Below are 113,719 nucleotides of genomic sequence, written 5' to 3' on the forward strand. Positions count from 1 at the left end.
TTGTAGCTGAGCATTACCATCTTATCCTTACCTGCTTGGGAAAGCTGGCCCGATATTTCAAATTTATCCTGCGCCAGGCAAAAACTTGCTGGCAGTAGCAGGAGCGCAATAATAATTATTTTAATATTCATAAGTAGTTTTTTATGTGTTAGAAGGTCAAAATGAATTTATTTAATCAATTCCTTCAATTTATCTGTAAGCGCCTCGCCCCTCAGATTTTTAGCAATGATTACCCCCTGCGGATCAATCAGCAGATTTTGTGGTACTGAATTGATGCCGTACATCAGGGCCACCTCATTTTTCCAGCCTTTCAGGTCGCTCACCTGGATCCAGGGTAAACCGTCTTTTCTAACCGCTTCTGCCCAGGCCGCTTTACCACCCGGGTAATCAAGCGATACGCCTACAATCTCAAAGTTCTTTCCTTTTAGTTCATTATATGCCTTTACCACATTAGGGTTTTCTGCACGGCATGGGCCACACCAACTGGCCCAAAAATCTACCAGTACATATTTTCCCCTTAAAGAAGAAAGCGTAAATGGTTTACCGTTAAGGTCATTTTGTGTAAAATCTGTTGCTTTAGCACCGGTCTGGCGCCGCTTACCAATTTCTAATTTCTCTATGGTACGTTTACCAAGTGGAGAGGATTTTAAAACAGTTGAAAAACGGTTAAATAAGGGCTCTTCCTTCGCCGGATCAAATTTATTGTCGAGCACATACATATTGAAGGTGTAAAGTCCCATGAAAGAATTTAAATGCGTTTCTGCAAACCTATGGTTGATGTCCTTATTCATTGCCACCAATTTTTGAATGCTGTCTCCCGCTTTTTTACGTTCTTCCAATGATTTAATATAATATCCGTCTGCGGCTTTTTTTCCAAATTCATCTTGCAGCTTTATGATCTTAGCGGTAACTGGCTTTATCATGGCTTCTCGCTCTTCATTTTCACGATTAGCAACCGAGCCGGTAATTTTAGCATTACTGATTAAATCTGTTCCAACTATTTCAATTTTGGAGTTCTCAATGAAAAAGCCCAGCGCATCACGTTGTCTTCCTGAATCTGCTGCACCATTACGCCTGACGGCCAGGATTGCATTCTGAGGTTCATTCACACTCCCGGTAAACTGGAACTTACCATCTTTGATTTCAGCAGAGTCTGTTTCCTTCCACGCATTGTTTTTTAAAAGAACAAGATAAGCTTTGGCCTGGCCTTTAACAGCCGGCAATTTTCCTGTTATGGTGTAGTTTTTTTGAGCTGCTGCCATAAAAGGCAGCAGTATCAAAACTGAAAATATTGTTTTTTTCATTTTTCTATTTTTATAGATTAAGAGTTATCTTTTTTAATTTAACAGTAAAATGCCGCCCACAAAACCTATGTTATAAGTGATTGTTGCTGATGCTACATATGGATTTGCTGCCAAAATGGTAAAGCGTAAGTATCTGGCTGTTGTTAATGAAGGCAAAGTTATAGTGTGCATTCTAGCAGTATTGTTGACATTGATTGCATACGTACCCTTATCTGTCCAGGTTATGTTATCTATACTTGTTTCCACTTTAGCAGAGGTTGTCTGAGCTCCATTGGCAGCGGTTAAGGCCGTCGGAAAAAAATAGTCTAATCCAGGAAAGGTAACATTTCGTCCATAATCAATGGTCAGGAATTGTGGCAGCGGCACCGTGTTAGAACTTGCCCAAAATGTTGTACCTGTAGCTGCATCAATTGCTCTGCTTGCTACGTTAGTTCCAAATGTAGAAGATGCAGTAGCAGTAGGAGTATATCCGGCATGGCTCATATAACGTGGTTCTTTTGTATTAAAAACATAATAAACCACTTTGCGTGTCTTTGGATCCTGTGGTATGCCATCTATAGATGCAATGGTTAGCGGCAGCACATAAGTGCTGAAAGGCTGTAGTGTAGTCTGAAAACTAAGATTCAGTACCGCTGCTTCTGAAAGGTTGGCCCCGGCAGCAATGGCTACCGTTGGCTTATAATAAAGATAGCTTTTTGTAGGAAGTAAAAGAGCGGTATTGCCATATTTTAGCTTATAATCTGCTATTTTAGTCGTATCAGTAGCAAAGGTCACATAATGAACATCCGAAGACGAGCTACCTTGTAGCGCCGCTTTCATTTCCACGCTAACTACAGACACATTTCTGATATCGAAATCTCTCGCCACTACATCTGTTGAAGCCGGCACATCAAAAGTTACCCTACCTTCTGGCAAGGGTTCGCGGCCAGTTTTGTCTTTTTTGCAAGCCATAAACAATAGCACTACCGTGCATATTGCCAATAAATTTAATTTGTATGTCTTCATCTCTTAAATTTTATAGTTATGGATTTTGGGGCATATCCGGGTTAAAGGCAATCACCTGAATAGGGATTTGCAGCGTGTATCTTGGGCTGTTCGGCTCAAGCGTGGCAACTACTGTGTTCTGTGCATTGGTGCGGATTACTACTGACATCCTGTTCTCCATATCAAATCTCCGCATATCAAACCAGCGTAAGCTATGGAAAGGTAATTCACGTCTTCTTTCGGCCAGCACTTCGTTAAACACAGCACTCTGACTTGATGAAGTAAAATCCCTGCTCTCAATTGGCGTACCCGTATACCTGTTCCTGCGCACCTGATTCAGGTGGCCAAGTGCCGTAGCCAGGCCATTCGGGGCAGTACTTCGCGCCGCACATTCTGCTGCAATTAAGTGCATTTCCTGAACAGTTGTACCGGAATTGGTTAGCTGGAAAGTTGGTGTAACTGCAGCTGCGTAAAACGCAGTCGCCCCTCTTACGGTACTGGTCCAGCTCGAATAAAAAATTGTTCTCCTTGTGTCGTTGCCCGCAAACGAGCCTTTCAAATCTAAGGTTATCGGGATACCAGCAGCAGCATATCCCTTACCATAAATTGCGTCCGGATGAGACACTACATTTTGCGTGGTGGGAAAGGAAGCAGGGGTGGTATAATCAATCATTGTGGCACGGGTATTGGCCAGCGCCAGCTCAGCATAACGCAGCGCTTCACTATATTCCCTTCTGTATAAATAAATGCGTGCCAATACACTGTATGCGGCAGCCTTAGAGCCACGAAACCTAGCGCCACTGTTGTCAGCAGGAAGGTTCGGGATAGCCACATTGATATCATCCAGGATGTGTTGATAAATTTCAGCCGTTGTAGCTCTTGGGGGTGCTTTTTGACTTACATTGTCTGAAGTGACAAAAGGCACAGCCAAATCGGTGGATGCGGTTGCCGCGTCGTAGGGCTTGGCATATTCATTCACCAGGTAAAAATACGAAAATGCACGGCCAAGTAAGGCTTCCGCCTTAAGACTGTTCTTCTGTGATGCAGTCCCACCCTCAGCAGCGTCAATACCTAACAACACGGTATTATACAGACTAATACGTTGATAGTGGTCAGCCCATAAATAGGCCGGTGCTGTTACATCATTTGTAAACTGTGGCGCCCAGGTATAAACAAAGTCGGCAAGGCTAATTGGCGGAGTATTAACGCTTAGGTAATCTATATTGTCTGTCATATAATCCAAATAAGGACTACTCATCTCAGTTGTAAACGTTTGTGCGTTCAACCAAAGATCAAAGTCACCCGTTGTTTTCAGCAATTGCTTGCCCTTTGGTTCAACATCCAGATATTTATCGCAACCGCTAAAAACCATGCAGCAAACAAGCAATTGGGCGGCTATATATTTAAATTTCTTCATCAGTATAAAATTTTAAAAGTTGGTGAACAAACCAAGCGTATACGTAGGGGTTAAATACGATTTGGCATAGCTTCCTGTAGCCATGCTAAAGTTATAGCGGTTAAATCCGACGGAGTACAGGTTTGAAGCCTGGGCTTTGAGCTCAAAGTTCTTGAATCCGACATTTTTCATGAATTTAAGGTCATTTAAGCGGTAGGAAACTGTAACATCGCCCAGCGTCATGTAATCACCATGAACCACATAGTTGCTATTATAACGGTATGCCAGCCCCGGAGCAGAGCTATTCAAATCAGTCAGGTTTGGAATGTTTGTTTTCAGCTCGTCACCGGCAACCCTCCAATAGTCGTTCGACCCTGGCAAAGGTCTGTTCTCTGCCGGAGTAGGTCTTGGCACCCTTACTTTAAAACCACCATAATAGTTGATCATGGCGAAGAAATAAAAATTACCAACGTCAACGCGGTTACTTAATCCACCGCTAATGGTTGGAACAGATGTTCCCGAATACTGTACCAGTCCTGAATTCTTATCTGACATTGCAGTAACCAGAGGTGTACCCGTGGAACTGGTATTTACAACATACGATGCCCCGTTCTGATCGTAAATAATAGGGTGGCCTTCATTATTGAGCCCGCGCGTATCATACGAGAACATAGCACCTACCGGATAGCCACTTACATAACCCAGCACATCAAGTACCTGCGGATTGTACTGGCCTGTCCTGTAGACATCTAATACTTTGCTGCTATTTTTTGCCACCACTATACCTGTGTTCCAGTTAAAGTCTCTGGTAGAAATCCAGTCTGCTTTCAGGCTAAACTCTAAGCCATTATTTCTGATGCTGGCATAATTGATTAAGGCAGAGTTTGCACCAAGTGTTGGATCAATACTGGAATTACCCATCACATCGGTCGTTTTTTTGGTGTAATATTCAAAACTACCTGTGATATTTTTGAAAACATTAAAATCGAGCCCAAGGTTTAAGTTCTCGGTCTGTTCCCAGCGAAGGCCCGTATTGGCATTGGAGAATAGGACGAGAGAAGGAAGTGTTGGTGTATTGGCGTTATTGTTCCGGGATTGGGCAATGACCTGCGGAAGCGAAAGTTTAGCTACATTTCCATTAAATCCGTAAGCACCACGCAGTTTCAACTGGTGAAGCCAGTTAAAATTACTCATGAAATCTTCCTTATGTATGTTCCAGGCAGCACCTAATGACCACAGGGGCTTGTATTTATATTTTGGATCACTACCAAAAAGGTTTGATTGGTCGATACGGATACTTCCTGATAAGGAATAGGTATCTTTAAAGGAGTATACAACATTAGAAAAAGCCGATACATACCGGTCATCATCATAACCCTGGTTGAAATAATTCTCCAAAAGACCAAGGCCATTTCCCGTGACAAGTGTACCACTGGTTCCCGTTACACCGTTAAATATCGAAGCGTAATCTACAGGCTGATGCAGCAAACTCTGATCGTTATAGCCAAAATAAGAGGCTAAATTACTTTTATTTAATACTCGGCGTATTTCAGCTCCTGCTATACCGTTAAGGGAATGGTTACCCATTCTTTTATTGTAATTCAATTGCGTACGTGCGGTATAACCAGTTGAGGTGGCATTCTGCTGGCGTAGGAAATCTCCATCAGGAAGATTCCTTTTGAATGCCAGTGCAGGATTAGCTGCAGTAGGTGTTACCGTATAATTGTTTACAAATGAATTCACTTCATTCGAACCCTGGGCGGCCAGGTGCCTGAACTCTGTACGGGAAGTTTCATATACCCCACCGAACAGCAAGTTAAACCCTTTTCCAATATCATAATTAAAATTGGCAATGGTCTTGTTGTTTAGCGTCCGCGTTTTATTGCTTACTTTATTCGCTTCAATCAAAGGGTAATAATTTTGATCCAACAAACCCTGTGACAGGATGAAACTATTGTAAACAGGCGCATAGCTTTGTGAAATGATGGCGGCAGGGTTGCCGTTTACATCTTCATAACGCTCATACCCCGCATAGGAAGCCGCACCCGGCACCGGAGCCCCGTTAACACGGTTTTCCTGATATTCAGTGGTCAGTTCCAGGCTCAGTCGTTTTGCGAGTTTAAGGGTAGTGCGGCCCGTAAGTTGAAATCTATTGTTGTCATTCAGGATTGCATTACTACGGTTACCCGTATAATTGGCCGTGATGTAATATAACGCGTTTGGCACACCACCTGAAATGTTCAGTGTATTGGTTTGCGCAATTGCCGTCCGCTGGAATAAGCGACTGTAATCATCAAGATTATCATAATTAGCCAGTTCTGCAAAAGAGCTTTCAGCCTGTGCAGGTGTAATGATACCGGCGGCAAGCTGAGCCTGGATATAGAAAGGGATGGAACGTCGTACGTTACCTCCATTTGGTATTCCTGGTGCAAATAACAATCCCCAGCTACCAGGTGTAATATTTAATGATTGTCTTTCCCGTACGTAATTGGCATTGATGCCTGATGCCTCTGGATCCCAACGGTAGCGGCTGTAATTTTCCTCTGGTGTAATGCCCAATGTAGTCCTGAAATTGAACTGTGCCGCACCGGGTGTAGCTTGTTTTCTTTCGATTATGATGACACCGTTGGAGGCTCTTACTCCATATACGGTGGCAGAAGCGGCATCTTTAAGGATCGTTACTGATTTGATCTCATTTGGATCAATCATATCTAAAGTCAACTCCGTCGGATAACCATCAACTACAATCAGTGGACTTTGGTTGGCCGACATGGTTGAAATACCACGAATGTTGAACAAAGGCCTCGAAGTGGAACTTATAGCACCTGGAGCTGTACTGGTAAACTGCACACTATTATTAATTAACAATCCAGGTAACCTGTTTACTAATCCATCAAGGAAATTGGAGCTCACCCTGGATTCGTACTCCTTTGTGCCTATTTGCGAAACTGCACCAGTACTTTGCTCTGGTTTGATTTTTTGGTAGCCCGTGTTGACTGTTACCGCAACTTCTTCCAGGTTTGCAACGGCAATATCCATCCTTATTGTTCCAAGGTCTTTTGAGGCTACAATCTCCCTGGTTTTATACCCGGTGTAACTAATGACCAGTGTTGTCCCTTCTTCAACATTTTGCAAAAGAAACGTACCATCTGTACCGGCCCTGGCAATTTGTCTTTTTCCTTTGACCATTACACTAGCTCCCGGTAAGGCATGGCCGGTACTGTCTACCACGCGGCCACGTACATCAATATTCGCAAACGCAGCCCTGATGTTATCCATAAAAGAAGGTTTTACCGGTTCTATTACGATGATCTTTCCTTCAATGGTATACTTCAGATTTAAACCCTTAAGTACAATGTCCATGGTTTCTTCAAGAGTAGCGTTCTGTACAGAAACATCGATAGATTTCGTTTTGTCCATTAGCTTTCTTTCCATAATCACGTCGTAGCCGCTTTGCGTGCGGATAGCTTTTAAGATCTTTTCGAGTGGTGCTTTACGCTCATTTAAAATAATCCGTTGAGCAAAACCTGCAGCACTTACCTGCATTAAGGATGCTATTAAAATTATGGTGGTTAACCGCATAATAAATAATATTCTATCGACATACCGCAAGGGTACACCAAGTTTGTTAGTATAAATTTTATACATTTGTTAAGTCTGGTTATTAAGTTGATACACTGAAAATTTTATTGACGTAATGCCTGATATGAGCCGGGAGTGTAGCGAGCACCCTGGCTTTCTTTTTTGCATTACCGGAGTTTAGTATAAGTTTACTTCATTACGGTAATCCTCCTTCCTTCAACGTTAAATTTTATTTTACCGGCCTGTTCAATTCGCTTCAATACCATTGAAAGCTGGCTGTCTCTTGAAATCCAACCTGCAAGTTCAATATCGTCAGGTACTGAAGGATCATAGCTGATCTCTACATTATACCAGCGGGCAATTTTGCGCATGGTGGTTTTAAAATCTTCCCCCTTAAATATAAAATCTCCGTTTTTCCAGGCTATAACATTTTCCAGGTCTACATCGGTCTCTATTTTAACCCCTCCGTTCATTACCATTGCCTGTTCGCCTGGTTTCAGCACTTTCTCTTCCTTACCCGTAGCAATTTTCACAGCACCTTCCAGCAGTGTTGTTTTGGTCTGGGCTTCATCATGGTAAGCCATGATGTTAAATTTAGTACCTAAAACTTCTACTGTTTGCCCGGTACTTTCTACACGAAAAGGCAGTACTTTATTGTGAACCACTTCAAAATAAACTTCCCCATCAATTTTTACTTTTCTTTCCGAACCTATAAATGCAGTGGGGAAAGTGATGCTGGACAACGCATTTAACCATACACGGGTACCATCGGGTAATACAACCTGCCATTGGCCACCAGCTGGTGCTTCTATTGTGTTATACGTTGCAGCGGCGCCTGCCGAACCTTCGGGCACAATGTAAACCGGTTTGCCATTTACATCGCTCAATTGTACTTTACTACCATTTGCCAATGTTAATATTGCCTGGTTTCTCCCTGGCTTAATCTGAGCTGCCGCAATCTGCTCCTCAAGGTTGTCAAACGAATGTTTCCCATTATAATAAAACAAAGTTGCAGAAATAATGACAAGGATAGCAGCAACAGCAGCCACTCGTGGCCACAACCTGGCAAACAATGGTCGTTTAACCACCATAGTGTTTTGGATATGTTCATTTACCCTGAGATGAATGGCTGCTATCCTTTCATTCAGGTCGTCGGGTATAGCTTTTATCTCAGCCTGCCTTTCCAGCCCTGATAAAATAACTTCTTTTAACAGCGTTTTATTTTCGGGCAATTTAAAATGCTCCAGCAATAACTTAATTTCTGCTGAGCTGCATTGATCGTCCAGATATTTCGCAAATAAGGTATCGATTGGTTCTTTCATTTCCTGCAATTCGCTACTAATACACAGCAAACAGGAAAAGCAATGACTGTAAAATGGAATATTTCGTAACTATTTTTTAAAATCGTTAGATTTGAATGTTAAAAGGCCTGTTGTACATTGATCATTTTAGAAGATTCTTATCAAAATAACTTACTTGCCCGTCTTAAAACGGGTGATGAGACTGCCTTTAATGGGATTTATGAGGCTTACAGCAAACCCATGTACCTTAAAATCCTGAGCATGACCAAGGATAAGGACGTTGCCGATGAGTTGTTACAGGAACTTTTTATCCGGCTGTGGGACAATAAGGAAAAAATTATTCCCGGCAAATCCTTTCAATCCTACCTCTATACCATCACCAGGAACCTGGTTTACAATTATTTCAGGAAGGTAGCATCCGACAATTCATTGATTGAGCAGCTGCTGCTCCGGGGCACTGACCATTACCTTAATGCTGAAGAAGTTTTATTGAGCAAAGAGAGTGCAGCACTTCTGAAAAATGCAATCGACCAGCTTTCTCCTCAAAGAAAAATGGTATTCGAGCTCTGCAAAATCGACGGTAAAAGTTATGATGAGGTTAGCAAGCTCCTTGGCATCTCTGTTGCCACCGTAAATAGCCATATCACTAAATCTATGCAATTGATCAAAGCATACCTTATCAAACATCAGGATACAGGCCTCTTGTTTATTGGCCTGTACCTGGCTTCAGATCTGATTGGCAAATAATGCCAAACTTTACTTTTCCTGCATCTCCGGTTTCCTAAGTGGAAAAATCATCCATAAAATGCGCGCTTACTCAAATACAACTGTTTTATTGCGGTAGACGAACACTCTGTCGTTCAACACCAACCTTAAGGCTTTTGCCAATACCGCTGTTTCAATCTCCTGCCCCGATTTCACCATATCGGCTACAGTAAATGAATGGTTAACCGGAATGATCTGCTGGGCAATAATCGGCCCTTCATCCAGGTCGTCCGTTACAAAATGTGCAGTAGCCCCAATTAATTTCACCCCTCTTTCAAAGGCTTTTTTATAAGGGTTAGCCCCTGCAAATGCAGGTAAAAAGGAATGATGGATATTGATCACCTTATTGGGAAAATTAGCCACAAAAGCAGGCGAAAGGATACGCATAAATTTAGCCAGCACCACATAGTCCGGATCATAGGACCGGATCTTTGCAATGATCTCCCTTTCTGAAACTTCCTTATCTTCATGATAAGGGATCAGGAAAAAAGGAACGGCAAAACGTTCACAGATCTTTTGCAGTACATCATGGTTTCCGATTACACAAAGTACCTGGGCACCCAATGTATTAAAATTATTGCGGATCAGGATATCGGCCAGGCAATGGTATTCTTTCGTAACCATTACTACTACTTTTTTATCCGGGACCGGGTTTACCTGTATAACAGCTCCTGATGGGAGCACCTGCCGCATTTGCGCTTCCAGCAATACTTCATCCGAGACGCCGTCTACTTCCAGGCGCATAAAAAAACGATTTTCTGCTTTATCAACATGCTCGCGCATAGAAATGATATTCAATTGTGCTGCCGCCAGTATTCCTGAAATATCGGCCACCAGTCCCACCTGGTCCCTGCATTGTATAATGATAATCATGGGAGAGTATTTTTTTAAATTAAAAGGCAAGATAGCAATATCCGGGCTGCCCGGGATAAAGAATTTACATACTTTTGTATTTCCAGTTGGTAATACCTGAAAAACTATACATCATGCCCTCACAATTAAACAAAAAAGCCTCTCCCTTAATCGTTATCCTGGCCTTTGCCATAGTATATATCGTTTGGGGTTCTACTTACTTTTTTATCCAGAAAGCCCTCGCCGGCTTTCCTCCTTTTATCCTTGGTGCCTTCAGGTTCCTTGCGGCCGGACTGTTGTTAATAACATGGTGCAGCATTAAAGGGGAAAAGATTTTTGATAAAAAAAGTATCAGACAGGCTGCCATAGCGGGCATACTGATGCTTGGGATAGGCAACGGACTGGTGATCTGGGTAGAACAATCTATACCAAGCGGATTGGTTGCCATCCTGGTTTCATCTGCAGCCATGTGGTTCGTAATTCTGGACAAACCGAAATGGAAAGAAAACCTGCAAAGTACCTCTACAGTAATGGGATTGATTATAGGGTTTATAGGTGTTATCCTACTATTTGCAGAACAGGTAATGCATACGCTGAACAACAACCAGAGCAACACTCAAATTGTAGGTATTGTACTTTTACTGCTGGCACCAATAGGATGGGCAGCGGGTTCCCTGTATTCAAAATACAATACGACCAGTGCCGTTTCGGTATCTGTAAATACCTCCTGGCAAATGCTGGCCGCCGGTATCGCTTTTACGCCGGGTATCCTGTTCAATTCAGAACTTAAAAATTTCGATTGGCATATGGTATCAGCTGATGCCTGGTTATCAGTTGGCTATCTGGTCATATTTGGCTCTATTGCTGCTTTTAGTGCGTACGTATGGTTATTAAGTGTACGCCCGGCAACACAGGTGAGCACGTATGCCTATGTAAACCCTGTAGTAGCTGTTTTGCTGAGTGTACTTTTTACCAGCGAAAAGGTCACTATAATCCAGGTTGCCGGATTGGTGGTCATCCTGGGCAGCGTATTGCTCATCAACCTGGCTAAATACAGAAAAGAGCACCAGCTTAAACAAAAAACTACCTACTCGAAATAATTAAGTGTTTTAAACCCACCTTTTTTCAGGTATTCATCTTTTTTCATCAGTTGCAGATCTGACTGGATCATGTCTTCCACCAAAAGTGGTAAATCGTACTTAGGTTTCCAACCCAGTTTCGTATTGGCCTTGGTCGGGTCGCCCAACAACAGGTCAACCTCAGTAGGGCGGAAATATTTTTCATCTACCTGCACCACAACAGTGCCCGGTTTCAGATTGGCATCATTTAAACCTAGCTTAACAACCATTTCCTGGTCTACATCAATAATTACACCCCTTTCGTACTGGTCCTTGCCACTAAATTCAACTTCTATACCCAGTTCAGCAAAACTCATTTTCACAAAATCCCTTACTGTTGTGGTTATTCCGGTAGCAATTACGTAATCTTCTGGCTTTTCCTGCTGGAGGATCAGCCACATGGCCTCAATGTAATCCTTGGCATGGCCCCAGTCGCGCTGCGCCGACAGGTTGCCGAGATATAAACAGCTTTGCAGGCCCAATGCGATCTTACAGGCCGCACGGGTAATTTTACGTGTAACAAAAGTTTCCCCTCTTAAGGGACTTTCATGGTTAAAAAGAATACCGTTACAGGCATACATCTGATAAGCTTCCCTGTAATTTACTGTAATCCAGTAGGCATACATCTTTGCTACAGCATAAGGTGAACGCGGATAAAATGGGGTACTTTCACTTTGGGGTACCGCCTGGACCAAACCATACAGTTCCGAAGTAGAGGCCTGGTATATTTTGGTCTTTTTTTCCATACCTAGAATACGTACAGCTTCCAATAGCCTTAATGTACCTATACCATCGGCATTCGCAGTATATTCAGGCATTTCAAAACTTACCTTTACATGGCTCATAGCTGCCAGATTATAGATTTCATCAGGCTGCGTTTCCTGAATGATACGGATCAGATTGGTGGAATCGGTTAAATCACCGTAATGCAATTTAAAATTTACACCTTTCTCATGCTGGTCCTGGTACAAATGATCAATCCGGTCTGTATTGAATGATGAAGCCCGTCTTTTTAAACCGTGAACAAAATATCCTTTTTTAAGTAAAAACTCTGCCAGATATGCTCCATCCTGTCCGGTAACACCGGTTATTAACGCAACTTTCATTAATTTCTTTTATTTTAGTTTTCAGCCTGTAAACATACTTAAATTTTGTTATAATTATAATCCACCACTACGCCGTCAATCCACATTTGTTTATTTTTAATCTGCATCTTCAGCCCCGCAGGCACACAAACAAGCACCACAGATTGTAATGCCGGAATAGTTACTTTAGCTCCTGCCAGCAGGTTCCGCGCCACAAAACGCTGGCTCAGCAAATCGTACACGTCTCTCTTTCCTTTAAGCCCTTTTGGTAACTTAAAATTTATTGTCTTAGCACTGCGATAAGGATTGTAGAACAGGTAACTCGGGTAAGCCTTTGCTGCATAAAAATCAGTCGCCAGCAAATCTAGTCCCAATATTCCTTTTACATCGGTTTCCTTCACAATGCCCCCAAAAATACCGGCATGTGCACTGCCATATACACTAAACTGCGATACCTCCGGATTTTTACCCGGCACCCATTTCGGTCCATCACCCTGTGCTACTGGCGCTTTTAACGATTGGTATAGGGTATCAAAAGTAGAAGCTTTTGCAAAGCCTTCGTAAGCAATTACCCCCTTGGTTACGGCAGCAAGCTCAGGTATGGTTTGATGTGAAACAGGCATATATTGCGGATAAAACAACCGCGAAGCATTTACCGCATTCAGCATCCATTTTCCGATCGCAGTGGCGTATTCGGGTTTATACCTCACCAATGGAACCAAAGGCCAGGCCGCATCAAAAGTGTTCATTAAAAAAGCATAACCGCCATGATCGACCGTACTGCCCACAGTGCCCGAAATGTCGAAACCATTCCAGTTACCTACCAGAAAACCCCAGCCTTCCCTACATACTGCAGTACCGTCAAATGTCCAATCCAGCATTTTTGCCAGGTTAAAAGAAGTACCCTGCTCTGCATTCATCCTGGCGGCGAGGTAGGCACCAAAAGGCATCAGCAACTCGTAAGTAGGATTTATTCCCTGGCTTTCCAGCGCTTTCATTGCGCTGACCGCGCCTTTCAGGTAACGCGGATCACCAAACTTTTTATAAGCGGCATACAACACATAAGCGTGCCCGGCTGCCGCATCGGGTTGTGCACAGATCTGGTTGGTCATTGGCTTCATCTTCCCATAGTCGAAATAAGAATAATGATAATTGCCGTTCAATACCGAATCTGCCTGATAAAACTGCTCGGCAATACGCCTGGCCATCACCTCAAAATCAGGCTCCAAAGGGTATTTGTCATAAATCGCATAGAACAATACGTTCGGGTAAACATCATACCACCAGTCGCGGCCATAGCCCCCACCCAGTAAAGCCACCTCTGGTGCCGTATTGTTCATCATAATATCCCAACCGGTATCCTTATTGAAATAGTTTTTCAGCATCCCCACATAATTCAGCCCCTGCTGTTTACTTTTATCCAAACCTACCAGGCTGGCACCCAAAACAGCTCCCATATTGGCCAGGGCCTCATGAAACATACCTTTGTTATTTTGTAAACCCTGTCTTACATCGCCCACAGCTGTATACATACCCAGTGCCGGTTGTTTAAAGTTCTTACCTGTACTGTCCATCCAAACCATTGGCCAGTATTCGCCTTTGGCCTTAAAGTCATACACCGTTCGGTCAAAATTAAGCGCCATCTGTTTCCAGTCTATAATCTGGAGTGGCCTGGGCAGGTTGGACATAGCATCTACCCGGTTAATCGCTATTTGTTTAACCTGAGCAAAGCAAAGTGTAAAAGCAAATAAAAGAATTAGCGTAAATGGTGTAATCAGTTTAAATCTCATCTTCATTGGTGATCATCTAAATATATTAAAAATAACAGGTATCACTTTAAAATACCTAAGCAATGGAATGGCTTGGGTTAACTGTTTCTGCAAGGCTCTTTTCGCCCAGTTCCAAGCCTTCATTCATAATTTTACCCTTTTTAATGATGCCCCCTGCCACCCAGTAAGAACTGAGCTGCAATACCGCCACAATAATGATGGCATAACGCAGTGCAACCTCATTCGAAAAATAATAGGCCAGTAACAAAAAAGTACCCGCTCCAGTTAGCCTGCCAATATAAAGGCCCGCCTCATGGTTTAGGATATAGGCAAATTCACTTCTCTTTTCCTTTTTGGTCAGAATGTCGATCACACTAAATTGTATAGGAAAATAAGCCAGGTCCAGCAAAGGTTTAGCCAGCAAAAGGAACAGCATAAACAGGATTACACCAGTTTCATTAAACAGGATCCCGTTAATCAGTGCGGCAACGGTAAACAATACCAGTCCGGTGCCAAATACATATATACGGTGCTGCGGACCGGTTTTACGACCAATAATGTACATCAATATGGCTGCAAAAACAGCCCCTACCGATTGTGCCGTGCCCAGTGCCCCCTCTTTTCCAAGCAGCAGCATAATCAGCATTGCTGGCGCAGTAACCAAAAAGCCCTGGACCAGCCCTTTTAATACCGCCAGAAACATCAGCCTGTACCAGTAAGGATCAAACTTAAAATAGATGAATTTCTTACTGATGGGATTGGTAAACCTTCCCGTAAAACACATCACCGAAGCCGCGAGTGTAATCACAAACACAATGCCCGTAACAATTTTATAAGCCAGCTTTGCATCACCCGTACCTGCCAGGCCTTCTATGAACCAACCGATCATCACCGGGATCACTACCGCAATAATGGTATAAAAAAAGGTCTCCAGCCCATAATAATAATTACGGTTACCGTCATTTGTGGTAGCCAGGGCCAGAAAATCCCGGTTTGCCCAGTAAAAACCAAAAGACATCCCCATTACAATGCCTGCAATACCGATCCCCGTAATATCAAGAGTGGTCAGCGACATCATGATCATCATTGAAATGGCGCTGAGCACCATTCCCAATGAATACAGTACTTTAATAGGGAAGCGGTTCAGCAGCCAGCCATTGATCAGGAAGGTTAAAGGGATGCCAGTATAAATGGTAAGCTGATATACCACCACTTTTACCGGATCATTAGAACTGCGCATTACATAAGCCGCCACAAAAATATCTATCACAGGCAAAACAATGCTATAGATCAGATTGGTTAAGGTGAGCACTTTAAAGTTGTGCGATTGTGCCTTAAAATGAGCGATCTCGGATTTTAATTTATGAATCATGATAGTAAGTTAGGGAGGTTAATATTTCATTAATAGAGAATTTAGCCCCGCAAACAAACTCATCTGCAGCACCATAATAAATGGTCAGCTCATCGCCCTGCACTACATGGCCGTTCGTAAACACCACATGTCCGAAAAAGCCAGTCAGCTCATAAGTAGCCGTAGGTACCATAATAGGTTCTGTACTGCGTGCCAGCACAAGAGAAGGGTCATCAAGATCCAGCAAAAAAGCACCCAGACAATACCGGTGGGCGGTATCTGCACCATGATAAATTTCCAGCCAGCCCAGTGACGTCTTTATGGGCGCAGCCCCGGCGCCTACCCTTGCACTGTCCCAGCTGTCTTTTCTGGTGGTAACAATACATTTATGCCCTCCCCAATGTATGCCATCAGGCGATTGAGCAATCCAGATGTAGTTTCCACCGATATCAACACTGCTCGGTCGATGCAGCGCATAAAACTTACCATTGATCTTTTCTTCAAAAATGGCACAGTCCTTATTGTGTGGTGGAATGATCATCCCTTCGGAAACAAAAGTTTTCCAGTCCTGGGTCTTACGCAGGCCAACCCCTACACCCTGCCCGGAAACAGCGGTGTAAGTCAGGTAATACATCCCCTCAATCAATGCTACCCTGCAATCCTCTACCCCAAAAGCTTCCTGTAAAGTCTCCCCCTGCAAAAGGGGATAGCCTTCCGGCTCATAAAAATGAACACCATCGTCACTGCAAAGCAGGCGTAAATGCGATAGGGTGGTCAGGTAATCCTGCCCTTTATACCTGATGATCCGCGGGTCATCCGCATTCAGGTACGGATCACCCGATGCGATCTCAATAATTTCAATCCCCTCTCCTTTCAGTACCGGAAAAGAAATAAAACCCTCCTGTTGTTTCGGTCTCTCCGCCACACGTACCAGCAACCAGGTTTTGCCTTCAAAAGTAAAAACACCGGGGTTCAGCAGACAGGTAATCTCCAGTCCAGGCCTGCTTGGCTTCAATTCTTTTGGCGATAATAAAGGGTTTTGTATAAATCTTTGCGCTTGATCTTTCATATATTACTTCTCTTTTAATAATCTGGATTCTGAACAATAGTTCCTCCCGATTTATCCACCTCTCCCTGAGGGATTGGATATACATAATTGCGGTCCTGGAAGTTTACACCTACAGATTTCAAAAAGTCTTTTGCCATGCCCCACCTTTTCAGGTCATTAAATCTCTGCGATTCAAAGCCCAGCTCTACCCTGCGCTCTTTTACCAGCCAGTCTTTAATCTGTGCTTTATCTGTCGAAGCTACATTTCTGTCAGGTAGCGTGCCAGCAGGGGGTAAACTGCCATTCGCAGCTACACTGGTCCTTGCCCGGGCCCTGATGCTATTGATCACCCCTATGGCCGCAGGATAAGAAGCTGTCTCCAGCAAAGCCTCTGCCTTCCAAAGTAAAACATCGGCCCATCTGATATATATTTTATTACTGGCCGCATCCTCATTCCCTTTATTGCCATCGTTTAAGGCCCCGAATACTTTGTATACACTCTGACTTTGCACATTTACAGTATAACCCAACCGCGGGTCATTGGCCTCAAAAGCATTGATAAAATTGGTGGTAGGCGCAATAAATCCCCAGCCGGCCAGGGCACACAGGCCGTTGCCCATGGGTGGGGTTTTGGCCGACTGGTGGTCGTAGGCAAAAATCACCTCATTATCGGCAAATTCCTTTGTCATGTCAAAACTATCGAAGTAATTGCTGTTCAAACTGTAAAACCTTAAAGTCTCCAGCTCTGTAATGCTGCTCAGCACATCCGTCCATCTTTTATTATAAAGCGCCACTTTAGCTTGTAAAGCAATTACCGCCCCTTTAGAGGCCCGCCATTTCTCTACATTATCAATGTATTTGGTAGCCGGAAGCAAAGGCTTGGCTAAGGCAAGGTCGGCACTGATCTGTGCCCACACTTGTTCTTTTGGCACCCGTTTGGCAACTTCATAAGCTTCCGAAAAATCTTTAAGTGGTTTTAACAACAATGGCACATCCCCAAAATTGTTTACCAGGTCAAAATAATAGAATGCCCTTAAAAAATAAACCTCACCCAGCAATCTGTTTTTCAGCGTTTCGTCTATCCCGATTTTTGCAACCACCACCGGGTCGGTCAAATAATTGATAGACCTGTTGCAGCGCGAAATCCCTTCAAAGTCGTAACTCCACTGGCCATTAAAACCACCATTCGATGCAGTAAAATTAAATTTAGAGAACTGGTCCATCCAGGCCTGGTCGCCATCAGGGTTCCATTTTTTCTGCATATCGCCCGATGCAATGTCCTGTAAAATAAAGTCATTTCTCAAAACGGTACCATCATCCCAGCCCCACTGACCAATAATGTTCAGCGTGCTGGACAGTAAGCGATAGGATGAGGTTACGGATGACACCACAATATTGAGTTTAGGATCTGTCTCATCCTGGTTAGAAGTAATCAGGCCTATAGGGGCTTTATCTAATTCCTTTTTGCAGCTTACTCCGGCAACCATCACCAGAACTGCAAGTATTTTATATATCGATTTCATAATTATAGTTTAAAATGCAGGGTTAAAATTTAACGTTTACACCAAACAGAAAGGCTTTGGATTGTGGATAAGTACCCATATCTATCACATCTGTTGATTCCGGGTCCAGCCCTGTATAATTTGTAACCGTAAACAGGTTTTGCGCAGAAACATATAAACGGATATTCTGGACACCCAGTTTCGTTTTTGTTAACAGCGACTTAAAGGAGTACCCTATTTCCAGGTTTTTTAAGCGCAGGTAAGAAGCGTCTTCCACAAAAATACTGGATGTTTTACTGCTACCATTGTCAGTAAAGGTAGACCGCGGTATGCTGTTACTGGTTCCTTCACCGTGCCAGCTGTCCAGCACCCTCACAGAATGGTTAAAAGGCCGGGAATCATAATCAATAATCTTTTTCAGGTCGTTATAACGATCTACACCCTGAACGCCCTGGAACAATGCCGAAAGGTCAAAACCCTTGTAACCAGCTGAAAGGTTTAGTCCGTAAGAAAGTTTAGGGTTTGGGTTCCCGATATAATCCCGGTCTGAATCGTTGATCACCCCATCCCCGTTAAGGTCTTTAAACCTAATGTCACCTGGAAGTTCGGAAGGGTTGAGCGTACCCGATAAATGACTGTTTATTTCAGCCTGATTCTGATAAATACCTTCCATTACAAAACCAAACAGAGAATTGATCGGATGACCGGGTTCTGTCTTGGTTACCTGTCCTATCATGTTGGGCAGATTCGGGTGTAGCTTTACCACCTGGTTTTTCAATGTACCAATGTTTCCGTTCACACCATATTTAAACACGCCATCGTTGTTGCGGTAACTTAAAGAAACCTCAAGTCCCGAGTTTTTCACTTCTGCAGCGTTCACAATAGTAGGTTGTACGTCTCCCACTAAGTGTGGTAAAGAAAGGGGCAGCAAAATTCCGCTTGTTTTCTTTTTAAAATAATCAACACTTAAATAAATTTTGTTTTGGAGCATCCCCATGTCCAAACCAATATTGGTTTGGGTGGTACTCTCCCATTTCAGGTCAGGATTACCATAACGAAGCAATTTTGTCTCATCCCCTACCTTGGTATATAGTGTTAAATAAGTATAATTCCCGATGTTCTGATTTCCGAGCGTACCTACACTTGCCCTTAATTTCAAATCAGAGATCCAGCGCACATCTTTCATGAAATCCTCTTGCGAAATTTTCCAGCCCGCAGATACAGAGGGGAAATAACCCCAGTGGTTATTGGGTCCAAATCTCGACGAAGCATCTGCTCTGAAATTACCCGTGATCATATATTTGGAATCATATACGTAGGTAGCAGAGCTAAATAAAGAAAACAAAGTCCATTCTGCACCATTTCCTCCATTCCACAAATTGGTCAAAGTATTACCGTAATCAATAAACTGAAATTCCGGAGCGGTATAATCAAACCTGTTCCTCGTTGCACCAATAGATGATGAGTAATTGGTGATGTACTCACTTCCCACCATGGCATTGATCAGGTGCTTCCCGATCGTTTTTTCATAATTCAGGGTATTGTTCCAGGTAATGGTACTTTCCTGGCCACGGTCCTCATTTAAAGAATTTGGCCTGTTTTTCCTGCCCAAACCTTTATCTTCCGCAGCACCGCCGCCATCATCATCACCAAAGTTCTGATTAAAGGCTTTATTGTGGGTAAAATTAAGGTCAAGCCCCACATTGGTCCTGAATTTTAGCTCCTTGTTGCTGAGCAGTGCATATTCTGCATATACATTTCCAAAGGTCTTAAACAACGACCTTTTGTCGTTGGTAAAATAAGCAAGGGCTATAGGATTACTGCTGTACTCATATCTGCTCTGGTAAGTGCCATCGGCTTTATAAAAAGGTAAATCGGTAAAAGGGTCAGCAGCAGAATAAGTAGGGTCACTCGGATCTTTGTATACTGGGATTACCGGCGGGCGGATAAATGCATGGCGGATCACACCGGGTTCATCTCCTTTAGACGACATTTTATCCTGTTTGGCGTAAGAAAGCTGAAGGTTAGCCCCAACAGTAAAACGGTCCGACAGATTACCGGTAACATTGGTACGGAAATTAACCCGCTGATATTTATCGTTTTTATAAACCACAATCCCATCCTGCCCATAATAGGCTCCTGAAATTAAATATTTGATCTTCTCACTTCCCCCACTTGCGCTCAGCTGTACATTTTGCGAACGGCCGGTCTCAAACAATTCGTCCAGCCAATTGGTGTTGGCCAGATCAGTCCGGTTTTTATCTGCTGTGTAGGGATTGGTACCAGCATATCCGGAATTGTTCCAGGACTCTTCCATTTTATTCATGTACTGGGTGGTATTTAACATTTTAGGCAAATTGGCTACCTTTTGAATGCCATTATAGTAGTTGATGTCAATGGTAGATAATCCCGCACTGCCCATTTTGGTAGTGATCACAATTACCCCGGCCGAAGCCCTTGAGCCATAAATTGCAGCCGCAGAAGCATCCTTCAGTACAGTTACCGATTGCATATCGGCCGGATTCAGAAAGGAAATATCCTGAGTCGGGTTGCCGTCAACGATAAAAAGCGGACTGTTATCTCCAAATGTACCCTGGCCACGGATCAGGATGCTGATCGGGTCGCCTGGCGCTCCGGTGCTTTGGGTAATCTGTACCCCGGCAACTTGTCCCTGTAACACCTGGGCCACATCCGCAACCCTCCTGTCTTCCAGGTCGGGCATGTGCACTGAAGTTACAGCACCCGTCAGGTTTGATTTTTTCTGTGAAGTATAGCCCAGCACCACCACTTCATTCAGCGATTCATTGTTCTCTTTCAGTGTAACATTCACACTTGAACTTCCATTTACAGGGATCGTCTGCTTTAAAAAGCCAACATAATTAAACGTAAGTGTTTGGGCTGCCCCCTCTTTTAGACTCAGTGTATACCGGCCCTGTTGGTCAGTTACCGTTCCGTTCTGGGTGTTTTCCTGGACCACACTTACGCCAGGTAAACCTATTCCACTTGCATCCCTAACCGTTCCGGAAACCTTGGTTTGGGCATAAAGCTTTTGGCCTGAAAATGCTATGATCAGCAAAATGAGCCATACATGGTAAATTTTTTTCATTTGGTTAGTTTTTGATAAAAGTTTAATTCATTAAAATCCGGATCCATATCCGGCGTTCTTAATCCTGCAACCTCATTGGCCATCAGGATAAATACATTCCAGCACAACCCTTTTGTAGAGGGCCACCAGGAATCGGTAGTAGTCCATTTTGTAGGAATAAATTCTTTACTGAAAGGCCAGTCAGGATGTAGGTTGATCTCCGCCCATACCCGGTTTTCCATCAGTTTGGATGCTTTTTTCCAGCCATGCTTTAAGCCCGTAACATAAGCGCAATATTCTGCCCGCAGCCAGCTGCCACCGTTATAATAAAAACCATCGCTTTTGCCATCGGCATAATTGGCTGCTCCAAATGCAGCAAAGGGCTGATAATCGGCACTGAGATAAGCATATCCTGGCTCAGTTTTCATTAACCTTACGCAGATTGGTGCCGTAGTGCCGTATTCGGGATGCGGTGCACCGGCATTTTTATTCAGCACAGGTATCTGCTCAAGGTGACTGGTCACCATTTCATCTGTAAGTAAGGGGCGGTTAAACAGCCACAAAGAATAAAATTCGGGCTCCAGATCAGTCAGACTAATGATATCCGGAAAATCACGGTCAAAAAGCAGATGCTTTCTTTTCGGGTCATAGAACTTCCTGTATTCGGCTTCAGCTTTCTGTATATAGGCTTCTTCCACGGGGTATCCCAGTTCTTTGATGGTTCTTAATGCAATGGCCAGCATGCCCTGGTTTACCGCTAGTCGGTCGGTTTTAGGCTGATAATCTACAATATCAACCTGGCTCATGGAAAAATGCGAACGGCATATCCCATCTTTACCGGCATCGAACTCATTGCGCACATAATCTACTGCTTTTTTGATTTTTTCTTCTGGCAATACAACATTAAACCTTCTTTTGTTCAGCATTGCCCAGATCAGCCATTCTATAGTAGCCTCATTGTCCTTCGCCTCTACCGAACCCATATAGGGGGTAATGATGGTGCCAATGCCACCTTTAGGGGTTTGCGTATTGGCCCACTGTTTCCAGATACCCAGGTTCAGCTCCTTGTTATAGGTAGCTACGGCAGCGAAAAAAGAATCCCGGTTATACATATCCGGCGAATAATTCATATTGGGTACGTTAAAAGGTTTAAAGTCATTTACTCCATTTATCCAGGTCAGCATATTTAAATTGCCATACAACATTTTCTCTAGCTGAGACCCCCTGAACCCCATACCCTCCGAAAGCCGGGTTTGTGATGAGATCATAAATTCATGGTGGTCCTTCCAGGGTTCAGCGAATATATAGCTGGTCTTTTCCACGGCCTCTCCCATAACCAGGATGTTATAAGGTTCCGCTGCCGGTTCATGTTTCACAATCTGCAGGTCCTTAAGCTGTAGCTGGCAGGTCTTATTCGCCTGGGTACCTATAAAAAGCGACACGCTGTCTTTTTGAATATACGGCAGCATAATACTGCCTTTAAACAAGGTCCACTCTTTTTCCTTAACCTGAAAATTGTCAATGTACTTCAGGCCGTTTTCAAGCTCTTCGGTTTTCTTTCCATGCTTTATCCTGAATAACTTTAAGGCCAATGGGGCAGTTCCTTTACATAAAAAAGAAATGGTATATATCTGCTGGCCCTTTAATGGTGCAATCATGGTTATACCGCTGCGTGGCGAGGGCTTACAATCCATTGTAATCAGGCTACCCGTTTTTTTAAATGCCAGTTCCCCTTCTTTTTCCCAGGTATCAGGCAGCTTAACTGCACTTTCTTTTCCTGCATCCAGGTTATACATTTCACCAAATGTCATTTGCAGAAAGTCTATACCCCTGGACTGCTCATCTGCAGTAGCAACAGCCATCAATTCCGGGTCAGGCAATTTGCGCATGCCCACAAAACCACCACCGCGACCGTTAAACCGGCGCCTTGTAGTGCGCGTATATTGGTTTTTATAGCCCGCATCTGTTAAAATGCCAACCACAGTATGGTTTTCATTAACATAGCCTATGGAAGGAAACATTTCATGTGCAAAACCACCCGGAAAGTTATCATGTTCAAAGCTTACATACTTTGTTGGTTTCTCTGCAGGTACAAACCGCTCCTTTAAAGTATAATACAGCTGTGGCATTCCCGGCTGATATAAACGGATTGTTTTTTTAATCAGGTGATCACTGATTACCTTATAAGTGACTTGTACAGAAAGGTTCAGGTCGAACTCGGGGATATAGCTTTCCCTGCTCAGCGTAATCGTACTGTCGTTGCCCGCCGTCCAATGCTTTCCTGTCCAGCCTGCCATTAAGGTTTGTTCACTCAGGTCGGTATTGGCCATCAGTAGCGAAAACTCTGCTTCATTGGCCAACAACTGCCGTTCTCCGTCATACAACCCTACCTTAAAGCCTTTAACCGTATCACCCAATGCTTTAATCCTCAGTTTTTGTCCGTATACAGTAAGCGTTCCTGTATAGCAAATAAGAAGGGCAAGCATAAAGCTTAACTGAAAACGGAACAATAGCTTATGGTTCATCGATGATATATTTGGTGATAACAAATTTATATCGAAAGGCTTGCCACAAGGTGCACTATAATTACATTTTAGTTCACTATAGTTACAAAGAAGGGGTGTTTTCAGCATATTGCTGCTGCCTGTACTCATTTGGGGCACAACGGTAAATCTTTTTAAACTCCCTGAAAAAGTAAGATTTGTTGTTAAATCCGGTACGGTAAAATATCTCAGAAACCGTATACTGTGATGCGATCAGCATGTCTGCCGCATGTTTCAGCCTTATCCTTTTGATAAATTCGGCAGGGGTCATGCCTGCCAGCGATTTGAGCCTTCTGTACAACTGCATTTTGCTGATCGAAAGTGCATTCTCCAGTGTAGCGGCATTTAGTTCGGGTTCGTTTAAATTATTTTCAATCACCTTCAACAGTCCTTCCAGAAATTTCTTATCCGTTTCTGCAATATCTGCATCCATAAACTGATTGGTAATGTGCTGGTCCTTGATCAGGCTTTCCATCCGCGCCTGATCGTCCAGGAGCTTCCGGATCCTCACAAGCAGATAATTGATCTGGAATGGTTTTGGAATGTAGGCATCGGCACCAAGCTCATAACCTTCGGCCTTATTGTCTTCAGAACCCCTCGCCGATAAAATTACAAAGGGGATCTGTGCCATAGCAGGCGTTTGCTTAACCGTACGGCACAATTCCAGTCCGTTCATATCAGGCATCATCACATCGCTGATGATCAGGTCCGGAAGTGTTTTATATAAAAAGGCAAGCGCCTCCACACCCGTACCCGCTTCATAAACCACATATTGTTCTTTCAGTACATTACGGATCAGATAACGCAGTTCCGGTTCATCCTCAACCAGTAAAATACTGGGTTTCCCAGCCTGCAGCTCATCAATCAGACTGTTCTTATTCTCTTCTTCTGCCGAGACCAGCTCCGGTTGTTCATATTCCTGTACCAGCGACAGGTATAAAGAGGATGGCGCTGAAGTAATGACTTTGGCATCCTTACCTTCCGATGTAGGGAGCTGCACCTTTACCATAAAATCTATCCAGCCTTCCTGCAAACTTACTTTAATATCTGCATCCATCAGCGTAACCAGCTCTTTGGTAAAAGCCAGGCCAATACCAGTACTAAACTTTTCCGTTTGCTGTTCATTGCTCACATAAAACTTGTTGAAGATCTGCTCCAGGTGTTCCTGCTTTAAAGTGCAGCCCGAGTTAGACACACTAACTTCCAGCAACTCAGCTTCCTGATGATAACCGGCCTTAAACACCACAGTTTCCTGAGGGCCCGAATGTTTAAAGGCATTGGACAGCAGGTTAAACAGAATTTTCTCAAACTTATCCTTATCTATAAATCCTGCAATCCCACTTTGTATGGTCCTCAGGTATTGCTGACTGTTCTTCCTACTGGCGGGGACAAACAGCTCTGATAAACTTTCCAGCATCTTGCTGATGTCCACATAGTCGTCGTTTCTTTTCAGATAACCTGCTTCAGCTTTTCTGAATTCCAGCAATTGCTGCACCAGGTAAGTTAACCTTGCCGTATGCTGGTGTACAATAGAAATAAAATAATTGTTTTCCTTATTTTTAAGCAACTCCGATTTTTTGCTGCGTAAATAGTGTTCTACCGAGCCCATGATCATTGTTAAAGGTGTCTGGATCTCATGTGCAATATTGGTAAAGAAATTCAGGCGCTGCTGATGTACAGCTTCATCCTTTTGCCTTAAAAGGTGCTCCATCTGCAACTGATACTTCATTTGCAGCTTATTTTTTCGATATAGATGAAAAGCATAGCCTGAAGCTACAACAATTATAAAATAAGTAAAAAGGGCCGGATAACTCAGCCAGAAATATTGCTCCACCTGCAGTTTGAATACCCCTACACCATCCGTCCAAACCCCCTCACCATTACTCCACCTTACCCGCATCGTATAATTACCCGGTGGCACATTGTTGTACACAATATTACCAACCCCGCCCGAATAGTTCCAGTTCTTATCCAGCCCATCCAGCTTATAGGCAAATTCATTTTTAGCTTCATTTAAAAAACTCATAGGCTTTAAACTCAGCTGAAAGAAATTACTTTTACGCGGCACCGTATATTCAGGTATTTCGGCCTGAACAGTATTCAACACCTGCAGGCGGTTTTCATCCAGATTTTTACCACCCAGCTGGATTCCTGAGACCAATAAATTAGGCTGCAGCTTGTTCCCCGTAATATTTTCAGGGATAAAATAATTGAAGCCATAGATACCGCCAAAATAAAGCTTCCCTGAGGCCGATTTCCAAACTGCGCCATCACTAAATTCGTTGCTCTGCAATCCGTCACTTTCCCTGAAACTGGCAATAGCCCCATCAACCGGATTTAACCTGGCCAGACCTTTATTGGTGCTAACCCAGATATTTCCGGAATTTGCCGCTTCAATAGCATGAATGGTATTGTTTGGCAAACCATCGTTCATGGTAAACTTCTTAAACACGGGGCTGTCCTTTACCGATTCTTCTTCACTGAGCATGTTTAACCCATAACTGGTGCCTATCCATAACCTTTTGCGGCTATCTTTATACAGGGAAAGGACATCGTTGTTTGACAGACTGTTTGGATAGGAAAAGGCCTTAAAGGTTTTAAACCTGCCAGTCCTTTTATCCAGTACACTTAAGCCACCATAACGGCAGGCTATCCATAACCGCTCATCATCATCATTGCTTAAAGCATAAATGATATCATTGGCCGGACCGTTTTGTTTGCCCGAAAGATATTGTTTAAAATCACTTACACTTAACATACCTGATGTATTTCTTGTAAGTTTTAAATGGATCAGCCCGTTTCCACTGGTGCCCAGCCACAAAGAACTGTCCCTATCTTCTAAAATGGCATACACAGAACCAAAAGCCGGCAATTCTGCTGTTCCGGCCAGCTCCTGCCATCTGATGACCTTTTTTGCCCGCAGGTCATAAATTCCCAAGCCCTGTCCGTCTGTACCTATATAGATATATGGTGCTCTTCCCCTTTTTAAAGCATACACGGAATTGTTATCAAGTCCGTTAGCCGTACTCAATCCTTCCTTTAATTGCTGAACAGCAAAACTTCCATTAAAATCCTTTAAAATTACGATTCCCTTCCCCTTGGTACCTACCCATAAATTGCCATCTGTTGCCGCAAAAGCACGGACAGGCTTATTCAGGTCAGCAAAATTAGTCCAGTTCACAAGACCAAAATGATTCACTTTAGGATAAATTTTGATCAGCCCGTTCCCATCAGTCCCTACCCATAATACGCTGTCCTTTGCCGGCTCAAGGGTGGTAACCCTGGTATTGGCCAACTGCTTAACCTCTTCCTGCATAAATGAAGAGGATTCAAAATCATCATTATAAACACCAATCCCCTGTCCATCAAAGGCCACTATATAGTGAGAATGGTAATAAATGACCGATTTTACCGCAGCGATATTCTTTATTTTTTTAGGCTGGAACCCGTTGTCAACCGTCCATAGGTTATTATCGGTATCTGTAAAAAGCATGCGTTGATTTGCAGTAAAAAAGTTACTAACCTGGGAAGGCAATTTGATTGTCCGGTACGGACTTAGTCCAGCCGCAGTTACCTTACAAGCCAGTAATGTCCCATCATTTTTAAGGAACCACATCAGCCCCCCCCTTCCGCTTTCCATCTTTAACGCTTTCACCTTCAGCCCCGGAAAGGGAATCTGCTTAAACTGGTTACTTTGAAAGTCAAAACGGCTTAAACCATAGGTTTTACTGTAACAAAATACAATCCCTTCTTCTGTTACCGCCAGTTCATATTCCTTTTCAGCAATACTTCTTTTTGTAGCCTGGTTATAAAAATACCTGTAAAATTTTCCACTAGGTTTCTCAAAACGCGTAATCCCACCAATTGTACTGATCCAGATATTACCAGCTCTGTCTTCTTTAATATCCTGTATCACATTGTTGCCAATACTCCTCCCCTGATTTTCGCTATTGTAGTTAAAAACCCTGAAGTCTGTACCATCATACATATTTAGCCCGTCCCAGGTGCCTACCCACAACAATTGGTCTTTATCCTGAAAAACAATATTTACGGCACTGTTCGACAAGCCATTGCGGTTATCATATTGCTGGAAATAAAACTCCACCGGATCACCGCCCGTAATTGCAGAAGAGAATTTCGAAAAACAAATTAAAACAACCGAGAAATAAAATTTAAAAAGGCCCTTCATCGATAATTAAATGAAATTGCAGGATTTCTGCATACAATATACGAAAAAAGCGTAAAGATGGGGTCCGTAGCTAAAGGATACTATACGGAAAAACCGGTACAGTATCAAAAAGGCATGAACTTAATATTACTTTAATAGCCCCTGGCTAAAGGAAGGCCAGGGGCTATTAAAGTAATTACTAAAACTGCATCTTTATTTCCCTTCCAGCAAAACCTCAATCTGCGCTGTCAGCTTATGTTCCAGTTCTGCACCTTCAAAACCAATGGTCCTGAACTGCATCTTTCCCTGCTGGTCAATAACCGCAATAGTAGGGATCAATGTAAAACCAACCTTCTCACCTATATCAGGATCATTGTTAAAATATAGTGGAAAAGTATACTGCGGATTTTTCGCCTCCCAGCCAAGCGCATCTTTAATGGTGTTTCGCGCACCGCTGTTTATCACCATAAACATCACATTAGGATGGTGCTTATACTGCTCATAAACTTTTTGCAGATAAGGCATTTCCTGCATACAGGGCACACACCAGGTAGCCCAGAAATCCAGGACCACTATCTTACCCTGCATCATTGCTTTGGTTACCGCATTCCCTTTAAGGTCTGTCAGACCAGAAAGCTCAGGCCCGGGTTTGTTCATCAGCTGCTTTTTTAAAGCTGCTTTTAACCGGGTCATTTTTAAGGCTTCCAGGTTTTTAACTTTCGCATTAAATTCAGTTTCCGAAGTATTAAACTTCAAAAAATTCTTTTTCGCAGCTGCGATAGCTACCGTGTCTGAGGGATCTTTTAACAAAACATGCCACAACACATCAAAGGCCTTTTTTGGATCAGCAGCCTGTTCATAAACGAGCGCAACATTCATTAAGCTCTCTTTGTTAGCACCTGCAGCTTCCGCTTTAGCCGCATAATTTAAGGCTTCAGCCCAGTTTCCCAGATATGATTTATTCAGGGCAATGATAGAATACAAGCCTGATCTTGCTTCAGCAACTGTTCTGCTACGCGTACTATCGGCTACAAAAGGCAAAATATGACCATATTCGGGGAAGTACCTGATCACACCGATCGGCCACCGATCGGCAATTTTCAAAGCAGCTTCTGCATAAGTTATCGCTGTATCAGGCGCGAGTTTCGCTTTTGTTAATTCTCCTGCTATAGTTTTCAGGGTCAACGGGGTATAGGGATTTGCAGCCCCCAGACTCCGGCGCGCATGGTAGACAGCTTTTGCGGCATCTCCCGCAGCGGTATAATGTTCAAACAGCATGCGGTGGATGTCTGTTGAGTTTTCACCGCTTTCATTTCCCGTTTTCAACAGGGCTTCCAGCTGTGCAATCTTTTTTACAGTATCCTTTTCTTTACCAATGGCGGTTATCAGGTAATCTTTAGCCAGATCTGATTTGGGAAAACGCTTAGAAACAACCTTACGGATAGAATCAAGCCTCGAATTTTCACCAATGATCAGGTAACCCATCGTTACCTTGTTCAGGTTCCCGCCAAAGGTTGGGTTCTTTTCAAACTGGGCCGCAATGATCTTCCTGGCCTCAATCCGGTGTTCCAGCTTCTCGGCAGGCGTCTTCGCCATAGCCATTAGCACACTTTGCTCGCGCACCTTTGCTTCATAATTATCCGGATAATTGGCCAGCTCCTTTCTCAGCAATTCCAGTTGCAGCGCATGGATCCCAGGGGATTTGGGCATTTGTGCCCCAAGGCTATACGATTCATGTAAAAAGCCATCCCTTACCCTTTTATCATCTTTATACACAGCAACCGAATAATGCCGGTCAGCCGCAGGCTTATCTATAAGCTCTCCGCTCTGCAGATAAAAGGTAGCAAAAGTGGCATAGCGCTGTAGCACAAATGAAACTACCCAGTCGTTCCCCTGTCTGGTCATAGGCAGCTTCCAGGGTAGTTCATAAAAGGTAGAATACGTGAAGTTAATGATCACCTCAGTAGCATTTTTTCCAATGGCTGCACCGGCAGCGCCCGGATGATAAGTAATGGTTACCTTTTCACCTCTCTGAGGTTTTTCAGGAGTAATTTGTACCACCTGGGCCTGTACCTGCAATAAAGCAAGTACAAGCAGGCAGCACGCTAACGCATGTTTAAACATAGGGATGTGAATTAGTTGTAGCCAGGGTTTGGAGTTAAATTAGGATTGGTCTTCCGGGCATCAGAAGGGATGGGCATCAAGATGGCTGTTGATTTCCATGAAGGTTTGGTAAGTGGTAAAACGTCATCTGCACGTGTCTTGGTGGCATCACCACTCACACTTTTCCATCTTTTCAGGTCAAACCAGCGATGTCCCCATTCTGTAAACAATTCTACCCTGCGTTCCTGCTCAACCCGCAACATACCTGCAGGTATGGATGCAATTGAAGGCAATGGGGTACTAAATCCTGCACGGCTACGGATCACATCAAGATCTTGTTTACCTAAGTCTAGTTTATTCAGTTGTATCCTTGCTTCAGCACGGATCAGATAGGCCTCAGCATACCGTAAAACCATAGAATACTCTGTTATCGGGCCCGGGTTAGTCCTTATTTTATATTTATAAGGATAGGTATGGGTTAAAGGAGGTGTCGCCGTAGTGGTATAGCTACCTGTCCAGTTTGTCCTGCGCAGATCTCCTGGTTCAAATGCATCAACAAGGCCACCAGCACCTTTTGTTAAACGGTAGTACGCTACAGGGGCAGTAATACTGGCAGGTGTCATGGTAAAACCTTCCCAGGTATTTCTGCTTCCGCCATTGTTCACCACCTGTAGTTGCCATATTGCTTCTGGGCTGTTTGCTAAAAAGGTTTTATTCATGTTAGCTCCCTGTAGCAACTGGTAATTAGGGTTACTGATGACTTCTCCTGCTTCTATCTCCGCCTGTACGTTATTCCCTGTATATAAGTAGGCACGCGCAAGCAACAAGGTGGCAGCCCCTTTTGTAGGACGTGTCCTTTCTCCTGTGGATGGATAATTGATAGCTAATAGATTTTTTGCATCGATAAGATCCGCAATAATAGACTTATAAACCTCTGCAGCAGGTGTTCTAGATAAATTGGTATTTTTCTGAACGTCCGTATCCAAAATCAACGGAACATCCCCAAAAGTATTTACAAGATAAAAATGGAAAAATGCACGCATAAACTTGGCTTCGCCCAGTAATTGATTTTTAACTTGAGGACTTAAAGTTTGAGAAGCGGTTACACCCTCAATAACAGCATTGGCCCTGTAATTATAAGCGTAAGGCTCAGACCACAGTTGCCCTACAAAACGATTGGTAGACAACACATTATTGTTTTTGAATTCCTCAAATTCCGCTGTTGATGTCAGGGCATAAGTAAACTCATCTGAGCCCATCCCTCCCATAAACATTGTCAATAAATTAGCATAGAAATAATTATAAGAATTCATATCTGAATAAATGCCCACCATCGCTGATGTCGCAGTTTTATCATTCACAAACAGACTTTCAGAAGAAAGTTCTGTTCTCGGTGGATCTATGTCCACAAATTTTTTGCAGGATACACTCAGACTAAGCAAAGCAACCAAGGGGATATATATAATAGCTTTCATTATTTTAAGAATTAAGAAGTTAAAAAGATAGTTGTAGCCCAGCTGTATAAATACTCAAAGGAGGCATAGCCAACCCTTTAGTCTCGGGGTCAAAACCATCATAATTAGTTATGGTAAACAGATTCTGTCCCTGAGCAAATACCGTCAGGTTACCAACATGAAGGCGTTTTGCAAGTGAACCCAGGCTATAACGCAAAGCCACATTTTTTAACCGGATAAAGGAAGCGTCCTTCCAATTGGCACTCGATAATCTCCACTGACTATAGGAAACATAAGCATCCCCACTTGCACTCGCCGTTGCCTTTGGAATATCGGTTTGCCTGTTGTCCGGGGTCCATCTGTCAAGTGCGCTGACATCTTTATTCACCATAAAACCATAAGGCACAGATAAATAACCATAATTTAATGACGGGCCTTCCTGTTTTACAAACTGGAAAAAGAAATCAAGACTCCAGTTCTTATAACTAAACTTATTCATAATCCCACCATAAAATTTAGGTGTGGTTGTACCCAGAAAGGTAAAATCGCTTATATCATCAATGTCCTGGTCATTATTTAGGTCTTTAATTTTAGCCAGTCCTGTTTGAGGATCAATTCCGTCAAAAATATATCCTGTAGTCACATCAATAGGCTGACCTATAAAGTATCTGCTGGCCAGAGCGGTATTTTCTAATCCTGGATACTTTAAAAGCTTATTTTTTGCTATAGTAAGATTAAAGGAAGTATTCCATTTAAAGTTCTTTTCATTGACATTTACGGTATTTAATTCCAATTCAAAACCTTTATTTTCCAGCTCTGCCGGAAGATTGGCTACATAGTCCTCAAAACCAGATTGTGGTGATAAAGGATAACTGATCAGCATATTTCCAGATTTGTTGCGGTAGTAGCTGGCAGTCATTAAAATCCTGTCTTTCAGGAATCCAAGCTCAAGTCCTACTTCAAATTTATGGTTTACTTCCCACTGGTATGTCGGAATTGAAAAACGGCTTGGGCTTAGCGTTGGGCTTCCTGCATAAGGAAAACTTGATGCCCCCCAGCCATCATAATATTCATAATCACCGATCTGGTCATTACCAACTGTTCCATAACTGCCCCTCAATTTACCATAACTTAAAAAACCCAGGTTATCTTTAATGAATGATTCATTTGCAAGCAACCAGGCCACACCTATAGCCCCAAAGTTCCCGAACCTTCTATCAGGTCCAAAACGGGAAGATCCATCACGTCTGAAAGTTCCATTTACAATATACTTTTCATCCAGATTGTAGGTGGCACGTCCAAATATAGAGGTATACTTATAGTCGGTATAATTATAATTCCTCGATTCTAACTTAACAGCAACATTAGGGTTTTTTAACTGTTCGTCACTCGGGTAGCCAGATCCCAGAAGGTTCAATCCTTCGTTAATGCTGGATTGAAAGGTACCCCCCAATAATAAATTTAAAGTCCCTTTTCCTATTTTACGGACATAGTCCAGCTGTGGCTCTACAATATAAGAGTTCAATTCACTATTCCCATAATAAGCCTCACTTTCGGTGTAATTTAAGGGGTTAGAAGAAATCTCAGGAACAGTCTGTGTCTGTTTTAAGGTCATACGGTTATAACCTAAACTTACCTGAGCACTTAAACCATTAAAAATGTTATATTTTGCCAGAACATTTCCAAAAAGGTTATTGGTTTGCGACTCATAATCCCTTTCAAAAAGAGCCATTGGATTTTGTGTATTCCCTACCCAGTAATATTTACCATCAGGTCCGTATACTGGAAAGTTTGGCGAAAGATTATAATATTGCGTGAGATCCGTAATAAAAGATTTGTTCAGGTCTGCCGTATATTTTAATGAAGTGCTGAGGTTAAACTTATTATCTGCCGACTTGTGGTTCATACTCAGGTTAACCGCACCGCGCTGATAGTTTTGATCACCAGGTGTAACATTACCTTCACGACGGTAGGTACCACTCACCAGGAAATTAGTCAGATCCGATCCTCCTGACAAAGAAAGTTGAGCTTCTGTAAATTTTGAAGTCCCACCCATTAACGTTTTCTGCCAATCGTTGTCAAGATTCTGATCCCACTTTTTAAGGTCGGGTATGCTTTCATCTGTTACAGCTATGCCATCATTTGCAATAGCTTCTTTACGTAAAGCAAGATATTGCTGGGTATTCAGCATTTCAATTTTATGATTTACAAAAGCAGCGCCGCTATACACTTTGGCATCAACGGCAGTTTTCCCACTCTTACCTTTTTTGGTACTGATCAAAATCACTCCATTTGCGCCCCTTGATCCATATATTGCGGTAGCATCTGCATCTTTTAAAATATCTATTCGTTCTATATCAGCAGGATTAATACTGTTTAACGGACTATTATTGCCATTTGCTCCCCTAAACTGATCTATTGGTTCGGAGATAAATGGAATTCCATCTACAATATATAAAGGACTGTTACCAGCAAGGATAGAATTGGTACCTCTTAAACGTACATTATAACTTGAGCCCGGATAACCAGTCGTTCCTGTAATATCCAAACCAGCAACCCGGCCCTGCAGGGCTGCAAGCGGATCGGAAACAGGCTGACTAGCGATATCTTTAGCTGTAATCGATGATACAGAACCCGTATTCAATCTTTTGGTGGTCGTTCCATAACCTATTACAACGACATCATCCAGCGTGCCTACATCGGGCTTTAAAGAAACATTCGTAGCGCGGCCGTTTTTAACCGTTGCCTCTGTAGTCACATAACCTAAATAACTGAATACAAGGATGGCATTTTCATCAGGTACCTGTATAACATATCTACCTGCATTACTTGTAGTAACCCCCTTATTTGTACCCTTGATCTTTACCGATACGCCCGGCAAGGGAAGATTGTTCTCATCGGTTACCAAACCGTTGATATAAATGTCCTGTCTAGCGGCGCTTGATGCAACTGCCACTTCCTTAAAAATAATAATGCTGTTGTTTAGCTGCTTATAATTTAATCCTGTACCTTTTAACAGCTCATCCAGTGTGCTCTTCACAGAACGGGTCTCTCCGCTGATATTTAAATTTTTAAAGGCCGCAATCAGCTCATTCCGATACGCAAACCTGAAATCTGTTTGCTTTTCTATCTGTGAAAAAGCGCTGCGAAGTGTCCCCTGGTTCATCCCGACAGAGACTTTTACGTCGGCAAGGGTTTGGGCAGATCCGGTGGAGGCGGTCAGGCTGCCGACTGCAAATAAAAGGATCATCAATAGGACCGCGTTCACTTTCATAAAAAATTTTAATTTTTTAATATTAAACGGTGAATAAAATGCCGGAACACACCGGCTTGCAAAACGAGTAGAATTGTAATACATTGCGTTGGTTTTAGTTTGAACTGATACATGAATTGAGACCATCCGCAAGCTCCGGTTGCACCCGGAGTTTGCTTCTTTTGATCTGAGCGTGGAATATTAAGGAGAAGCTTTATTGTTCATTTTTATTTGTTTAGGTTTTTTATTATGTTAACATCCTGGCCCCTCAATCGTCACTATATTATTTTCTAATGTAAGTCTAGCCCCGGTAATGTCTGCCACTACATTCAGTACCTGGTTAATATCATTTCTGTTTAAAAAAGCAGCAGTAAACCTGCAGGTTTTTACCTTTTCATTATTAAAGCGAACCTTCACCCCATACCGTTCTGTGATCATCTGCGCAGCTTCCATCAGGGTAATGTCGTCCATGATCAGGTCCTGTTTCTTCCATTCCAGCACCACCTCAGCGTTCACTTTTGCTTTTACAGGTTCTGGCAACCTTGCACTCCAGGCCAGCTGCTGGTCGGGCGTCAGTATGGCCAGTGTCCTATCTTCATCCTCCACTTTTACCTTTCCGCGGGTCACCGTTACGGTAACAGCCTTACTGGCCTGATAGGCACTAATGTTAAAAGCAGTACCCAATACTGTAGTTTTAATTTTACCGGTATGGATCACAAAGGGATGTTTCGCATCATGTTTAATGTCAAAATAAGCTTCCCCGATCAAACGTACCTCACGCAATGCTTTGCCTTCAAATGAATCGGCATACTCCAGATAACTGTCATAGTTCAACTGTACCGAACTGCCATCAGGTAATTTGATCCATTTGTGTGTCGTGTCTTTCCGGGCTTGTACCGATGAACTTTTAGCTTCCATGGCATGCGGTACACGTACCTCCGAACGCATTAACCATAAGCCAACGCCTGCAATCAATATAATTGATGCAGCAGCAGTCAGCCATCCCCATAGTTTTTGCCGGGACGGTACGCTTGTGCCAATCGAATAGTTGATCCTTTTAAAAAGCTCCCTTTCATTGATCACCAAATCTGCATGCTCGGAATTTGCAAATTCCTGTTCAGTTTCTTCCAGTGCTGTACGCCATTCCAGTTCATGGCCACCGTTTTTAACCAATTCTTCGACCTGTTTGATCTCAGCCGGACTACAGCGGTTTAAAATGAAGTTTACAAATAATTGTTTGATGGGATTTTCCAATTTTTCTTACCTGTTTATATATATTACAATTAACAGGACGGGTACATGTACGCCAGTAAAAAATAAATATCCTTTTTTTTTGAAAAATTAGCTTCGGTAAAACAAAAGCAACAATAAAGCGCCATTACGGACCATAAAATCTTTAATCGTTTTCAATGCTTTTACCATCTGGCTGTTTACGGTACTGTCTTTTATGCCCAGTTTCTCTGCCGCCTGTTTATAAGAATAACCATAATTACGGCAAAGATCGTAAATAAGGCGCCGCTGTGGAGGAAGCTGCGCAATTGCTTTTCCAATAAATTCACCTGTTTGCCTTCTTTCAGTATATTGCAAACCATCTTCACTCTGGTCCAGTGCGTGTCCAAACAGTTCATCCGAGATCCATGTCTCCCTTGAAGCCTGTTTAAGAATATTTAACGCCAGGTTTCTTGCAATGGTAAAAAGAAAACCCTGAACCGAACGGTCGGTCCTCACTGATGCCGCATGCTCCCATAACTTTACAAAAGTATCCTGTGTAACATCCTCAGCAAGTACAGGCGATTTAAGAATGCCAAGGGCATAAGCATAGATCTTCTTAACATACAAGTTATACAGCTGCGAAAATGCTGCCCTGTTCTGTTGCTTAAGTTTCTCTAATAATTCTATTTCCCCTATGGTAGACAACCGCATACTCTACAAATCTAGTAGATTTTATTTATAAACTCAACTGATTCGATTATTAATGCGGAAGTTACATAATTTTAACAGGAATTTAAAATGTCACGACAGCCTAAACCCCACAGAAAGCATACCGAAATATGCTGCAAGGAAATAAATTCATAGCTTTGCACATATACTGACATACAAAAAAAGCTGAATATGACTTACCTGGAAAAACTGAACGAAATACGCCGTCAAATGAAGGCCGACAATGTACAGGCTTATATCATCCCATCTGCCGACCCGCATATCAGCGAATATTTACCCAGGCGTTACAAATGTATACCTTTCGCGTCAGGTTTTAGTGGTTCGGCAGGAACGCTGGTCATTACCCAGGACACTGCAGGTCTATGGACCGACTTTCGTTATTTTGAACAGGCTGCAGATGAATTAAAAGGAAGTGGCTTTGAGCTCATGAAACAAAAGGTACAGCATGCCCCTGAATACATCCAATGGCTAACTGAAAAATTCGATAAAGGTGCAACGGTTGCTGCTGATGATAAATTGTTATCGGTATTGCTGGGCGAAATGCTTACCCAGAAACTATCCGTTAAAGGAATAAGTCTGAGCAACAAAGACTATTTAAGCCCAATCTGGAAAAACAGGCCTGAATTACCTTCGGAAAAGGCTTTTTTAATCGAAGAGCAGTATACAGGTCAGTCTGTACGGACCAAACTTGAGCAGTTAAGGGCAGCTATGCAGCAACAGGCTGCAGGATACCACCTCATTTCCTCTCTTGACGATCTGGCCTGGTTATTCAACATCCGCGGTAAAGATGTAAGCTATAACCCTGTAGTCCTGAGCTTTGCACTCATCAGTCAGGACCACGCTACGCTATATATCGATGTAGATAAACTGAGTTCAGCAGAAAAAGAAACCTTGTTAAAGAGCGGGGTGGAAGTACTGCCTTACGGAGAAATTGAACAGGCCATCACACATATTCCGGCCGACAGCAACATCCTTATCGATCCAAAACGCAATTGTTTTGCTTTCTATAAACTGGTCCCTTCAACTGTAAGGATCATAAAAGATACCAACCCTACCACCAACTTAAAGGCGGTTAAAAACGAAACTGAGCTTTCTAATACCAGAGCAGCAATGCTTAAGGATGGCCTGGCCATTACCCGTTTTTTAAAATGGCTTTCCGAAAATATAGGTAAAACAACCATTACAGAACTTTCTGCCGCAGCCGAACTCCGCAAGTTCAGACTGGAGCAGCCAGGCTTTATTGGCGATAGTTTTAATACCATCAGTGCCTATAAAGCACATGCTGCACTGCCTCACTATGGGGCATCGGAAGAAAGCAATGCAGCGGTTAAAGCTGAGGGCCTGTTCCTTGTGGATTCCGGTGGTCAGTATTATTATGGAACTACCGACATTACCCGTACCATTCCAATGGGAAACAATACTGAAGAGGAAAGTACAGACTATACCTTGGTGCTCAAAGGGATGATCGATGGCTGTAAAGCTCGTTTTCCTAAAGGTACCTGTGGCTACCAGATTGACGCCATCACCCGCAAGCCTCTATGGGATTATGCTATTAATTATGGTCATGGCACCGGCCACGGGGTAGGCTATTTCCTCAATGTCCACGAAGGTCCGCAGGTATTTAACCCAACAGCCAATCCCGTCCCTGTTGAACCCGGGATGATCACTTCTGTAGAACCTGGAGTATACCGCCCCGGCAAACACGGCATCCGTATTGAAAACCTGGTCAACACCATTAGGGATGTCAGCAATGAATTCAATGAATTTTACGCCTTTGAATGCCTTACCATTGCACCCATCAGCACTAAAATTGTAAAAAAAGGCCTGCTGGAAGCAGCACAGCTAGCATGGCTGAACAATTATAACGCTATGGTTTTTGAAAAACTAGGTCCTTTATTAACTCCTGATGAAGCGGCCTGGTTAAAAGAAGAAACCAAAGCCATATAATTTAGATAGATCTATCTAAATGCACATAGCCTCCATCTACATACACCAATTGTCCGGTTGTATGGCTGGAGGCTTCAGATAATAAAAACACCGTTGCATTTGCAATCTCTTCCGCTGTCGTCATTCTTTGTCCAAAAGGGATCCTGGCTTTAATCGAAGCCAGTTTCTCCTCAGCATTCGGAATTGAATTGATCCAGGTCTGGTACAAAGGTGTATAACATTCAGCAACAATAACCGCATTTACGCGAATCTCATAAGGCAGTAGCTCTAAGGCCCATTCGCGTGTTAAAGCATTTCTGGCCCCATTAGAGGCCGCATAAGCAGAAGTCCCACCTTGCCCGGTATCCGCCACCTTTGAACCGATATTCACAATTGCACCTTTTGAAGCCTTTAATGCGGGCAAGGCATGATGTGCCATCAGATAATAGTGGATCACATTCTTGTGCAGGCTGTCTACAAAACGTTCATAACTACCACTCTCCAGCCCCACACCGTCATTTACACCTGCATTATTTACCAATCCGTCAATCCGGCCAAATTTCTCCAAAACAATTTCAACTGCTTTTGCTGCTGCCGCAGGATTGGTCAGCTCAGCACTTACCTGAAAAACCTGTCCGCCATTTGCACTGATATCCCTGGCAAGTCTCAGGTTATCCTGTTCGTTTCTTCCAACAATAACGGGAATAGCCCCTTCTTTAGCCAGTACCCTTACAATACCTTCTCCAATACCTTTTGCGCCACCGGTAACAATGACCACTTTATCTTTTAATTGCAAATCCATCGATTGCTGTATTTTATAGATTATAGAATTTTGTTGCATTACCACCCCAGAACATACTTTGTTCATCGGCAGATAATTTTAAAGTATACTGTTCCATTATACCAAGTACCCGCTGGTAAGCCGCTGCCACCAGACAAACCGGCCAGTCAGATCCATACATTAGCCTTGCCGGTCCGAAAGCTTCAAAAACAACGTCCAGATAAGGTTCAAAATCTTCCGGTTTCCAATGTTGCCAGTCGGCCTCAGTTACCATTCCCGAGACTTTGCAGTAGACATTTTCATACTTGGCCAAAGCAACAATATCCTTTTTCCAATCCCCGGTATTTCCGTTTTTAATGTCTGGCTTTGCCATATGGTCCAGCACAAAGGGCTGGTCCGGAAACCTTGAAACCAGTTCAGCAGCGTATCTTAGCTGATCCGGAAAAATCAGGATATCATAGGTATAACCAAACGGTCTGAGCTTACCTATGCCGTTTGAAAATTCCGGCCTCAGCATTAGTGCACGGTCTTGTTCACCTTGTAAAATATGCCTGAAACCCTTTAACTTATCGTATTCCTGTAGAACCGAAAGCTGCACTTCAATATCCGGGGCCTGCAAATCAACCCAACCTACAACACCTTTCACAAAGTCATTCTCAGCTGCATTTTTAAGCTGAAAAAGATTTTCGGCTGCCGACTGGTCCGACTGTACAACAACACTCCCGTCAAAATGATGCTGCTGAAGTAAGGGTAATAGCTGTTCAGGCTTAAAATCTGCCCTCAACACCGCCATATCCTCGGTGATCCAGCTGTCCCTTAACGTATCATATATCCAGAAATGCTGATGGGCATCAATTTTTAACATAATTCTTCACCTGCTGTTTAGAACTGCCCAGACCCTCAATGCCCAGCTCAACCACATCACCATCTTTAAGGTATACCGGCGGGTTAAAACCCAGTCCAACACCTGCAGGGGTTCCTGTCGAGATCACGTCACCTGGTAAAAGCGTCATAAACTGGCTCACATAAGCCACTACAAAAGGTACATTGAATATAAAATTAGAAGTATTGCCGTCCTGCATTTTTTTATCGTTAACGGTAAGCCAAAGTCTGAGGTTGTCTACATCGGCAATTTCATCCTTTGTAGCCAGGAACGGGCCAAGCGGCGCAAAAGTATCACAGCCTTTTCCTTTGTCCCAGGTACCGTTTCTTTCTATCTGAAACTCACGTTCCGAAACATCATTGTGCAATACATAACCCGCCACATAATTCAGGGCATCTGCCTCTTCTACATACGATGCTTTTTTTCCTATAACTACTGCTAGTTCTACTTCCCAGTCGGTTTTAACCGAATTTTTAGGGATCACAATATCATCAAAAGGGCCAACCAATGCAGTAGTCGATTTCATAAATATAACCGGCTCCGGTGGTATAGGCGCACCTGTTTCCTTTGCATGATCTGCATAGTTCAATCCGATACATACAATCTTTGAAGGACGCGCTATCGGCGAGCCTAATCTGCTTCCTGCAGGTACAACTGGTAATTTACCTTCATTTGCCTTCACAAATGCCGCAAGACGTTCCAGTCCCTTATCCTTAAAGAATTTCTCGTTATAATCCTCACCAAAAGCTGAAGTATCGTACCAGGTATCGTTTAAAATTACACCGGTCTTTTCCAGATCGGCAGCTCCCCATCTAATTAATTTCATTTTTTTTCTTTTTTTCCTGAAAGATAATAATTGTTTGTTATCCCAACTTAATTATTCAATTTAATAAAGCCTCCATCCAGCGGATAGTCGTTGCCCGTTACAAAACCCGCTTCGTCAGAACATAGGTAAAGGGCCAGTGAAGCAACTTCTTCTGGTTTTCCCATTCTACCTATAGGCTGACTTTTAGATAGTTTTTCAAATATTTCTGCTTCCTGCCCGGCATAGTTTTTGGCAATAAAGCCGTCTACAAATGGGGTATGTATCCTTGCCGGTGATATGCTGTTGCACCGGATGCCATCTGCCATGTAATCTTTGGCAACCGACAGGGTCATCGCATAAACAGCACCTTTACTCATAGAATAGGCAAAACGGTCTGCCAAACCCACCAATGCCCCTATAGAAGCCATATTGAGCACTACACCCGCACCTTTTTGCTTCATAACAGGAATGGCAGCATACAGGCAATTGTAGGCTCCCTTAACATTTACATCAAATACCTTTGTAAACTCGGCTTCTGTAGTCGTATCCGCCCTTCCAATATGGGCAATACCGGCATTATTTACCAGGATATCTATATTACCGATCTGATGAAATACCTCAACAACATCCGATTGCCGGCTCACGTCACAACCATACGCAAAAGCCTGCCCTCCTGCGGCCTTTATTTCATTAACAGCCTGTAAAGCTGCAGCTGCATTTAATTCCACTATGTGTACATCTGCCCCTTGTTTTGCAAAAAGCACGGATATGGCCTTGCCTATCCCACTTCCTCCTCCGGTAACAATCGCTGATTTTCCTTTTAAACTAAACATTTTTAATAATTATAATGAAACTCCTCTTTTCCATGGAATAAAATCATCCTGGTTCAACTGTACTGCCTTTGGAATGATCTCTCCACTGGCGGCTTTTATGCAATATTCCAGAATTTCTGCACCCATTTCCTCTATCGTCTTCTCGCCCCTGATAATGGCACCGGTATCAATGTCAATGATATCACTCATCCTTGTGGCCAATGCAGTATTTGTCGCTACTTTAATAACCGGGCAAACCGGATTTCCGGTTGGTGTACCCAATCCTGTTGTAAATAAAATCAGTGTGGCCCCACTTGCAGCCTTTCCCGTAGTCGCCTCTACATCATTACCCGGTGTACATACCAAACTTAAACCTGGCCTGCTTACCGGTTCTGTATAATCCAGTACATCCACCACAGGTGATGTTCCTGCTTTTTTAGCAGCCCCCGTACTTTTTATCGCATCCGTGATCAGTCCGTCTTTAATGTTACCGGGCGAGGGGTTCATGTGGAAACCCGAGCCCACAGCATGCGCCTGTGCATCGTATTCCTGCATCAACCTGATAAATTTTTCTGCCGTGGGTTCATTCACACACCTGTCAATTATATTTTGTTCTGCTCCGCAAAGCTCCGGGAATTCCGCCAATAAAACTTTTGCACCTAAAGCTACTAATAAATCAGAGGTGTAACCAACAGCCGGATTGGCCGATATCCCACTAAAGCCATCACTGCCACCGCACTTAACCCCCACACATAATTTACTTAACGGAGCTGGCTTTCTCTCGTTTTTATCAATCTCTGTCAACCCCAGAAATGTTTTCAGTATAGCTGATTTGATCAATTGCTCTTCGCTCTGGCTTTGCTGTTGTTCAAATATCAGTACCGGTTTATCAAACAATGGATTTCTCTGTTTAACATCATTCAACAGATCCTGCGTCTGCAGATGCTGGCAACCCAAACTCAAAACAGTTATTCCAGCAACATTGGGATGATCTGCATAAGCAGCAAGCAGTTGGCTCAGCAAGGCCGAATCCTGCCTGGTCCCACCACAACCACCCTGATGGTTCAGGAATTTAATGCCGTCAACATTTTTAAATACCCGCTTTTTAAGGGGCTCTGCAGGCACAAGTTCATCCAATTTAAATGAGCTCAGCTCTTGTCCCGACCGGTAAGCATCCAGCAAAGCTTCTGTAAATTGTTTGTATTTATCCGTCACTGTATAACCCAGTGTATTGTACAAAGCTTCCTTGATCACATCCAGGTTCCTGTTCTCACAAAAAACTGTAGGTACAAAAAGCCAGTAATTGGCTGTGCCAACCCTTCCATCGGGCCGATGGTATCCATTAAAAGTCTTATCCTTAAATTTCGTGACATCCGGCACCTGCCATTCATAATCCACCTTCCGGTAAGCATAGTCCTGTGAGGCATGGTGTACATTGCCTGTAGTCATTAAACCGCCCTGCGGAATAAAAGCAGTGGCCTTTCCAACAAGTACACCATACATTAAAACCTCAGCATCAACAGCAAGATCGGTTATAAAGAACTTATGTTTGGCACGTATATCATCCTTTAAAGTGATCACCTCACCCTTCCATGTTATGATTTGTCCTTTAGGCAAATCCTGTAAAGCCACCAGCACATTATCATCCGGGTGGATCTGCAAAAAACTTTTTATTGTATTCGTCGACATCAGGCCTTTAACTCAAATATTTTATCCATCATTATCCATTTCTCTCCGGGCCTGGCACCCGGTACTGCTTGCTGGTATTTCCACATTAAGGTTTCCCAGGCCTGCACCTTTTCATTTCCGGCGTCCATCTCAGCTTTTTTATCAAAACTAAAACTGTCATTTACCTCCATGATCATAAACAGGCGGGTACCTGCACGGTAAATTTCCATATCCTCAATACCGGCCACAGTAATGCTATCTATAATCTCCGGCCATACCTTACGGTGCATCTCCTCATACTCGGCAATCAGCCACTCATCCGCAATCAGGTCCAGTGTCAGACAATATCTTTTATTCATATTTTACACTTTTAATAACTTTATGGCCCTTTAAACCAAACATAAACACCACTACAAAACAAATTAAAGGCACAATGTATCCGGTCTGAATGTTATGCGTCACATCGCTGATATAACCCATAGCAGGTGGCAAAACAGCACCGCCTACGATAGACATGATGATCAGACTGCTGCCCAGCTTGGTATCACTCCCCAGGTCTTTGATCCCCAGCGAGAAAATGGTCGGAAACATGATCGACATGAAAAATGCGATGCCGATCACAGTGAACAGTGCCAGCGTACCTCCCGCGGTAATCGCAACAATACACAACAGCACATTGATCAGTGAATAGATTGTCAGCAGCAATTCAGCCTTAACAAACTTCATCAGAAATGTACCTAATACCCTCCCCAGCAGAAATGCCAGTCCCACACCACCGGCATAATCTCCGGCCGACTTTTGACTGATCCCTGCAACGTCGGTAGCATAAAGGATGAAAAAACTAAATACACAAACCTGCGCACCTACATAAAAAAATTGCGCAGCAACCGCCCAGGATAAATGTTTGTGGCGCAAAGCATGCAATATCCCTGTCTTTTCAGCTTTAATATCCTCTTCTTCCTTGATCTCCGGAAGTTTCAGGAAAAGAAATATCACAGCGATAACCAGGATAATGCTTCCTAAAATCAGATAAGGTGTCTTTACAGAAGAAGCCTCCGACGCCAGGGCCAGCTGCTTTGCCGATTCCGTCATCGTACTTAATTCTTCGTCCGAAAGTCCTTTGATTAAAATTACACGCACCCCAATAATTGGCGCCATTGCTGCTGCAAGCCCGTTAAAAGTCTGTGCAAAATTTAAACGGAAAGTGGCCGTTTCCGGCGGCCCCAGCAACGAAGCATAAGGATTAGCAGCCGTTTCCAATATCGTAAGGCCACAGGCGATGATAAACAATGCGCCCAAAAAGAATACATACAACTGTGTATTGGCCGCAGGAATAAATAAGAATGAGCCTAAGGCAAAAAAAGCAAGCCCGATAATGATGCCCTTCTTATATCCATATTTCTTTAAAAGGAAGCCTGCTGGTAAGGCCATTACAAAATAGGCTATAAATACCGCAGAATCTACCAGCGAGGCCTGTAAAGTACTCAGGCTAAATGAACGCTTTAAGTGTGGGATCAGCACCGGGTCCAGGTTATGTACAAAACCCCACATAAAGAACAATGAGGTGATCATGATAAAAGGAAAGAGGTATTTATTTTTCGACATCCGGTTTAAATATTTGGTTATTCAAAGGACGGGAATTCTGGCTTTAATTATTTTATGATATTATCATATCATTAAACGATTTTAGCATATAAAGGGGGAAAAATAACCGTTCTCTTCTGCGGAAGATAACACTCACTTTGTCACTTTATCATTTTAAGCAAATACGCTCCATAACCACTCTTCACTAAAGGCTCCGAAATCTTTTTCAGCTGTTGTTTATCAATAAATCCCATCCTGTACGCAACCTCTTCAATACAACCGATCTTCAGCCCCTGCCGCTCCTCAATTACCTGCACAAACTGGCCCGCCTGCATCAGCGATGCAAAAGTTCCGGTATCCAGCCAGGCTGTTCCGCGGCTCAGTACCCCTACCTTCAGTTTACCCTGCTCCAGGTATACTTTGTTGACATCTGTAATCTCATATTCCCCCCTCGGTGATGGTTTGATGTTCCTCGCAATCTCTACCACACTGTTATCGTAAAAATACAATCCCGGAACCGCATAGTCAGATTTTGGCTGAACAGGCTTCTCTTCAATAGAAATAGCCGTATTCTCGTCATTGAACTCCACTACACCATAACGTTCCGGATCAGAAACCCGGTAGGCGAATACAACGCCCCCATCGGGGTCTGCACTTGCCTGCAACAGTTTCGACATACCGTCTCCGTAAAATATATTGTCACCCAGTACCAGGGCCACTTTATCCTTACCAATAAAATCCGCACCAATTACAAAAGCTTGTGCCAGTCCATTTGGCTGTTCCTGTACAGCATAAGAGAATTTGCAGCCCAAACGGTCCCCATCACCCAATAGCTTTTCGAAATTTGGAAGATCATGTGGGGTAGAAATGATCAGGATTTCTCTTATACCCGCCAGCATCAGGATAGACAAAGGGTAATAGATCATTGGTTTATCATAAACAGGCATCATCTGCTTGCTCATCACCAGGGTAAGGGGGTGAAGCCTGGTTCCGCTTCCACCTGCTAAAATTATTCCTTTCAATTTATAAATGTTTGAGGTTAATATTCAATCAACTTTTATCGCTCTTTTCCGAAGATACAGTATTTTCCAATTCCTCAAACCATTCAGCACCGTATTTTCTGATCAGCGGACCTTTTAAAAACTGATATACAGGAACTTTCAGCTCCCTGCCAAACGAGCAGGCATCGTGGCATATGTGCCACCTGTCGTAATTCAGCACTTCAAATTCAGGGTAGCGGGTAAGCCTGATTGGGTAAAGGTGACAGGAAATCGGTTTTTGCCAGTCCACCAGCCCCTGTTCATAGCCTTTTTCTATCCCACATTTGGTAATGCCGTTTTCAAAGGTCACATAGGCACATTCTTTATTTCCATCCACACAAGGCGTGGTCAGATCTCCATCCGCATCTACCACCGAAGTCCCCTGTTGCTCAATGGCAGCAATACCCTTAGGCTCCAGTAAATGCTTAATTTTCGGATATACCTCGGCCAGAATAGCGGTCTCTGCAACATCCAGCGGCGCACCCGCATCCCCCTCTACACAACAAATACCTTTGCACTTATTGAGGTTACACACAAAACTCTCCTTTATCAGGTCTTCATGTACCAGTGTATTTTGTACTTCTATCATTATCTTTTTCAGCTGCCATTGCAGCTCTTTTTATTTAACTATCGCTAAAGGGTACTTTAACCCATCTGCCGATTTAATTTCCATAGTTACCGAGCCCACTATGATCTCTACCTGGGCCTTTACAGGAACCCTGTTCCCATCATCTGTAATCCAGAGGTACAGCTTGCTGTCCTTCCTGAAAACACGGCCGGGCTTTATAGAAGGACTAAATTTCAAACATTTGATCTTACCCATTTTGGTCTTCACCACTTCACGCCCTACAAACTGGATTTCAAGCTGGCTGATCTCATCACCCAGAAAATAATTCAGCTTTACATTATCTCCTATCTTCATTTTCGAGATGTCCAGACTCCGCGCAAAGTAATAGGCCGAGACCAGGTCAAAAGTTTGTGTGTTTGGCGTATTAAAGGTGCCTTGTGTTGCCACCACTTTTTTACCCTCCTGGTTAAACCTCGCCTTGTCCTGTCTCCTGTATCCTCCTTCACGTATATTCTCCTGATAGAAGTACGGCTTTAAATTGTCCTTATCTATATAGGAATCGTAATGGTCCCTTATTTTATAAAAAATATCAAAAGTTCCTGATGTCTCACCGTCCACAACCAGGTTAAAAGTAGGCTTTCCATCAAATTTAAGTGTCGATTCCTTTACCTGTAGCGTTCCTTCAGCAGCAGTGATAAAGCCATATTTTAACTTATATTTCAATACTTCCCCGGCCTGAAAAACAGGCTCCTTTACAAAAGGCAACTCCTGTGCAAATCCACTGAAGCTTAACCATGTAACAGCAATAAACAATAGCGATCTTTTCATAGTTAAGCTCCAAACAAAAAGCAATCCAAATTAATCCTTACGCTTATAAATAGGCACAGTAGAGCAGGGCTCACCATACATTATACTTTTCACCACCGGCGTCAGCAAATTAGTAATCTCCACATATGCGGCCACGGTAACGTCAATATCCGCGCAACCCTTAATCACCACGCGCTCACCCGCAAACGCATTTATATCTATTTTAGACAATGCTTTGGCAAATAAAACTGCTTCCAGCGTTTCCAGGCTGCCAAAAACCACTTCATTGGCATAAGGTTTCATTTTATTGGCCAGTAGCATATAGGCCCAGGTAGGCACAATGGCATCTGCACTGCAAATGATGGCCACATTCTTTCCGGTATAGGCCGACCAGTCATGGGTCTTGATAAACTCCCTGAAATCCTTTTCCCTCAACATCAAACCATGAAAAAGGTTATCCTTTATATCGTAAACAATCCTTTCGCCAGGATGAAAATAATCTTCCAGGTTAAGGGTGATCAAACCACTTGCCGCTACTTTATTGACAAAATTTTCCTGAATATCCATATTGTAAATGTTAGGATGCAAAAAAGCCGGAAGTCAAAGGACTTCCGGCTACAAAATTACGTAAAATAAGCTTAATAGAATTTCACCCTATTGTCTTTTATCTTACTTTTATCCTGTAAGGCCTGGAAAGCCGCACCTAAAGCGCGCTGTCCACCCGCCTGCATCATGGCTTCTTTTTGCTTGTATGTGTTCGCTAAAGGAGCTGGCTGGCTAAAACCATCTACCGTAAAAGCATATACACCCGCTGTACCATCTATAGCTTTTGAAAGTTTTCCAGGTTGGGATCCAAAAACCGAACCTACCAGTTTATTTTCCTGGGCTGCGCCCGGGATAATAGGGTTTGCAAATACGATATTCTCAACAGGTGCTACTGTTTTACCCAGCTTCTGCGCTACCTGGGCCAGATTAGCTGAACCCTGCAAGGCTTTGTTCATTTTTTCAGTCAGCATTTTAGCTTTAACTGCTGTACGTACCATCGGCTCAATTTCTTTCTTCACATCTTCCAGCGAAAGCGTGCCTTTTGGTTTAATATCAGTTACACGGGCCACTACATAAGCATTGTCCATCTGGTAAACCTCTTTCAGTATTTCACCTTTATCAGTTGCGTAAGCATCACGGATCAGCTGACGCGGACTGTCCAGGCCCGGGGCAAAACCCTGTGTAGGGGTAACCCGGTCTGCAACACCAACTGTATACCCTTTTTTCTGGGCCAGTTCAGCAAAATTATTGCTTTTCACCTCATTCAGGAAAGCACTTGCTTTTTTATAAGCTGCATCCCTGGTTTTATTGCTCGAAGCCAGTCCTTTTTCTATATAGGCCAATTTGGCCACTTTTGAAGAGCCAATCTGTTTCTCGATTTTGATCAGGTGCACGCCAAACTGGGAAGTTACCACTTTAAGGTCGCCAGCCTTGCCGTTAAATGCCGCATCTTCAAATACAGGTACCATCTGTCCACGGCTAAATGTGCCCAGCTCGCCACCTTTATCCTTAGATCCGTCAATGCTGTATTGTTTAGCCAATGCAGCAAAACTAGCACCGTTCTGCAACAATGTTTTTAAGGAATCAGCCAGTTTTTTAGCTTTATCAGCACCACCCATTTTAGAAGGATCAAGCAGAATATGGCTTGCTTTTACCGAATCCGGAGAAAAACGCGTATCAATCACCTTGATCAGTTTATAGGAATTTCCAGAAAATCTTGGACCATAATAGCTGCCTGCAGGAAGGTTGAACACTACTGAATCAACAGCTGGATCCAGTTTGCCTTTAGACATATACGCATATGGGACCTTCACATCAGAGTTAACTGCTGCAAACAGGGAATCATTCGCTGCCGTCCGAAAATCAGCCGCAAGCTTATCAACCTGGGTTTTAACTGCCGCCGAATCTTCTTTTGTAGGGCTTACACTGAAAGCCACATATTCAAACGAGCGCGTCTCCGATGGATTTTCAAAACGTTTCTTGTTTTCATTATAGTAATCTGAATAATCAGACTCTGTTGGTTTTACTGTCGCATCCGGCACAGCTGCATAATCCAGCAGGGTATACTTGAAGCTCGCCAGTTTATTACGGTTCTGGTAATCATCATTGGCCTCCAGCGTAGTCACATAAATAGAATTGCTGATCAGGTTGGCATATTTTTTCTGAAGTGCCTGCTTTTCAATCTCATTCTGTAAAAGCTCCCATTGCTTCTCTAACTGTGGATTTTTATCCTGTTGTTTTAAGGAAGCCAATACTTCAGCGCGGTTTACTTCTCCCGTCTGAGGGTTACCAAAATATTGTACAATAAGCGGACTTGGGTTTTTGCCCTGCAGCAGGTCAAACAGCTCATCACTGGATATTGTTAAACCCAAACGGTTATATTCCTTACCTAAAAGAATACTGGCAATTTCACCCTGCCACACATTATCTACGGCCATAGCCTGCATCTGTGCATTGCCGGAACCACCATATTGCTGTTTAAATTGCGCTAAACTCTGGTCTACTTTCGGACCAAACTGATCTATGCTAATTTCTTCACCGTCAACTGACCCTACAACCTTTTGAGATTCAGCCCAGAAAGGCTTACCCACGTTAATTGCATCACCAACTAAAAATGCAACAATTGCAAAACCGATGGCCCCTACCAGGATATAGCCCGCGCGGTTCCGCAAAAATGTCATTAATCCCATAATATACTTATTTATAAATCTTTTTAAGAGGGCGCAAGATACAACTTTTGCGAAAAAAAGAAAATATTAAATTATTCCCCAAAATTTTCCTTTACATAAGTCTCACCATAGCCGCTTCCCGTCTTGTAATAGCTAAAATCCTGGGGTGCGCTAAAATTTTCCGCATTGGCAAAAGAGCCGTCAGGCTGTGTTACAACCCCTTTCGGAGAAAAAAACATCTGTTTATTCTGGTCCCAGATCAGCTCTTCCGTATTAAAAGTCAGGTTCTCGTTTACCACTATTACATTTCTTTTAAAGATCGTCAGCTTCTCCGTATCTTTTATGATCGCATAATCAGAGGTAATTGAACCCTTAACTTTCAGGGAATCATTCAGGAACTCGATCTTCACACCTTTGGGCATTTCCTGCAAAATTGCCCCGCTCGACGGCGTGATCTTATCCAGCACCGGAGCAAAGCCTTTTGCCTTCACCTTTGCAGAATCACTGTATATGATCTCTACGCCGGTAGTCCTGGTGGTATCTAAACTGATTTTTCTGGAAAGAGTTGCCGCTTTTTTAAGGTCATCCTCCCCACATGAGCTCAGTGAAAGCTGAGCCATGCAAAGTATAACCAAACTTAAAATTATACCCCTGCTTTTCATTAGTATAATTAATATATTTCTCTTTTACTGGCTATGAATTGCCGGCAATACTAGTCGAATTTAAATCTTCTGAACCAGGTATCGTTAAGGGTAAACCCTAAATGAATGTTAATGTAATTTTCTTGTACCAGCCCGCTGTTGAGCGTTCCTCTTCTTCCAATCTCAGAGGTCAGGTTGATCTTATGAAAAGCAAACCTGTTGAAAGCCAGCGGAAGTCCCAGACCAAATGTAACAGCCATTTGCTTTACATCCTGGTCCGCAATCTTGATATAGGTCTTGTCATAAGTAAAACCAACCCTGTAATCTACACGGTTAAAGTAACTGCCAATAGAAGTCATATCAGGGGTAAGTTGTGCCCCACCAGAGAATCCCCAGCTGTCTTCCAAACCCTTGTTTACACCATCAATGCTCAGTTTAGACCAATTGCCCATCCTGTAATCGGCACCGATCAGCCATTTATTGTCTTTTTGTATCGAAATCCCAAAATTATGTACCAATGGCAGTTTCAGCTTCGCAGAGTTGTTTTGGTTAAAGGTCGGCGTATCCAGTGCTGTCCCTTCATCTCCTGTACTCTGTCTCACATAACGCGTAACCACAAAGGTCTTCTGTGAATTGATACTTGAAGGAGAAGAACCTGAATAACCAATGGTAATGCGGCTCTTTAAGCTCAAAGGGATCTCGTATTGGGCCCCGTAAGAAAAGCCAATACCACCCACACTGTTTTTATCCTGTTGTTTCGTATTTACAGAAGCTACGCTCTGCAATTCTAAAGCCCGGTTTTCCACAAGGTTCCCGAAAATATATTCAATATTGGCCCCAATCCTGAAATGGTCACCAAACTGCTGTCCCAAACCAAAATAAGCCTTAGTTAAACCTCCTTCTCCGGAATACAGCTTATTCACCGTGTTCGTATCCAGTTTTTCTGTATTGCTGAACTCATAACCCAATTCGGTATAGGGCATTAAACCAAAACTTAAACCAGTGCGGCCCGCTTTAATCGGAAAGGCAAGGGCTACATGGCTTAAAGTTGCATTGAAGCTTCCTTCAGACAGGCTTCCTTTTTTTAATTCCTTAAAACCACCACTCATGCCGATATCTACCGTAGTAAGGGTAATTCCCGAATAAGAAGCAGGGTTTTGCATATTGATCGTACTGTAATAGGTACTGGGCCTAAAAACCGCTGTAGAGATTCCACCCATTGCCCTGAACTGGGGCAGTAGCAAACCTTTCATATTGCCCAATCCATACCTGGAATATGGAGATTGTGAAGTAACCTGTGCTTTAAGGCTAACACTGGCCAGTAAGATCATTACCGCTACTATATAATTAATTTTTTTGTACATATTCAAATGCAATAACTTCATTTAATCCTTTTAATACCAAATACGGATCGTGTATAATTTGAGGCGCAAAGATGCTGTTTTTTAATTGTTCTAGCAAAAAAGCAGCATCACCACCTGTTAACAGTACCGTCAGGCCTTTATTTTCTTTATTATAAGCAGATATAAACCCCTCCACTTCATTAACTATCCCTTGCAAAACACCATTCTTAATTGCCGAAACGGTATCCGAACCAAGCGGTATCTCTATATTTTCCCTGTCCCAGGTTACCAGTGGTAACCGGCCCGTAAAATGATGCAGCGCTTTAAAACGCATGGCCACACCTAAGCTGATGCTTCCCCCCGAGTATTCACGTTCACTGTTCAGCAGATCGTAGGTAATACAGGTCCCGGCATCTATCATCAAACAGCTTTTCCCTGCATAACAGCTATTCGCTGCAATAACTTTGGCCCAACGGTCCAAACCCAGTGTAGACAGGCTCCGGTAATTGTTTTTAATCCCCGTATTGATATTTGTAGAGAAAGGAATGTAATTTGTATTTGATGTTAAAACACTGATCACTTCCTGTAAATCTTCAGCAACACTGGAAACAGTTGAATTGAGCACCCCGTACCGGGTTATTAATTTTACAAGATCAGCCGGAACAATCTGCTTAAGAACCTGGTAGTCTACTAACGTTTTTTCTTTAAAAACAGCCAGCTTACTATTTGTATTCCCAATATCTATAACCAGGTTATGCATTAACTACTCCAGACTTCATTGCACAAAGCTATCAATCTTTAGCTAGTTTCAAGGTCTCAAATTGTTAAAAAAAGTTAAACAAACAAAAAGTACTGAATGGCAAAAACCAGGATGAGGAATAAGCTTTCATAAAACCATCTCTTTTTGGCATTTGAAAAATAATAAGCCAGCAAAACTGCTCCCGGTGGCACACACAGCAGAAAATGGTACAGTCGGAAGTCTGGCTTCGTATAAAAGCTGACAATACTTACCATAAACATAAAGAACAGCATCTGAAAGGCTTTTCGGGTACTGATAAAGCTCCTGAAGAAGTTCTCACGCAATTGCAGTACCGCCAGTACCATCATCACCAGAACTGGTACAAGAACCAGGTAATCGTTATAATTGATCTTAAAAACCGAAGGGAATTTATTGCCCAGCGGTAACCAGATCTTATAGAACATAGACAGGCTGTCGTTCCAGTAATAGAATACGCCAACAAAAAAGAAAATGGTCAGAAAGCCAACCAGGCCCGACACCCATTCCCTCCAGTCAAAACTCCTGTACAGCAACAGGGTAAGCCAGATCATCACCAGCATCACAATAAAAGGAAAATAGATCAGTGTCCCCAATGCAATGATCATCCCAATATCAAACATGATCATGATCGCATTTGGCGATTTACCTATCTTCAGGAATTTGTCCATCATCCAGATCAGCAAAAAATTACAGATCAGGGTGGGGCTCAGCACCAAAAAAGGCATAAATAAGCTGGCACCTGTTACATACATCAATGCCGGTAAAAACCCTGGTTTATTCAGTAGCCCATGGTTATTGATCACCCGGTTAAACAGCACAGCCTGCACATAAACAATAATCCCTGCAAAAAAAACATTGGCCGCCGGAGAAAAAAAGCCCTGTACCGGTATCTGAATAAAAAACTTGGTATACGATTCTAAAAACTCAAAATTAAGCTGAGCAGGAAGCTCCGCAAATATAGCCATCCGCAAAAAAAATGTATATGCGAACAGAATGAGCAGGTTTATCGGGTTTAAATTTCTAAATTGATTGATCATGCCTAAGGCAAAGTAAAGCAAATTATCTGGCAAACTGCTTTACAACTTTATCAATTACTGCAGCAGTTTCATCCGGAAAATCAAAATGGTGCTCCTGCGGCCGGGCTACCCATTCTTTAATTAAAGGCAGCCAGTTCTTATTGCTGGCCCAGATTACCGGCAAACCAAACTGTTTCAGCGCATACGCATTGCACTGCTGCTCATATTGGAACTTCATCGGCGCCACCAACAGTTTTTTGCCCAGGTACAGCGCTTCGGCCGGCCCCTCAAAACCGCCACCGGTAAACAAACCTTCACAGGAAGCCAGGCTTTCGTTAAACTGCTCATTGTTGACCGCCCTTACCCACACATTTTCATCCCTGTAGCTTTGCCTGCTATGTTTGGAAAACACTTCCCATTTTACCTGTGGCACCTGCTTCAGCAGGGGCAGCAGATACTGGTCGTCTATTGCCGGCAGGTACACCGTATAATGCCCAAGATTACTGCGCTGCATGTTCCTGATCTCTCCGCGGATTACGGGAGTATAGATAAAGTCATCATAACGGTCAAAATGGAATCCTACATAGTGCGTGGCCGGAGCATAATATTTCATCACCAGCTGTGCCCAGTCAATGCTTCTGGGTTTCGGCACTTTGCCCGACTGGAAGGAGGCCTGATGGCTTAGTCCTACACTTTCAATACCCCTGGTTTTACAGGCCCATGCGGTTACCGGCTCAAAATCATTCAGGATCAGGTTGTAATCTTTTAATGGAATAGTCCGCATGTCTTTCACAAAACGCGGCAGGTTCATCGACTTCCAGGTTTCATAATGGTTCACTCCACCTTTTTTCCCAAAAATAAAGCTAAAGCCATGCAGCTGATATTTCACCTCCTGCACCAGTTTTACATCTGCCTGTGTACCACTGATCAGCAGATCAACAGTCCCATATTGTTGTAACAGGGGTACAATTTCCCTGGCACGGCTAATGTGTCCGTTGCCGGTACCCTGTATGGCATAAAGTATCTTCATCCGCACCGAATATCTGTATTTTTCATTAAAATATATTGTTTTTTTATACGCCTCAGGCAATTTCCAATTTAATCTTTTGCAGCAAGGTGTTCACATCGAGCTTACTGTGCAGATCTTCTCCGTCCGACAATTCCCCTTCTTCAACTTCATCCTTCTGGAAGTCCTTTTGTTCGTACTTAAATACCTTCCAGGATTGATCATAATACTCCAGGGCCGTCAGGTTCTCTACCCAATCACCACTGTTTAAATAAGTTACTTCTCCATCTGCTGTACGGATCGTCCTCATTTCCGGTTGATGGATATGTCCGCAGACCACATATTCATACCCTTTTTCGAGAGCCAGCTCTGCAGCCGTATTTTCAAAACTATTGATAAATTTAACCGCATCTTTAAACCTGGCCTTGATCCGTTTCGAAAAACTCATCTTTTCCTTCCCTATCAATGCGAGAAACCAGTTTACAAAACTGTTGATCAGAATCAAAGTATCGTAACCCACTGCGCCCAGTTTGGCCAGCCATTTGGAATGCTGCATGATCACATCAAATATATCTCCATGAAAAAACCAGGCTTTTTTCCCGTCCAGTTCTACCACCAGCTTATTCTGAAGATGAAAAGCCCCCATATGCATATCTGCAAATTTCCGCAGCAGCTCATCATGGTTCCCCGTTAAATAATAGACAGGCACACCTTCCACCACAAATTTCATCAGTTTTCTGACCACCTTCATGTGCGTTTCGGGCCAGTACCTTTTGCTGAACTGCCAGATGTCTATGATATCCCCATTCAGCACCAGCATTTTTGGCTTGATGCTCTTCAGGTATTTCAAAAGCTCTTTGGCATGACAACCATAGGTACCCAGGTGTACATCAGAGATTACGGCAATTTCAACTTCTCTTTTAGACATAAATAAGACTCCTGCACAGGAACATTAGTTTATTCCACAAATGTGGAGAATACAGATTAACAAGAAGTTAAGCAGATGTTATTTTCTGCTTACTTAACATAAACCTGCAACAAAATGAAAAAACCGGCCAATAAGCCGGTTTTTTATCTTTTGAAAGAAAAAATCAATGTGTTGCGAAGACCTGCAGATTGTTGCCCTTCAGCAGCGGTTTAGCGATGAGCAACATCATTGTTTTTTTCCCTTTTTCTCCGAATAAAACGCAAATCCCAATCCTGCAATCAATAAAACTGAGCCTAGTAAAGAGATCTTTTCACCTGCATAATACGAAACCGGCTCAAACTTAAACTCTATTTTATGGTTGCCTGCTTCCAGCTGGGCAGCCCGCAAAACATAATCTGCCCTGAAATAAGGCTTCTCAGCCCCATCTACATACATGTTCCAGCCCTTATCGTAATATATCTCTGAAAATACGGCAATTACATCAGTTGGCGCACTGTAAGAATAAACCAGGTGGTCCGGATGATAACTGTCCAGTGTAATCATTGCCCCGGCACCAGAGCCAAGACGTTTCTCATTGATCAGTTGTTTATACCTTACATCAACAATGGCTTCCTTTTTAGGGTCAAAACTGTTAATGGCCTTCATTTCTTCATCTGCATCCTTTGCAAACTGAACATGAGACACAATCCAGGCATGCCCTGCAGCGGTTGCATTCCTTTGCATTTTGTACGAACCTGTCTGCTGGTCCTGCGTAATAATGTATTTGGTATTCAGCATATCCACTACATCCTGGTTAATGCTTTTCGAGAACTGTTTATCGATCAGCTCCTGATAACGTTTCAGTTTAGCCGCATGGTACCCACCTATCGTTTTATGGAAGGCCGAAGCACTCGCATCCTGAAAAGTAGCAATGCTCAGGTCCAGTACCCGGTAATCCGGGTCTTTATCGGCCAGGATCAGGTTGTCGATCTCTCTCGGCTGAAAATGATTTTTCAGATCCGACTTGCTCACAAAATTGCTGTTGTTTAAATAACGGCGGTCTACCTGCCACATGTCAATCAGTACGGCAAGCCCCAGCAAAACCATTACGGTCTGCAAGCCCATCTTTTTATTGATCAATGCCCAGATCAGCGCATAGCCTATTGCTATAAACAATAAAGAGCGCAAGGCATCTGCACGGGCAATATCAATACGATCCTGAACCAATGCATTGGCAATACTTTGTGCCACGCCGGCATTGTTCTGGGCAATCTGGGTCAGCACCTGCACCATTTGCGGATGGTTTGATGCCGTAAAACTGAAAAATGCACTCGGCATTACCGCTACCAGTAAAGTAAAACCACCAGTTATGGCACCGGCAACCGTCAGTTTCTTACCCAGTGTTTTCTGATCCATAGTCCCTTCCAGGGTTTCTTTTACAGCAAGAAAAGCCAAAACAGGCACCATTAAACCTACCAGGGCCAGAATAGATTCTACTGCCCTGAATTTATTGTACATCGGGAAATATTCAAAAAACAGATCCGAGACCAATGGAAAATGCCTGCCAAAAGAAAGCAGCATAAACAAAATGGTCGTACCCAATATCCACCATTTTAACCGGCTTCTTACAATCAGCAAGCCAAATACAAATAGGAAACAAACAATGGCACCAAAATAATAAGGCCCCGAAGTAAAGGGTTTTTCTCCCCAGTACTGCTGCAGGCCAACCTGTCCCGCCAGCTGCTGTATGGCTGGCCTCGGATCACCACCGGTCACATTCTGTAAAGCTTTATAGGTATTGCTCTCGGGTTTCACCAGTTCATCAATCCCTGTCCCGCCCCCATATAAATTGGGGATTAGGAAAGTAAAGCTCTCACCTACACCCTGGCTCCAGCCATAAGCGTATTCTTTGGAAAGCCCGTTCTTTTCTTCGGCACTGTCCGTTGTTAAATTAGATTTGCCCCTGTTCGATTCTTTACCATATTCGTAAGTCGTCCATAATTTACCCGCATTTACCATCAGGGACAGTACCAATGCTATGGCCAGGAAGCCCATCGACTTTCCAAAGGCCGCTACCTTCTTTCCTTTTATGGCATGATAAAGCTCTATGCCTATAAAAATAAGCAGGGCAATCATCAGGTAATAGGTCATCTGAATATGGTTTGCCCTGATCTCCAGCGCCAGGAACAAAGCAGTTAAACTGGCCCCCAGCCAGTATTTACCCCTGATGGTCAAAATGATCCCGGCAACTATAGGCGCCAGAAAAGAAATGGCCAGGGCCTTATTGCTGTGTCCTGCAGCAATGATCTGGAAATTATAAGAGGTAAAAGCAAAAGCAATAGCCCCCGCTGCTGCCAGTAAGGGATTTACCTTCAATACACAAAACAGCAGGTAAGCACCAAGCAGGTACATCAGAACTACGTCTACAGGATCCGGGAACACCGCCTTCATGAAATCGATCACATAAGTGGCCGCATTGTAAGGGTGCTGTACCCAGATCTGATAAGCAGGCATCCCACCAAACATCTGGTTGGTCCATAAAGGCCCTTTACCGTCCTTTTCCTTGTAGTCCATGATCTCTTTGGCAGTGGCCTTAGCTTGCAATACGTCGCTTTGCTGCGGACCTTTACCTTGTAAAACCGGACTGAAATAGACAAAACAGATGAGTATAAAAAATCCAATGATGGCCAGATGAATGCCATTCGCTTTTAACCAATTATTCATTAAGGGTTGTTTAAGATTAAACTAACCTCAAAAATATAAAATTGAAACAGATTAAGAAGTAAATTTATCGATATTATAAAATACCTACTTTACTTCCTCATAATCCACAAAATCACCAAGCTTATCTGCATTCCCGCTTTTTGGCTGTGGCGGCATATAATCTATTGAAATAGAGCCCTCAGGCTTCTTTTGTTGTTGTCTTTGATGGTTTTCGGCCTGCTGATGCACCTTACTGAACAAACTTTTCAGTACATAAGGAAACACCAAACGGAGAATGATCCGTATGACATACAGGATCAGCAGGGTAACCAATATGAATTTTATAACTCCCATTTTATGCTTAACATTTACAAATATAGATTGTTTTGGAATTCAATTATTACAAAACCTTTCAGATTATTGCATATCAATTACATTTGCTACCCTTCCAACCTGTCCGTCTTCCAGCCTCACTTTAATCCCCCGTGAATGAAAAGCTGCCGAGGTCAGCAGGTTCGCTACAATCCCACGGGTCAGTTTTCCACTCCGCTGGTCTTTTTTAAGGATAATCTCTACTTCCAGTCCCGGATAAATATCTTTTCTATTCTTACCGTCCATTTAAAACATTACTTACTAAATTTTTCTTCAAATAATTTCTCCATTGCAAACATCTCGTCACGCAACCTGGCTGCAAGTAAAAAGTCCATGTCTTTTGCTGCCTTAGCCATTTCCTTACGGGTTTTATCAATAGATTTCTGCATTTCCGGTTTGGTCATGTACTGCACAACAGGATCAGCAGCAATGCTCACCTCATCTACCTCCACATAAGGTTTTGCCCGCTTGCGCTCACCCGACGAGAAGTCCAGTACCGAGCTCTGCTCCATTATCGCCTCCCTGCTCTTACCAACCGTTTTAGGTACAATTCCATGCTCCAGGTTATAGGCCACCTGCTTTTCCCTCCGCCTGTTGGTTTCCTCAATCGTCCGTTCCATCGAATCGGTCATGTTGTCTGCATACATGATCACCCGTCCCCTGTCATTCCTTGCTGCACGGCCAATGGTCTGGATCAGCGCACGGTCAGAACGCAAAAAGCCTTCCTTATCGGCATCCAGAATAGCTACCAGCGATACTTCCGGCAGGTCAAGCCCCTCCCGCAACAGGTTAATCCCGATCAAAACATCAAATTCACCCAGGCGCAGCCCCCGTAAGATCTCTACCCTTTCCAGCGTTTTCACTTCCGAGTGGATATAACGGCATTTGATGTTCAGCCGGTCCATATATTTGGTCAGCTCCTCTGCCATCCTTTTGGTCAGTGTAGTTACCAGTACCCTGTCTCCCAGCTTAATGGTCTTGTCAATTTCATCCAGCAGGTCATCCACCTGGTTAACTGCCGGCCGCACATCAATCAAAGGATCCAGTAAACCTGTAGGCCTGATCACCTGTTCAATCACAATTCCTTCCGATTTCTGCAATTCATAATCTGCCGGGGTAGCACTTACATAAATGGTCTGTGGTGCCAGACGTTCAAACTCATCAAAGTTCAGGGGCCTGTTGTCCAGGGCCGATGGCAAACGGAACCCATATTCTACAAGCGACATTTTCCGCGACCTGTCGCCACCATACATCGCCCTGATCTGTGGTACCGTAACATGGCTTTCATCAATCACCATTAAATAATCATCCGGAAAGTAATCCAGCAAACAGAAGGGCCGCATTCCCGGCGCCCTCCCGTCAAAAAAGCGGGAGTAGTTTTCTATACCTGAGCAATAGCCCAGTTCCTTCATCATCTCTATATCAAAGTTCACCCTTTCTTCCAGCCGCTTTGCTTCCAGCAAATGCCGGTCGCCAATCAATTGGTTCTTCCTGATCTCCAGTTCTTCCTGTATCCCCCATATCGATGAATTAAATCTTTCCTTAGGTGTGACAAACAAGTTGGCAGGATAGATCGCCATGTCTTCCAGCTTTTCCAGTGTTTTTCCTGTAACCGGATCTATTACGCTCAGCGCTTCAATGTCATCCCCAAAAAAAGAAACACGGTAAGCATTATCCAGGTAGGCCGGAAAAATATCAACCGTATCGCCTTTTACCCTGAAAGTACCGCGCTTAAAATCAGTGGTGGTACGGGCATACAGGATCTCCACCAGGCTATGCAGAAAGGAATTCCTTGAAATCCGTAACCCCACCGAAAAGCGGAATACCGATCTCGAAAAATCTTCCGGATTGCCCATACCATAAATACAGGAGATAGAAGAGACCACGATGACATCCCTCCGGCCCGACATCAGGGCAGAAGTCGTCCGCAGCCGCAATTTCTCTATTTCCTCATTGATACTTAAATCTTTCTCTATATAGGTATTGCTGCTGGCAATGAAAGCTTCAGGCTGGTAATAATCATAATAAGAAACAAAATAGTTCACTGCATTTTCCGGAAAAAACTGTTTAAATTCCCCATAAAGCTGTGCTGCGAGTGTTTTATTATGGCTTAGGATCAGCGTGGGTTTCTGAGTCTGCTGTATCACATTCGCTATGGTAAAGGTCTTGCCCGAACCGGTCACCCCTAGTAAAGTCTGATAATGATCTTCGTTGTTTACACCTTCAACCAGTTGTTTAATCGCAGCAGGCTGATCTCCGGTTGGTTTATAATCTGAAACGATTTGAAATTTCATTCCTAAAAATATCTTGTTTTAATGAGGCCAGATGAACATCAAATATAACGAATAATATGCTAAATTTATTCCTCATGAAACTTTTGGTTTATGTACCACTGCTTACACCACGAATAAAGTATGTCTTCAGCTTTATATTTAATGACATTTTAAAAACTGAGATCGGCTTTAGTGTAAACATTCGCGAATTTGTGCAGTCTGAACTGCCAAAGTTCTGTTATGCAGCCCAACCCATTGGAGGTGAGCTGTTTTTTAAAAGCACCGGCCTGCTGCTGGAACATAAAATAGCTGAGCAGGAAATTAAAACAACTACATTTGGTGATGCCAAAGTACCTTTCGCTGTGCAGAAAAGCGCCCTGCCCTTTGATGTTTTTGCCGCCACCTTTTATTTTTTGAGCCGCTATGAAGAATATTTAGCTGCTGGTAACCAGAAAAGCATGCCCTACCCTGCCGAAAGTAGTTTGCAATACCATTTGGGACTTTTAGAACTGCCTGTTATAGACGGATGGGCACTTATCCTCAAAAACATGCTGCTCAAACAATTTCCTTCACTCTCCTTTAATAAAAAGCAATTTCTATTTCAACCCCTGTATTCTGCCTATCCGCCAGCCAAGAACAGCCGCCGCAATGTTTTTGCCAATGCGGTCGACTACCTGCGGTCATTTGTTCAGAACGAGACCTCAAAACATACCGAAAAACTGACCGCTATCCGGCAGGCCATTACCGGCCTTCAAGCCCATAACCCTGCAGAAAGTTCAGCACTCCTTATTCCCTCTCCAGATCACAGGCATTACTTCGATACCGCAATGCTGATGCCCAAAAGCTACCTGAAACAAACAAAAAGCAACAGCGGGAACGACTATAGCATGTACTATAAAAATCAGCCTGGTTTCAGGGCCGGTACCTGCAGCCCCTTTGCCTGGTACGACCTGCAACTGGATAAAAAGACCCGGCTCATCGTGCACCCGGTAGCAACCACCGACATGGCCCTGCTCCATAACAAAAGTACCGAAACATTGTTATTACAGCTGAATGAACTTTTAGATCACGTTAAACTGGTCAATGGCCATTTTTATTTTTTATCTTTATGTAATGATATTCGACCTCAGTAAAACCAGTTCCATTGCCAATGTTTTTATTGCTGAGCTCAGGGATGAAAATATTCAAAAGGATGCCATGCGTTTCCGTACCAATATGGAAAGGCTTGGAGAGTTTTTTGCACTTGAAATCAGCAAAACACTCGAATACAGCGCTACTGAAACACAAACCCCGCTGGGTGTAGCCCAAACGGTCAGGCTTGCCGAACAACCCGTACTGGCTACCATTACCCGCGCTGGCATCCCCATGCACCATGGCATGCTCCGCATTTTCGACCGTGCCGAATGTGCTTTCCTGGCCGCTTACAGAAAGGTACACAAAAGCGGCAGTCTGGAAATTGCACTTGAATATGTTTCCAGCCCAGATCTGACTGGTAAGACCGTCATCATGGCCGACCCCATGCTGGCTACCGGCATGAGCATGGTACTTTGCTGTAAGGAACTGATGGGCAGGTATAAAATCAAAGAACTGCACATCGCATGCGCAATTGCCAGCACAGAAGGCTTACGTCACCTAAGGGCAAATTTGCCAAAAGCAAAATTATGGCTGGGTGCAATTGATGAGGAAATGACCAGTAAATCGTACATTGTGCCCGGATTGGGCGATGCAGGCGACCTGGCATATGGGACAAAGATCTGATTTTCCCATTCTCTTAAAAAACAATAAAAATGATCAGGCATATATTTTTTGATTTAGACCATACCATCTGGGATTTTGACCGCAATGCACAAGAAACCCTGATGGAACTGTACGATTTGTATCAGCTGCAAAAGCTCGGCCTCAGTTCCTGCCAGGAATTTATAGCCGCCTATACCGAGAACAACCACCAGCTTTGGGCAGAATACCATGTGGGCCGGATTACCAAAGAACAATTACGTACACAAAGGTTTAACAAAACTTTCCGGCAGCTGGGCATACGGCCAGATCAGATCCCGGCACAGTTTGAGGAAGATTATGTGCGCATCAGCCCTACAAAAACCAATCTGTTCAGGGGTTCAGAAAAAGTTTTGGCCTACCTGCAAAAAAAGTATACCCTCCATATCATCTCTAATGGATTTAAAGAAACTACCCTCACCAAAATGAACGTGTCGGGCCTCAACCCTTATTTCCGGAATGTCATCATTTCTGAAGATGTTGGTGTAAACAAGCCACATCAGGCCATTTTTGAATATGCCTTAAATAAAGCGGCCGCCCAGAAACATGAAAGCATTATGATTGGCGACAGCCTGGAGGCCGACATCAGGGGCGCACAGGATTATGGCATTAAAGCCATCTATTTCAACCCCTTAAAAAAAGAAAAACCCGGAGATGTAGACTGGCAGATCCATGACCTGGAAGAACTGCTCCTTCATTTTTAATGCCGGAAACACTTTTAATTTCCCATCTTTGCGCCAATGAAGATCCCCTTTATTAAAGGTTTTGATGAAGCAGCCTTAAGCAGATATTTAAAAAATACCGGCTGGCTCATGTTTGGCAAAATACTGGCCATCGTGGTCGGCCTGCTCATTGGCCGTTACCTGGGGCCCAGCTCATTTGGCGACCTCAGCTTCGCCGATGCCTTAACAGCCATTGTTGCTGCAGTGGGTACACTCGGCCTCGATACTTTCATCATCAGGGAAATCATCAACAATCCCTCTAAAAAGGATGAAATCCTGGGCACTTCCCTGGGGCTGCGCATTGGCGTTAACCTCCTGCTCATTCCCATTAGTGTAGGCATTTACCTCATCTTCCATCTCCTGTCCGATAAACCCGGCAATCCCTTAACCTGGATCGTTTTCCTGCTCTCCTTCGCCTCCTTTTTCAAATCCTTCAACATCATAGATTCTTACTACCAGTCGCAGGTACAGTCCAAATACGTCGTACATGTACAAAACATCTGCCTTATTTTTTCTTCCCTGTTAAAAATCCTGCTGATATGGCTCAAAGCACCCGTCATCTGGGTTGCCGCAGCACTGGCCTTCGACGGTCTTATCCTTGCCCTCGGCCTGGTATTCCTATACCATAGTCACGGCTTCAGCATCCGGAGCTGGACCTTCAGCCGCAGCCGGGCCCGGTCCCTGCTCAAACAGTCCTTCCCCCTCATCCTTTCGGGGGTCATGGTGCTGCTCTATATGAAAATAGATATCCTCATGCTCAAAAAAAACGGCAGTACCGAAGTTGGCATTTATACTGCCGCCGCCAGAATCAGCGAGGCCTGGTATTTCATTCCTTCCGCCATCATCACTTCTGTCTTCCCTGCCATCATCAACGCCCGAAAAACAGATATTGAACGATATAACAAAAGATTAAAAAACCTGTATGACCTGCTGGTCTTTATCAGTCTGCCCGTAGCGATACTGGTCGGTTTTTTCGGAAACGAAATCATCCATTTCCTCTGGGACACGGCGTATGAAGGTGCCGGCCCCATGCTTTCCATACACATCTGGTCGGGCATATTTGTATTCCTGGGCAGTGCCAGTTCTCAATACCTGCTGGCAGAAGGTTATACCATGATCTCCTTTCAGCGCACGGCTGCCGGGGCCATCATCAACATCCTCTTAAATTTCTGGCTGATCCCGCTTTATGGCGGTATAGGTGCGTCCATTGCCACACTCATTGCCTGCTTTGTCACTACTTTCTGGATCCTGTTTATCCCTGAAACCCGGCAACAGGGACTCCTCATGCTCAAATCACTGTTCATGATCAGCCTTTTTCAAAAACTCTTCCGGGCGGCAAATCCCTCCAGGTAAACAAACACCTAATAATTATACGCTTATATTAGTTTTTTGCGTTTAACATTTTAACTTTGGCCCATAAAATCAACAAGCGGATGAAGTCCTTAAAAGAGGTAGCAAAATCAATTCTGTTAAAGCCCGTACATATCTTTGATGTGATCCAGCTGAAGTCCAGGATCAGGAAAACAGATGGCGATCTGTACATCATCATTGGCGCCCACAATACCAATTACGAGAACTGGCTGCCTACCAATATAGAAAACCTTAACCTGCTGGATAAGGCCTCTTTCCAAAACCTGTTTGAAGAAAAAAAGGTAAGCCGCTTTTTAGCAGAGCATGTATTTGAGCACATCAGCTATGAGAATGCCCTTATTGCCCTTAAAAACTGTAACCAGTACATGAAAAAAGGCGGCACCATACGTATAGCCGTACCAGACGGCTTCCATCCCAACCCCGATTACATCAATATGGTCAAACCAGGGGGCATTGGCGAAGGGGCACACGACCATAAATTGTTGTACGATTATAAAAAACTGGGCAAAGTACTGGAGGATGCCGGCTTTAAAGCTGTTCCCCTGGAATATTATGACGAACAGGGACAATTCCATTTTACGGAATGGGACAGTAAAGATGGCCATGTACACCGCTCTAAAAGGTACGACAAACGCTTTAACGAGCCGCTCGGTTATTCTTCTTTAATTGTTGACGGCATAAAAATTTAAACATGAAAGCCAGATTATCCGCATTCAGTCTGCTCAACCCCGGAAAGTTAAAAGTATTGCTTTCCCTGGGCATAAAAGGCTATCTGGCCGACAAAGGCTGGTTCGATGCTTACCGTACTAAATCGGCTATCGACCAGGATGGTAAGCCCATCGCCTGGGTAACATATTCATTTATTGACTTTATTAAAGACCGGATCAGTAAACAACACGATATATTTGAGTTCGGCTCCGGTAATTCAACTTTATTTTACGCAGGCATGGCCCGCTCGGTATATTCGGTGGAACACGACAGGGACTGGTTCGAAAAGAGTTCCAAAATTAATCTCCCAAATGTGAACATGATCCATTGCAACCTGGTTCCGGGCGGCGACTATTGTAAAAGTGCCCTGGCTACCGGTAAAAAGTTCCATGTCATTATTGTTGACGGCCGCGACCGGGTAAATTGCTGCAAACAGGCCATTGATGCCTTAACTGAAGACGGGGTGCTGGTACTCGATGATTCTGAAAGGCCAGTGTATGCCGAAGTCCATACTTTCCTGCAACAGCATGGCTTTAAATACCTGCCTTTTTCAGGCATGGCACCGGGTGTGATCATCTCCAAATATACCTCTGTGTTTTACAAACCAAACAATTGTTTGAATGTTTAATGCATAAATAACCCCTGCAAACCGTAAAATACATGCAAACCTTTGCCCCAATTGCCTTATTTGTTTATAACCGCCCGCAGCATACCGCGCGCACCTTAAAGTTCCTAACGCAAAATGAACTGGCATCCGAAAGCAGGTTGTTCGTATTTTCTGACGGACCGAAATCGGCCGCAGATGAAAACAATGTACTGGAAGTAAGGGAGCTCCTTAAAAACATCAGCGGCTTTAAATCTGTAGAACTTATCGAAAGTAAGGAGAACATGGGCCTGGCCAATGCAGTGATCTCCGGCGTCAACAGGCTCATTGCCGATTACAAGCAGGTGATTGTAATGGAAGATGACCTCATTACCTCACCTTATACGCTCAGCTATTTTAACGAGGCCCTGGAGCGCTACCGCAACGAAGATAAAGTGATGCACATTGGGGCCTATATGTTCAATGTAAAAGATGCCCAGCTGCCGGAAACTTTCTTTTACCGCGTAGCCACCAGCTGGGGCTGGGCAACCTGGGAAAGGGCATGGCAGCATTTTGAACCCAACATAGATACGCTGATGTCCCGCTTCGATAAAACGAAGAAGAGTGCCTTTTCTATAGAACATACCATGAACTTCTGGAAACAGATGCAGGAGTTTAAAAGCGGCAAAAACAACTCATGGGCCATCCGGTGGTATGCCTCTATCTTTTTGAAAGGGGGGTTAACCCTAAACCCAGCCCATTCACTGGTCAACAATATCGGTCACGATGGCACAGGTGTACACTCCGGGATCAACGACATTTACAATGTCATCATTAACCCCAAACCCATTACCTATTTTCCCGATCAGATTGCAGAAAACCCTGAAGCGTATGCAGCCATAAAAAGGTTCCTGGCCGGCAGGAAGGGATCTGTCTGGCAAAGGCTCAAACGTTACCTCATACAGCGTTTTAAATAAAGCTTATTCAGGCTCCGTCAGGCGTTCTCTCAGTTTCGCCTTCAGCCGCATCACCTCATTGATCTTTTCCTGGATAACTGCCCTGTTTTCCCGTGTACCCGACTCATAGTCTTTATACATCAGCATCGACACCGCATAGGCTTTTTCTGCAATTACCTTACGGTAATCCCGGTCTATCCCATCCATTTCCAATACGATCAGCTTGTCCATTTCCCTGGTGATCTTCAGGTTCTCGGCCCAAACATCTATCCCGTTCAGCTTCACCCTCCTCAGTTTTTCTTCCAAAGGCAAATCACTGCTGATGTAATAGATCTGGTTAAACCTTTCGTCATTTAAATTAAAGGCATCCCTTAGTTTTGCATATTCCTCTACCTGGTATCGGGGCGAAAACTGATAAATGAGTGCAGCAAAGGCCAGCACCATAAAACCCGAAGCCGAAGCCCTGTACAACAGCGGCACAGGCTGGCCCAGCAAACGTTCATTATATAGAAGATAACCGATAAAGAAGCCTGATACCAATCCGCCCAGATGCGCCGAATTGTCGGCAGTCTCACTCAGCAGGCCATTCAGTAGCATGTATGCTACCACAATTACCGTACTGATCAGTAAGGCCCTGGCAGCGGTCTTTTCAAAAGCATTGCTCAGCAGCAGCGCCAGAAAAGCACCAAACATGCCCATAATGGCCCCCGAAGCCCCACCCATAAATCCGATCTTATGCCCGTAAACACTTAGCAAAGCCCCACATGTTCCACTTAAAATATAAACTATCAGTGTTTTTGCCCAGCCCAGCTTGTTCTCTGTCATCAGCCCGATATAGATCAGCGCATACATATTGAAAAACAGGTGCAGCAGCGAGAAATGGTAAAACTGACTGCTCAGCAATCGCCACCATTGCCCACTCAGGGTCAGGTCCCTGCTGTTTATCCCGAAATAAGACTGTATCTTCAATAAAAGTTCTGGCGTAAGTAAACCCTGCCCCCCCAGCTGCGCCTTAAAAAGGTTCGACAGCAGCAGCACTATGGCCAGCCTGCCCAGCCACAGCAAAATGTTCAGGGTTACAATAATGGGGGTAACCAGATAACCCTTCTGCGGAATGAACAGGTAAAATATATTTTTAATCTTATCTTTTGCTTTTAAAGGCGCCCGGTTAAAATAGCTGTCGTCCTGCTTAGCAATATGATCATGAAAATCCTTCAGCCTGTCCTCCCAAACCGCGGCCAGGTGGTACTCTACATATTCAAATTCATGAAAAAACCGGTCAAGGTTCTGCTGGTTCTTTCCATAATCGGTAAACAGCAGCTGAATGCCGATACATTCGCTTTTAAAAACAGCAAAATTAGCAATGATACGGATGGAAATCTCTTCACTGTACGATTGTGCCGAAAGGCCTGTATAAGCAATAATCCCCGATTCCGACAAATGGCTTAGTTTCCAGCCCAGGTTCTCTATCGCCTGTTGTGCAATAACCAGGTACCTGTCGGCCGGAAAATTACCCAATGGAATGTATTTTTCAATTTTTGGAGAATAGCCCCACTGAAATGCCATAAGCTCGAGATGTTAAGTTTTTTTTGCTTCTAAAATAATATATGGTGAAAGCTGTCTGGAATTGAAAGGAAATACCTTGGTCAACATTTTTCCACCCAGCCATAAAGTCCGCTTTAAAAGGCGCAACGCTAAAGGTTTTTGCTCCTCATCGTGCAGCCATAAACTAAAATTCCCAAAATAACGGGATTGCAGCACTTCAAGCCCCGCCTCTTCACAAATCCTGGCCAGCAACCGGGGGTCCATACAATCTATATTGTGTTTATCGTAATTATCGGGGTCAAACCGTTTCTGAAACCAGCCGTTCAATGCCCTGAAATTAGGCAGGGTAATGAACAGGGTACCTCCGGGCCTTAGAAAATTAATGTGCCGCTCAATGATGTCCGCCGTATCGTTAAAATGTTCTATTAAACCAAAAGAAAGCACCAGGTCGTACTGCTGTTCAGGTGTATACTTAAACAGGTCCGTTTCTAAAATACGGATATCTTTTTCTTCCAGCCCGTTCTTTTGCAGCAGCTTACCGGTAATGGGCTGGTGTACAAAATAATCCAGCAGTGTTACATCCAGGTTAAAGTATTTCTTTAAAAAAACGGCATAATAGCCCGGAAAGCCACCCAGCTCAATTGCCGTTTTCACCTTTTCACGCTTAATGATCGAAGCAAGCTGCTCATGGAACATGTAATTCGCAGGGATGTTAACCGACAGGTCTGGTTTCTGCTCCCAATAATTTACCCAAAATGCTCTGTCTGTTAAAAGGTTTTCCATATCTGGTTCCAAAGAAAAGAAAAATCTGTTAAATCTGTGCTTCCCCGCTTTTCTTTTCCAGAATCCGCGCCGGGTTGCCCACCACTGTGCTATGGGCAGGAACACTCTTTGTAACTACAGCCCCGGCACCAATCGTTACATGGTCGCCAATTTCAACATCCCCTATAATGCACACGTTCGCACCAATGTCTACATGGTTCCCTATCCTCGGACATCCGCTGAAAGTCCCGTCTGCCAGCTTTTTATGCCCTATCGTTACCGAGTTCCGCAGCGTACAGCCTTCGCCCATCACTACCCCCTGGTTTACCACCAATGCCTGTCCATGGTATAACATCAGGCCTTTTCCAACTGTCAGTTTCCTGGGCAGTTCAATTCCCAGCACCCATTCTACATAATAATGATAAAAGGCCAGGTATAAAATGAAAATGATCTTCAACAGGGTATACCTGCTGATCACCTGTACCAGCCGGAACAGAAACAGCACAAAGCGCCCTTTAATGTTCTTAGGATTTGCCGCCCAATCCTGGAATAAGTAACTAAATAAATTCATCTTATGTAAAAGTAAAGTATTTTTCATTAGAATATATTTTCCGGTAATCCTTTATGGTCATTAATTTAGTATTTTTGTTACTTGTCGCGCTAATACTTATTTTATTCATGAAGATAACCTTGATCAATACATCCGATGCAGGCGGGGGTGCTCCCGTAGCCAGTATGCGCCTGTTAAAAGCGCTGGCATCAGAAAACATCGAGGTAAACTTCCTGGCCGGCGATAAAAAGACCAGCGAGGCCCGCGTTCAGGCCGTTCAAAATAACTTATGGCAGCGGTTAAAGGCCCGTTTTAATTTTTTATATGAACGCCTGCCCTTTATCCTTTTTTATGAAAAGGACAAATCTGTACGCTTCGCCTTTTCAACGGCCAATGCCGGAACCAGCATTGCCGGTCATCAGCTGGTTAAAGAGGCCGACATTTTACACCTGCACTGGACCAACTCCGGCTTTCTTTCTATCCGAGATTTAACAGAACTGATGAAACTGGGCAAACCGGTAGTGTGGACCCTCCACGATATGTGGGCATTTACAGGGGGCTGCCATTATGCGGGCACCTGCGACCATTTTACAAGGGAATGCGGCGATTGCTACTTTTTAAGAGACCCTGCCGGGAACGACATTTCCCATACCGGCTGGCTGCACAAGCAGGCCATGTATGCCAGCAGCCCAAACCTCACTTTTGTAAGCTGCAGCAACTGGCTGGGCAAGGTGGCCCGTCAAAGTTCATTAGTAAAGGATTTTCCTGTCCGGGCCATTGCCAACCCCATCGATATAGAGGTATATGCCCCTAAAGCCAGGATGGCTGCCCGTACCAAATGGAACATCAGCAACAACAGCAGGATCATTTTATTTGGTGCAGCCAATATAGGCGACCGCCGTAAAGGGATTGGCTATCTGGTACAGGCACTGCAGCATTTAAAGCAACATTACGAATTGCCCCTTCCGGTTGAGGTACTGATTTTCGGGAAAAACAAACACTTTGATGTCAGCCAGCTCCCCTTTCCTGTTCATGAGCTGAATACCATTAGCGCAGCACAGGACCTGGCCGAACTGTACAGCCTGGCCGATGTATTTGTAATGCCTTCTGTTGAAGACAACCTGCCCAATACCGTTATGGAATCTATGGCCTGCGGTACCCCCGTAGTGGCTTTTGATACAGGTGGCCTGCCGGAAATGATAGACCACCAGTTAAATGGCTACCTGGCCAGTTTCAGGTCGGCCACAGATCTGGCCACAGGCATCCATGAAATGCTCTTTACCCCCCGGGCAGAAGAAATCGCTATACAGGCCCGGAACAAAGTGCTCCAAAATTTTACCAATCAACACATCGCCAGACAATATACAGACCTCTACCAATCCCTACTTAGCAAATGACAGCAGCCAAACCCACCTTATCCGTAATTACAGTAGTATACAATAATGTAAAAGATATTGAGCGTACCATGCTTTCTGTCCTGAACCAGACCTATCCCAATATCGAATACCTGCTGATCGATGGCGGATCTACGGATGGGACCAAAGACATCATCTATAAATATAAATCCCGGCTTGCACAGTTCATTTCAGAACCCGATAAAGGTATTTATGATGCCATGAACAAAGGCCTGGCCCTGGCTACCGGTAATTACGTGCTGTTCATGAACTCCGGCGACGAACTCTATGCCTCCGATACCGTTGCGGAGGTTTTTGATACGGCCAGCTCTGCAGATATCTATTATGGTGAAACAGAAATGTACAACGAAAAATGGGAAAGCCTGGGCCAGCGCAGACACTGCAGCCCCGAAAATTTCAACTGGAAAAGCTTCCGCTATGGCATGAGCATCAGTCACCAGGCCATTTATGTAAAACGGAGCCTGGCTGCTCCATTCGACCTCAGGTATAAATACAGTGCTGATATCGACTGGATCATCAAAGCCGCAAAAAAAGCATCAAGCATCGTAAACACCCATATATATGTGGCCAAATACCTGGTTGGCGGCATGTCCAAGAAAAAACACCTGGCCAGCCTGAAGGAAAGGTTCCGGATATTTACCAAATATTACGGACTGGTGCCTAACCTGATCAATCACATCTTTATCAGCTTTAACCTGGTGCAATACTATTTCAGGCACGGAAAAACCAACGATTAAATTTTTCTATTCCAGCCCCCTGTACCAGCTTAAGGATTAGTAGACCAAAGACCCGCTTCTTTTACAAATACCCTCCGGTTCAATTTCAATTGTGCCACAACCAATTCAGCGAAATCTTCCGGTTGCATAACCCGATCGGGATTGCCATCAGTAAGTTTTAAATCCTTAGCCATATCTGTAGCCACCGTACTTGGCAATAAAGTACTTACCCTGATGTTGTGTTTCCGCACTTCCTGCATCAGCGATTCAGACATACCAATCAAACCAAATTTAGAGGCACTGTAAGCACTGGTCACAGCGGCACCATTTTTACCTGCAGTAGAAGAGATATTGATGATGTCACCCGTCTTTCTTTCTATCATTTCCGGTAATACCGCACGGGTTACATAATACGCTCCCAGTAAATTTACACGGATGATCTGCTCCCATTTTTCGGGCTCAAGCTCCATAAAAGAACCAAAAGCACCAATTCCGGCATTATTGATGAGGATGTCAACCACTCCCAGTTCAGATTTCAATGCCAGGACCGCCGCATTTACCGCGTTAATGTCTGCCACATCCATGGTAACAATTGCAGTTTTAACACCGTAGGGTTTTAATTCAGCCGCTACACGGTCTAAATCGGATGTCGTTCTGGCCGCAAGGCCTATATTTACACCTTCTTGTGCCAAAGCAATGGCCAATGCCCTGCCAATTCCTTTTCCGGCACCGGTTATAATGGCGTTCTTTCCTTGTAATGATTCCATAGTATCTTGTATTTAAATGGGTTCCCTTTATTAAAAACACAAAAATAACAAAAACAAAAGGCTGTTCCCTACGCAAGGGCCTTTATGACTTATAAATAGAAAAAGCCCCTGAAGATCAGTTCAGGGGCTTTTAAATATAGATAATTCTAAAAATTATACGATTTTATTGACTTTACGTGCAGCTTCAGTTAAGTGAATCTTACGTAAACGCATGCTTAAGGGGGTTACCTCAATGTACTCATCAGCCTGGATGTATTCCATAGCCTCTTCCAATGAGAACTTAATGGCCGGAGCAATACGCTGACTGTCGTCTGTACCGGAAGCACGCATATTGGTCAAAGCTTTACCTTTCACAATATTAATCACCAGATCATTATCACGAATGTGCTCTCCTAAGATTTGTCCTTCATAAATATCTACTCCCGGATCAACAAAGAAACGTCCGCGGTCCTGCAGTTTATCAATAGAATAAGCAGTAGTACTTCCTTTTTCCATAGAAACCAATACCCCATTTAACCTTCCCGGGATTGTACCTTTCCAGGGCTCATAAGCTTTAAAACGGTGTGCCATTATGGCCTCGCCGCCAGTAGCAGTCAATACATTGTTTCTTAATCCGATGATGCCACGTGCAGGAATATCAAATTCCAGGTGTTGTAAATCGCCTTTTGGCTCCATGATCAGCAACTCACCTTTACGTTGCGTTACCAGCTCAATTACTTTACCAGCAACTTCACCAGGTACGTCAACAATCAAAGTCTCAATAGGCTCACATTTTTTACCATCAATCTCTTTAATGATTACCTGTGGCTGGCCTACCTGAATTTCATACCCTTCACGGCGCATGGTCTCGATCAATACGGATAAATGGAGAATACCCCTTCCGTATACCAGATAAGCATCCGGAGATTCTGTTTCTACCACTTTAAGTGCAAGGTTTTTTTCGATCTCTTTATACAAACGCTCCTTCAAACGCTGAGAAGTTACAAATTTACCTTCTTTACCAAAAAATGGTGAGTTGTTGATCGTGAACAACATGTTCATCGTAGGCTCATCAATTTTGATTACCGGCAATTGCTCCGGAGCTTCGAAATCAGCAATGGTATCACCGATATCGAAACCATCGATACCCACAACAGCACAGATATCACCTGATTTTACTTCAGTAGCACGGATTTTACCTAAACCTTCGAAAGTATATAATTCTTTTACCCTTGATTTTACAATTTTACCATCCCGTTTGATCAAAGTAACCGGTTGGTTTTCTTTAATTACTCCGCGGTGTACACGGCCAATAGCAATACGGCCTACAAAAGATGAGTAATCTAATGAAGTGATCTGCATTTGTAAAGTACCATCGTTAGTGGGTGCAGCAGGAATATTAGCTACCACAGCATCTAACAGGGCGAAAATATCAGTAGTAGGTACTTTCCAGTCCGTACTCATCCATCCTTGTTTAGATGAACCGTAAATTACAGGAAAATCTAACTGGTCTTCTGTCGCTTCAAGGTTAAAGAACAATTCAAAGATCTGCTCATATACTTCTTCCGGACGGCAGTTCTCTTTATCTACCTTATTTACCACTACAATTGGCTTTAAGCCCAATGCCAATGCTTTTTGTGTTACGAAACGCGTTTGAGGCATTGCGCCTTCAAAAGCATCACACAATAACAATACACCGTCAGCCATTTTCAATACACGCTCCACCTCACCACCAAAATCGGCGTGACCAGGGGTATCAATGATGTTGATTTTTACATCTTTGTACTGTACTGAAACGTTTTTGGAAACAATCGTGATCCCACGTTCACGCTCCAAATCATTATTGTCAAGTATTAAATCTCCTGATTGTTCGTTATCACGGAAGATTGAACAGGCGTGTAAGATCTTATCAACCAGTGTAGTTTTACCGTGGTCAACGTGGGCTATGATTGCTATATTTCTAATTTTTTGCATAAAATGCGTCTGATTTTTGGCGCAAAGATAGGGTTTATTATCGACATATCAAGCAATTAGCTCTCGCCAAGTGTTAAGTTTTATGCAGATTATTTATCTCTACCGTATATTCAGGACTTTAACTTATAAGCAAGCCCCGTTCTTTCAGCTACGCCCGTACAACCTTGATTCCAGCGTCGGCCTTTCTTTTGAATGACTCCGAGGTGAGTCCGGCATGAGTCCGGGGTGAGTCCGACTTTTTACTAAAAAAAGCCGGACTCACCCCGGGTTTATTGCGGTAACTATACGGACGCATTGCAAGGACATCTAAAGCGCATCCTTCAGTATGCAGCCACCTTAACTTAAAAGAAATAACAGCTTAAAATTGTCCCCGCTCGGAAACTAGTTTAATTTGGTAATTTTCCGGCCAAAGGCCCAGCATAAAAATGCCGGCATGGCCCTCCCCCAGGTATGCACATCATGTTTGCCACCCACCATTTCATAATAAGTGATGTCATGGGGCCGCTGGTAGCCCTTTTTTAACAATGCCTTAATTACATCAACAGTATCATCGATGGAATCAATAATAAAATTCCTGTTCCGGTCGGCCAGCTCATCTTCTGTACCGGTCATTAACCAGAATTTGAGCTCAGGTTTTGCTGCTGTTGCAGCTATACTTTGGTGCAAAATGCGGTCATCATCGGTATAACCGTCTTTCAGGTCTTTTTTACGCCACCAGAAAGATCCGGAAAATACACCCACCGCATCAAAATAACGGTCGTTGTTCCAGACAAGGTCAAAAGCGCTAAGGCCTCCAAGTGAAAAGCCTGCAAAAGCTCTTTTGCCATTTATAGGCAGGGCAACTTCTCCATGCACAAAGGGGAACAGCTCTTTGATGATAAAATCGGTATAGGCAGCAGCTTTGCTACCCCTGTCCAAAAAATCAGGCTGCCCGGCTACACCATATTCCTGAAGGCGGTCGGCACCAGCTTTTATGGCCACCACAACCAAAGGTTCAATTTTAAAACCCTGGTACAGACTGTTCAGCATTTGCTGTAAACCCAGGCCCACTGTTTCCTGCCCGTCATTCAGCAGCAAAAGGTTCAGCGGCTCGTTTCCCATCAGACCTTCCGGTATAAAGAACTCCAGCGCTACATCCCTTTCCAGGTAAACAGATTTTAACAGGTGTTCAGTTTTAACAAGCTTCGGAAGCAACATGGCAGTATACATAATTCGGCGATTCCCCTTTCTCACAAATAAAATGCAAAGGTAATATTCTCGTTTAACAAATTGTTTATCTAACTTAAAGCAGCTAATTGATAAGCTGTGGGGAAGGGGTATAAAACACCTGAATGTTAAAACACTACTGAAAAACTAAAACAAGAGGATGAAGAAAATTGGAATTTTATTTGGGAAAGAAAGATCTTTTCCAGAGGCGTTTATAAAGCGTGTTAACCAGATTGGAGGAAAGGAATTCCAGGCAGAATTTGTAAGTATAGACAAGATACTTCAGGCAAAACCTTTGGCATACGCCGTAATTATAGACCGCATTTCCCAGGATGTGCCTTTTTATCGCGCTGCGATGAAAAATGCAGCCATTACCGGAACTGCGGTGATCAATAATCCTTTCTGGTGGAGTGCAGATGAAAAGTTCTTTAACAATGCGCTCGCAGAAAAACTGGGCGTACCGGTACCTAAAACTGCACTCATCCCTTCTTATGATCGGCCTGACGATACTTCGGATGCTTCGTTCAGTAACCTTGTTTATCCCCTGGATTGGGATTCGATTTTTGAGTATACCGGTTTTCCTGCCTACATGAAGCCCTTTGACGGTGGAGGTTGGAAAGATGTGTATAAACTGAACGACAAGGAAGACTTTTTTGACAAGCACAGCCGCAGCCGGCAAACGGTAATGATGCTGCAGGAAGAGATCATTTTTGACATTTATTTCAGGTGTTACTGTATTGGCGGCAAGTATGTGCACATTATGCCTTATGAACCCCGCAATCCCTTTCACCTCCGTTATGTAGCAAATGGCCCCGCTGCAGATAAAAAGCTTTTGCAGACCATTGAGGGCCATGTATTGAAATTAAACCGATACCTGGGCTATGATTTCAATACGGTAGAATTTGCTGTGCGTGATGGCATTCCTTATGCCATAGATTTTTGCAATCCCGCACCGGATGCAGACCTGGCCAGCATAGGACAGGAGAATTTTGAATGGGTAGTGGAAACCAGTGCCAGGTATGCCATAGAACGGGCCAAAATACAGGTTGAAGGGCAGGACAACCTGAGCTGGGGAGAATACCTTAAAACTGCTGCTGCAGGATTGCCCCTGATAGAGAAAACTACAGTTAAAAACAAGAAAGGCCAGTTATGATGAACGATTTTACCCTCGGTATAGAGGAAGAATATATGGTAACAGACCCTGTGACCAGGGAACTGACCTCGCACGACCAGAAGATAGTTGAAGCGGCACAAAAGATACATAAAGACCAGGTAAAGGCCGAGATGCACCAGGCGGTGGTAGAAGTGGGTACCGGAATTTGCAGGAATACCGACCAGGCAAGGGCGGAAATTTCGCAGCTGCGCTATACGGTTTCGCAACTGGCCGGCGAGCTGGGACTTAGGATTGGTGCTGCCGGTACACATCCTTTTTCCCATTGGGAAAAACAGCTGATTACCGAACATCCCCGTTACAGCGACATTGTGAACGAGCTGCAGGAGGCCGCGCGCTCTAACCTGATTTTTGGACTGCATGTACATGTGGGCTTCCAGTCGCGCGAGCTGGCCATACACATTGCTAACCAGGTGCGCTATTTTTTACCGCATGTTTTTGCCCTTTCAACCAATTCCCCCTTCTGGGAAGGGAGAAATACAGGGTACAAATCGTTCCGCACCAAGGTTTTTGACAAATTTCCGCGAACAGGCATTCCCGATATTTTTAACAGCATTGAAGATTATGACAATTATGTAAAGCTGCTGATCAAGACCAACAGCATTGACAATGCTAAAAAAATCTGGTGGGACATCAGGGTGCATCCTTTTTTTGAAACCATAGAATTCAGGATCTGTGATTGCCCCATGCTGATCGATGAAACCATGGCCTTTGTTGCCTTGTTTCAGTCCTTGTGCGCAAAACTGTACAAGCTGCGCCTGCAAAACATGAAGTTCATCAGCTATTCCAGGGCACTGATCAATGAGAATAAATGGCGGGCCGCACGTTATGGAATTGATGGTAACCTGATTGATTTTGGGAAAGAAATGGAGGTAAACTGTCGCAACCTGGTACTGGAGCTACTGGATTTTGTGGACGATGTAGTGGACGACCTGGGTTGCCGCAGGGAGATCAATTATGTAAGCCAGATACTGGCCAACGGAACTGGTGCCGACAGGCAATTGGCTGTTTACGAACAATTTGGTAACTTTGAGGCAGTGGTAGATTACATTACCACGCAAACTTTAATTGGGGCTAAATAGCGAATGGGGGATAGAAATAAGGTTAATGTGGCCGTTATTGACATGAATAACGGTTTTAGCAACCAGGGTATGCGCGGGATACAAGAGATCCTGACACGCTACAGGGAGGAGATCGGCGTGGATTTGCACTTCGATGTGTTCGATTTAAGGCAAAAAGGGGAGATACCAGGCATGGATTATGACATTTATATCTCCAGCGGAGGCCCGGGCAGTCCGTACGACGGAGAAGGCCGGCAATGGGAAAACGACTTCTTTGCACTGCTGGATAACATTGAAGCTTTTAATGCGCAACAGGAACTTAGCAAGAAACATGTTTTTTTAATCTGCCATTCTTTTCAGATGGCCTGCCGGAAATTTGGTGTCGGCCAGGTGACCAGCAGACGCTCAACAGCCTTTGGCATCTTTCCGGTGTTCTTAACGGAAGCGGGTGAAGATGATGTGATATTTAATGGTTTACCGAATCCTTTTTATACGGTAGACAGCCGGGACTGGCAGGTAACCAACCCCGATGATGCGCCCTTCGCCATTTCCGAAGCAAAAGTACTGGCACTGGAAAAAGAACGCCCGCATGTCGACCTGGACCGATGTGTCATGGCCATCCGCTTTACGAATGAGATTATAGGTACCCAGTTTCATCCGGAGGCCGACCCATTTGGCATGAAGTTGTACCTGCTGCAGGAAGATAAAAAAATGGCCATCATTGCCAGTCATGGTAAAGAAAAATACCTGGACATGCTGAACAGCCTGGAAGATCCGGCACGGATCCAGCTGACCCAACGCATGGTATTACCTAATTTTTTAAACCGGGCAATTAACGCTTTACAGGAGGCCTGACATGATTGAAAGGTACAGGAAAGCTTTTAACGCCGCCTTTTCGGCCAAAAAATATGAGGAACTGATCTGCTCGCTGCAAAAAGGTTTTACAGAAATTCCATTCAGGATTGCCGAAACACCGGTATTTATCCCTAAAGATTTAAAGGATAAACTGATTGCTGCAGGAGAAGAGATCATTGCACTGATCAAACATCCGGATTTTAAATCGCTTACTGCAGCAGCCATTCCCGCAGAATGGCACATACCCGGCGAGAACGATCATCCCCATTTTCTGACCTTCGACTTTGGCATTTGCAAAGATGAACTGGGCAACCTGGTACCCAAACTGATTGAAATGCAGGGCTTCCCTTCTTTGTATGGTTTCCAGCCCCTGCTGGGCAGGACGTACAAAAAAGCATATGACCTGCCCGACAATTTGAGCCCTTATTTTGAAGGTTTAAATGAGGCTACCTATGTTGCGTTGCTGAAAAAAGTGATACTTGGGCCCCACCAGCCGCATGAAGTGGCCCTGATGGATATAGCTGCCCCGGAGCAAAAAACACTGATCGACTTTTTAATTACAGAGAAACTACTGGGTATAAAAATATTGAGCCTGACCGATATCTTTAAAAAGGACCGGAACCTGTACTACAGCGAAAACGGCCAGGACATCCAATTGAAAAGAATATACAACCGGCTTATTTTTGATGAAATTGCCGGCCAGACGGAATTGTTTAACAAGAGTTTTGACCCCCGGGAGGTCCTGGATATTGAATGGATCACTCATCCGAACTGGTTTTACAGGATCAGCAAATATACCCTGCCTTTCCTGAAAAGCGACTTTGTGCCCGAAACCTGGTTCTTGAGCCAGCTGGGCAGTATCCCGGCAGATCTGGAAAATTACGTACTGAAACCTTTGTTTTCTTTTGCCGGCATGGGGGTTATGATTGAGGTTAGGGAGGAGGACATTAAGGCCATTAAAGACCCGGAGAACTGGATATTGCAGCGAAAGGTGGTTTATGCACCAGTGCTGCAGGCACCGGATGCAGGTGTAAAGGTCGAAATCAGGCTGATGTATTTATGGGCCGACGGCGAAGAACCGCAGCTCTGCATTACGCTGGCCAGGCTAAGCCGCGGCAAAATGATCGGTGTAAGGTATAATCAAGATTTTGACTGGGTTGGTGGCAGCATTGGCCTTATGGACCAGTAAATTTACATTTAACAGACCCCCTTTATAGCGGGTCTTATTATTTTTGTGTTATGGATATTCAGACCATTTTAGTCGCCTTACTTTTTGCTGCCGCCCTGTTTTATGTAGGCCGCATCATTTATCGTGCGGTTAGCTCCAAAAGCGGAGGTTGTGCTTCCAATTGTGGAAAGTGCGGTGTAGATTTCTCCAATATAGAACCCAATAAGAAATAGAATCATCTATAAGCTATGCTGGAGCAATTTAAAACCTATTTACAAAACAAGGTAGCCCTTACAGACGAGCAGTTTACGCTCATTTCCGGCAAACTTAAAATAAAGAATTTTGAGCGCAATGAAATGATCCTGATGAAGGGTGAGGTTTCTACTCATGGATATTTTGTGATGAGTGGCCTGTTGCGCAGCTATTCTATAGACAGCAAGGGCAAAACACACATCATCCAGTTTGCACCCGAACAATGGTGGCTGTCTGACCGCAATGGCATGTTGTTTAATGAGGCTTCCGACTTTTTTATTGATGCCATTGAACATACCCAGGCAGTGGTGATCCCTAAAGATTATATCAACGAAGCAGCAAAAATTGTTCCCTGTATGCACGATCTGAACCATACCATACTGAATAATTCGATCAGGTTTATGCAGAAACGGATCAATATGCTGTTGAGTGCTACAGCCGAAGAACGTTACCTGAATTTTATAAAACTCTATCCTAACCTCACCCTAAGGGTACCACAATGGATGATTGCCTCTTATCTGGGCATCACTCCGGAGTCGCTGAGCAGGGTACGTAAAGACCTGGCACATAAACATTTCAAAGCTTAACATTTTCTTATCATACATCAATGTCCAGCTAAACATATCACCGTAATTTTGTGTTGTTAATTAAAAGAAAAACTAAAAACAACAATATTATGGCAACTACAACCTGGACATTAGATCCTACACACAGTGAACTGCAGTTTAAAGTAAAACACCTGATGATCACTACCGTAACCGGTAGGCTGAATGTACTGACTGCATCATTAACTTCAGAATCTGACGATTTTGAAAATGCACAGGTAAAATTTGAGGCAGATACGGCTTCTATAGATACGGGAAATAATGACCGCGACAACCACCTGAAAAGTGGAGATTTCTTTAATGCAGATGAATTTCCCAAAGTATCCTTTGTATCAACTTCTTTCACTAAAGATGGGGGTGATTACACTTTAAAAGGCGATTTAACGATTAAAGATGTAACAAAACCTGTAAAACTGGCTGTTGAATTTGGTGGTATCGCCACCGATCCATGGGGCAATACCAAAGCTGGATTTACCATCAGTGGAAAAATCAACAGAACAGATTTCGGTTTAAACTGGAATGCGGCATTAGAAACCGGTGGGGTAATGGTAAGTGAAGAAGTTAAAATTTTAGGCGAACTGCAGTTTGTAAAACAAGCCTGATCATAAAAGACAATACAGCATCCTTCGTAAAACAGAAAGGAGACAAAGATGGAAGCAAATAGTAAAGGGGTAGCCGGTGTTTTAAATGCACCAGCACCTCACATGGTTGGTGATGGGTTCAGGGTACACAACTTTTTTCCCAGTGGTTACAAGCTAAAAATGAGCCCGTTTTTTCTGCTCGATTACAATCCTAAAATCGCATTTTCGGCCAGAAATGAACCCAGAGGGGTTGGTGTACATCCACACAGGGGCTTTGAAACGGTTACCATAGCTTATCATGGCGCCGTGGCCCATCACGACAGTGCGGGCAACAGCGGTGTGATTTATCCGGGCGATGTGCAATGGATGAGTGCTGCGGGAGGAATACTGCACAAAGAGTATCATGAGGCAGCGTACAGTAAAAAGGGGGGCGATTTTCAGATGGTGCAGTTGTGGGTTAACCTGCCTGCAAAGGATAAAATGAGCAAGCCCAAATATCAGGGTATTCAACACCAGGATATTGCCAAATATCAATTGCCTGCAGCAGCAGGGGAAATTGAGGTTATCGCGGGTGAATATAAAGGAGTGAAAGGCTCTGCCAGTACATTTTCGCCAATGCATGTATTTAATGCCAGACTGAATAAGGACGGCAAGGCCAAATTTGATTTCCCGGCCAGCTATAATACCGGTTTTGTGGTTATTGAAGGCAGTATTAAGGTTAACAACGCAGAAACAGCCCATGCCGATCAGTTTGTACATTTTAAAAATGAGGGGACAAGTATAGAAGTTGAGGCTTTGGAAAACAGTGTGGTCCTGATATTGAGTGGTGAGCCCATCAATGAACCTATTGCCCAGTATGGTCCTTTTCTGATGAATACTGCCGAGGAAATCCAGCAGGCAATCAGTGATTATAATCAGGGGAAGTTTGGGTATTTAGAATAATAGGGGAAAATTGCAGTTCTCAGAGAAGGTAATTTTCCTTTTAACTGAATGCATAGGCAAGACGCATACTTAGCATCCTGCCAAGCGAACAAAATTATCTTTTTTCAATCAAACACACTGCATACGCCACAACCCCCTCTTCCCGGCCAATAAAGCCCATTTGCTCATTGGTAGTCGCTTTGATGGAAATATCTTCTACAGATATACCCGCGGCTTCAGCAATATTTTGTTGCATAGCAGGAATGTGCGGATTGATTTTAGGCGCTTCAATACACAGCATCGCGTCTATATTGCCAATCCCATAACCTTTTTCATGTAACAATTTTACCGTTTCCTGTAACAGGATCAGGCTGCTGATCCCTTTCCAGCGGGGATCTGTATTTTTAAAATGAAAACCGATATCCCTTAAATTGGCTGCCCCCAGTAAAGCATCGCATATAGCATGCAGAAGCACATCGGCATCCGAATGTCCATAAGCCCCGCTATGATGTTCCAGGTTGACCCCTCCTATGATGAACGGATGATTTTCTTTCAACTGGTGTACATCAAACCCGAAACCTACTTTAATCTTCATGATCCTGTTATTATTCTATTGTTATTATTTTGCATTACGATTGCCTTGCACCGCCTGTTTAATTTTGAGTGCTGCCAAAGTTAAACAGTAAGGTAAACCTTAGGGTATTGGCCAATGGGTTCTTATCTGCATTGGCAAGCAGATAGGCAATATCCATATTAAACACATTATATTTTAACCCAGCGCCAAGAGTTGCGTAACGTCTGTTGCCTTTTTTCGGGTTTTCATAAAAATATCCGGCCCTTAAAGCAAACTGCTGGTTATACCAGTATTCCATTCCGGCAGCAATGTTTATTTCTTTCAGCTCTTCACTAAAACCGCCCGGCGCATCAGCAAATGAACCAAAGATACCGGCAGGGACGGAGCGGTCGGGGTCTTTACCCGAAATGATCTTCCCGTTGGCATCATAAACCGGCTGTGTAGGTACCATCAGCTTGTTAAAATCCAGGGCAAAAGTAAACTGGTTATAATCATCGATCAGAAAAGTGGAGGCCCCGCCTATTTTCATGTTTGCAGGCAAAAAAGACTTGGGCCCGCTATCGGAATAACTGACCTTGGTGCCAATATTTGAAAGGTTAAGACCGGCCGAAAGGATGGCATCTGTTCCTAAAAATACAGTAGGTTTTTTAAAGTAAGCGGATACATCGACTGCTATACCAGAGGCAGCATGCGTTTGCTGACCGGCCGAAAACTGCCCCGAACTAAGGTTCGAATAAATATACCTTAAGGAAGTACCCAATGAAAAAGATTCGCCCATGCGCCTGGCATAAGTCACATCAAAAGCCAGTTCATTAGGTGTATATACACCCAGATTGTTCTGGTTGATATCCGTCAGCTGGATCTCGCCGAGATTAAAATAGCGCAGGGAGCTGCCAATAGTGGTCCGTTCATCTGGCTTATAGAAACCAGCCAGGTAAGTCAGACTGATGTCTGGGACCAGGCTTTTTAACCAGGGACTGTACGAAACAGAGAAGCCGTATTTTTTATCTAAAAAAGCAAGTTTGGAAGGGTTGATGCCACTGGCATTTGCATCAGGTTGTACCGCTACGCCTGCATCGCCCATGCTTCCGGCACGGGCATCCGGTGTGATGAGCAAAAAAGGAACAGCAGTGATGATGTTATTGATTTCGCTGCCATTGGGCTGCGTACCAGGCTCCACAACCTGCGCAAATCCCTCATTGCCAACTGCAAATAAGAAGAAGATTAAAGCAGTTTTAACAAGGCATTTCAAATTCATCCGCTGTGCTATAATTTAAACAATTATTCTCCGCAAGTTAACATAGTGTTTCTTAATTTCAAAGTATTGCCGATCCAATTATCGCTATTGTGGAGTTCATTAACGATACAATATGCTACCTTATTTTAAATTATTTGTGATGTTCTTGTTGCATAAACCATTTTTTGTGTAATTTTAACTCTTAGTAGAAAAAGAACGCAATATATCATTCCCATATGAAGAAAATATACTTATACTTACTCCTATCCTTTGTGGCTGTAACTGCACTGGTTTCCTGTAAAACAAAATCAGAGAAGTCGGACAAAACAGGCATGGACTACAATAAACAGGAATACGGTGGTTTTGTAGTAAACAAAAAGTACAGACGTGGACCAGGCCCGGGACTTGTAGAAATTGAAGGCGGGGTTTTTGTAATGAGTGGCAGTGCCATTAATGTACCCGGACAAGAGCTGAGTTCTTATAACCACAAACGGGAAACCACGGTTTCTTCGTTTTACATGGATGAGACCGAAGTTTCCAATACCAACTGGCTGGAATACCTGAACTGGATCCGTACCAATTTTCCTAAAGATTACGAATACTATTACAATGAAATGCCCGATACACTGGTTTGGCGCAGGCCGCTTTCGTATAACGAACCTTATGTAGACAATTATTTAAGGCACCCCGCCTATCAGGACTATCCTGTGGTAGGTGTTTCATGGGAACAGGCCGGCAGATATTGCGAATGGCGGACCGACAGGGTGAACGAATATTTACTGCGCCAGCGTGGTTACATGACTACTTTTAAAGAACTAAATGGAGGTGCTGCAAAGGGCAATGCTACAGCCGCTGCCACGCCAAGACCTACAGGGCCATTTAATACGGATACTTACCTGAGCGGACAGTACGACGATAAAGGCAAAAATGCCATGAAAGACCTGAACCCGTCCAATGCAGCAGCAGGCACAGGTACTGCCGCCGCCGGTGGCCGGAACGCGCCTAAAAGAAATGTAAGGCTGGAGGATGGTATTTTAAAACAGCCTTACCGCCTGCCCACTGAAGCCGAATGGGAGTATGCCGCATTGGGCCTGATTGGCAATACACAATATGAGAACATCAACAGCAATAAAATTTATCCCTGGAGTGGTCTGGGCCTAAGCTCGGCCAAGAAAAGTACCCGGGGTTTGATCCTGGCCAACTTTAAAAGGACCAAAGGTGATTATATGGGTGTTGGCGGCTCACTGAACGATAAAGGGAGCATCACGGTGAATGTCAGGTCATACACCCCAAATGACTTTGGCCTTTACAATATGGCTGGAAACGTAAGTGAATGGGTTGCTGATGTATACCGTTCCAATACTTTCGAGGCAGCAGATGCCTTTAACCCGTACAGGGGTAACTATTACCAGGATAAAAAGATTGCCGATCCTGCAACCGGAAAAATAGCGATCGATAAATACAACAAACCGGTCATGACAGATGCACTTTATGCAAAGAAACAGACCTGGGCTGAAAAACAGGCTGCAGCGGCAAAACCGACAGATTCGCTAAAGAACACTTATGCCGATCAAAGGGGCTACAGAGACCCTCAGAGCGAGCTGTATGGAGAAACTACACTGGTTAACGATAAATCGAGGGTGTATAAAGGTGGTTCATGGAACGATCAGGCACTATGGCTAAACCCGGCCAGCAGAAGGTACCTGCAGCAAGATGAGGCTACAGCAGATATAGGCTTCCGCTGCGCAATGACCATGCTTGGCGCACCGGAAATCAGGTCTTCAGGAAAACCTCAGTTCAAGCCAAAACAGGCAAAGCCATTCAAAGGAAAATAACTTAAAAATATTCACATAAAAAAAGGGAAAACTGTTGTTTTCCCTTTTTTTATGTGTCTAAATCTATAGCTACGAAAACCGGATCAGGACTTCGTTCTTTTCCACTTTAACCCCTTTACTGGTCAGTACCTTCTTCACTGTACCACCGGCCGGCGATTTAATGATATTTTCCATCTTCATGGCTTCCAGTACCAGCAGGTTATCCCCTTTATTTACTTCCTGGCCTTCTTCAACCATTACATTCAGCACCAGGCCGGGCATGGGGGCTTTAACATCCTGTACTTTACCAGCCATAGCCGTATCTAAACCGAGCTGCTTAAGCAAGGGGGCATACTCGTCCTGTATAGCAATATGGTATAATGCACCGTTTACCTTAATCACGCTGCTCTTTTCTGCCCTATCTGCTGAAACCAGTTCTATATTGTACGACCTGTTCTGATAAATGACATGCACATAGTTCTCGGATATTTTTGCAGGATCAAGCGCTATGACCTGGCCATTGGCTTTAAACTCTTTAGGAGCAAGCTCGATATCAAAATCGTAATGATCATTTACTTTTACTTTCATAAGCTGGTTCTATCTGCTGCACAATAACTGCAGCCTGTTTAAATTATTGTGTTAAGGCATATTGAATCAGGTTAGCGCCCATTTTAAGCGCGCTCATGCGTTTCTCTTGTGTGTCTTCAGGGTAGGTGCCAAAGTCTTCCCAGCCATTGCCCAGATCGCACTCATAGGTGTAAAAACAAACTACCCTGCCCTGCCAGATCAATGCGTAACCTTTTGCCGGCTTGCCATCATGTTCATGAATTTTTGGAAGGCCGTTCGGGAATTTAAATTTCTGATTGTAGAGGCTATGATTGGGTGGTAGTTCAATGAAAGACAGTTCAGGAAAAACCTTTTTCATCTCTGTACGGATAAACTTGTCGAGGCCATAGTTGTCGTCAATATGCAAAAAACCGCCACCAATCAAATACCTGCGCAGGTTACCGGCTTCAGCTGTGCTGAATACCACATTACCATGTCCTGTCAGGTATACAAAAGGATAATTAAACAATTCGGTACTGCCTACTTCTACGATGGCTTCCTGCGGAGCAAAATTTGTGCTCAGGTTTTTATTGCAGAAATCGATCAGGTTAGGCAGTGCAGTACGGTTGGCATACCAGTCGCCACCCCCGTTGTATTTCAGCTTGGCCATTTTATAGGTGGGCACCCAAAAGCTGCTTTGCAGTACCACCAATAATAAAAGTCCAAATAGCCTGATCCTCATCTGTTCAAATAATTCACTTCAAAACATGCCGCTAATGCAGCTGTCTCTGTCCGCAACCGGGTATTACCTAAAGTTAAGGGTTTATAACCGCTTTGCAAAGCCATTTCAATTTCCTGGCCTGTAAAATCACCTTCCGGTCCGATCAGTATCGTATAGCTGCCCGCAGGCTTTACCACATCACTAATGTACTGTCTGGCTGCCGCATCTACACAATGGGCTATCATTTTAAGGCTGTCATTCTTTTGCTTCAGAAAAGCTGATAGGCTAATTTGAGGGTTTAAGCGGGGGTGATAGGCTTGTAACGACTGCTTTACTGCGGCAGTGATCACTTTATTTAAACGGTCTTCTTTAACCACCTTACGTTCCGACCTGTCGCAGATCACCGGGGTGATTTCTTCAATGCCGATTTCAGTAGCCTTTTCCAGGAACCACTCCAGCCGGTCTATATTTTTTGTAGGTGCGACAGCAATGTGAAGGTAATGCCGGCGTTTGTGATATTCTTTTTGGACCTCAATGATCCTTAGATTTACCTGTCTTTTAGTTTCACCGGTAATTTCGGCCTTATACAGGCCGCCAATGCCATCAATCAGATAAACAACGGCACCAGTACCCAGACGCAATACCCTGGTGCAATGCCTGCTCTCTTCCTCATTTAATACATACACATCCGAACCGATGTCAGGCGTATAAAAAACATGCATGGTATTGATTTTAGTGTAGATCGATCATATCACTCTTATTGATCACCAGTTCCAGCTTTATGGTCTCTATATTTTGTTCCGTTTTCTTTAAAATGGTAAATAAATAGCCATAACATTCTTCACTGTCGCCCACTTCAGGTATTTTGCCAAAAGCATGGGAGACCAGCCCTCCTACCGTATCAAAATCTTCATCTTCCGGCAGGTCGTGTGGCAGGTGCTCGTTTACATCGTATACAGTAGCGTAAGCATTGATAATAAACTCCGTATCCGATATTTTCTCTACAGTCGGCTTTTCTTCATCGTACTCATCCTGGATCTCCCCAACGATCTCTTCCACAATATCCTCGAGGGTAACCATACCGGCTGTGCCACCAAACTCGTCGATCACAATGGCTATCTGTATGCGTTTTTGCTGAAGCTCGCTCAGCAGGTCGTTGATCTTCTTGGTCTCGGGTACAAAATAAGGCTTCCTGATGATGTCGGCCAGCACCCATTCCTTATTGTCGGCCAGTAAAGGAAGGATATCCTTCGCATGCACAATACCGATGATCTTATCAATAATATCATCATACACCGGCAAACGGGAATATCCTTCTGCAATGATCTTTTCTACAACTTCTCTTTTTGGGGTAGAAAGCTCTACGCCCATAATTTTGGTTCTTGGAACCATAATATTTTTTACCACGCGCTCATTAAAATCAAAAACGTTTTTAATCAGCTCATGTTCATTGGTGTCAAGCGCACCGCTTTCCTTACCCTGGTCCAGCAAATAATAAAGCTCTTCAGTACTGTGAACAGAATCATGTCCGCCAACATTGGAGATCCCAAATAATTTAAGTACTACATTCGCAAATCCGTTTAATACCCAGATAAATGGCCTGAATATCAAATAAAAACCTTGCAGCGGCAGTGCGATAAAAAGGGTAGTGGCCACAGGCCTTTGAATGGCGACCGATTTAGGGGCCAGTTCTCCAAAAACAATGTGCATAACCGTAATGAACAGGAAGGCTATTCCGGTAGAAATAGAGGTGATATAGATCTCCGAAAGGGAGAAATTGATCAGCAGGTCGTGTACAATGCTATGCATGACCGACTCGCCAACCCAACCCAAACCCAGTGAGGCCAAAGTGATCCCCAGTTGTGTAGCGGCCAGATAACCATCTAAATGCTGGGTAATGTGCTTTGCGATATTCGCAACCCGGCTACCAGACTTAGCTTTTATCTCAATCTGGGATGCCCGAACTTTTACTATTGCAAACTCTGCAGCAACAAAAAAGCCATTAAGGGCAACCAGAAAAAAGGTAAAAAATATTTTAAATGCTTCCATTTAAGATCTGTTTCTAAACTTCTTGTCGTACAGCTCTATACTTTCCTGTATCACTTTATGGGCATAACGTACACCCAGTAAATGTTCAATTGTTACTTTCTTTTCTTCTAATGCCTTGTAATCCTGAAAAAACTTTACGATTTCTTTCATCGTATGCGGAGGCAGTTCGGCAAGATCATTAATGTAATTAACCGACATGTCGTTCTTGGCCACAGCAATGATCTTGTCATCCTGTTCTCCGTTGTCTACCATGTGCATCACGCCAATTACCTTGGCTTCGATAATGGTCATTGGGTAAACATCCACAGAACACAGTACCAGGATGTCCAATGGGTCATTGTCATCGCAATAAGTTTGCGGGATAAATCCATAATTTGCAGGATACATCACTGAAGAAAACAGCACACGGTCTAGTTTAATCAGATTGGAATCCTTATCAATTTCGTACTTCGCTTTTGATCCTTTAGGAATTTCAATAATGGCATTCACAATCTCCGGCAGGTTATCGCCCGGAGAAACACTGTGCCAAGGGTGATGGTCGTCTTTACTCATTTTTATTGTTCAGTATTTGATAATTCGTCATTGTTATCCTTCACTACTTTCTTTCTCACAAATGTAACGATGAGCGGAATAGTTGTAATAACAATAAAACCTATAATTATATATAATAAATAGTCACTAATTTCTTTTTCAAATCTTTTGCCCAGAAAATAACCGAGCAAAGTTAAGGATGCTATCCAAATTAATGCACCTGAAATGTTATATAAAGCAAATCTTTTAAAATCTAATTTTACAACACCAGCAAAAATCGGTGCAAAAGTCCTTACTATTGGTACAAATCTGCCCATGATCAGGGCAAAGGCCCCCTGCTTGTGGTAATATTCCTCGGCAGCCTTTAAATAACGTCGTTTAAAGAAGAAAGATTCTTTCCGGTGGTATAGCACCGGCCCGGTCTTTCGGCCAAACCAATAGCCAACAAAATTACCTGAAACAGCAGATACACACAACCCAAAGATCAGGACGTATATATTTACATCTAATTTATCTGTTGCGACAAACATCCCGGCAAGAAACAAAAGATAATCTCCGGGAAGAAAAAACCCGAAGAACAAACCTGTCTCGGCAAAGATCACAAACATTACAACGTAAAAACCACCTTCTCTAAGTAATTTTTCGGGATCAATGAAGTGCTGTAACGAATTCCAGAAATCTTGCATATTTCAATTATTCGTAAAACTACTAATAATTATCTATAGAAGTGACTATATCAAATTTAAAATTACGGATGGGTATATCCCTAAAAACAGCGTGATCAGTGCCGATAAAATGAGTACCACCTGGTATTGAAAGGGCGGTTGCAGCTGGGTTTCATGTCCATCGCGGAAATACATCGCCACAATTACTTTAAAATAATAATAGAATCCTACCAGCGCATTTAAGATGGCAAAGGCCACCAGGTACACCTGGTATTCCGTCATAACGTTTACAAACATCAGGTACTTACCAATAAAACCGGCAGTAAGCGGGATACCGGCCAGTGACAACATGGCAACAGTAAGCATCAATGCCGTTAAGGGGTTACGCTTAGCCAGGCCATTAAAGCTTTCAAAATTATCATTGCCTGTTTTTTGTTTAACCAGGATCAATACAGCAAAGGCAACAATGGTTGCAAAAGTATAGGCCGTAGCATAAACAAATACATTACCCGAAGAATTTGCAGTTAAGGTAACCAGCGAGAACAACAGATAACCTGCATGTGAAATACTGGAATAGGCCAGCATTCTTTTAAAGTTTTTCTGAAATAAGGCCGTTACATTACCGATCAGCAAGGTAAGACAAACAATACCCATCAGTGGTGGCAGCCAGAAATCGTGCAGAGGTGCCAGCGTACCTGCAAACAAGCGTAAAAAAGCAGCAAAGCCTGCTGTTTTCACAATGGTAGACATGAACGTTGTGATCAGCGTTGGTGCCCCTTCATATACATCGGGTGTCCAGAAGTGAAAGGGTGCAGCGCCAATTTTAAAACACAGGCCGATCATCAGCAGGATCACTCCCGGATAAAACATCGGGGAAATGGCTTTATAGTTACCAACCAAATACTGGTTGATGGTATCAAGGTCAAAAGATCCTGTAGCCCCATAGATCAGCGTGATGCCGAACAGCAAAAATCCGGTTGAAAAAGCGCCCATCAGAAAATACTTTAAAGAAGCTTCATTCGAGGCAAAATTGCTTTTCCGGATGCCTGCAAGGATGTACAGGCTGACTGACATGATTTCCAGTCCGATAAACAGCATCGACATATTTTTGTAGGAAACCATGATCACTATACCTGCAAGTGCAAAAAGTATCAGCGTAAAATATTCAGCTATGTTTTCGCTGTTTGCAGCAAAATAATTTTGGGTAAGCAAAAATATAAGGAAAGTACCTGCTATGGTCAGCCCGGTAAAAGCCAGTGCGAAATTATCCATCTGCATCATCCCATAATAGGTTTGATTGGTGTCCCAGGCTGTAACCACAAACGCCAGCGAAACCAGCAAACCAAGTAAGGTAAGGGGTAATAACGCTTTTTTAGCTTTAAACAAACCTGCGTAAAGCACCACTAAAGCTGTAACAGTTATTGTTATAATGATATTCATTTCCTTAGTTTACCGATGTTAATTTTTGAGTTACCTGTTCTATTAAATGTTGTACTGATGCTTCTGACAGTTGCAAAATTGGTTTAGGATATACGCCCAAAACAATAACAAGTGCACAAATGATGTACAATACAACCTGCTCCGATCCTTTTATGTCGGTAAAGCCAATGGTCAGTTCATTGGTCTTGCCCAGCATGATGTTCTGGTACATCCTGAACATATATACTGCACCGAAAATGATGGTCAATCCTGCAAATACGGCCGCCCAAAGGTTATACTGATAAATACCGATCAGCAGGAGGAACTCGCCTATAAAACCGTTTGTACCCGGCAAAGCAACAGTTCCCAAAACAATGATCAGGAATACAATAGCCAGTTTAGGGGCTTGTTTGGCAATCCCGCCAAGTTCCGCAATTTTATAGGTATGCACGCGGCTTGCAATAATATCCAGTACAAAGAAAAGACCGATCACGTTAATACCATGGCTTAGCATCTGGATCATTGCACCCTGCATTCCCTGCACATTTAACGCAAAAATACCTGCCGAGATCAGGCCTACGTGTCCGATAGAGGAATAAGCCACCAGACGTTTGGCATCCTTCTGGGTAAAAGCAATCAGTGAAGCGTATACCACACCAATGACAGACAGGATGATGGCCAGCTGCCCCCATTCCTGCACACCCGCAGGCACAACAGGCAACAACCACCTGATCACCCCATAAATACCCATTTTTAGCATGATACCCGAAAGTAACATGGTTCCGGCAGCAGGTGCTTCTGTATAGGTATCCGGCTGCCAGGTATGGAAAGGAAATATTGGCATTTTAATGGCAAAGGCCACAAAGAACGCCCAGAATATCCAGGCCTGCTGGGTCGAATCTAAATTCAGGCTATAAAATGCCTGTATGTCAAAATTATTGGCAGGGTTCTGTAAATAAAGGTAAATGATACCCAGCAGCATAAACAAAGAACCTGCAATGGTATACACAAAGAATTTCATGTTTACCCGGATACGGTCCTTGCCACCCCATATGGCACATATAAAGTAAATAGGGATCAAAGCTGCTTCCCATCCGATATAGAAAAGAAATGCATCCATGGCCGTGAACACCACCAGCAATCCGCTCTGCATAAACAGGATCAGTGCAAAAAAGGCATTTGCACTTTTATACTGGTGCTGGTACGCCGAAAGGATGATCAATGGAACCAGTACATTGGTCAGCAGGATAGTGATCATGCTGATCCCATCCACACCTGCATGAAAACTGATACCCAGGTCTTTTATCCATGGACAATTTACCATAAACTGCGTACTGGCATCTGGTATAAAATTACATACCATAACCAGGGCCAGGGCCAGAGAAGCGATTGCCGAAACCAATGCAACATGCTTTGCTGCATTTCCGGAAAATGCGGTAACCAAGGCGCCAACCAATGGTAAAAATAGAAGAAGTAGTAAAAGTTGTTCCATTATCTTTTCTTGAACGATCTTTTATAGAGATAAATAAGTATACAATAACAACGAGATGATGCCTACCACCATCATAAAAATATAAAAGCCTACGTTTCCGGACTGGAGCAGGCGCAAGCCTTTACTCCCCTCAGCAGCTGTCCAGCCCAAACCGTTTACAATGCCATCTACAATCTTATTGTCCACAATTTTATATAAAAACCCGGAGATTGCATCCAAAGGCTTTCTGATCAACGCATCATATATTTCATCAAAATAAAACTTGTGGTAAGACAGACTGGCCAATGCCGGGCGTTTGGCTTCATCGGGTACAGGGATGTGGTTTTGTTTCACGTATTTACCATACGCTACTCCGATAGAGACCAGCACACCAACTACAGAAACTGCCATCAGCATGTATTCTGTAGCATGATCCGGGGCTTCAGCAACATGTTTAATCACTGGTGACAGCCAGTGTGACAACCAGTGGTTACCACCCAATGCCTCAGGGATGCCTATTATTCCGCCAAAGGCAGATAAAACAGCCAGGACAATTAAAGGAACAGTCATGGATTTTGGTGATTCATGAATCTTCTCTTCTGCATGGTGTGTACCGCGGTACTTTCCGTAAAAAGTAAGGAACAACATCCTGAACATATAAAATGCAGTTAAGAAAGCCCCAAATACGGCAATTCCCCACATCACTTTATCATGCAGATAAACATGGGCTAAAATTTCATCTTTAGAAAAGAAGCCCGAGAATGGAGGTAAACCAGCAATGGCAATGGTACCGATCAGCATGGTGATAAAAGTAACCGGTAATTTTTTACGCAGGCCACCCATATGGCGCATATCCTGTTCGTGGTGCAAGGCATGGATCACCGAACCTGCACATAAGAACAATAATGCTTTAAAGAAAGCATGCGTTATGACATGGAAGAACGCACCATTATACGCACCAACCCCCAAACCTAAGAACATATAGCCCAATTGGGATACGGTTGAATAGGCCAGGACCTTTTTAATATCTGTTTGTGTAAGTGCAATAATGGCCGCAACAATGGCCGTAGCCAGGCCAACAATGGCAATGACATGCTGGATCATCGGGGCCAGGTCAAACAGCAGGTTCGATCTGGCGATCATATAAATACCAGCAGTAACCATCGTGGCTGCGTGGATCAGGGCAGAAACCGGAGTTGGACCCGCCATCGCGTCAGGCAGCCAGGTAAATAAAGGCAGCTGGGCAGATTTACCGCAGGCACCGATAAACAGCAATAAGGCAATTAAAGCAATGGTACCATTACCTGGCAGCATATTGGCAGCCTGAGGCCAGATTTTACCAAACTCTACACTTCCAAAAGTAGTAAAGATCAGAAATACACCGAGTAAAAAGCCAAGGTCGCCAATACGGTTCATTACAAATGCTTTTTTGGCGGCCGAAGCATAACTGCTGTTGGTGTACCAAAAGCCGATCAGCAGATAAGAACAAAGTCCTACACCCTCCCAGCCAATAAACATCACAATATAGTTGGAGCCTAAAACCAGCAGCAACATAAAGAAAATGAACAGGTTCAGGTAACTGAAAAACTTACCAAAACCCTCATCGCTATGCATATAGCCAATAGAATAAATGTGGATCAGAAAACCTACACCGGTAATGATCAGCAGCATTAAAGAACTCAATGGATCTACCAGGAAGGACAAGGGAATGTCGAGTGTTCCGGCACTGATCCAGTTAAAAAGAAATATTTCGTGCGATTTGTTCGCATCAGCACCCAGCTCAAAAAATATCCCCAAGCTAATGGCAAATGAAATGAATATGACACTGCTCCCTATAAAACCGATCAGGCTTTTGGATAATGAATTTCTGCCAAGGCCATTAATTACAAAGCCTAACAGAGGGATCAACGGAACCAGCCAAACTAAATTTATCATCTTATATTCTTCTTAATAATTACCACTTAAGGCGATTCAACACATTTATATCTGTAGATTGTGTATTTCTGTAAACCATTACAATGATACTCAGGCCTACTGCAACTTCTGCGGCGGCCAGGGCCATAATGAAAAATACAAATACCTGTCCCGAAGGATCATTGTTATGTACCGAAAAAGCGGTTAACAATAAATTCACCGCATTCAGCATCAGCTCTACAGACATGAAGATCACAATTGCATTTCTGCGTGTTAAAACACCGATCACACCAATGGTGAAAATAATAGCACTTAGCCAGATGTAATGGTTAAGCGGAACCCCTTGTAATTCCTGAGTAATGTTCCCCATTATACTTTTTCTTTTTTAGTTAACAATATAGCACCCACCATTGCCGAAAGCAGCAAAATAGAGCAAAGCTCAAATGGCAGCATAAACGGACCAAACAACTCTTTTCCCAGGCTTTTTACCAGTCCCAGATTAGGGTTTCTCAATACCACAGGATCTGAAAGGGCCGTAGCTTTCAATGCACCTGCCAGCGTAACCAGCAAACAACATCCGGCAATTACACCAACCACCTTTACCAGGCCCGATTTGAGCGGCTCATTATCTTTGTTCAGGTTGAGCAACATCAGCACAAAGAGGAACAGCACCATAATGGCCCCCATGTAAACGATAAAGTTCACAACGGCCAGAAATTGTGCATTCAGCAGGACATAATGGACCGTAAAAGTGAAGAATGTAACGATCAGGTACAGCACGCTGTGCACTGGGTTCTTTGAAAAGATGACCAGTAAGGAAAATATGACACTTAATGCTGCTACAAAATAGAATACCGATGTACCCATTAATTTTCTTTGTTTAGTTTATTTATTTTCTATTTATCTAATGGCGCCTCTACCAGCTTGTCTTTACCGTAAATAAAGTCTTTGCGCAAATAATCGGCCGGCACTATGGGGCCATCCAGGTAAATCGCTTCTTTCGGACAAGCCTCTTCACATAAACCGCAGAATATGCAGCGCAGCATGTTGATCTCATATACCGAAGCGTATTTCTCTTCTCGGTACAAATCCTTTTCTTCGGGTTTACGCTCAGCAGCAATCATCGTAATTGCTTCTGCAGGGCAGGAAAGTGCACAAAGTCCGCAAGCTGTACAACGCTCCCTTCCTTCCTCATCCCTTTTTAAAGAGTGCATCCCCCTGAAATTGGTAGAGAATTCCCTTTCCACTTCCGGATAACGGATGGTGGCCTCCTTTTTAAAAAAGTGACTGATGGTGATCGCCATACCTTTAGCAATTGCCGGCAGGTAAAGTCGCTCGGCAAGCGTTAAGGGCTTTTTTTCTAATACTTTCTTTTTACTGGTCAATGGTTCCATTAAACCTCCTTATTGTTTATCCGCATTGCGGGCTTTAAAACTTTTCAATTATTGCGATCACAATACCTGTGATCACGATGTTCGCTATCGCCAGAGGGATCAGTCCTTTCCAGCCTAAATGCATCAGTTGATCATAGCGGAAACGCGGAATGGTCCAGCGTACCCACATGAAGAAAAATATAAATACAAATATTTTAACGAAGAACACCAAGGTACCAAAAAGTGGCGCCCAGGTTGGCCCCAATAATGTGGCCATCCAATCCATTCCGGGATAATTATATCCACCAAAATACAAGGTGGCCATTACTGCTGCCGAAACAAACATATTGATGTACTCTGCAAACAGATAGAAACCCAGTTTCATGGAAGAATATTCAGTATGGTAGCCTCCGATCAGTTCCGTTTCACATTCAGGCAAATCGAAAGGTGCCCTGTTGGTCTCAGCAAATGAACACACCATAAACAGGATAAAGCCCAGTGGCTGATACAGTACATTCCAGTGCCAGCCATGCTGCTGCTCCACAATTTCTTTTAAGCTCAGCGTATTGGTTACCAATAACAGGGCTATGATGGATAAGCCCATGGCAATTTCATAACTGATGTTCTGCGAAGCGGCCCTGATGGCACTCAGCAAAGAATATTTGTTGTTTGAGGCCCAGCCACCAATCATAACCCCATATACCCCCAGTGAAACTACACCAAAGATATACAGCAGGCCCACATTGATGTCCGTTACCTGTAAAGGGATCACCCTGTCGCCAATGGTAACCGGACTTCCCCATGGGATCACGGCAGTACCAATGCAAGCAGTAAGCATCGCCAGGCCAGGCCCAACCATGAACAACCATTTGCTCGCATTTGAAGGAATGATTTCTTCCTTCATAAACATCTTTAAACCATCGGCCAAAGGCTGGAACATTCCTGCAGGACCAGCTCTGTCTGGTCCAAGTCTGTCCTGTAAAAAGGCTGCCACTTTTCTTTCTGCATACGTAGAATACATGGCAATCAGCAAACTGATACCAAAAATGATAGCTACAAGTACAAATTTTTCGATTACAAAAGCTATATCCATTAGAATTTAGTGGTTTTTTCTAGTTCAACCTTATTCGCTGCCTGCAATTGCGGGTTATTTTGAATGACCGGCAGTGGTTTTAAAGTTTCATAGTGGTTAGAGGAAATCACAGAAGTATCACTGATGTGTGTTGGATGCTCAATTACCCAGTCAGACGTTTTTTTCTTGTCAAACCTGCAGGTATTGCAGATAAATTCCTCCACCTCACCGTAAATATCTTTTCTTGCAGTAACCCTCAGTACATCCTCTCCTTTATACCATAAGGTCACCTTACCACTACAGGTAGGGCAATCTCTGTGTGCATCAATAGGTTTGGTAAACCATACCCGGTTCTTAAACCTGAACGTTTTATCTGTTAAGGCACCAACCGGACAAACATCAATTACGTTCCCCGAAAAATCATTTTCTACCGCAGTCTGAATATAAGTGGAAATCTCCGAATGGTCGCCCCTGTTCAATATGCCATGTACCCTTTTATTCGTGATCTGATCGGCAGTAAACACACAACGGTAGCATAAAATGCACCTGTTCATGTGCAGCTGTATCTTATCGCCAATGTCTATACGTTCAAAAGTACGACGCTCAAACTCATATCTGGTTTTCTGTAAACCATGCTCATAACCCAAATTCTGAAGGTCGCACTCGCCGGCCTGGTCGCAAACCGGGCAATCCAGCGGATGGTTGATCAGCAGCATTTCTACCACGCCACTGCGTGCTTCAATTACTTCAGGCGAAGTAATGTTCATCACTTCCATGCCATCCATTACTGTGGTACGGCATGATGCAACCAGTTTGGGCATCGGACGGGGATCCTTTTCAGAACCCTTGCTTACCTTAACAATACAGGTACGGCACTTACCGCCACTGCCTTCTAATTTAGAATAATAGCACATTGCAGGCGGTACAATATCCCCCCCTATCTGCCTGGCAGCATTCAGAATAGAGGTACCTGGCGCTACTTCTACTGTTATTCCGTCTATGGTTACCTTAACTTTATCACTCATTGTTGCAGCTATTCTTTTGTCTGAAGTTAATTCTCTGTCGTAACGGCCCTGGCAATTGGCTCAGCATAATTTGCCAGCCCGTAATTGGTGTCCAGGCATTTCACCGGCTCCTTTACATGCCATTCAAATTCATCCCTGAAATGTCTGATCGCACTTGCAACCGGCCATGCGGCAGCATCACCAAGCGGACAAATCGTATTCCCTTCTATCTTTTTAGATACATCCACCAGCAGGTCAATGTCGCTCATTTTGCCATGGCCATATTCCAGCCTGTGCAATACCTTCTCCATCCAGCCTGTCCCTTCGCGGCAGGGCGAACATTGTCCGCAACTCTCATGATGATAAAACCTCGAGAAGTTCCAGGTGTTCCTAACGATGCACTGGTCTTCATCAAAAGCAATAAAACCACCCGATCCCATCATGGTACCCGTAGCAAAACCGCCTTCCGATAAGGACTCATAGCTCATTAGCCTCGGCTCACCGTTGGCCAGCTTTAAGGTCAGATTAGCAGGCAGTACCGGCACTGATGATCCACCGGCAACAGTTGCTTTCAAACGTTTGCCATTGGCAATGCCACCGCACCATTCGTCTGAATAGATAAATTCTTCAACCGGTAAACCCAGCTCAATTTCATAAACCCCCGGCCGCACCAAATTACCCGAAGCCGAGATCAGTTTGGTTCCTGTACTGCGGCCAATACCGATCTTTGCGTACTCCTCACCCCCATCATTGACAATGGGCACAACGGCAGCAATAGATTCTACATTGTTCACTACCGTAGGACAGCCATACAAGCCGGCAATGGCAGGGAAAGGAGGTTTAATCCTTGGATTACCACGCTTACCTTCCAACGATTCCAGCAAAGCGGTTTCTTCGCCACAGATGTAAGCACCCCCGCCTGGTTGCACATACAGCTCCAAGTCGTAACCCGATCCCAGGATGTTTTTACCCAGGAAACCTGCGTTTTTTGCTTCCGCTATTGCCTTTTCCAGGATACGGATCTGCGGCATCATCTCTCCCCGTACATAGATGTAGGAAGTATTTGCGCCCAGCGCAAAACTGGAAACGATCATGCCTTCTATCAATGCATGCGGAATATGCGTCATCAGGTAGCGGTCCTTAAAAGTACCCGGTTCAGACTCATCTGCATTGCAGACCAGGTAACGCGGCACCCCTTCAGGTTTAGCCAAAAAACTCCATTTCATTCCAGTAGGGAATCCTGCACCACCACGGCCGCGTAAGCCCGACTTTTTCACCTCTTCCACTACATCATCAGGTGTAAGCGTTTTCAAAGCCTTTTCTACAGCGCGGTACCCGCCTTTCTGGCGATAAACATCAAGTGTATTGATGCCTGGTACGTTAATATGTTCTAATAATAGTTTACGTCCCATTATTTTTTGCGTAAATCTTCTATCAATTCGTCAACCTTTTGCTCGTTCAGGTTTTCGTAAAATGTATATTCAGGACCAATCTGTAAAACCGGACCATAACCGCAGGCAGCAAGGCATTCTACCCCTCTCCAGCTAAACAGCCCATCCGCAGTTACCTCATTTTCCTTCACACCAAGCTTATTTTCAATATGCCCCATCAGCTTTTCGGCACCAACCAGACAACAAGGTCCGGTTCTGCACACTTCCAGCACATATTTGCCCTGTGGCTTTAAAAAGTACATGCTGTAAAACGAAGCTACTTCATATACTTCAATATCCTGAATGTCCAGATAAGCAGCCACTTTATCCATCGCAGCAGCGCTCAACCAGCCCAGCTCTGCCTGAACTTCATGCAGTATAGGCAGCAAAGCAGATTTATGCTTACCCTCCGGATATCTTTTAACGATCTCATCAAACTTTGTTAACAAAGCCGGTGAAAACTCTACAGGTTGTTGTTCTTCTACTTTAAGCATCTAATTCTCCTGCAATAATATTCATGCTACTCATGTTTATAATGGCATCCGATAACAACATACCTTTACTCATGGGTGCAAACATTTGATAATTTATAAAACTAGGTCTCCTGAAATGCAAACGGTAAGGTGTTCTTCCACCGTCGTTGATCAGGTAAAAGCCAAGCTCACCGTTTCCACCCTCTACCGCGTGGTAAACTTCTGCCTTAGGGGCATCGATTTCTCCCATCACAATTTTAAAGTGATAGATCAATGCTTCCATATTGTTGTATACTTCTTCTTTGGCCGGCAAATAGAATTCCGGAACATCGGCATGAAAAATACCAGCTGGTTCCTTTTTCAATTTCTCCAAAGCCTGTTCAATCAGACGCACACTCTGCCACATTTCCTCATTACGCACCAGGTAACGGTCGTAAATATCGCCGGCAGTACCTACTGGAACTTCAAAATCGAAATCCTCATAAGAAGAATAGGGCTCACTTACCCGAACATCATAATCCACCCCGGTGGCACGCAGTAAAGGACCAGTCCAGCTGTAGTCCAAAGCCTGCTCTGCTGTAACGCAGGCCACACCCGAGGTACGGTCTATAAAAATCCTGTTGCGGTTCAGCAAATTTTCAAATTCGCGTAAAGCCACAGGGAACTCTTTTAAAAATTTATTGATCTTGGCAAAGGCAATAGCATTGAAATCGCGCTCAAACCCACCAATCCGACCAATATTTGTGGTTAAACGGGCCCCACAGATCTCTTCGTAAATCTCATAAATATGCTCTCTGAACTGAAACAGGTACAAAAAGGTGGTAGTGGCACCGGTATCCTGCCCAATGATCGTGTTACAGATGATGTGGTCAGAAATACGCGCCAGCTCCATGATAATTACCCGCAGGTAATCCACACGCTTTGGCATCTGTATGTTCAATAGTTTTTCTACCGTCATGTGCCAGCCCATATTGTTGATGGGCGATGAGCAATAGTTTAACCTGTCTGTTAAGGGGGTGATCTGGTAAAAAGGCCTGTGCTCAGCTATTTTTTCAAAGGCACGGTGAATGTACCCTATGGTAGACACACCACTTACAATGCGCTCTCCATCCATCTGTAAGACATTCTGAAAAACACCATGTGTTGCCGGGTGTGTAGGGCCCAGGTTAAGGGTCACCAACTCACTCTGCGGATCATTATCTGTATATACTGGTTGATTGTGATTCATATGTACTTATCTACCAAAGTATTCGTCTTTTTTATCTACTCTGTTCGGATCCTCTAAAGGATATTGTTTCAGCATCGGGTGCACACCCAGCTCGTCCATGTTTAATATTCTTCTCAGATCAGGATGCCCTTCAAATTTCACACCGAACAGGTCATAAGTTTCGCGTTCCATCCAGTTGGCACCATTCCAGATGGAAGTAGCCGTAGGAATAACAGGATTGTGCTCATCAATAAACACCTTAACCCTAACCCTGACCTTTTTAACCATGTTGTGCAGGTGATAAACAACAGCAATACCATGTTTTTTTTCAGGATAATGTACGGCGGTAATGTCAGTTAAGAAATTAAAACCGGTGACATCATTTTCACCGCTATCTTTAAGGAATTTTAAAACCTCGATGATCACGTCTTTAGTCGTCTCAAAGGTAAGCAGGCCATAAGGCTCGTTTACCCCAATAACCTTATCACCAAACTTTGCGCCCAGTGCTTCAACTATTGCTTGATTAATCAATTCTGCCATTATAGTATTCCGTATGAAGCCAACATTTCCTTGTACTGCTCAGAGTTCCTTCTTCTTGACGACTCGTTTCTCACCAGCTCCTGTATCTTTCCAAAACCATCCAGAATTGCTTCCGGTCTTGGCGGACAACCTGGCACATACACATCCACAGGGATGATTTCATCAATCCCCTGTAAAACCGAATAGGTATCGAATATACCACCACTCGATGCACAGGCACCTACAGCCATCACCCAACGGGGCTCGGCCATTTGCAGATAAACCTGTTTCAAAACCGGGCTCATTTTCTTGGCTATCGTACCCATTACCATCAGCAAATCGGCCTGACGCGGAGAAAAGCTCAGGCGCTCAGAACCAAAACGGCCAAAATCATAGTGGGAACCCATTGTTGCCATAAACTCTATACCGCAACATGAGGTAGCAAAGGGCAAAGGCCATAAGGAATGTGAGCGGGCCAAACCAATAACTTTATCTAAAGAGGTGGCAAAAAAGCCAGAACCTTCGATGCCTGGCGGCGCTTCTACTATATTGATGTCACTCATGATACAAAACGAAAAAGGCTCATTCCTTTAAAGAATGAACCACAAATTTACAATTTTTTGATGCAAATGATCTACACCATCTGCATTTAGAACCGATCTAAATAATTAATTCCAATCCAGTGCTTTCTTCTTCAAAACATAAATAAAGCCCAGTAGTAAAGTGCCCATAAATACGAACATCTCTATCATACCTGTCATACCCAGCTCTCTGAAATTAACTGCCCAGGGGTACATAAAAATCACCTCCACATCAAACAGCACAAACAGGATCGCTACCAGGAAATACTTGATAGAAAAAGGCTGACGGGCATTCCCAATCGTTTTAATCCCCGCTTCAAATGTTTCCAGTTTATCCTTGGTCTTTCTGCTCGGACCTAAAAGGTGTGTAGCGATCAGGGTTGTCACCACAAAGCCTAAAGCAACAACAACTTGAAATATGATGGGTAAAAAATCTACAGGTACACTTTGCGTTTCCATTTGAAAATATTTTGGGACAAAAATAAAACAAAAAGGCAGGATAACAACCCTGCCTTTCCATTTATTATTTAATTCATTACTTTTTCTTTACCGGGGCCTTAGCTGCAGGAGCGGTTAACTCTTTCAGTTTAGCCGGAGCAAAAGTACCAGCCGGGTTAGCCGCTATACTTTTATTCAGGTAGTCAATAGCTTTTGCCTTATCGCTTATCGCATAAAAACCGGCCAGGTTATCATATGCTTCAGATAATTTTCTGGCATTTGAAGCAGCAAGTTCAGGCTTGTCAACGGTTACTTTTTTGATGAACATTTCATAATGAGGCACCAATAGTCCCTTAGGATTGGCCTCATCGTCAAGCAGGTTATTGATCCGCCCTCTGTACAGATAAGCATCTGTGGTTTCAGGGGCAAGCTGCGCTACTTTTGCAATAGCAGAATCGGCTTTAACCAACAGGTCTTTTGAAGGGTTCAATTTGGCACTATACTGATTGGCGTAATCGAAATAATAAGCCAGGCCATCATAAAAATAGCTGTACAATACGCCTTTTGCATTCGGACCAGCTTTGATCACCTTGTCGTACACCTGTGCAGATTTTGCATATTTTTTAGCATCAAAATAAGCTTTTGCCACATCAGCCAATGCTTCAACATTCGTAGAATCCTTCTCAACTGCTTTGGTAATGTTGATCAAGGCCAGGCTATCGTTTCCGGCTGCCAGCTGAGCCCTCCCCAGATATAAGTAATCTGAAGCTACAATACGGCTTGTATCTTTGGCTTTTGCAAAGAAATCGTTCATGTATTCCAAACTTTGAGGGAAGTTCTTGTTCTCGAATGCCGAATAACCACGCAACCTTGTTACCACAAGATTTTTAGGGTCATTGGGGTTCATTTGCTGCAGGGTTGCAGATTCCTGCTCAAGGGTTTTAAAATCTTTTGCATAGAACAGAAACTGGGCATAACGCAATCTTGATTCATAAGATTTGTCGGTCAGGTCAAGATATTTTTTATAGTTTTCCAGGGCCTGGGCAGATTTAGCTGCAAATTCGTTTGGCATCTGGATAGCCCACTGCATATAAAGTTCAGCGATCTCCCTGTAAGCAGGACCATAATTGGCATCTTTAGCGATCACCTCTTTTAATTGTTGCTCAGACTCGGTAAATGCTCTTGATTCTTTGTACATTCTTCCAATCTGAACAGGGGCCCTTAAAATACTTTCATTGATATTTCCCGCTCTCATGTAGTTTTGTAAAGCCTCAGAATTTTTCTTTTGCAGGGCATAATAATCACCTAGCGCAATAAAAGTTTCAGCATCTTTATCATTTGCATCCAATTCTTCTGCTTTTTGTAAATAAGGCAAAGCGGCTTCAAAATCAGGCTTATCAGTAGCAATATAGGCTTTTCCTATATACAACTGAGGAATCCAATCTTTTTTCGAAGAAACCTCCACTGCCTTTGCAAAATTGGTTTTTGCTGATGTCGGGTTATTGGAAACCAGATCAGCCTCTCCCAGACCAATATAATTTAATGAATTCTTTGGGTCAGCTGTAACACCTTTGGTAAATACTGCACGTGCCGAATCCACATAATCCATCTTCAGGTAAACCTCGCCTAAATTATAGTAGTTCTCGCCTTTACTGGCCTGTGAACTCACCAATGTTTTAAGCATCGAAGTCGCTTTCTGATACTGCTCGGCATCTATCGCCTTTTTTGCGTCACTTAAGCTCTGAGCAAAAGAGGCAGAACCCATCACTACTAAACCTAAACCTAAGGTTATTGCTTTCTTTGTCATTTTCATTCGTTTACTTTTTATTTTTAGATTGTTATGAAGCCAGAAACGCGGGCTTCACTTTTCAAATATAAAATTTAGTTTGTATTCTTAAAATTAAAATCTCTAGAAGCCATCTTATGCGGCCCCAATCCAGATTTAAGTACAATCAGCTGTCCCCTCGGACTTACCAACCATGTTGCAAAACCTGTGCCTAAACCATTTCTGCCCTCGGCGTCGATAATATAAATATTTCTTAAAAACGGATAAATGCCATCTATTAAATTGGCCTGTGTAGGCTTGTAGTACGCATTGTCCCCTTTTTTGCCTTTAAGGTTCTTAACCCCCATTGGCTTTACTTTAGTCAGATAAACTGACATGCTGTCCTTATTCGCAATCAGCCAGTTTACACCAACTACTCCTATAAACCCTTTATGATCTGCAACATACTTAATAACGTCATTATTGGTCTTTAGTGTATAAACACCCCTGGCAGGCAGTGTTTTTATACCTGCAAGGTCCTTAAAATACCTCAGGGTACTGGAATAGGCATTGTCAAATACCAGTTGTTTACCATCCGCAGCATTACCTTTCATCATCTCTATCACCTCATTTACTGTAATATTGGTATCCGGTTCATTTTTCCCTGTTATCAGGGCGATTCCGTCAATCCCAAATCTCGAGGTTTTTGGAACGATGCTTCTGCTTCTATAAATTTTATCCTCATCAGCAGTCAGCATTCTTGATAAAATGATCACCCTTACGCTGTCGTTTAAAAAGGTTGGGATAATCTGCTGTTCATTTCCTTCAGTTACTGTAAACTTACTGTCCGGATAATCCGTTTTAAACACTTCAATCTGGCTGGCCAGTACTTCAGAGAAAGACTCATCAACCAGCATTTTCACACTGCCCGAGGTACGTGTTTCCTCAACTGCAGGTTTAGGCTTCTGTTTGCAAGCCGCAAATACCGCCAATAAAAGTATAAAACTGAAGTTTTTCATCCTAAATCTGTTGTTAAATCTGTAAGCCCGTTTCCTTTAATCTTCTTCCGGCTTCTGGTTAATTAAGCGTGTAAACCTGATCAACGCATATATGATCAATAAACCGCCCAGGAGCATCCTGTAAAGCGGCTGGATCTCGTTCAGCAACTGGGTTCCGAAGATCAGCATTCCACCAAGGATCAGGTAAAAGAGGAACATGACCAGGCCTAAAATGAACAGAAATCGCTGTTGAGGCGATTTCTGTTTAAATGTTTCAAAATTAAACATTCTAATTCGATAAGGTAAAGCTGATTGGAATATTATACTTTACACGTACAGGTTTACCGTTTTGAATACCAGGGGTCCAGCGTGGACTGGCTTTTAATACCCTGATGGCTTCCTCATCGGTACCACCACCAAGTTTTCTTTCCACTTTAATATCTGTCAGTTCACCGTTTTTCTCAACAACGAACGATAAGAATACTTTACCCTGGATATTGTTCTCCTGTGCTACAGGAGGATACTTCACTGCTTTTCTCAGGTAAGCATAGAATTTCTCCATACCACCAGGGAAACCTGGCTGAGTTTCAATGCTCACAAAGTCATACACCTTGGTATCTTCCACAACTGCCGCCTGCTTAGGACCTTCACCTGCTGCAGTAGCAATTACGATATCCGCATCAGGATCACCGGCAATGGTTTTCTGGCCCGGATCCGCTTTTTTAAGGTCCTCTATCTGAACAGGCTCCTTGTCAACCACCTCATTGTCCGGTTTAACAATCGGAGGAGGGAATTTAACCTGGTCCTGTTTAGGAGGTGGCGGCTCTACCGGTGGCGGCGGAGGTGTTTCCGGGTTTACCGGCGGAGGTGGTGCAACCACTACCTCTACCTGCTTTACCTCGTTGTCTTCAGGCAATTTACCTTTGATCACACTCAGGATCTTAGGCGCTATAAACACCAGCACAAAAATAGCCGATGCTATAAATAAGGCTCTTGTCGTAATTGCAGAACTTTCCTTACGCAGCTCGTAAGCCCCGTATTTCTTGTTCTTATGTGCAAACACTACATCAAGCCATTCTGTTTTTAATAAATCTATCTTAGAACCAAACATAGCTTACTATTTAATTTCGTTAATTATTCTATTATAAAATTCCAGCTTTCTTCATGAAAGCTTTTTCAGCATCAGTAATGTTCTCGTCGTCAATTGCAGGCGCTGTCTTGATCTTAGTGATCGCCAACTCGTCCATAATATCAACAAAGTTCTTATAAGTAGCTCCCGAAGTAGGCTTGATCACCATAATGATCTGTCTTCCGCCGGTAGCATCTGCTACTTTTTTCTTATTATCTAATATTGATTTTCTGATATCAGCGAAACTCTCAATATTAGGCACCGATTTACCTGCTTCACCCATATACCAGGCTACTTTATTGTTTTTACCCAACAAAATAGTCATGGTTTCCGATGCACGTAACTCGTTACGCTCCTGAGAATTGTCATCTTTATCAGGTTTTGCAATATCCATTGCAATTGGTTTCGACAGGGAGGTAGTTAGCATAAAGAATGTAATCAACAAGAAGGCCAAATCCACCATCGCGGTTAAATCCACTTTGGTATTGGCTTTCTTACTTCTTACCTTTTTGCCTTTTTTGCCCCCCCCGCCGGAGGTATCTAATTCTGCCATAATCTATAATTATTCTGCGCTGCCTTCGGCAGATGTGATTAAACTAAATTTGTTAAGTTTTTGTTTCTGAAGAATATCAACCACTTTTTTAACGGTAGGATACTCCTCATTCGCATCACCTTTAATACTTACACGCATTTGTGTAGAATGAAGTTCAGCTACTGAATGACGGGACTGCATCAACCATTCGGCCAATTGATTGTTGGTAGAATCAGTAGGGATCCCACCTGACGTTTCCTGATATTTTTTCCGCTGTTCCCCGTTCATATTAAGAAACTCTTTTAAATTCTGAATCGGAACCCCGAAAGACCCCACTACTGAAAAGCGCTTGATCTCTTCAGGTGTAAACTGGATGTTATACTTCTCACCCATTTTAGGTAAGGTAGCCTTCCTGATATCCTGTCCCAGAATCTCATAAAACACTTTACCTTTTCCGATAGATAATATCCCCATATCCGTATCAGGAACCTTAATCTTATAGGTTGATGAAGGAATGGTAACATCCAAAGGGTCAGGCTGGCGTGCAGTTGCTGTTAATATAAAGAAAGTAAGTAACAGGAAAGACACGTCGCACATGGCGGTCATATCTATCGAAGTACTCTTTCTTTGAACCTTTGCTCTTGGCATAATTTTAAAAATTACTAATGTTTTTAACTAATGATGTTATTTCTTCCGGTTTTCCATAAAGCCGGTAAAAAAAAATTCATTATTTTATTTATGCGTGCTGGCGTAAGTCTGGATGATGCTGAAACCTGCCTCATCAATTGCATAAGTTAACTTATCAATTTTAGAAGTAAGGATGTTGTACATGATAATTGCGAAAGTTGAAGTACCGATACCTGTAGCCGTGTTAATCAAAGCCTCAGAAATACCAGTTGCCAATGCAGCCTGATCAGGAGCTCCAGAGTTGGCCAAACCACCAAAGGCCTTGATCATACCTGTTACTGTACCCAACAGACCTGTTAATGTACCTACAGAAACCAAAGTAGCAATTACAGTTAAGTTTTGCTCTAACATTGGCATCTCTAAAGTAGTAGCTTCTTCAATGTCTTTCTGAATAGCTAAACATTTCTGATCAGTATCCATATTAGGCTCCACTTCCATCTCACGGTATTTTCTCAAACCTGATTTGATCACGTTTGCAACAGAACCTTCCTGTTTGTCACACTCAGCTATAGCAGCTTCGATGTTGTTTGAGTTCAAAAGTGCCTGGATTTTTTTAACGAAAGAATCCAGCCCGCTTTTGCCGGTTGCTTTGCTGATTACGATCATACGTTCGATAGAGAATACAATTACCATCAGGAACATACCCAATAGAATAGGCACAATTACTCCGCCTTTGTAGGCCATACCCATGTAGTTACCTACTTTTGGCAGTGTCTCATGCAGATCAGGGTCAGCGCCATCAATAAAGTTACCTCTATCGCCGAAGATAAATTTGTAAACACAGATCCCGATGATAATGCAAATTGGAATGGTTAATGTTGCGAATAAATTTGAAGCTGACGAGCTGCTCTCTTTTTTTACTGTTGTAGGTTTTGGTGCGTTTGCCATTTTTTTTTAGTTTTTTAGTTTTTAGTACTTTGTTTTTTAAAATTAGATAAATATTCTGTAATACACACAACGACCATTATAAACAATTGTTGTAACAACAAATTTATAATTTTGATTTTAATTCCAAATTAAATAATCGTTAGCCTATTCCCCGAGTATTTCCCCTCACGTATTGTTATAATTAAAAAAGATTGCCTCGTTGGGGAGACAATCTTTCGCAATTAAAACTAAAAAAAAATTGAAATGCAAATTTTTCGAGAAAAAAATGCTTTTAATGTGTGTTTTCAACAACTTTAGGTAAGGAAGCCAGCATTTCTTCGCTTGCACCGGCCTCAAACTGTTTAAAGTTGCTTACAAAAGCCTGGGCAAGCTCATTCGCTTTCTGGTCATATTCCCGGGCATCGGACCAGGTATTTCTTGGATTTAAAATTTCGGCAGGAACCCCCGGACAGCTTAGCGGCAGCTGCAAACCAAATACCGGGTCAGCTTCAAAAGCTATATTTTCAAAGTCGCCCTCCAGTGCAGCAGAGATCATGGCCCTGGTATAAGCAAGCTTCATCCGTCTGCCAACGCCATAAGCGCCGCCACTCCAGCCGGTATTTACCAGCCAGACATTCACTTTGTGTTTTTGCATCTTTTCGCCCAGTAAACTGGCATAACGCGTTGGGTGCAAAGGCAAAAAGGCCTTACCAAAGCAAGCCGAAAAGGTAAGCTGTGGTTCCGTAATCCCGGCCTCTGTACCTGCAACCTTTGCCGTATAACCCGATATAAAGTGGAACATGGCCTGTCCGGCATTTAGTTTGGCTATCGGGGGCAATACCCCAAAAGCATCCGCGGTTAAAAAGAAAATGTTTTTAGGCATACCCGCTATAGATGGAATAACGGCATTGTCAATATAATGGATCGGATAAGCCACACGGGTATTTTCTGTCTTGTTGATATTTGTAAAGTCAACCGTATGCGTCCCCTTAAAATAATTGGTGTTTTCCAGCAATGCCCCGAACTTAATGGCTTTAAAGATCTGGGGCTCCTTTTCAGCAGTAAGGTCCACACATTTCGCATAACATCCACCCTCAAAATTAAACACACTGTCCTCACTCCAGCCATGTTCATCGTCACCAATCAATTCCCTTTCCGGATCTGCAGAAAGCGTTGTTTTGCCTGTACCCGAAAGTCCGAAAAATATAGCGGTATCTCCTTCCCTGCCCACATTGGCCGAGCAATGCATAGGCAGTATATGCCTTTGTTCAGGTAAAATAAAATTCAATACAGAGAATATCCCCTTCTTGATCTCTCCGGTATATCCCGAACCGCCAATAAGGATCATCTTTTTTGTAAAATTAAGAATAGAGAAGTTCGACTGCCGTGTGCCATCCACCAAAGGATCGGCTAAAAATGAAGGTGCTGCGATAATGGTCCATTCCGGATCACTGATCTCATTCACCTGCGGCCGCAGGAACAGGTTATTTGCAAAAAGATTCTGGTAAGCCGTTTCTGTAACCACCCTTATGGTGGTTTTATACCGTTCATCGGCACAGGCATATGCATCTCTTACATAAAAATCGTTCCTGTTCAGGTGTTTAGTGATCTTCTCAAAAAGTATGTCGAAATTATGGGGATCAAATTTAATATTGATGTCGCCCCACCAAGCGGTTTTTTCCGTTACCTCATCACAAACAATAAATCTGTCTTTTGGCGAACGGCCGGTAAACCTGCCTGTATCAATTGCCAGCGCGCCGCTATCCGCAAGCGTACCTTCCCCGTTTTTCAAGGCCTCTTCAACCAGTTCTGCTACATTAAGCTGATAAAGTGCCCTGTCTGAATTCAAATTCAGATAGCCCAAATCTGGCTTAAGCATAAATGCTTTGCTCATAAATAATAAGTTAGTGCAGCAAAGTTATGCAGATTAAAAGTGAAAAAACACGTTTTTGTCCGAAAAAATTTACTTATTGTCGCCCATACACTAACACTCAACCATCTATAAATCAAATATTTAAAACGATTTCAGAAAGCATTTTATCCGCCCGATTTTTTGACTTTATAGCCCTCTTTCTGAAGCAACTGTATCACTTTATCTCTAAAGTCGCCCTGTATTAAAATTTCGCCATCCTTTGCGGCACCACCTACACCACATTTGGTTTTTAACATTTTGCACAATTTATCCAGCATATCATCGCTGCCCATAAAACCAGTAACCAGCGTTACCGCTTTACCGCCCCTGTTTTTCCGGTCAAGCATTACCCTTAAATCCTGCTGGTTATTTGGCAATTCTGCTAAAGGGCCCGCATTTTCTTCTTCATAGGTAAAAGATGGATCTGTAGAATACATGATCCCACCAAAATCATTTAATAGCTTCTTTTTAGACTTCATAATCGGGTGTAATGATATTTAAGGATAAAGGTTTCACCGATACAGCAATTTCCTGCCCCATAAAAAAAGGTTCCCCGTCAATATGGATGGCATCCTCCTTTATCCGGCTGATGTGTATGTTTTTTCCTTTAATGATCTCGACCAGTTTTGAACTGTCTGTTTTTGAATTCAGCATTTCATAGGCCAGCACCGGCAGCTTATACATCGGAAATTCCTTCACAATACATACATCCAGCAAGCCGTCAGTTACGGATGCAGTAGGGGCAATATGTGCATTGTTGCCATATTGAGAGGAGTTGGCCACACTGATCACAAATGCTGTACGTACATATTCACTGCCATCAATTACAATCCGGTAGGTTTGCGGCTTATAGCTCAGTACCTCACGCAGGCCCAGTTTTAAATACCCGCTTAGTCCCCGCCCCTTATTACCGGCAAAAACAGAACTGATATGGGCATCAAAACCCATCCCTGCCATATTAAAAAAACATTTATCGTTAAAAGTAGCTGTATCAATCAGCTTCACCTGGTAATTATTGATCACTTTCAATGCCTTAACCGTATTCATAGGTATTTTTAAGAAGCGGGCCAGCCCGTTTCCTGAACCGAATGGTAAAATCCCCAGCACTTTATTTTGCTGCATCACCTTCGTCCCGATCTCGTTAATCGTACCATCACCACCAACAGCCACAATCACATCAAAGTTTTTGTTTGCAGCTTCCTCGGCTATTTCCGATGCATGCCCCACATATTCAGTGAACGCAAAATTTGCGTTAAACTTTGTACGGTCTAAATGCGCATCTATCAATCCGGGGAGCCGCAATTTATCCTTACCGCCGGATATTGGATTTATGATGAATAAAATATTTGATTTTAACAATTCTTCCCGATTAAGTTAAGGATACAAAATAATCGATATTTTTTGACTATTTAAATATATAGTGTAATTTTGCGGCACTAAAGTGGACTGATTTGCGATGCTAGGTAACAATAGCGGGATTGCAACCACGTAAAAAAAAGTGCTAACCTGTCATACACTTCATTTTACTGCCTGTTTTACAGGATCATCTTCCATTTTAATAATTGTTTACTGTTTAAATTAATTATTTAAAATGTCGTATTTATTTACATCAGAATCTGTTTCCGAAGGTCATCCGGATAAGATAGCAGATCAGATCTCAGACGCCCTTATCGATAACTTTCTGGCTTTTGATGCCGATTCCAAAGTGGCCTGCGAAACCCTGGTTACTACCGGTCAGGTAATTTTAGCAGGTGAGGTAAAATCTACCACTTACCTGGATGTGCAGCAAATTGCCCGCGATGTGATCAAAAAAATCGGTTACATCAAAAGCGAGTACATGTTTGAGGCCAACTCATGTGGTATCTTATCTGCTATCCATGAGCAGAGCCAGGACATCAATCAGGGTGTAGACCGTTCCA

102 protein-coding genes (1 of these 102 only partly in view) are annotated in these 113,719 nt (G+C 43.4%); 22 read left to right on the forward strand and 80 right to left on the reverse strand.

Going from position 1 to position 113,719, the window contains the following annotated elements:
• The 6 genes from HDC92_RS16605 to HDC92_RS16630 all read right to left on the reverse strand — a co-directional run.
• Positions 1-131: the start of a TlpA disulfide reductase family protein gene (locus HDC92_RS16605; protein WP_183876150.1), read on the reverse strand. The gene continues 1,000 nt to the left of window position 1, outside the view; only the first 131 of its 1,131 coding nucleotides appear in the window; it begins with the start codon at positions 129-131; its stop codon lies off the left edge, out of view.
• 36 nt (positions 132-167) lie between these two features.
• Positions 168-1,304 carry a TlpA disulfide reductase family protein gene (locus HDC92_RS16610; protein ID WP_183876153.1) on the reverse strand — a complete coding sequence of 379 codons (1,137 nt, stop codon included), beginning with the start codon at positions 1,302-1,304 and terminating at the stop codon, positions 168-170.
• A 33-nt stretch (positions 1,305-1,337) separates the two neighbouring features.
• Positions 1,338-2,309, reverse strand: coding sequence for a discoidin domain-containing protein (locus HDC92_RS16615; protein WP_183876155.1), 972 nt, complete (start codon positions 2,307-2,309; stop codon positions 1,338-1,340).
• Between the two features lie 16 nt (positions 2,310-2,325).
• Positions 2,326-3,705 (reverse strand): RagB/SusD family nutrient uptake outer membrane protein, encoded by a 1,380-nt coding sequence (locus tag HDC92_RS16620; RefSeq protein ID WP_183876157.1) that lies wholly within the window; start codon positions 3,703-3,705, stop codon positions 2,326-2,328.
• Between the two features lie 12 nt (positions 3,706-3,717).
• The gene (locus HDC92_RS16625) at positions 3,718-7,230 is read right to left on the reverse strand and encodes a SusC/RagA family TonB-linked outer membrane protein (protein ID WP_255484562.1); all 3,513 of its coding nucleotides are present in this window, start codon (positions 7,228-7,230) and stop codon (positions 3,718-3,720) included.
• Between the two features lie 224 nt (positions 7,231-7,454).
• Positions 7,455-8,588 carry a FecR family protein gene (locus HDC92_RS16630; RefSeq protein WP_183876161.1) on the reverse strand — a complete coding sequence of 378 codons (1,134 nt, stop codon included), beginning with the start codon at positions 8,586-8,588 and terminating at the stop codon, positions 7,455-7,457.
• Positions 8,589-8,705: 117 nt separating this feature from the next.
• Here HDC92_RS16630 and HDC92_RS16635 point away from each other — a divergent pair, with 117 nt between their 5' ends.
• A complete protein-coding gene (locus HDC92_RS16635; RefSeq protein ID WP_183876163.1) occupies positions 8,706-9,314 on the forward strand; it encodes an RNA polymerase sigma factor in 609 nt (202 codons plus the stop codon).
• Between the two features lie 66 nt (positions 9,315-9,380).
• Here HDC92_RS16635 and purU read toward each other — a convergent pair whose 3' ends face one another.
• Positions 9,381-10,205 carry a formyltetrahydrofolate deformylase gene (gene purU / locus HDC92_RS16640; RefSeq protein WP_015809798.1) on the reverse strand — a complete coding sequence of 275 codons (825 nt, stop codon included), beginning with the start codon at positions 10,203-10,205 and terminating at the stop codon, positions 9,381-9,383.
• Positions 10,206-10,318: 113 nt separating this feature from the next.
• Here purU and HDC92_RS16645 point away from each other — a divergent pair, with 113 nt between their 5' ends.
• Positions 10,319-11,284, forward strand: a complete 966-nt coding sequence (locus HDC92_RS16645; protein ID WP_183876165.1) for an EamA family transporter — start codon at positions 10,319-10,321, stop codon at positions 11,282-11,284.
• Here the strand turns inward: HDC92_RS16645 and gmd are convergent.
• The 13 genes from gmd to HDC92_RS16710 all read right to left on the reverse strand — a co-directional run bounded on the left by gmd (position 11,272) and on the right by HDC92_RS16710 (position 36,586).
• A complete protein-coding gene (gmd, locus tag HDC92_RS16650) occupies positions 11,272-12,408 on the reverse strand; it encodes a GDP-mannose 4,6-dehydratase (RefSeq protein ID WP_183876167.1) in 1,137 nt (378 codons plus the stop codon). The genes HDC92_RS16645 and gmd overlap by 13 nt on opposite strands.
• Before the next feature lie 38 nt (positions 12,409-12,446).
• On the reverse strand, positions 12,447-14,183 hold the full coding sequence (locus HDC92_RS16655; protein WP_183876169.1) for a hypothetical protein: 1,737 nt from the start codon (positions 14,181-14,183) through the stop codon (positions 12,447-12,449).
• Between the two features lie 49 nt (positions 14,184-14,232).
• A complete protein-coding gene (locus tag HDC92_RS16660; RefSeq protein ID WP_183876171.1) occupies positions 14,233-15,528 on the reverse strand; it encodes an MFS transporter in 1,296 nt (431 codons plus the stop codon).
• The gene (locus HDC92_RS16665; protein ID WP_183876173.1) at positions 15,518-16,576 is read right to left on the reverse strand and encodes a glycoside hydrolase family 130 protein; all 1,059 of its coding nucleotides are present in this window, start codon (positions 16,574-16,576) and stop codon (positions 15,518-15,520) included. Before HDC92_RS16665 ends, HDC92_RS16660 begins: the two co-directional genes overlap by 11 nt.
• Before the next feature lie 14 nt (positions 16,577-16,590).
• Positions 16,591-18,078: a RagB/SusD family nutrient uptake outer membrane protein gene (locus HDC92_RS16670; protein WP_183876175.1), complete on the reverse strand. Its 1,488-nt coding sequence runs from the start codon at positions 18,076-18,078 to the stop codon at positions 16,591-16,593.
• A 22-nt stretch (positions 18,079-18,100) separates the two neighbouring features.
• Positions 18,101-21,163 carry a SusC/RagA family TonB-linked outer membrane protein gene (locus HDC92_RS16675; RefSeq protein ID WP_183876177.1) on the reverse strand — a complete coding sequence of 1,021 codons (3,063 nt, stop codon included), beginning with the start codon at positions 21,161-21,163 and terminating at the stop codon, positions 18,101-18,103.
• The gene (locus tag HDC92_RS16680) at positions 21,160-23,667 is read right to left on the reverse strand and encodes a hypothetical protein (protein WP_183876179.1); all 2,508 of its coding nucleotides are present in this window, start codon (positions 23,665-23,667) and stop codon (positions 21,160-21,162) included. The genes HDC92_RS16675 and HDC92_RS16680 overlap by 4 nt, the downstream gene beginning before the upstream one ends.
• A gap of 82 nt (positions 23,668-23,749) precedes the next feature.
• A complete protein-coding gene (locus HDC92_RS16685; RefSeq protein WP_183876180.1) occupies positions 23,750-27,874 on the reverse strand; it encodes a two-component regulator propeller domain-containing protein in 4,125 nt (1,374 codons plus the stop codon).
• 192 nt (positions 27,875-28,066) lie between these two features.
• On the reverse strand, positions 28,067-29,977 hold the full coding sequence (locus HDC92_RS16690) for a redoxin family protein (RefSeq protein ID WP_183876182.1): 1,911 nt from the start codon (positions 29,975-29,977) through the stop codon (positions 28,067-28,069).
• An 11-nt stretch (positions 29,978-29,988) separates the two neighbouring features.
• Positions 29,989-31,431 (reverse strand): RagB/SusD family nutrient uptake outer membrane protein, encoded by a 1,443-nt coding sequence (locus tag HDC92_RS16695; protein ID WP_183876184.1) that lies wholly within the window; start codon positions 31,429-31,431, stop codon positions 29,989-29,991.
• A gap of 19 nt (positions 31,432-31,450) precedes the next feature.
• Entirely contained in the window at positions 31,451-34,684 is a 3,234-nt protein-coding gene (locus HDC92_RS16700) for a TonB-dependent receptor (protein ID WP_255484563.1), read from the reverse strand.
• Positions 34,685-34,915: 231 nt separating this feature from the next.
• The gene (locus tag HDC92_RS16705; protein WP_183876188.1) at positions 34,916-35,917 is read right to left on the reverse strand and encodes a FecR family protein; all 1,002 of its coding nucleotides are present in this window, start codon (positions 35,915-35,917) and stop codon (positions 34,916-34,918) included.
• An 87-nt stretch (positions 35,918-36,004) separates the two neighbouring features.
• Positions 36,005-36,586, reverse strand: a complete 582-nt coding sequence (locus tag HDC92_RS16710) for an RNA polymerase sigma factor (protein ID WP_183876190.1) — start codon at positions 36,584-36,586, stop codon at positions 36,005-36,007.
• A gap of 189 nt (positions 36,587-36,775) precedes the next feature.
• Here HDC92_RS16710 and HDC92_RS16715 point away from each other — a divergent pair, with 189 nt between their 5' ends.
• The gene (locus HDC92_RS16715) at positions 36,776-38,551 is read left to right on the forward strand and encodes an aminopeptidase P family protein (protein ID WP_183876192.1); all 1,776 of its coding nucleotides are present in this window, start codon (positions 36,776-36,778) and stop codon (positions 38,549-38,551) included.
• Position 38,552: 1 nt separating this feature from the next.
• On the opposite strand, the gene HDC92_RS16720 is transcribed toward HDC92_RS16715, so the two are convergent.
• The 22 genes from HDC92_RS16720 to uvrB form a co-directional block, all read right to left on the reverse strand.
• Positions 38,553-39,332 carry an SDR family oxidoreductase gene (locus HDC92_RS16720; RefSeq protein ID WP_183876194.1) on the reverse strand — a complete coding sequence of 260 codons (780 nt, stop codon included), beginning with the start codon at positions 39,330-39,332 and terminating at the stop codon, positions 38,553-38,555.
• Between the two features lie 13 nt (positions 39,333-39,345).
• Positions 39,346-40,176: an amidohydrolase family protein gene (locus tag HDC92_RS16725; RefSeq protein ID WP_015809815.1), complete on the reverse strand. Its 831-nt coding sequence runs from the start codon at positions 40,174-40,176 to the stop codon at positions 39,346-39,348.
• Positions 40,163-41,020, reverse strand: coding sequence for a fumarylacetoacetate hydrolase family protein (locus HDC92_RS16730; protein WP_183876196.1), 858 nt, complete (start codon positions 41,018-41,020; stop codon positions 40,163-40,165). Before HDC92_RS16730 ends, HDC92_RS16725 begins: the two co-directional genes overlap by 14 nt.
• 47 nt (positions 41,021-41,067) lie before the next feature.
• The gene (locus HDC92_RS16735) at positions 41,068-41,832 is read right to left on the reverse strand and encodes an SDR family NAD(P)-dependent oxidoreductase (RefSeq protein ID WP_015809817.1); all 765 of its coding nucleotides are present in this window, start codon (positions 41,830-41,832) and stop codon (positions 41,068-41,070) included.
• Between the two features lie 9 nt (positions 41,833-41,841).
• Positions 41,842-43,500: a UxaA family hydrolase gene (locus HDC92_RS16740; protein ID WP_183876198.1), complete on the reverse strand. Its 1,659-nt coding sequence runs from the start codon at positions 43,498-43,500 to the stop codon at positions 41,842-41,844.
• A complete protein-coding gene (locus HDC92_RS16745; RefSeq protein WP_183876200.1) occupies positions 43,500-43,838 on the reverse strand; it encodes an L-rhamnose mutarotase in 339 nt (112 codons plus the stop codon). The genes HDC92_RS16740 and HDC92_RS16745 overlap by 1 nt, the downstream gene beginning before the upstream one ends.
• Complete coding sequence (gene fucP, locus HDC92_RS16750; RefSeq protein ID WP_015809820.1) at positions 43,831-45,084, reverse strand: L-fucose:H+ symporter permease; 1,254 nt, start codon at positions 45,082-45,084, stop codon at positions 43,831-43,833. Before fucP ends, HDC92_RS16745 begins: the two co-directional genes overlap by 8 nt.
• 140 nt (positions 45,085-45,224) lie before the next feature.
• The gene (rfbA, locus tag HDC92_RS16755) at positions 45,225-46,085 is read right to left on the reverse strand and encodes a glucose-1-phosphate thymidylyltransferase RfbA (protein ID WP_015809821.1); all 861 of its coding nucleotides are present in this window, start codon (positions 46,083-46,085) and stop codon (positions 45,225-45,227) included.
• Positions 46,086-46,113: 28 nt separating this feature from the next.
• On the reverse strand, positions 46,114-46,692 hold the full coding sequence (locus HDC92_RS16760) for a DUF3109 family protein (RefSeq protein WP_015809822.1): 579 nt from the start codon (positions 46,690-46,692) through the stop codon (positions 46,114-46,116).
• A gap of 30 nt (positions 46,693-46,722) precedes the next feature.
• Positions 46,723-47,499, reverse strand: coding sequence for a DUF3108 domain-containing protein (locus tag HDC92_RS16765; RefSeq protein ID WP_015809823.1), 777 nt, complete (start codon positions 47,497-47,499; stop codon positions 46,723-46,725).
• A gap of 30 nt (positions 47,500-47,529) precedes the next feature.
• Positions 47,530-48,045 carry a DUF2480 family protein gene (locus HDC92_RS16770; protein WP_015809824.1) on the reverse strand — a complete coding sequence of 172 codons (516 nt, stop codon included), beginning with the start codon at positions 48,043-48,045 and terminating at the stop codon, positions 47,530-47,532.
• 71 nt (positions 48,046-48,116) lie between these two features.
• Positions 48,117-50,213, reverse strand: coding sequence for a peptidylprolyl isomerase (locus HDC92_RS16775; RefSeq protein ID WP_183876202.1), 2,097 nt, complete (start codon positions 50,211-50,213; stop codon positions 48,117-48,119).
• Positions 50,214-50,284: 71 nt separating this feature from the next.
• Entirely contained in the window at positions 50,285-50,812 is a 528-nt protein-coding gene (locus HDC92_RS16780; protein ID WP_015809826.1) for a hypothetical protein, read from the reverse strand.
• 92 nt (positions 50,813-50,904) lie between these two features.
• The gene (locus HDC92_RS16785; protein WP_238326519.1) at positions 50,905-52,218 is read right to left on the reverse strand and encodes a hypothetical protein; all 1,314 of its coding nucleotides are present in this window, start codon (positions 52,216-52,218) and stop codon (positions 50,905-50,907) included.
• Positions 52,181-52,936, reverse strand: a complete 756-nt coding sequence (locus tag HDC92_RS16790) for a type III pantothenate kinase (protein WP_183876203.1) — start codon at positions 52,934-52,936, stop codon at positions 52,181-52,183. Before HDC92_RS16790 ends, HDC92_RS16785 begins: the two co-directional genes overlap by 38 nt.
• 74 nt (positions 52,937-53,010) lie before the next feature.
• The gene (locus tag HDC92_RS16795; protein WP_015809829.1) at positions 53,011-53,991 is read right to left on the reverse strand and encodes a DUF6427 family protein; all 981 of its coding nucleotides are present in this window, start codon (positions 53,989-53,991) and stop codon (positions 53,011-53,013) included.
• Positions 53,992-54,013: 22 nt separating this feature from the next.
• Entirely contained in the window at positions 54,014-55,000 is a 987-nt protein-coding gene (locus tag HDC92_RS16800) for a glycosyltransferase family protein (RefSeq protein WP_015809830.1), read from the reverse strand.
• Positions 55,001-55,052: 52 nt separating this feature from the next.
• Positions 55,053-55,904 (reverse strand): UDP-2,3-diacylglucosamine diphosphatase, encoded by an 852-nt coding sequence (locus HDC92_RS16805; protein ID WP_183876205.1) that lies wholly within the window; start codon positions 55,902-55,904, stop codon positions 55,053-55,055.
• A 225-nt stretch (positions 55,905-56,129) separates the two neighbouring features.
• The gene (locus HDC92_RS16810) at positions 56,130-58,607 is read right to left on the reverse strand and encodes a hypothetical protein (RefSeq protein ID WP_183876207.1); all 2,478 of its coding nucleotides are present in this window, start codon (positions 58,605-58,607) and stop codon (positions 56,130-56,132) included.
• An 84-nt stretch (positions 58,608-58,691) separates the two neighbouring features.
• Positions 58,692-58,940, reverse strand: coding sequence for a hypothetical protein (locus tag HDC92_RS16815; protein ID WP_015809833.1), 249 nt, complete (start codon positions 58,938-58,940; stop codon positions 58,692-58,694).
• A 63-nt stretch (positions 58,941-59,003) separates the two neighbouring features.
• The gene (locus HDC92_RS16820) at positions 59,004-59,204 is read right to left on the reverse strand and encodes a YwbE family protein (protein WP_015809834.1); all 201 of its coding nucleotides are present in this window, start codon (positions 59,202-59,204) and stop codon (positions 59,004-59,006) included.
• Positions 59,205-59,212: 8 nt separating this feature from the next.
• Positions 59,213-61,252: an excinuclease ABC subunit UvrB gene (gene uvrB, locus HDC92_RS16825; protein ID WP_015809835.1), complete on the reverse strand. Its 2,040-nt coding sequence runs from the start codon at positions 61,250-61,252 to the stop codon at positions 59,213-59,215.
• Between the two features lie 74 nt (positions 61,253-61,326).
• Between uvrB and HDC92_RS16830 the strand changes: the two genes are divergently transcribed.
• The 7 genes from HDC92_RS16830 to HDC92_RS16860 all read left to right on the forward strand — a co-directional run bounded on the left by HDC92_RS16830 (position 61,327) and on the right by HDC92_RS16860 (position 67,365).
• Positions 61,327-62,364: a DUF7033 domain-containing protein gene (locus tag HDC92_RS16830; protein WP_183876209.1), complete on the forward strand. Its 1,038-nt coding sequence runs from the start codon at positions 61,327-61,329 to the stop codon at positions 62,362-62,364.
• Positions 62,345-62,989 carry a uracil phosphoribosyltransferase gene (gene upp, locus HDC92_RS16835; RefSeq protein WP_015809837.1) on the forward strand — a complete coding sequence of 215 codons (645 nt, stop codon included), beginning with the start codon at positions 62,345-62,347 and terminating at the stop codon, positions 62,987-62,989. Before HDC92_RS16830 ends, upp begins: the two co-directional genes overlap by 20 nt.
• Before the next feature lie 29 nt (positions 62,990-63,018).
• Positions 63,019-63,708: a YjjG family noncanonical pyrimidine nucleotidase gene (locus HDC92_RS16840; protein ID WP_015809838.1), complete on the forward strand. Its 690-nt coding sequence runs from the start codon at positions 63,019-63,021 to the stop codon at positions 63,706-63,708.
• Positions 63,709-63,744: 36 nt separating this feature from the next.
• On the forward strand, positions 63,745-65,079 hold the full coding sequence (locus HDC92_RS16845; protein ID WP_015809839.1) for a flippase: 1,335 nt from the start codon (positions 63,745-63,747) through the stop codon (positions 65,077-65,079).
• Positions 65,080-65,159: 80 nt separating this feature from the next.
• The gene (locus tag HDC92_RS16850) at positions 65,160-65,786 is read left to right on the forward strand and encodes a class I SAM-dependent methyltransferase (protein ID WP_221270976.1); all 627 of its coding nucleotides are present in this window, start codon (positions 65,160-65,162) and stop codon (positions 65,784-65,786) included.
• Between the two features lie 2 nt (positions 65,787-65,788).
• Entirely contained in the window at positions 65,789-66,433 is a 645-nt protein-coding gene (locus HDC92_RS16855) for an FkbM family methyltransferase (RefSeq protein ID WP_183876211.1), read from the forward strand.
• A gap of 32 nt (positions 66,434-66,465) precedes the next feature.
• Positions 66,466-67,365: a glycosyltransferase gene (locus HDC92_RS16860; RefSeq protein ID WP_015809842.1), complete on the forward strand. Its 900-nt coding sequence runs from the start codon at positions 66,466-66,468 to the stop codon at positions 67,363-67,365.
• 3 nt (positions 67,366-67,368) lie between these two features.
• Here HDC92_RS16860 and HDC92_RS16865 read toward each other — a convergent pair whose 3' ends face one another.
• From HDC92_RS16865 to HDC92_RS16875, 3 genes are read right to left on the reverse strand one after another with little or no spacing between them, the layout of a single operon-like run.
• Positions 67,369-68,910 (reverse strand): rhomboid family intramembrane serine protease, encoded by a 1,542-nt coding sequence (locus HDC92_RS16865; RefSeq protein WP_183876213.1) that lies wholly within the window; start codon positions 68,908-68,910, stop codon positions 67,369-67,371.
• A 12-nt stretch (positions 68,911-68,922) separates the two neighbouring features.
• Positions 68,923-69,672: a class I SAM-dependent methyltransferase gene (locus HDC92_RS16870; protein ID WP_183876215.1), complete on the reverse strand. Its 750-nt coding sequence runs from the start codon at positions 69,670-69,672 to the stop codon at positions 68,923-68,925.
• A gap of 28 nt (positions 69,673-69,700) precedes the next feature.
• On the reverse strand, positions 69,701-70,222 hold the full coding sequence (locus tag HDC92_RS16875) for a serine acetyltransferase (RefSeq protein WP_255484564.1): 522 nt from the start codon (positions 70,220-70,222) through the stop codon (positions 69,701-69,703).
• Between the two features lie 107 nt (positions 70,223-70,329).
• Between HDC92_RS16875 and HDC92_RS16880 the strand changes: the two genes are divergently transcribed.
• Both HDC92_RS16880 and HDC92_RS16885 read left to right on the forward strand, forming a co-directional pair.
• Positions 70,330-71,598 (forward strand): glycosyltransferase family 4 protein, encoded by a 1,269-nt coding sequence (locus HDC92_RS16880; RefSeq protein WP_183876219.1) that lies wholly within the window; start codon positions 70,330-70,332, stop codon positions 71,596-71,598.
• Positions 71,595-72,353, forward strand: a complete 759-nt coding sequence (locus HDC92_RS16885; RefSeq protein WP_183876221.1) for a glycosyltransferase family 2 protein — start codon at positions 71,595-71,597, stop codon at positions 72,351-72,353. Before HDC92_RS16880 ends, HDC92_RS16885 begins: the two co-directional genes overlap by 4 nt.
• 29 nt (positions 72,354-72,382) lie before the next feature.
• On the opposite strand, the gene HDC92_RS16890 is transcribed toward HDC92_RS16885, so the two are convergent.
• From HDC92_RS16890 to HDC92_RS16900, 3 genes are all read right to left on the reverse strand, one after another.
• On the reverse strand, positions 72,383-73,099 hold the full coding sequence (locus HDC92_RS16890; protein WP_183876223.1) for a 3-ketoacyl-ACP reductase: 717 nt from the start codon (positions 73,097-73,099) through the stop codon (positions 72,383-72,385).
• A 153-nt stretch (positions 73,100-73,252) separates the two neighbouring features.
• Positions 73,253-75,052 (reverse strand): translational GTPase TypA, encoded by a 1,800-nt coding sequence (gene typA / locus HDC92_RS16895; RefSeq protein ID WP_015809849.1) that lies wholly within the window; start codon positions 75,050-75,052, stop codon positions 73,253-73,255.
• A gap of 381 nt (positions 75,053-75,433) precedes the next feature.
• Positions 75,434-76,249 carry an alpha/beta hydrolase gene (locus HDC92_RS16900; protein ID WP_244862629.1) on the reverse strand — a complete coding sequence of 272 codons (816 nt, stop codon included), beginning with the start codon at positions 76,247-76,249 and terminating at the stop codon, positions 75,434-75,436.
• 169 nt (positions 76,250-76,418) lie between these two features.
• Between HDC92_RS16900 and HDC92_RS16905 the strand changes: the two genes are divergently transcribed.
• The 8 genes from HDC92_RS16905 (at position 76,419) to HDC92_RS16940 (ending at position 82,893) form a co-directional block, all read left to right on the forward strand.
• Positions 76,419-77,411 (forward strand): RimK family alpha-L-glutamate ligase, encoded by a 993-nt coding sequence (locus HDC92_RS16905; protein WP_183876225.1) that lies wholly within the window; start codon positions 76,419-76,421, stop codon positions 77,409-77,411.
• Entirely contained in the window at positions 77,408-78,511 is a 1,104-nt protein-coding gene (locus tag HDC92_RS16910) for a carboxylate-amine ligase (RefSeq protein ID WP_015809852.1), read from the forward strand. Before HDC92_RS16905 ends, HDC92_RS16910 begins: the two co-directional genes overlap by 4 nt.
• Before the next feature lie 3 nt (positions 78,512-78,514).
• Entirely contained in the window at positions 78,515-79,345 is an 831-nt protein-coding gene (locus tag HDC92_RS16915) for a type 1 glutamine amidotransferase (RefSeq protein ID WP_183876227.1), read from the forward strand.
• Between the two features lies 1 nt (position 79,346).
• Positions 79,347-80,534, forward strand: a complete 1,188-nt coding sequence (locus HDC92_RS16920; protein WP_183876229.1) for a hypothetical protein — start codon at positions 79,347-79,349, stop codon at positions 80,532-80,534.
• 50 nt (positions 80,535-80,584) lie between these two features.
• Positions 80,585-80,746 carry a FeoB-associated Cys-rich membrane protein gene (locus tag HDC92_RS16925; protein WP_015809855.1) on the forward strand — a complete coding sequence of 54 codons (162 nt, stop codon included), beginning with the start codon at positions 80,585-80,587 and terminating at the stop codon, positions 80,744-80,746.
• Between the two features lie 15 nt (positions 80,747-80,761).
• The gene (locus HDC92_RS16930) at positions 80,762-81,352 is read left to right on the forward strand and encodes a Crp/Fnr family transcriptional regulator (RefSeq protein ID WP_015809856.1); all 591 of its coding nucleotides are present in this window, start codon (positions 80,762-80,764) and stop codon (positions 81,350-81,352) included.
• 89 nt (positions 81,353-81,441) lie between these two features.
• Entirely contained in the window at positions 81,442-81,972 is a 531-nt protein-coding gene (locus HDC92_RS16935; RefSeq protein WP_183876231.1) for a YceI family protein, read from the forward strand.
• A 48-nt stretch (positions 81,973-82,020) separates the two neighbouring features.
• Entirely contained in the window at positions 82,021-82,893 is an 873-nt protein-coding gene (locus HDC92_RS16940) for a pirin family protein (RefSeq protein ID WP_183876233.1), read from the forward strand.
• 94 nt (positions 82,894-82,987) lie between these two features.
• Here HDC92_RS16940 and ispF read toward each other — a convergent pair whose 3' ends face one another.
• Complete coding sequence (gene ispF, locus HDC92_RS16945; RefSeq protein WP_015809859.1) at positions 82,988-83,467, reverse strand: 2-C-methyl-D-erythritol 2,4-cyclodiphosphate synthase; 480 nt, start codon at positions 83,465-83,467, stop codon at positions 82,988-82,990.
• Positions 83,468-83,525: 58 nt separating this feature from the next.
• On the reverse strand, positions 83,526-84,704 hold the full coding sequence (gene porV / locus HDC92_RS16950) for a type IX secretion system outer membrane channel protein PorV (RefSeq protein ID WP_183876235.1): 1,179 nt from the start codon (positions 84,702-84,704) through the stop codon (positions 83,526-83,528).
• A 215-nt stretch (positions 84,705-84,919) separates the two neighbouring features.
• On the opposite strand from porV, the gene HDC92_RS16955 reads away from it, so the two are divergent.
• A complete protein-coding gene (locus HDC92_RS16955) occupies positions 84,920-86,518 on the forward strand; it encodes an SUMF1/EgtB/PvdO family nonheme iron enzyme (RefSeq protein ID WP_015809861.1) in 1,599 nt (532 codons plus the stop codon).
• Between the two features lie 69 nt (positions 86,519-86,587).
• Here HDC92_RS16955 and HDC92_RS16960 read toward each other — a convergent pair whose 3' ends face one another.
• From HDC92_RS16960 to HDC92_RS17105, 30 genes are all read right to left on the reverse strand, one after another.
• On the reverse strand, positions 86,588-87,085 hold the full coding sequence (locus HDC92_RS16960) for a biotin/lipoyl-containing protein (RefSeq protein WP_015809862.1): 498 nt from the start codon (positions 87,083-87,085) through the stop codon (positions 86,588-86,590).
• A gap of 43 nt (positions 87,086-87,128) precedes the next feature.
• Positions 87,129-87,785: a DUF4159 domain-containing protein gene (locus tag HDC92_RS16965; protein ID WP_183876236.1), complete on the reverse strand. Its 657-nt coding sequence runs from the start codon at positions 87,783-87,785 to the stop codon at positions 87,129-87,131.
• Positions 87,782-88,486: a 16S rRNA (uracil(1498)-N(3))-methyltransferase gene (locus tag HDC92_RS16970; RefSeq protein ID WP_015809864.1), complete on the reverse strand. Its 705-nt coding sequence runs from the start codon at positions 88,484-88,486 to the stop codon at positions 87,782-87,784. Before HDC92_RS16970 ends, HDC92_RS16965 begins: the two co-directional genes overlap by 4 nt.
• A gap of 10 nt (positions 88,487-88,496) precedes the next feature.
• A complete protein-coding gene (locus HDC92_RS16975) occupies positions 88,497-89,813 on the reverse strand; it encodes a hemolysin family protein (RefSeq protein WP_015809865.1) in 1,317 nt (438 codons plus the stop codon).
• Positions 89,814-90,365: an inorganic diphosphatase gene (locus tag HDC92_RS16980; RefSeq protein ID WP_015809866.1), complete on the reverse strand. Its 552-nt coding sequence runs from the start codon at positions 90,363-90,365 to the stop codon at positions 89,814-89,816.
• Between the two features lie 2 nt (positions 90,366-90,367).
• Complete coding sequence (locus tag HDC92_RS16985; RefSeq protein WP_015809867.1) at positions 90,368-91,030, reverse strand: DedA family protein; 663 nt, start codon at positions 91,028-91,030, stop codon at positions 90,368-90,370.
• Between the two features lie 45 nt (positions 91,031-91,075).
• A complete protein-coding gene (locus HDC92_RS16990; protein ID WP_183876238.1) occupies positions 91,076-92,449 on the reverse strand; it encodes an NADH-quinone oxidoreductase subunit N in 1,374 nt (457 codons plus the stop codon).
• A 4-nt stretch (positions 92,450-92,453) separates the two neighbouring features.
• Positions 92,454-93,920, reverse strand: coding sequence for a NuoM family protein (locus HDC92_RS16995; protein ID WP_015809869.1), 1,467 nt, complete (start codon positions 93,918-93,920; stop codon positions 92,454-92,456).
• A 21-nt stretch (positions 93,921-93,941) separates the two neighbouring features.
• Positions 93,942-95,834: an NADH-quinone oxidoreductase subunit L gene (nuoL, locus tag HDC92_RS17000; RefSeq protein WP_183876240.1), complete on the reverse strand. Its 1,893-nt coding sequence runs from the start codon at positions 95,832-95,834 to the stop codon at positions 93,942-93,944.
• Between the two features lie 19 nt (positions 95,835-95,853).
• Positions 95,854-96,183, reverse strand: coding sequence for an NADH-quinone oxidoreductase subunit NuoK (nuoK, locus tag HDC92_RS17005; RefSeq protein ID WP_015809871.1), 330 nt, complete (start codon positions 96,181-96,183; stop codon positions 95,854-95,856).
• A complete protein-coding gene (locus HDC92_RS17010; RefSeq protein ID WP_015809872.1) occupies positions 96,183-96,680 on the reverse strand; it encodes an NADH-quinone oxidoreductase subunit J in 498 nt (165 codons plus the stop codon). The genes nuoK and HDC92_RS17010 overlap by 1 nt, the downstream gene beginning before the upstream one ends.
• Positions 96,681-96,709: 29 nt before the next feature.
• Positions 96,710-97,207: a NuoI/complex I 23 kDa subunit family protein gene (locus HDC92_RS17015; protein WP_183876242.1), complete on the reverse strand. Its 498-nt coding sequence runs from the start codon at positions 97,205-97,207 to the stop codon at positions 96,710-96,712.
• A gap of 34 nt (positions 97,208-97,241) precedes the next feature.
• The gene (nuoH, locus tag HDC92_RS17020; protein ID WP_183876244.1) at positions 97,242-98,279 is read right to left on the reverse strand and encodes an NADH-quinone oxidoreductase subunit NuoH; all 1,038 of its coding nucleotides are present in this window, start codon (positions 98,277-98,279) and stop codon (positions 97,242-97,244) included.
• On the reverse strand, positions 98,279-99,283 hold the full coding sequence (locus tag HDC92_RS17025; protein ID WP_183876246.1) for a 2Fe-2S iron-sulfur cluster-binding protein: 1,005 nt from the start codon (positions 99,281-99,283) through the stop codon (positions 98,279-98,281). The genes nuoH and HDC92_RS17025 overlap by 1 nt, the downstream gene beginning before the upstream one ends.
• Positions 99,284-99,309: 26 nt before the next feature.
• Positions 99,310-100,674: an NADH-quinone oxidoreductase subunit NuoF gene (gene nuoF, locus HDC92_RS17030; protein WP_183876248.1), complete on the reverse strand. Its 1,365-nt coding sequence runs from the start codon at positions 100,672-100,674 to the stop codon at positions 99,310-99,312.
• Positions 100,674-101,186 carry a complex I 24 kDa subunit family protein gene (gene nuoE, locus HDC92_RS17035; RefSeq protein WP_015809877.1) on the reverse strand — a complete coding sequence of 171 codons (513 nt, stop codon included), beginning with the start codon at positions 101,184-101,186 and terminating at the stop codon, positions 100,674-100,676. Before nuoE ends, nuoF begins: the two co-directional genes overlap by 1 nt.
• Positions 101,179-102,393, reverse strand: a complete 1,215-nt coding sequence (locus HDC92_RS17040; protein WP_015809878.1) for an NADH-quinone oxidoreductase subunit D — start codon at positions 102,391-102,393, stop codon at positions 101,179-101,181. Before HDC92_RS17040 ends, nuoE begins: the two co-directional genes overlap by 8 nt.
• 6 nt (positions 102,394-102,399) lie before the next feature.
• Complete coding sequence (locus HDC92_RS17045) at positions 102,400-102,912, reverse strand: NADH-quinone oxidoreductase subunit C (RefSeq protein ID WP_183876251.1); 513 nt, start codon at positions 102,910-102,912, stop codon at positions 102,400-102,402.
• Positions 102,912-103,454, reverse strand: coding sequence for an NADH-quinone oxidoreductase subunit B (locus tag HDC92_RS17050; RefSeq protein ID WP_015809880.1), 543 nt, complete (start codon positions 103,452-103,454; stop codon positions 102,912-102,914). Before HDC92_RS17050 ends, HDC92_RS17045 begins: the two co-directional genes overlap by 1 nt.
• 105 nt (positions 103,455-103,559) lie before the next feature.
• Complete coding sequence (locus HDC92_RS17055; protein ID WP_015809881.1) at positions 103,560-103,931, reverse strand: NADH-quinone oxidoreductase subunit A; 372 nt, start codon at positions 103,929-103,931, stop codon at positions 103,560-103,562.
• A 76-nt stretch (positions 103,932-104,007) separates the two neighbouring features.
• Positions 104,008-105,723 carry a tetratricopeptide repeat protein gene (locus HDC92_RS17060; RefSeq protein WP_183876253.1) on the reverse strand — a complete coding sequence of 572 codons (1,716 nt, stop codon included), beginning with the start codon at positions 105,721-105,723 and terminating at the stop codon, positions 104,008-104,010.
• A 68-nt stretch (positions 105,724-105,791) separates the two neighbouring features.
• A complete protein-coding gene (locus HDC92_RS17065; protein WP_183876255.1) occupies positions 105,792-106,694 on the reverse strand; it encodes a substrate-binding domain-containing protein in 903 nt (300 codons plus the stop codon).
• A gap of 36 nt (positions 106,695-106,730) precedes the next feature.
• Positions 106,731-106,961 carry a hypothetical protein gene (locus HDC92_RS17070; RefSeq protein ID WP_183876257.1) on the reverse strand — a complete coding sequence of 77 codons (231 nt, stop codon included), beginning with the start codon at positions 106,959-106,961 and terminating at the stop codon, positions 106,731-106,733.
• 1 nt (position 106,962) lies between these two features.
• Positions 106,963-107,784 carry an energy transducer TonB gene (locus tag HDC92_RS17075; protein ID WP_036674981.1) on the reverse strand — a complete coding sequence of 274 codons (822 nt, stop codon included), beginning with the start codon at positions 107,782-107,784 and terminating at the stop codon, positions 106,963-106,965.
• A gap of 31 nt (positions 107,785-107,815) precedes the next feature.
• Positions 107,816-108,355: an ExbD/TolR family protein gene (locus HDC92_RS17080; protein ID WP_183876259.1), complete on the reverse strand. Its 540-nt coding sequence runs from the start codon at positions 108,353-108,355 to the stop codon at positions 107,816-107,818.
• A 9-nt stretch (positions 108,356-108,364) separates the two neighbouring features.
• The gene (locus HDC92_RS17085) at positions 108,365-108,982 is read right to left on the reverse strand and encodes an ExbD/TolR family protein (protein WP_015809888.1); all 618 of its coding nucleotides are present in this window, start codon (positions 108,980-108,982) and stop codon (positions 108,365-108,367) included.
• 84 nt (positions 108,983-109,066) lie between these two features.
• On the reverse strand, positions 109,067-109,909 hold the full coding sequence (locus HDC92_RS17090; RefSeq protein ID WP_015809889.1) for a MotA/TolQ/ExbB proton channel family protein: 843 nt from the start codon (positions 109,907-109,909) through the stop codon (positions 109,067-109,069).
• 271 nt (positions 109,910-110,180) lie between these two features.
• Entirely contained in the window at positions 110,181-111,782 is a 1,602-nt protein-coding gene (pckA, locus tag HDC92_RS17095; RefSeq protein ID WP_183876261.1) for a phosphoenolpyruvate carboxykinase (ATP), read from the reverse strand.
• A gap of 143 nt (positions 111,783-111,925) precedes the next feature.
• Positions 111,926-112,279 (reverse strand): translation initiation factor, encoded by a 354-nt coding sequence (locus HDC92_RS17100; RefSeq protein ID WP_015809891.1) that lies wholly within the window; start codon positions 112,277-112,279, stop codon positions 111,926-111,928.
• Positions 112,269-113,159, reverse strand: coding sequence for a diacylglycerol/lipid kinase family protein (locus HDC92_RS17105; RefSeq protein ID WP_015809892.1), 891 nt, complete (start codon positions 113,157-113,159; stop codon positions 112,269-112,271). The genes HDC92_RS17100 and HDC92_RS17105 overlap by 11 nt, the downstream gene beginning before the upstream one ends.
• 232 nt (positions 113,160-113,391) lie before the next feature.
• Here HDC92_RS17105 and HDC92_RS17110 point away from each other — a divergent pair.
• On the forward strand, positions 113,392-113,719 hold a 328-nt coding region (locus tag HDC92_RS17110; protein ID WP_317618098.1), incomplete at its 3' end, for an S-adenosylmethionine synthetase N-terminal domain-containing protein.

It is taken from the genome of Pedobacter sp. AK017 (assembly GCF_014200825.1).
GTDB classification, from domain to species: domain Bacteria; phylum Bacteroidota; class Bacteroidia; order Sphingobacteriales; family Sphingobacteriaceae; genus Pedobacter; species Pedobacter heparinus.

Coding starts and splice junctions, on each gene's coding strand:
- HDC92_RS16680 (WP_183876179.1), bottom strand. CDS start 23,667: ATGAACCATAAGCTATTGTTCCGTTTTCAGTTAAGCTTTATGCTTGCC.
- HDC92_RS16785 (WP_238326519.1), bottom strand. CDS start 52,218: ATGAAGTTATTGCATTTGAATATGTACAAAAAAATTAATTATATAGTA.
- pckA (WP_183876261.1), bottom strand. CDS start 111,782: ATGAGCAAAGCATTTATGCTTAAGCCAGATTTGGGCTATCTGAATTTG.
- HDC92_RS16615 (WP_183876155.1), bottom strand. CDS start 2,309: ATGAAGACATACAAATTAAATTTATTGGCAATATGCACGGTAGTGCTA.
- typA (WP_015809849.1), bottom strand. CDS start 75,052: ATGCAAAAAATTAGAAATATAGCAATCATAGCCCACGTTGACCACGGT.
- HDC92_RS17100 (WP_015809891.1), bottom strand. CDS start 112,279: ATGAAGTCTAAAAAGAAGCTATTAAATGATTTTGGTGGGATCATGTAT.
- HDC92_RS16630 (WP_183876161.1), bottom strand. CDS start 8,588: ATGAAAGAACCAATCGATACCTTATTTGCGAAATATCTGGACGATCAA.
- HDC92_RS17075 (WP_036674981.1), bottom strand. CDS start 107,784: ATGTTTGGTTCTAAGATAGATTTATTAAAAACAGAATGGCTTGATGTA.
- HDC92_RS16900 (WP_244862629.1), bottom strand. CDS start 76,249: ATGTTGCTTCCGAAGCTTGTTAAAACTGAACACCTGTTAAAATCTGTT.
- HDC92_RS16970 (WP_015809864.1), bottom strand. CDS start 88,486: ATGCATGTTTTTTATACGCCTGACATCGGTTCGGATGTGTATGTATTA.
- HDC92_RS16625 (WP_255484562.1), bottom strand. CDS start 7,230: ATGCAGGTAAGTGCTGCAGGTTTTGCTCAACGGATTATTTTAAATGAG.
- HDC92_RS17050 (WP_015809880.1), bottom strand. CDS start 103,454: ATGAGTGACATCAATATAGTAGAAGCGCCGCCAGGCATCGAAGGTTCT.
- porV (WP_183876235.1), bottom strand. CDS start 84,704: ATGAATTTGAAATGCCTTGTTAAAACTGCTTTAATCTTCTTCTTATTT.
- HDC92_RS16715 (WP_183876192.1), top strand. CDS start 36,776: ATGACTTACCTGGAAAAACTGAACGAAATACGCCGTCAAATGAAGGCC.
- HDC92_RS16935 (WP_183876231.1), top strand. CDS start 81,442: ATGGCAACTACAACCTGGACATTAGATCCTACACACAGTGAACTGCAG.
- HDC92_RS16815 (WP_015809833.1), bottom strand. CDS start 58,940: ATGGGAGTTATAAAATTCATATTGGTTACCCTGCTGATCCTGTATGTC.
- HDC92_RS17025 (WP_183876246.1), bottom strand. CDS start 99,283: ATGAGTGATAAAGTTAAGGTAACCATAGACGGAATAACAGTAGAAGTA.
- nuoF (WP_183876248.1), bottom strand. CDS start 100,674: ATGGGACGTAAACTATTATTAGAACATATTAACGTACCAGGCATCAAT.
- purU (WP_015809798.1), bottom strand. CDS start 10,205: ATGATTATCATTATACAATGCAGGGACCAGGTGGGACTGGTGGCCGAT.
- HDC92_RS16690 (WP_183876182.1), bottom strand. CDS start 29,977: ATGTTTAAACATGCGTTAGCGTGCTGCCTGCTTGTACTTGCTTTATTG.
- HDC92_RS16930 (WP_015809856.1), top strand. CDS start 80,762: ATGCTGGAGCAATTTAAAACCTATTTACAAAACAAGGTAGCCCTTACA.
- HDC92_RS16915 (WP_183876227.1), top strand. CDS start 78,515: ATGGGGGATAGAAATAAGGTTAATGTGGCCGTTATTGACATGAATAAC.
- HDC92_RS16610 (WP_183876153.1), bottom strand. CDS start 1,304: ATGAAAAAAACAATATTTTCAGTTTTGATACTGCTGCCTTTTATGGCA.
- HDC92_RS16925 (WP_015809855.1), top strand. CDS start 80,585: ATGGATATTCAGACCATTTTAGTCGCCTTACTTTTTGCTGCCGCCCTG.
- HDC92_RS16760 (WP_015809822.1), bottom strand. CDS start 46,692: ATGATAGAAGTACAAAATACACTGGTACATGAAGACCTGATAAAGGAG.
- HDC92_RS16865 (WP_183876213.1), bottom strand. CDS start 68,910: ATGGCATTTCAGTGGGGCTATTCTCCAAAAATTGAAAAATACATTCCA.
- HDC92_RS16990 (WP_183876238.1), bottom strand. CDS start 92,449: ATGAATATCATTATAACAATAACTGTTACAGCTTTAGTGGTGCTTTAC.
- HDC92_RS16870 (WP_183876215.1), bottom strand. CDS start 69,672: ATGGAAAACCTTTTAACAGACAGAGCATTTTGGGTAAATTATTGGGAG.
- nuoH (WP_183876244.1), bottom strand. CDS start 98,279: ATGGATATAGCTTTTGTAATCGAAAAATTTGTACTTGTAGCTATCATT.
- nuoE (WP_015809877.1), bottom strand. CDS start 101,186: ATGCTTAAAGTAGAAGAACAACAACCTGTAGAGTTTTCACCGGCTTTG.
- HDC92_RS17065 (WP_183876255.1), bottom strand. CDS start 106,694: ATGAAAAACTTCAGTTTTATACTTTTATTGGCGGTATTTGCGGCTTGC.
- HDC92_RS16700 (WP_255484563.1), bottom strand. CDS start 34,684: ATGAAAGTGAACGCGGTCCTATTGATGATCCTTTTATTTGCAGTCGGC.
- HDC92_RS16795 (WP_015809829.1), bottom strand. CDS start 53,991: ATGATCAATCAATTTAGAAATTTAAACCCGATAAACCTGCTCATTCTG.
- HDC92_RS16955 (WP_015809861.1), top strand. CDS start 84,920: ATGAAGAAAATATACTTATACTTACTCCTATCCTTTGTGGCTGTAACT.
- HDC92_RS16725 (WP_015809815.1), bottom strand. CDS start 40,176: ATGTTAAAAATTGATGCCCATCAGCATTTCTGGATATATGATACGTTA.
- nuoL (WP_183876240.1), bottom strand. CDS start 95,834: ATGATAAATTTAGTTTGGCTGGTTCCGTTGATCCCTCTGTTAGGCTTT.
- HDC92_RS16965 (WP_183876236.1), bottom strand. CDS start 87,785: ATGAGGATCAGGCTATTTGGACTTTTATTATTGGTGGTACTGCAAAGC.
- HDC92_RS16735 (WP_015809817.1), bottom strand. CDS start 41,832: ATGTTTAGTTTAAAAGGAAAATCAGCGATTGTTACCGGAGGAGGAAGT.
- HDC92_RS17070 (WP_183876257.1), bottom strand. CDS start 106,961: ATGTTTAATTTTGAAACATTTAAACAGAAATCGCCTCAACAGCGATTT.
- HDC92_RS16840 (WP_015809838.1), top strand. CDS start 63,019: ATGATCAGGCATATATTTTTTGATTTAGACCATACCATCTGGGATTTT.
- HDC92_RS17010 (WP_015809872.1), bottom strand. CDS start 96,680: ATGGGTACATCGGTATTCTATTTTGTAGCAGCATTAAGTGTCATATTT.
- ispF (WP_015809859.1), bottom strand. CDS start 83,467: ATGAAGATTAAAGTAGGTTTCGGGTTTGATGTACACCAGTTGAAAGAA.
- HDC92_RS16780 (WP_015809826.1), bottom strand. CDS start 50,812: ATGGCTCAGCTTTCACTGAGCTCATGTGGGGAGGATGACCTTAAAAAA.
- HDC92_RS16855 (WP_183876211.1), top strand. CDS start 65,789: ATGAAAGCCAGATTATCCGCATTCAGTCTGCTCAACCCCGGAAAGTTA.
- HDC92_RS16810 (WP_183876207.1), bottom strand. CDS start 58,607: ATGAATAATTGGTTAAAAGCGAATGGCATTCATCTGGCCATCATTGGA.
- nuoK (WP_015809871.1), bottom strand. CDS start 96,183: ATGGGGAACATTACTCAGGAATTACAAGGGGTTCCGCTTAACCATTAC.
- uvrB (WP_015809835.1), bottom strand. CDS start 61,252: ATGAAATTTCAAATCGTTTCAGATTATAAACCAACCGGAGATCAGCCT.
- HDC92_RS16660 (WP_183876171.1), bottom strand. CDS start 15,528: ATGATTCATAAATTAAAATCCGAGATCGCTCATTTTAAGGCACAATCG.
- HDC92_RS16995 (WP_015809869.1), bottom strand. CDS start 93,920: ATGGAACAACTTTTACTACTTCTTCTATTTTTACCATTGGTTGGCGCC.
- HDC92_RS16820 (WP_015809834.1), bottom strand. CDS start 59,204: ATGGACGGTAAGAATAGAAAAGATATTTATCCGGGACTGGAAGTAGAG.
- HDC92_RS16775 (WP_183876202.1), bottom strand. CDS start 50,213: ATGGGATTAATGACATTTTTGCGGAACCGCGCGGGCTATATCCTGGTA.
- HDC92_RS16770 (WP_015809824.1), bottom strand. CDS start 48,045: ATGGATATTCAGGAAAATTTTGTCAATAAAGTAGCGGCAAGTGGTTTG.
- HDC92_RS16830 (WP_183876209.1), top strand. CDS start 61,327: ATGAAACTTTTGGTTTATGTACCACTGCTTACACCACGAATAAAGTAT.
- HDC92_RS16695 (WP_183876184.1), bottom strand. CDS start 31,431: ATGAAAGCTATTATATATATCCCCTTGGTTGCTTTGCTTAGTCTGAGT.
- HDC92_RS16805 (WP_183876205.1), bottom strand. CDS start 55,904: ATGTCTAAAAGAGAAGTTGAAATTGCCGTAATCTCTGATGTACACCTG.
- HDC92_RS16885 (WP_183876221.1), top strand. CDS start 71,595: ATGACAGCAGCCAAACCCACCTTATCCGTAATTACAGTAGTATACAAT.
- gmd (WP_183876167.1), bottom strand. CDS start 12,408: ATGAAAGTTGCGTTAATAACCGGTGTTACCGGACAGGATGGAGCATAT.
- HDC92_RS16975 (WP_015809865.1), bottom strand. CDS start 89,813: ATGGAAGCATTTAAAATATTTTTTACCTTTTTTCTGGTTGCCCTTAAT.
- HDC92_RS16655 (WP_183876169.1), bottom strand. CDS start 14,183: ATGAAGATGAGATTTAAACTGATTACACCATTTACGCTAATTCTTTTA.
- HDC92_RS16645 (WP_183876165.1), top strand. CDS start 10,319: ATGCCCTCACAATTAAACAAAAAAGCCTCTCCCTTAATCGTTATCCTG.
- HDC92_RS16720 (WP_183876194.1), bottom strand. CDS start 39,332: ATGGATTTGCAATTAAAAGATAAAGTGGTCATTGTTACCGGTGGCGCA.
- HDC92_RS16985 (WP_015809867.1), bottom strand. CDS start 91,030: ATGCAAGATTTCTGGAATTCGTTACAGCACTTCATTGATCCCGAAAAA.
- HDC92_RS16665 (WP_183876173.1), bottom strand. CDS start 16,576: ATGAAAGATCAAGCGCAAAGATTTATACAAAACCCTTTATTATCGCCA.
- HDC92_RS16710 (WP_183876190.1), bottom strand. CDS start 36,586: ATGCGGTTGTCTACCATAGGGGAAATAGAATTATTAGAGAAACTTAAG.
- HDC92_RS16860 (WP_015809842.1), top strand. CDS start 66,466: ATGCAAACCTTTGCCCCAATTGCCTTATTTGTTTATAACCGCCCGCAG.
- HDC92_RS16940 (WP_183876233.1), top strand. CDS start 82,021: ATGGAAGCAAATAGTAAAGGGGTAGCCGGTGTTTTAAATGCACCAGCA.
- HDC92_RS17080 (WP_183876259.1), bottom strand. CDS start 108,355: ATGGCAGAATTAGATACCTCCGGCGGGGGGGGCAAAAAAGGCAAAAAG.
- HDC92_RS16845 (WP_015809839.1), top strand. CDS start 63,745: ATGAAGATCCCCTTTATTAAAGGTTTTGATGAAGCAGCCTTAAGCAGA.
- HDC92_RS16745 (WP_183876200.1), bottom strand. CDS start 43,838: ATGAATAAAAGATATTGTCTGACACTGGACCTGATTGCGGATGAGTGG.
- HDC92_RS16980 (WP_015809866.1), bottom strand. CDS start 90,365: ATGAGTAAAGACGACCATCACCCTTGGCACAGTGTTTCTCCGGGCGAT.
- HDC92_RS17055 (WP_015809881.1), bottom strand. CDS start 103,931: ATGGAAACGCAAAGTGTACCTGTAGATTTTTTACCCATCATATTTCAA.
- HDC92_RS16905 (WP_183876225.1), top strand. CDS start 76,419: ATGAAGAAAATTGGAATTTTATTTGGGAAAGAAAGATCTTTTCCAGAG.
- HDC92_RS16890 (WP_183876223.1), bottom strand. CDS start 73,099: ATGGAATCATTACAAGGAAAGAACGCCATTATAACCGGTGCCGGAAAA.
- upp (WP_015809837.1), top strand. CDS start 62,345: ATGATATTCGACCTCAGTAAAACCAGTTCCATTGCCAATGTTTTTATT.
- HDC92_RS16685 (WP_183876180.1), bottom strand. CDS start 27,874: ATGAAGGGCCTTTTTAAATTTTATTTCTCGGTTGTTTTAATTTGTTTT.
- HDC92_RS17085 (WP_015809888.1), bottom strand. CDS start 108,982: ATGCCAAGAGCAAAGGTTCAAAGAAAGAGTACTTCGATAGATATGACC.
- HDC92_RS16670 (WP_183876175.1), bottom strand. CDS start 18,078: ATGAAATCGATATATAAAATACTTGCAGTTCTGGTGATGGTTGCCGGA.
- HDC92_RS16875 (WP_255484564.1), bottom strand. CDS start 70,222: ATGAATTTATTTAGTTACTTATTCCAGGATTGGGCGGCAAATCCTAAG.
- HDC92_RS16880 (WP_183876219.1), top strand. CDS start 70,330: ATGAAGATAACCTTGATCAATACATCCGATGCAGGCGGGGGTGCTCCC.
- HDC92_RS17040 (WP_015809878.1), bottom strand. CDS start 102,393: ATGAATCACAATCAACCAGTATATACAGATAATGATCCGCAGAGTGAG.
- HDC92_RS16740 (WP_183876198.1), bottom strand. CDS start 43,500: ATGTCGACGAATACAATAAAAAGTTTTTTGCAGATCCACCCGGATGAT.
- HDC92_RS16910 (WP_015809852.1), top strand. CDS start 77,408: ATGATGAACGATTTTACCCTCGGTATAGAGGAAGAATATATGGTAACA.
- HDC92_RS17015 (WP_183876242.1), bottom strand. CDS start 97,207: ATGGAACCATTGACCAGTAAAAAGAAAGTATTAGAAAAAAAGCCCTTA.
- HDC92_RS16920 (WP_183876229.1), top strand. CDS start 79,347: ATGATTGAAAGGTACAGGAAAGCTTTTAACGCCGCCTTTTCGGCCAAA.
- HDC92_RS17060 (WP_183876253.1), bottom strand. CDS start 105,723: ATGAAAATGACAAAGAAAGCAATAACCTTAGGTTTAGGTTTAGTAGTG.
- HDC92_RS16790 (WP_183876203.1), bottom strand. CDS start 52,936: ATGCATAACCTGGTTATAGATATTGGGAATACAAATAGTAAGCTGGCT.
- HDC92_RS17045 (WP_183876251.1), bottom strand. CDS start 102,912: ATGGCAGAATTGATTAATCAAGCAATAGTTGAAGCACTGGGCGCAAAG.
- HDC92_RS16765 (WP_015809823.1), bottom strand. CDS start 47,499: ATGAAAAGATCGCTATTGTTTATTGCTGTTACATGGTTAAGCTTCAGT.
- HDC92_RS16620 (WP_183876157.1), bottom strand. CDS start 3,705: ATGAAGAAATTTAAATATATAGCCGCCCAATTGCTTGTTTGCTGCATG.
- HDC92_RS16730 (WP_183876196.1), bottom strand. CDS start 41,020: ATGAAATTAATTAGATGGGGAGCTGCCGATCTGGAAAAGACCGGTGTA.
- HDC92_RS16800 (WP_015809830.1), bottom strand. CDS start 55,000: ATGAAGATACTTTATGCCATACAGGGTACCGGCAACGGACACATTAGC.
- HDC92_RS16675 (WP_183876177.1), bottom strand. CDS start 21,163: ATGAAAAAAATTTACCATGTATGGCTCATTTTGCTGATCATAGCATTT.
- HDC92_RS17090 (WP_015809889.1), bottom strand. CDS start 109,909: ATGGCAAACGCACCAAAACCTACAACAGTAAAAAAAGAGAGCAGCTCG.
- HDC92_RS16850 (WP_221270976.1), top strand. CDS start 65,160: ATGAAGTCCTTAAAAGAGGTAGCAAAATCAATTCTGTTAAAGCCCGTA.
- fucP (WP_015809820.1), bottom strand. CDS start 45,084: ATGTCGAAAAATAAATACCTCTTTCCTTTTATCATGATCACCTCATTG.
- HDC92_RS16960 (WP_015809862.1), bottom strand. CDS start 87,085: ATGAAAGTAAAAGTAAATGATCATTACGATTTTGATATCGAGCTTGCT.